The organism is Sphingomonas prati, from assembly GCF_014643515.1.
In the GTDB taxonomy this organism is placed as follows: domain Bacteria; phylum Pseudomonadota; class Alphaproteobacteria; order Sphingomonadales; family Sphingomonadaceae; genus Sphingomonas_R; species Sphingomonas_R prati.
On sequence record NZ_BMJP01000003.1, the window covers coordinates 1 to 114692 of the forward strand.

Genomic DNA, 114692 nt, shown 5'->3' on the forward strand with positions numbered 1-114692 from the left:
CGCTGGATCCCGATAGCAGCCGCCTCATGATCGAAGACAATGGCATTGGCATGAACGCTGCCGATCTCGCCGATGCGCTTGGCACGATCGCAAGGTCGGGCACCAAGAGCTTCATGGAACGGATCGCTAGTGTCGGAGGCAGCGAGGGAACGCAGCTGATCGGCCAGTTCGGTGTCGGTTTCTATTCCGCGTTCATGGTTGCCGGGAAGGTCGACGTGATCTCGCGCAAGGCGGGTGAGGCAGAAGCGGCGATCTGGTCGTCCGATGGTCTCGGCAGCTACACGATCGCCCCCATCGATGTGGAGGAAGCACCGGCCCGTGGCACACGCGTCGTCCTGCATCTGATGGAGGACGCGAAGGAGTATGCCGAGCGATACCGGATCGAACAGACGATCAAGTCGCAGTCCGGCCATGTCCCGGTGCCGATTTCGTTGCTCGAGAAGCCCGATGCCGAGCCCGTCGAGATCGCCGATGGCGCGGCGCTGTGGACCAAACCGCGCTCCGCGGTGACGGAAGCCGACTATGCCGACTTCTACCGCAGCGTGTCGGGTCAGTTCGATGATCCGGCGCTGACGCTGCATTACCGTGCCGAGGGCCGGCACGAATATTCGGTGCTCGCCTTCGTGCCCTCGACCAAACCGTTCGACCTGTTTGACCCCGATCGTTCGGGTCGCATGAAGCTTTACGTCAATCGCGTCTTCATCACCGATGAAGCCGAGTTGCTGCCGCGCTATATGCGCTTCGTACGCGGGCTGGTGGATTCGTCTGACCTGCCGCTCAACATGTCGCGCGAGATGATCCAGGAAAGCCCGATCCTCGCGACGATCAAGAAAGGCGTTACCGGAAAGATTCTCTCCGAACTGGAGAAGCGCGCCACGGCGGACAGCGATGCCTACCTCAAGATCTGGGAGACCTTCGGCGCGGTACTGAAGGAAGGTTTGTACGAGGATTACGAGCGCCGCCCGACACTGCTCAACCTCGCGCGCTTCAAGACGACCGCTTCAGAAGGCGGCTGGCGATCGCTTGCCGACTATGAGTCGTCCATCAAGGAGAACCAGACGGCGATCTTCTATGCCACCGGCAACGATCTCGATCGTCTCGCAACCTCCCCTCAGCTCGAAGGCTTCCGCGCAAGGGGTGTCGAGGTCCTGCTGCTTCCCGACCAGGTCGACAGTTTCTGGGTGACGTCCGGCATCGATTACAAGGGCAAGCCGTTCAAGTCGGTAACCCAGGGCGCAGCAGATCTCGGGCTGATCCCACTTCCCGAAGGCAGCACCGCGCCCGACGCTGCAGCAAGCGAGCAGGTCACGTCGTTTCTCAGCTTCGTCAAGACCACGCTCGACGATGCGGTTTCAGACGTTCGGACTTCGGACCGGTTGACCGATAGCGCTGTCTGCCTGGTCGCGTCGGAAAGCGGGATGGACCGCGAACTCGAACGACTGCTTGCGGCGTCAGGACGCGCGCCGGAGGCGGCCAAGCCTGTACTGGAGATCAACCCTCGCCACGAACTCATCGTGAAGCTAGCCGCCCTTGGTGACGCAGACGCGGACTTCCGGGCAGATGTTGCACGGTTGCTGTTCGACGAAGCGCAGATCGCCGATGGCGAGCAACCGGTAGATCCACGCGGTTTCGCGGCGCGCCTGGCGCGGGTCATCACGCGAGCGCTGCCATAATCTATCGGCGTGGTGCGGAGCGTTAACGCCCAATACCACCAACAGGCGGGGCGGCCGAACGGCCGCTCCGTCGCTTTCCGATGAATGGTCGGTCGATTGCGCCCGCTGTCGGACACCTGGAAATGTGGAGTTTGAAATTCGACCACTGCAGACCGCGCGCCGTTTCGGCGCCTGAAACCGGGTTCGTGTCGGTCTCACGTCTCCACACGCTCATGTGGGGGCCACCAAAGCCCCGGAAATACGGGTAGATTTTTGGGGTTGCCCGAAGGCTAAGTCATTGATTCAGCATGATAAAAATATTGGTGCCCAGAAGAGGACTCGAACCTCCACGACCTTGCGATCGCCAGCACCTGAAGCTGGTGCGTCTACCAATTCCGCCATCTGGGCACGGGGTAGGAGGGGGCCTCTAGGGGGTCGGCATGAACCTTGTCAACGGCCTTCTGCACGGGCAATGGACCGGCAACGGATTTCCGCTCGGGAATTCGGCACGCATATCATCCGGACGGACGGGAATCGATCGATGGCAGGGTTGGTGACGATCTTCGGCGGCGGGGGCTTTCTGGGCCGCTACGTCGTGCAGGAACTGCTGAAGGCGGGCGCACGCGTCCGTGTCGCGGGGCGCGATCCGAAAAACGCCTGGTTCCTCAAACCGCTCGGCGGCGTCGGCCAGACGCAGTTCGTCGCGGTCGACATCACCCGAGCCGACAGCGTCGCGCGCGCGGTGCAGGCTTCCACCGCGGTCATCAACCTCGTCGGCCTGCTCGCCGGCAAGTTCGATGCCGTCCATGTCGGTGGCGCACGCAACGTGGCGGAGGCGGCCCACGCCGCCGGCGCCGCGGCAATAGTCCAGGTCTCGGCGATCGGTGCCGATCCCGCCGCCGCCAGCACCTATGCCCGCAGCAAGGGCGAGGGCGAGGCCGCGGTCCGCACCGCATTCCCGAACGCCACCATCCTGCGCCCCTCGATCATCTTCGGGCCAGAGGACATGTTCGTGAACAAGTTCGCGCAGATGGCCCGCCTCCCCATCCTCCCCGTCCTGCGTGGCCCCGTGCTGTTCCAGCCGGCGTTCGTGGCCGACGTGGCGAAGGCCGTCGCCCGCGCCGCGCTCGATCCGCTCACCTATGGCGGCCGCACCTTCGAACTGGGCGGTCCGGACCGGATCAGCATGGAAGCACTCAACCGCTGGGTCGCCAAGCAGATCGGTCGCACCCCCGCGATCGTCCCGATCCCCGACGCGGTCGGCGCGATGATGGCAAAGGCCGGCCGCTTCATCCCCGGCGCACCGATCACGCAGGACCAGTGGCTGCTGCTCCAGTCCGACAATGTCGTCGCCCCGGATGCGGAAGGGTTCGCGGCATTCGGCATCGATCCGGTACCGCTCGCGGTCGTGGCCCCCGGCTGGCTCGTCCAGTATCGCCGCCAGGGCCGGTTCGCCACGGTCGACGCAACGGGCACCGGCGCAGTCTGATGGATCATTCGCTGCTCGTCATCATGCTCCTCGGCATCGTCGAGGGCCTGACGGAATTCATCCCCGTCTCATCGACGGGCCACCTGCTGCTCGCCGGCGAGCTGCTCGGCTTCAACTCGGCCTCTTCCGCCACGTTCGACATCGTGATCCAGCTCGGCGCGATCCTGGCTGTCGTGGTCCTCTACGCGCGCCGCTTCACCGCGGTCGCCACCGGCCTCGTCCGCCGCGATCCGCAGGCGATCCGCTTCGGCCGCAACGTCGTGCTCGGCTTCCTGCCCGCGCTCGTCATCGGCGCGCTGGCCTACAGCTCGATCAAGGCCATGATGCAGACCCCGATGGTCGTCGCGGTGGCGCTCGTCGTCGGCGGCATCGCGATCCTGGTGATCGAACGCCGCACCCGTGCGGTCGCGGTCACGTCGGTCGAGGACATGCCGTTCCGCACCGCGCTCGGTGTCGGCATCGTGCAGTGCCTTTCGATGATCCCCGGCGTCTCGCGCTCTGGCGCCACCATCATGGGCGCGCTGAGCCTTGGCGTCGATCGCCGCACCGCCGCGGAATACAGCTTCTTCCTTGCCATCCCGGTCATGCTCGCCGCGACGGCAAAGGAATTGTGGGAAACCCGCAACGCACTCGGCGACACCGACTGGACCGGCATCGCGATCGGCTTTGTCGTCTCGTTCGTCGTCGCGATGCTCGTCATCCGCGCCTTCCTCGCGATCGTCTCACGCCACGGTTTCGCGCCGTTCGCTTGGTACCGCATCGTCGTCGGCACGATCGCCATCCTTTGGCTTGCACTACGATAGGACCGAACCGGACCTGACTCATCGGCTGGAAGATGCGGGTGGGCGCAGAGTGCTTCGACACTCAGATTAAATAGGACAGCCTCACTGCACGACCGCTCGTTTAGGTCGTGACATCGGTCTCAGACTGCGACATTCGTGCGCCGCAAGAGGAGCATGCGATGGCAGACAACCCGATGTTGAGCTTCGTGCGGCTCGATCAGCATTACCCGGCCAAGCGCCCCGCCGCCGTGCGGGCCGAGGACTTCGCCGAAATCGCCGATCGCTACGCCCGCGACGATGCGGAGGCTCAGTCCTCACGCTGTTCGCAGTGCGGCGTCCCCTATTGCTCAACGCACTGCCCGCTCCACAACCACATCCCCGACTGGCTTCGCCTCACCGCGGAGGGCCGCCTGCGCGAGGCCTACGAACTCAGCAACGCGACCTCCACCATGCCCGAGATCTGCGGCCGCATCTGCCCTCAGGACCGGCTGTGCGAGGGCAACTGCGTCATCGAATTTTCCGGCCACGGCGCGGTCACGATCGGCTCGGTCGAAAAATACATCACCGACACCGCCTGGGCCGAAGGCTGGGTCGAACCAGTCCGCGTCGGGCCGGATCGCGGCCAGTCGATCGGCGTCATCGGTGCCGGCCCCGCCGGGCTCACCACCGCCGAACTGATGCGCGCGCGCGGGTACGAGGTCCATGTCTACGACCGCCACGACCGCGCCGGCGGGCTGCTCACCTACGGCATCCCCGGCTTCAAGCTGGAAAAGGACGTCGTCATGCGCCGTGTCGAGCGGCTGCGCGATGCCGGCATCGTCTTCCACCACGACTTCGCCGTCGGCCGCGACGCGACGCTCGCCGACCTGCGCGGCCGCCACGACGCCGTCCTGATCGCGACCGGCGTCTACCGCCCGCGCGCCATCAAGGCGCCCGGCGTCGGGGCCGGCGGCATCGTCGAATCGCTCGACTATCTCACTGCGTCCAACCGCAAGGGCTTCGGCGACGCGGTCCCGGCGTATGACGACGGCGCGCTCAACGCCGCGGGCAAGGACGTCGTCGTGATCGGCGGCGGCGACACCGCGATGGATTGCGTCCGCACCGCTATCCGTCAGGGTGCGAAGTCCGTGAAGTGCCTCTATCGCCGCGACCGCGCCAACATGCCGGGCTCTCAGCGCGAGGTGAAGAATGCCGAAGAGGAAGGCGTCGAATTCGTCTGGCTGTCCGGGCCGGAAGCCTTCCACGGCGACGCCCAGGTGACCGGCGTCGCCGCCACCCGCATGCGGCTCGGCGCCGCCGACGCGTCCGGCCGCCGTGCACCCGAACCCGACCCGGCCGGCGGCTTCCGCCTCGACGCCGATCTCGTGATCAAGGCACTCGGCTTCGATGCGGAGGACCTGCCCACGCTGTTCGGTTCGAACGAGCTGTCCGTCACGCGCTGGGGCACCGTCCGGATCGATCACAAGTCGATGCAGACCTCGATCGACGGCGTCTTCGCCGCCGGCGACATCGTCCGCGGCGCCTCGCTCGTCGTCTGGGCGATCCGCGACGGCCGTGACGTCGCCGACAAGATGCATGCCTACCTCCGTGCCAAGGCAAAGGCTGCAGCGGCACAGGAGCTGGTCCCGGCATGAGGCTGCAACCGGCCGACATCGACGCGATCAAGGCCGCCGCCGCCGAAACCTTCGGCGCGGACGCTGTCGTCCGGCTGTTCGGCAGCCGCGTCGACGATACCCTGCGCGGCGGAGACATCGACCTGCACGTCGAAACCGACCCGGTCACCGACGAATGGCACGCCCGCGACGCCTTCCTCGACCGCCTGTTCACGCAGATCGAGCGGCAAAAGGTCGACGTCGTCATCACCCAGCGCGGCGGCACGCCCCGCGGGTTCGAACGGATCGCCTATCGCGACGGGATCGTCTTGTGACACCCGAGGCTGACATCTCCGAACGCACCCTTGCCTTCCTGAACGACAGGAACCTGCCATGACCGACACCGCCTCCCCCGCCGAACGCGCCCGCATCGCCGAGCACGGCATGTACCGCCCCGAACTGGAGTCCGATGCATGCGGCGTCGGCCTCGTTGCCGCCACCGACGGCCGTGCCTCGCGCCGCGTCGTCGCCGCCGCGATCGAGGCGTTGAAGGCGGTCTGGCACCGCGGCGCGGTCGACGCGGACGGCAAGACCGGAGACGGCGCCGGGATCCATGTCGACCTGCCCGTCCGGTTCTTCGACGACGCGATCGAATATTCGGGCCACGAAACGCTCCCCAACCGGCTTGCCGTCGGCATGATCTTCCTGCCGCGCACCGATCTGGCCGCGCAGGAGGCCTGCCGCACGATCGTCGAGTCCGAGATCATCGACTTCGGCTACAGCATCTACGGCTGGCGCCAGGTGCCCGTCGACGTGTCGTGCATCGGCGAAAAGGCGCTGCTCACCCGCCCCGAGATCGAGCAGATCATGATCGCCGGCCCGCTGCCGGATGCCGAGGACGCGGCCGAGTTCGAGAAGAAGCTCTACCTCGTCCGCCGCCGGATCGAACGCAAGGTGATCGAGGCGCAGATCCAGGGCTTCTACATCTGCTCGCTGTCGTGCCGATCGATCGTCTACAAGGGCCTGTTCCTGGCCGAGGAACTGTCGATCTTCTACCCGGACCTGCAGGACGAACGCTTCGTCAGCCGCGTCGCGATCTTCCACCAGCGCTACTCCACCAACACCTTCCCCCAGTGGTGGCTGGCGCAACCGTTCCGCACGCTCGCGCATAACGGTGAGATCAACACGATCCGCGGCAACAAGAACTGGATGAAGAGCCACGAGATCAAGATGGCCAGCCTCGCGTTCGGCGAGCATTCGGAGGAGATCAAGCCGCTGATCCCGGCCGGCGCCTCCGATACCGCGGCGCTTGATGCGGTGTTCGAGGCGATCTGCCGCTCCGGCCGCGACGCGCCGACCGCAAAGCTGATGCTCGTCCCCGAAGCGTGGCAGAACGACCCCTCGCTCGATCCGCAGGTCGCCGCGATGTACCGCTATTTCGGGTCGGTCATGGAACCGTGGGACGGTCCCGCCGCGCTCGCCATGACCGACGGCCGCTGGGCCGTGGCCGGCGTCGACCGCAACGCGCTGCGTCCGCTCCGCACCACGCTCACCGCCGATCACCTGCTCATCGTCGGGTCCGAAACCGGCATGGTACTGGTGCCGGAGGCGACCGTCGCCGCCAAGGGCCGCATGGGCCCAGGCCAGATGATCGCGGTCGATCTCGATACCGGCACGCTGTTCATGGATGCCGACATCAAGGCGCGCATCGCGGCGGAACAGCCGTACAGCGAATGGGTCGCCGGCTTCCGCACGCTCGCCGACCTCACGCCGCCGGCCGACCCGGACGTGCCGCGCTATGCCCGCCCCGACCTCCTCCGCCGCCAGGTTGCGGCCGGGCAGTCGATGGAGGACATGGAGCTGATCCTCAGCCCCCAGGTCGAGGAGGCCAAGGAAGCGATCGGATCGATGGGCGACGACACGCCGCTCGCCGTCATCTCGGACAAGGCGCGGCTGATCAGCCAGTTCTTCCGCCAGAATTTCAGCCAGGTCACCAACCCGCCGATCGACCCGCTGCGCGAACGGCACGTGATGAGCCTCCAGACCCGCTTCGGCAATCTGGCCAACATCCTCGACACCGACGCGCAGCAGTCGAACGTGCTCGTCCTGCCCTCCCCCGTCCTCACCTCGCGCGAATGGTCGACGCTGAAGGCGCATTTCGGCGCGTCCACCGCAACGATCGACTGCACCTTCGGCCAGGACGACGGCCCTGACGCGCTCCGTGCCGCCATCGCGCGCATCCGCCGCGACGCCGAACAGGCGGTCCGTGAAGGCCACACCGAACTGTTCCTGACCGACGAGGGCGTCGGCCCGGACCGGGTTGCGATCGCCATGGTGCTCGCCGCCGCCGCGGTCCACACCCACCTCGTCCGCCGCGGCCTGCGCTCCTACGCGTCGATCAACGTGCGCTCGGCCGAATGCCTCGACACCCATTATTTCGCGGTGCTGATCGGCGTCGGTGCCACCACCGTGAACGCCTATCTGGCCGAGGCCGCGATCGCGGACCGCCAGGCACGCGGCCTGTTCGGCGACCTGACGCTCGACGACTGCCTCTATCGCCACCGCAAGGCGATCGACGAGGGGCTGCTCAAGATCATGTCCAAAATGGGCATCGCGGTCATCAGCAGCTACCGCGGCGGCTACAACTTCGAAGCGGTCGGCCTCAGCCGCGCGCTGGTCAACGACCTGTTCCCCGGCATGCCCGCCAAGATCTCGGGCGAAGGCTATGCCTCGCTGCAACTGAACGCCCTCATGCGCCACGAACTGGCGTGGGACGACACCGTCGTGGCACTCCCCGTCGGCGGCTTCTACCGCCAGCGCGCGGGCGGCGAAGCGCACGCCTATTCCGCGCAGCTGATGCACCTGCTCCAGACCGCGGTCGGCACCGACAGCTATTCGACCTACCTGCAATTCGCGCGCGGCGTGAGGGACCTGCCGCCGATCTACCTCCGCGATCTGATGGAGTTCAACTGGGCCAAGGAGCCCATCGCGATCGACAGCGTCGAGGCGATCACCGAGATCCGCAAGCGCTTCCTCACCCCCGGCATGTCGCTCGGCGCGTTGTCGCCGGAGGCCCACGAAACGCTCGCCATCGCGATGAACCGGATCGGCGCAAAGGCCGTGTCGGGCGAGGGCGGGGAAGACCGCAAGCGCTACACGCCGTATGAAAACGGCGACAACGCCAACAGCGCGATCAAGCAGGTCGCCTCGGGCCGGTTCGGCGTCACCGCCGAATATCTCGGCGCCGCAGAGGAACTGGAGATCAAGGTCGCGCAGGGCGCCAAGCCCGGCGAGGGCGGCCAGCTGCCCGGCTTCAAGGTGACCGAGATGATCGCCCGCCTGCGTCACTCGACGCCCGGCGTCACGCTCATCTCGCCCCCGCCCCACCACGACATCTATTCGATCGAGGATCTGGCGCAGCTCATCTACGACCTGAAGCAGATCAACCCGCGCGCCCGCGTCTGCGTGAAGCTCGTCTCGTCCGCCGGCATCGGCACCGTCGCGGCGGGCGTGGCGAAGGCGCACGCCGACGTCATCCTCGTCTCCGGTCATGTCGGCGGCACCGCGGCCTCGCCCCAGACCTCGATCAAATATGCCGGCACGCCGTGGGAAATGGGCCTGTCCGAAACCAATCAGGTGCTCACGCTGAATGGTCTCCGCCACCGCGTGAAGCTGCGCACCGACGGCGGGCTCAAGACCGGGCGCGACATCGTCATCGCCGCGATCCTGGGCGCGGAGGAATTCGGCATCGGCACGCTGTCGCTCGTTGCGATGGGCTGCATCATGGTCCGCCAGTGTCATTCGAACACCTGCCCGGTCGGCGTCTGCACGCAGGACGATGCGCTCCGCGGCAAGTTCGTCGGCACACCCGAAAAGGTCATCAACCTGATGACCTTCATGGCGGAGGAGGTGCGCGAGATACTCGCCAAGCTCGGCGTCCGCTCGCTCGACGACATCATCGGCCGCACCGAACTGCTCCGCCAGGTCAGCCGCGGGCACGAGCATCTCGACGATCTCGATCTCAACCCCATCCTGGCCAAGGTCGATGCAGACGACAGCAAGCGCCGCTTCGCCATCGCCACCTTCCGCAACGACGTGCCCGACAGCCTCGATGCGCAGATGATCCTCGACGCGCGCGCCGTATTCGAACGACGCGAAAAGATGCAGCTGACCTACACCGTCCGCAACACGCACCGCGCGGTCGGCACCCGGCTGTCGTCGGAGATCACCGCCAAATACGGCATGTCCGCACTCGCCGACGGCCACGTCACGATCCGGCTCCGTGGTTCCGCGGGCCAATCGCTCGGCGCGTTCCTCTGCAAGGGCATCAAGCTCGAAGTCTTCGGCGACGCCAACGACTATGTCGGCAAGGGGCTCTCCGGCGGCGTCATCTCGGTCCGCCCGATGGTCTCCTCCCCGCTCGACACGCGCAGCAACACCATCCTCGGCAACACCGTCCTGTACGGCGCGACCAGCGGCAAGCTGTTCGCCGCCGGTCAGGCGGGCGAGCGGTTCGCGGTGCGCAACTCCGGCGCGACCGTCGTGGTCGAAGGCTGCGGCGCCAACGGCTGCGAATATATGACCGGCGGCACCGCGGTGATCCTGGGCGACACGGGTGCCAACTTCGGCGCGGGCATGACCGGCGGCATGGCCTTCATCCTCGACGAGGACGGCGCCTTCCCCGCCCGCGCCAACCCCGAAAGCATCGTCTGGCAACGCCTGGCATCGGCGCATTGGGAGGCCCGCCTGAAGGCCATGGTCGCCGAACACGCCGTCGCCACCGACAGCCGCTGGGCCAACACCATCCTCGACGACTGGGACCGCTACGCCGGCAGCTTCTGGCAAGTCTGCCCGAAGGAAATGCTGACGCGGCTGGATCACCCCCTCGACGACACACCAGAAGTGCAGGCCGCGGAGTAACCGCACCAGAAAAGCCCTCTCCCCTCCGGGGAGAGGGTTGGGAAAGGGGCTTGGCGGCAGCGAACGTCGTCAAAGTCATCGCATCGCGTTTCGCCAAACGCCAACTCACCATCGCGACCCAGAACACCCCAAGCCACGCCCCCCGAAAGGGGGAGGGAGCCAAGCAAAAAGCCCTCCCCCACCGGGGGGAGGGTTGGGTGGGGGGCGCGGCTTGACGAAACATCACCCCACACGCGCCCAACAGATTCGCGAAACCCAAAACCAACAAAAAAGAACCGACTAGCGCCCCCCGCCCCCCGCGCTATGAACGCCACACCATGTGGCAACTTCATCAATTCCCGCTCTGCCCCTTCTCGCGCAAGGTCCGGCTCCTCCTGGGGGAGAAGGGGGTCGGCTACGAACTCATCCGCGAATCACCCTGGGCGCGGCGCGACGAGTTTCTCGACATGAACCCCGCTGGCCAGACGCCCGTCATGACCGACGCCGTCGCCGGCCTGACGCTGATCGATTCAACCGCGATCTGCGAATATCTCGAAGAGACGATCGACAAGGCGCCGATGCTCAACGGCCCGGCCGCCAACCGCGCCGAGATCCGCCGCCTCGTCGCCTGGTTCGACGAGAAAGTGTATAACGAGGTCGTCGCCCCGTTGATGCTCGAACGCATGCTCAAACGCATCGTCCACCGCGCCGCGCCCGACGCCAAGATGCTGCGCGAGGCGATGAAGGTCGCCAACAGCCATCTCGACTATGTCGACTGGCTGCTCGACCATCGCCGCTGGATCGGTGGCCCCGTCCTGAGCCTCGCCGACCTCGCCGCTGCGGCGCATCTGTCGGTCGCCGATTATCTCGGCGGCATCGACTGGCGCGGCCACGACCGCACGAAGGAATGGTACGCCGCCCTCAAAAGCCGTCCCAGCTTCCGCCCGCTACTCAGCGAACGCATGGAAATCGTCACCCCGCCCCCGCATTATGACAAGGTGGATTTCTAGGAACGGCACCGAACCTCCCTAGCCCCTCCCCTTCAGGGGAGGGGCTAGGAAACAGCCAGCTTCGCCACCCCATGCTCCACAGTCGCCACCGCACGCGTGCTCACCTGACCACCCGGCCGCGACACCTGGTCCACCACGCGGAACCGCGACTCCCACCGATCCGGCGTCACCGAACACAGCAGATACCCGCGCTGGTCGTTGGTGAACTTCAGCTGCGGGTTGTGCGCCCGCATCTGCGGATCGGTCCGCCGCTTGTCCTGCCCGTCGCCACCCGACGTGATCGAGGTCGACACGAACTCGACGGCCACCGCCTCGCCCTTCGCGGTCGCCAGTTCGCCGGCATAATTCTGATGCTCGTCGCCGGTCAGCACCACGACGTTGCCCAGCCCACGGCAGCGTTCCAGCATCCGTTCGCGTGGGCTCAGATACCCGGCCCAGCTGTCCATGTTGCGGGTCGGCTGCGGCTCGTCGCCCGTCCGCCGGTCGAGCCGCATCATCATCACCTGCTGCGCCAGCGTATTCCACCGCGCACGCTTCTCGCGCAACGCCGCGTCCAGCCACTTCTCCTGCACCGTGCCCAGCACCTGCGCCTTCGGATCGGACGTGCCGGCGCAGTCCGCCTCGAACCCGTCGCCGCATGGCTGGTCGGTCCGGAACTGGCGCGTATCGAGGAAGTGTGCGTCGAGCAGCTGGCCGTACCGCGCCCGGCGGTACATCGAAATGCCCGCCCCGGTCGGCATCATGCTCGCCCGCACCGGGCTATGTTCGTACCACGCCTGGAACGCGGCCGCGCGCCGCAACAGGAAGACGCCCGACGGGGTGTCGTTCTCGTCGATGCTGCCGACCCAGTTGTTCTCGACCTCATGGTCGTCGAACGTCGTCCACCATGGTGCCGCCGCATGCGCCGCCTGCAGGTCCGGGTCCTGTTTGTACTGCGCATAACGCCGGCGATAATCGTCGATGCTGTAGATCTCGTCGCCGATATGCGACCGCACGAACGTCCGCGGCAGGCCGTCATAGCCGATCGGCATCGGCGACGAACGCCGCTCGTAGATGTAATCGCCGTAATGGAAGACGAAATCGACGTCTTCCTGGCTCAGGTGACGGTAGGCGGTGAACAGCCCGTCCTCATAATGCTGGCACCCGGCCACGCCGAACGTCAGCTTGGCGATGTCCGCGCCGGCCAGCGGCGTCGTCTTGGCCCGCCCCGCGCTGCTCCGCTCGCGCCCCACGTTGAACCGGTACCAGTAAGGCCGGTCGGGCAGCAGCCCCGCCACTTCGACGTGCACCGAATGGGCCAGCTCCGGCCGCGCGATCGCCTTGCCCTTCTGCACGATCGTCTTGAACGCGGAGTCGCTCGCCACCACCCAGTCGACCTCGATCGGCGCCATCGGCACGCCGCCACCGTCGACCAGCGGATCGGGCGCCAGCCGCGTCCAGATCACGAACCCGTCCGGCGCCGGATCGCCCGACGCCACACCCAGCCGGAACGGATATTGCGTGAACAGCATCTGCGTCTGCGCGCGCAGGATGGCCGGCGCGGCAAGACCGGTGGCAGCGATCCCGCCGATCAAAGTGCGGCGGGTGATTTTTTCGAGAGTCATACTCAGCCTTCTTCCCCCCTCCCTTTTAAGGGAGGGGCCGGGGGTGGGTGCTACGCCGTCACGTCGGCCGCCCGCGAAGGAGTAGCCACACCCAACCCCTCCCTAGGATGGACAGCAGACTAAACCCGCACCGCCGTCAGCAGATAATTCATCCGCACGTCGTCGCTCAGGGTGAACCCCTTGGTCGCGGACAATGACAGACCCGTGACATCCGTCACCCGCATCCCGGCGGCGGCCAGCATCGCGGTCAGCTCGTCCGGTGTCAGGAACCGGTCCCAGTCATGCGTCCCCTTCGGGATCAGCCGGCCGATATCCTCGCCCACCGTGATCAGCGCCAGCTTCGACAGCGCGGTCCGGTTCGGCGTCGACATCACCAGCGCGCCACCGTCCGCTAGCGCCGCCGCCAGCCCGCGCACGAACGCCGGCTGGTCGGTCACATGCTCGATTACCTCCATCGAACAAACCAGGTCGAACCGTTCGTCCGCGGCCATCCCCTCGATCCCGCCGGCGCGGTAATCGATCGCCAGCCCCTGTCCCGCGGCATGCACCCGTGCCGCGGCGATCGTCTCGGCCGCACTGTCGATCCCCATCGCCTCGGCCCCCATCCGCGCCAGCGGCTCGGTCAGCAGTCCGGCGCCGCACCCCACGTCGAGCGCACGCCGGCCCGACAGCGGGCGCAACGCGGTCGGGTCGGTCCCCCAATGCCGGTCGATCGCCGCGCGGACATAGCCCAGCCGCACGGGGTTCAGCCGGTGCAGCATCTTCGACGATCCGTTCGGATCCCACCATTCCGCGGCCATGGCGCCAAAATGCGCGGCCCCCTTCGGATCGATCGTTGCGGGCAGCGTCGTGGTTGCGTTCATATCTTGCGTTCCCTATCAGGTCCCGGCCCCGCGTTCTTGGCGGGTTTAGCGAAGGATTTGCGCCGCAGCCATGGCACGTATCGTGATGAAGTTCGGCGGAACGTCGATGGCCGGGATCGAACGCATCCGCAACGTGGCCCGCCGCATCAAGCATGAGGTCGACGCCGGCCACCAGGTCGCCGTCGTGGTCTCCGCCATGTCGGGCGAAACCGACCGGCTCGTCAATTTCTGTCGGGAGGCCTCGCCGCTCTACGACCCGCGCGAATATGACGTGGTCGTCGCGTCCGGCGAACAGGTGACCTCCGGCCTGCTCGCCATCGCGCTCCAGGCGATCGGCGTCCCCGCCCGCTCCTGGCTCGGCTGGCAGCTCCCGATCCACACGTCGGACGCGCACGCGTCCGCCCGGATCGGCGAGATCGAGACGGCATGGCTCAAGGACGGCGAGGTCGCGGTGATCCCAGGCTTCCAGGGCCTGACCGACGACAACCGCATCTCCACGCTCGGCCGCGGCGGGTCCGACACCTCCGCCGTCGCGGTGGCCGCCGCGATCAAGGCCGACCGATGCGACATCTACACCGACGTCGACGGCGTCTACACCACCGACCCGCGCATCGTGCCGCGCGCGCGCAAGCTGAAGAAGGTGACGTACGAGGAGATGCTCGAACTCGCCTCGGTCGGCGCGAAGGTCCTGCAGACCCGCTCGGTCGGCCTGGCGATGAAGGAAGGGGTCCGCGTCCAGGTCCTGTCCTCCTTCGACGAACCCGGCCCCAACGAAACCCCCGGCACGATGATCGTCGGGGAACAGGAGATTGACGACGTGGAACGCCAGCACATCACCGGCATCGCGCACGACAAGAACGAGGCGAAGGTGACGCTGATCGCCGTCCCCGACCGCCCCGGCGCGGTCGCGACGATCTTCTCGCCGCTCGCCGACGCCAGCATCAACGTCGACATGATCGTCCAGAACGTCGCGCACGACACCGGCTCGACGGACGTCACCTTCACCGTGCCGATGGCCGAACTGACCCGCGCGATCGACGTGCTGGAACGGCAGCGTGAAACGATCGGCTTTACCAAGCTGGTCCACGACACCGCCGTCACCAAGATCTCGGTCGTCGGCGTCGGCATGCGCAGCCACGCCGGCGTCGCCGCGATGATGTTCAAATCGCTCGCCGACCGCGGCATCAACATCCTCGCGATCACCACGTCGGAGATCAAGGTCAGCGTCCTGATCCACGAGGACTACACCGAACTCGCCGTCCGCGTCCTCCACACCGCCTACGGCCTCGACGCCGAAGACGCCGCGTAAACCCTTCTCAAGGGTGCCCCGGCCCTTCTTCCCCCCTCCCTTTCAAGAGTTCACCCATCGATCAGGTCGAAACTGCCCCCGGCAGTTTCTCAATCATGCCGGGGGCATGATTGACCTGATCGATGGGTGAACTGGGCTGGGGGTGGGTCGGCGAGCGCAGACTCGCCGTCCGACACGAGTTTCACACGCTCCCCCCCGAGCCACTCCCTTGAAAGCCCAAGGGAAGAAGCCCAGAACCACCGCATGACATCATCCCACACCCGCCTCGACGCCCTCATGCACCGCGGCACCGATTTCCTCGGCACCCGCTACGCCATCATGGCCGGCGCCATGTCGTGGGTCAGCGAACGCAACCTCGTCTCCGCCATCTCGAACGCCGGCGGCTTCGGCGTCATCGCGTGCGGTGCCATGACCCCCGAACTGCTCGATACCGAGATCGCCGCGACCAAGGCGATGACGGACAAGCCGTTCGGCGTGAACCTCATCACCATGCACCCGGCGCTGAACGACCTGATCGAGGTCTGCGCCCGCCATAATGTCGGCCACGTCGTGCTCGCCGGCGGGCTGCCGCCGGCGGGCGCGATCGACCGGATCAAGGGCTCCGGCGCGAAACTCGTCTGCTTCGCTCCCGCACTCTCGCTTGCGAAGAAGCTCGTCCGCTCCGGCATCGACGCGCTGGTGATCGAGGGGAACGAGGCCGGCGGCCACATCGGCCCGGTCTCCACCAGCATCCTGGCGCAGGAGATCCTGCCCGACATCGCGCCTTTGATCCCCGTGTTCGTCGCGGGCGGCATCGGCCGCGGCGAGGCGATCGCCGGCTATCTCGAAATGGGTGCCGCCGGGGTTCAGCTCGGCACGCGCTTCGTCTGCGCCACCGAATCGATCGCCCACCCGAACTTCAAGAAGGCGTTCATCCGCGCCTCGGCCCGCGACGCGGTCGCCAGCGTCCAGCTCGACGCCCGCCTCCCCGTCATCCCGGTCCGTGCACTTCGCAACGCCTCGACCGAATTGTTCACCGCCAAGCAACGCGAAGTCGCCGGCCATCTCGACGAAAAGCGCCTCGAAATGCTCGAGGCCCAGCTCCAGATCGAACATTACTGGGCCGGGGCGCTGCGCCGCGCGGTCGTCGACGGCGACGTCGAAAACGGCTCCGTCATGGCCGGCCAGTCCGTCGGCATGGTCAAGAGAGAAGAACCCGCCGCCGACATCCTCGGCACGCTGGTCGCCGAAGCCGCCACCGCCCTCGAAAAACGCGCCGCCTGACCGGGCCGGCGAAGGTCCAAAGCCAATCGCCCCCTCTCCCCTCCGGGGAGAGGGTCGGGGAGAGGGGCCGCGGCCTGACGCAACCGACGTCTCACAAACTAAAGAATTAGCACCCCGAACCGGATCTCAAATCTGAAGCAGGGAACTCACCCCCCCAACTTCCCCCGAAGCGCCGCCAACCCGGCAAAAGCCCCCGGCTCCGCCTCGACCTCATCCTCCGCCTGCACACCCGCCGCACGCAGCACCGCCTCCGCATCCACGCTCCGCGGAAACGGATCGAGCGCCAGCGCGAACGTCTCGGCCACCGCCTCGCCCAGGTCGACCGCCGCCCCGTCATAAGCGACCACATCCAGGTCGCCCGCATCCAGCTCCATCTCGTCCCCCTCGACCGACAGCGCGGGGACAAAGGTCAGCGCAAACGCCTGGTCGATCGTCGCCGGGATCGGCACTGCGGTCGCGACGCACGCCTGCACCGCCACGCCGGTCAGCCGCCCCGTCACCGTCACGTCGGTGCCCTTGCGACGGCAATCCACCGTCGCCGCCAGCCGTTCGATCCCGATCAGGTCGAACCGCCCGGCCAGCGCCGCGCACTCCGCCTCCGTCGCCGTGACCGTAACGATCTTCCCCGTCTCGCCGATCGAATCGATCCGCACGGGCCGCGAAAACTCCGGTGCGCTCATGCGATATGTCCTTCCAGCAACGCGGGCACGAGCTGCACCGCCATCCCCGCCTCCACGCGACGCAGCCCGGCCGCGACATAGGCCACCGCCTCCGCGCCCGGATCCTCGCCCCGATACAGATTCCGCCGCAACGCATCTTCGAACGCGTTCCCGCCCTCGGTCCCGTCCGCCGCCAGCGCCTCGCGATACGCGGTCAGCCGCCCGCCCAGCGCCGACACCATCTTGCCGATATGCTTGCCGACCACGACGTCGCCGACGCCGGCTTCGCGCAGCTGCCCGTCCATGTCGTCGACGAACGCCTCGGTCAGCCGCGTCGCCGCCGCGTTACCGACCGCTCCGTCGCGTTCCAGCCGGATCAGCGCGATCGCCGTCACCGCCGCCACCATGTCGAACCGGCCGTCCATCGTGTCGGGCACGCGCCCCTCGCGGTACCAGGCCGGGCGGCGCGCCGCGGCCACGATCGCGGCATATAACGCGTCGGCATCCGCGCCGAAACGGTTGGACTTGAAAAGACTCGTCAGGAAGGACACTGTCGGCACCTTGTGGAACAGGGATCGGTCGCTTGCGGCCGGGGGCTCCCGGACATATTGAGGCACCGCGCGCAGGATGCAATCGCAACCGGCGTACGCGGCGCAGACGCTTGACCCCCCGGAGTATCGACTATGACGGCATCCACCTCCCGGTTCGGTCCGCGGTATAGCGGGTTCGCCGCCGTGGCACTGGCGGCGCTGGTGCTCACCACCGGTTGCGCGCGCATCCGTGATCACAAGGGCTATGTGCCCGACAATGCCCTGATCGCCACGGTCCAGCCCGGCGTCGACAACCGCATGTCCGTCGAACGCACGCTCGGCCGGCCCAGCTTCGTGGGGCAGTTCGATCCGAACGTCTGGTATTACCTGTCGCGCAACACCAGCCAGCTCGCCTTCGGCAAGCCCAAGCCGACCGACCAGATGCTGCTGACCGTCCGGTTCGACGCGGCCGGCAACGTCGTCTCGGCGCGCCGGTCGGGCATGGACCAGATCGCCTCGATCTCGCCCAGCAGCGACAAGACCCCGACGCTCGGCCGCCACACCAGCTTCTTCAGCGAGTTGTTCGGCAACATCGGCAGCGTCGGCGGCGCAACCGGCCAGGCGGGCACCACCGCGGACAACCCCACCGGCAACTGATCCAACTGCTCCCCCTCCCTTTCAAGGGAGGGGGCCGGGGGGTGGGTGCGTCGTGTGATGGTTACACGCGGCACTCTACCTGCGCCCGGGTCGCTCGCCTTCAACCCCTTCCTAGGAAGGAAGGGGATACGAAGCGCCCAAACATAAGCCTTTCGTTCATCCAACGACACAAAACGAAGCTGCCCCTTCGTCACTATTCTGATAGCACGACCGAATGACGCCCACCGCCGCCACCTCCGCCGCCCGTGAGATCCTGACGCGGCTGCATGATGTGATGGCCGCGCGCACCAACGCGCAGGCGAAACTCAACCAGGTCGTGAACATCATCGGCGAGGCGCTGACGAGCGAGGTCTGCTCGATCTACCTGCTGCGCGACGGCGCGCTCGAACTGTTCGCCACCCGCGGGCTGAACCAGGACGCCGTCCACGTCACGAAGCTGGCGCTGGGCGAAGGGCTCGTCGGCACGATCGCCGACCAGGTCGAAACGCTCAACCTGGACGAAGCGACCAGCCACCCGGATTTCGCCTACAAGCCCGAAACCGGCGAGGAACTCTACCACAGCTTCGCCGGCGTCCCGATCGTGCGCCGCGAACGCGCCGTCGGCGTGCTCTGCGTCCAGCATGAGGCGTCGCGGCGCTACGACGATGTCGAGATCGAGGCGCTGCAGACCGTCGCCATGGTGCTCGCCGAACTCATCGCCGGCGCGGGCCTGATCGACGACGGTGCCGCCGCCGGCCGCGGCGCGCGGGAGGTCGGGCCCGTCCGCCTGACCGGGCTGAAACTCGTGTCCGGCATGGGTCGCGGTCACGCCGTCTTTCACCAGCCGCGCGTCGTCATCGAACATAGCATCGCGGAGGATACCGAAGCCGAGCGCCACCGCGTCTATTCCGCGTTCCGCCAGATGCGCGAACAGATCGACCGCATGATGAGCCAGGCCGAATTTGGCGTGGCGGGCGAGCATCAGGACGTCCTCGATACCTACCGCATGTTCGCCTATGACGAGGGCTGGAGCCGCCGGATCAACGAGGCAATCGATAGCGGCTTGACCGCGGAGGCGGCGATCGAGCGCGTCCAGCAACGCACCCGCACGCGGATGCGATCGATCAGCGATCCGTTGCTGGCGGACCGGATGCACGATCTGGAGGATCTCTCCAACCGCCTGCTCCGCATCGTCTCGGGCCAGCTCGGCACCGCGGCGCAGGTGGGGCTCCGGCGCGATTCGATCCTGATCGCGCGCAATCTTGGCCCTGCCGAACTGCTCGAATATGACCGCCGCCGGCTGAAGGGCGTCGTGCTCGACGAAGGCTCGCTCACCGCGCACGTCATCATCGTCGCGCGCGCGATGGGCGTCCCCGTGCTCGGCCGCGTCGCCGACATCCGCACGACGATCTCCGAAGGCGACGAGCTGCTGCTCGATGCGGAGGAGGACGAAGTCATCGTCCGGCCCACCGCGGCGATGGAGGAAGCGTTCGAGGGCCGGTTGCTCATCACCCAGAAGCGCCGCGCCGAATTCGCCGCGATGCGCGACCTGCCCGCCGTCACCACCGACGGCCGCCGCATCGCGCTGATGGTCAATGCCGGCCTCGCCGACGATGTGGCCGCGCTCGACGTCACCGGCGCGGACGGCATCGGCCTGTTCCGCACCGAATTCCAGTTCCTCGTTTCCGCCACCCTGCCGCAGCGCGACCGACAGCAGCGGCTTTACAAGGAAGTGCTCGACCGCGCCGGCGATCGTCCCGTGATCTTCCGCACGGTCGACATCGGCGGCGACAAGGCACTGCCCTATCTCACCCACGCCTCGGAAAACGAGGAAAACCCCGCCATGGGCTGGCGCGCGATCCGGCTCGCGCTGGAACGCGACGCGTTGATGAAGGTGCAGGCCCGCGCTCTGATCGAGGCGGCGGCCGGCCGCACGCTCAACGTCATGTTCCCGATGATCTCCGAACCGTGGGAGTTCACCGCGGCGCACGCGCTGTTCGAACGGCAGCGCGCTTGGGTGCAGGGCCGCGGCCGTCCGCTCCCTTCGCTGATCCGCTACGGCACGATGCTGGAGGTGCCGGCGCTGGCGGAGGTGCTCGATCTCCTCCTGCCGCAGCTCGATTTCCTGTCGGTCGGCACCAACGACCTGACGCAGTTCCTGTTCGCCGCGGACCGCGCCAATCCGAAGCTCGCGGAACGCTACGACTGGCTCAGCCCGGCGATCCTGCGGTTCCTCGCTCGCGTCGCGCGCGAATGCAACGCGGCCGCCGTACCGATCGCGGTCTGCGGCGAAATGGGCGGCCGAACGCTGGAGGCGATGGCGCTGATCGGGCTTGGCATCGAACGGCTGTCGATCACCCCCGCGGCGATCGGACCGGTCAAGGCAATGATCCGCACGCTCGACGCCGGGGGGCTGCGCGCGTGCATGTCGCAGTGGCTTGCACAGCCGCCGCCGGACTTGCGCGGCGCAATCCGTGACTGGGCGCTACGGAACGAAGTTGCCATCGGGTGAATCGAACGATGGCGATTTGACTTAATGCCGCCGCTGCGACGACAAGACGCGGGGGAATTTTAGTACAGAAACGGGCTTTCGGGAGTTGGCATGGAAGAGAGCGTCACCGGCAAGATCGACGCACCATCGGGGCGGATCGGCGAACGACTGGCTGCCGCGCGCGTGGCCAACGGGCTTTCGCTCGACGATATCGCCGCGTCCACTCGCATCCCCCGCCGCCATCTCGAAACGATCGAGGCGGACGGGACGCAAGGCCTGCCTGCGGTTCCCTACACGCTCGGTTTCGTACGCAGCTATGCGCGCATGGTGTCGATCGATCCCGAAATGGCGGCCGCGGCCTACCGCGTCCATCTGAATGCCGCACCATCGACACGTCCGCAGATGCCGGAACCCTATGAGCCGGCCGACCCCGCACGCGTGCCGCCAAAATGGCTCGCGATCATCGCGCTGCTTATCGCCGTCGCGATTGCTGCGGGCTACGGCCTGTGGCGCTCGGGCCAGAGCGACGACGCGGGCATCGCGGCCACCGCATCCGACGCCCCGCTCGGTACGCCCACCGAAACGGCAGCCGCTCCGGCGCAGACCACGGCGCCGACCGGTCCGGTAACGCTCACCGCCACCGCCCCTGTATGGATCAGCGTCTACGAAAAAAGCGGCCCCAAGCTGTTCGAGCGCGAAATGGCCGCAGGCGAGACTTTCCAAGTCCCGCCCACCGCCGCCGACCCGCGCCTCCGCACCAGCCGCCCGCAAGCGCTCGCGGTCCGCGTCGGCGATACGCAGGTCGCAGCCCTCGGCGAACCCGACCGCCTGTTGGTCGATCAACCGCTGACCGCGACTGCGTTGCTGAGCCGTCCCGCCGGCACGGCCCCCGCCGATCTGGTCCCGCAGACCATCACCCCGCTGGTCCCGCAGTCGGGCAACGCGGCCACCCCGGCCGGCTCTGGCGCTTAACCCTGCCGACAGCTATCACCGGTTAAGCATGCCGACATGACCGGTGCCCCACTGCTCGGGAGAGCTTTTTCGATGCGTTTCCTGCTGATCCTGTCACTGCTCACCGGCGTCGCCACCCCTGCTCTGGCGCAAACGAACGCCCCCGTCACCGCGCGGGTCGATCGGCTGGAGAAGGAAATGCGCGCGGTCCAGCGCAAGGTGTTCCCCGGCGGCGCCGCGGGCCAGTCCGGCTATTTCGAACCGGAGATCAGCGCGCCCACCGCGCCGGTCCAGTCCGGCAACGCTTCCGCGCCAATCGCCGATCTGACCGCCCGCGTCTCCTCGATGGAACAGGAACTGGCGCGCATGACCGGTCAGGTCGAACAGAACGGCTTCCGCCTGAAACAGGTCGAGGATCAGCTCGCCCGGCTGAAGACCGAAACCGGCACCCGCCTCGAAACGCTCGAACGCGGCGCCCCCGCGGCGTCCGCGCCGGTTGATACGACGCCCACCCGCGCACCGTCGCGTCCGGCCGCCGACGACGGGATCGAGGACGACGCCCCCGCCGCCGCCGCGCCGAAGGCCAGCGACGCCCGCCCCGCCGCGGCAACCGGCACCGACGCGGAGGAGAAAGCCTATCTCGCCGGCTACCGCCTGTGGGAACAGAAGGACTTTGCCGGCGCCGAACCCGCGCTCAAGGCCTTCGTCGCCAAATACCCCCAGTCGCGCCGCGCCAGCTATGCGCAGAACCTGCTCGGCCGCACCTATCTCGACGACGGAAAACCCGCCGCCGCAGCGGTCGCGTTCCACGCCAACTACACCAAGAACCCCCGCGGTGAACGCGCCCCCGACAGCCTCTATTATCTCGGTCAGGCGCTGACCAAACTCGACAAACCGAACCTGCCCAAGGCCTGCGAAGCCTATGACGCGCTTACCCGCGAATATGGCGCAACCATCAACCAGTCCCTGAAAGACCGCGTCGCCAAAGCCCGCACCGACGCCAAATGCAAAGCGTCCGCAAGCTAAGCGCAACGCCGTCACGCAAACGACCAAACCCCCTCTCCCCTCCGGGGAGAGGGCTGGGGAGAGGGGCGTTTCTAGGTGGAACGACAGAGGGGAAGGCTCCAAGCTCATGCCAAACACCCTCGATCACTTCACCCAAACCTTGAACACCCTAGTCCCCAACCCAGCCGCCCCCCTCACCATCGCAGTCTCCGGCGGCCCCGACAGCCTGGCCCTCCTGCTCCTCGCCCAAACCGCCCGCCCCGGCCACGTCCAGGCCGCCACAGTCGACCACGCCCTCCGCCCAGAATCAGCGCAGGAAGCCGCCAACGTCGCAAACATCTGCGCCGCCCTAAAAATCTCCCACATCACCCTGATAGAACCCTGGCACCCCAACCCCCACCAAGGCCTCCAGGCCGCAGCGAGAGCCCACCGCTACCGCCTCCTCGACGCTCACTGCCGGGCCATCGCCAGCCCCTACCTGTTCACCGCGCACCACCAAGACGACCAGGCCGAAACCCTCCTCCTCCGCCTCGCCCGCGGTGCCGGCCTCACCGGCCTCACCGGCGTCCGCGCCACCCGCCCACTCTTCCCGGGCTCCCCCGTCACGCTCGTCCGCCCGCTGCTCGACACGCCCAAGGCGGACCTCTTCGCCATCGTCGCCGCGGCCGGACTCGATCCCGTCGCAGACCCCTCCAACCACGACCCCCGCCACGACCGCACCCGCGCCCGCGCGCTCCTGTCCGCCACGCCATGGCTAAACCCCGCACGCCTCGCCGCGACCGCTGCCCACCTGACCGCAGCCGAAACCGCGCTCGTTTGGGCCGCCGACCGCGAGGCCGCCACCCGCATCCGCCTCCTCGCGCCCGACGAACGACTGCTCGACCCGACCGATCTGCCGCACGAACTCCGCCGCCGACTCGTCATCCGCTGTCTCGAACCCGCCCCCCCGCCCCGTGGCGACGCGCTCGACCGCCTCATCGCGAGCCTGGACGCCGGCGAAACCGCCATGCTCGGCACCACAATCGCGCGTGCAACGCCCGACGGTTGGACATTTCGCCCCGCCCCCCCCAGACGGCCGGTCCGCAACCCGCATTGATCGCCGCTGTTCCATTGCCATTAACGTGCATCTGCCTATCTTGATAAAACAGGATCGGAGTGGGCATGAACGACGACAAGGAACCGCGGCCGCAGGGCAATCCCTGGGTGAAGAGCATCGGCATCTGGGCGGGCATATTGCTGGCGCTGGTGCTGTTCGTATTGGTGTTCGACGGCGTGTCGCGCGGTCCGGCCGGCGAGAACATCGCCTATTCGGAATTCCTCGGCCGCGTCGACGAAGGCACCGTGCGCTCCGTCGAAATCGCTGGTGAGCAAATTAGCGGCCAGACGACCAACGGCACCGCGTTTCGTACCTACGCCCCGACCGATCCGACTTTGGTCCAGCGTCTCCAGAACAAGAACGTCATCTTCCGCGCCAAGCCGGAGGAGCAGGCCAGCATCTGGATGCTGCTGATCTATCAGTCGCTGCCCTTCCTCCTCATCCTCGGCATCGCGTTCTTCGTGATGCGCCAGATGCAGAAGAATGCTGGCTCCGGCGCGATGGGCTTCGGCAAGTCGAAGGCCAAGCTGCTTTCCGAGAAGCAGGGCAAGGTCACGTTCGCGGACGTCGCCGGCATCGACGAGGCACGCGAGGAACTCGAGGAGATCGTCGATTTCCTTAAGGACCCGACCAAGTTCGCCCGCCTGGGCGGCAAGATTCCGAAGGGCGCGCTGCTCGTCGGTTCGCCCGGCACCGGCAAGACTTTGCTCGCCCGCGCCATCGCGGGTGAGGCCGGCGTGCCGTTCTTCACCATCTCCGGTTCGGACTTCGTCGAAATGTTCGTCGGCGTCGGCGCCAGCCGCGTCCGCGACATGTTTGAACAGGCCAAGAAGAACGCCCCCTGCATCGTCTTCATCGACGAAATCGACGCCGTCGGCCGCCATCGTGGCGCCGGCCTCGGCAACGGCAATGACGAGCGCGAGCAGACGCTCAACCAGCTGCTCGTCGAAATGGACGGGTTCGAGGCCAACGAAGGCATCATCATTATCGCGGCGACCAATCGCCCCGACGTCCTCGATCCCGCACTGCTCCGTCCCGGACGCTTCGATCGCCAGGTTGTCGTGCCACGCCCGGACATCGAGGGCCGCGAGAAGATCCTCGCCGTTCACATGAAGAAGGTCCCGCTCGCCCCCGACGTCGATCCGCGCACCATCGCGCGCGGCACGCCCGGTTTCTCGGGTGCCGATCTCGCTAACCTGGTGAACGAGGCGGCGCTGTTCGCGGCGCGTATCGGTAAGCGCCTCGTCGCGATGAGCGAGTTCGAAGCGGCCAAGGACAAGGTCATGATGGGTGCGGAACGCCGTTCCATGGTCATGACCGAGGACGAGAAGCGCATGACCGCCTATCACGAGGCCGGCCACGCCGTCGTGGCACTTCACGAGGCGGCATCCGATCCGATCCACAAGGCGACGATCATCCCGCGCGGCCGTGCGCTTGGCATGGTCATGCGTCTGCCGGAACGTGACAGCTACAGCTACCACCGCGACAAGATGTACGCGAACCTGTCGGTCGCGATGGGCGGCCGTGTCGCGGAGGAAGTGATCTTCGGCTATGACAAGGTGTCGTCCGGCGCCTCGTCCGACATCGAATATGCGTCGGGCCTCGCCCGCGACATGGTCACCCGCTGGGGCATGTCCGACAAGCTCGGCCCGCTCCAGTACGCCGAGCCGCAGGGCGAGACGTTCCTGGGCTACTCGTCCAGTCAGCCGATCCGCATGTCGAACGAGACCGCCAAGCTGATCGACACGGAAATCCGCGCGATCGTCGAAGGCTCGTACGAACGCGCCAAGCAGTTGCTGTCCGACCATGTCGACCAGCTCCACGGTCTCGCCAACGCTCTGCTCGAATATGAGACGCTCAGCGGTGACGAGATCAAGCGCGTCCTCGCCGGCGAGACGCTCCAGCGCGACGACCCCGCCAAGCGCCGTTCGCTCCCGATCGGCATGGGCGGCTCGTCCATCCCCAAGAGCAAGCGCCCCGGTGGTTTCGGAGGCGCAGCCCCCCAGGGAGCCTGAGCCTTCCTCCTAGAACCAAAGAAGCCCGGCGGATCAAACCGCCGGGCTTTTTCGTACCCGCCGACAATCCGACGAACCACCCAACGCCACACACCCGACGTATCCCCGCGCAGGCGGGGACCCAGTTCCGCGCGTGAAGCCCTGACCGAACATCAACAGGTGAGAAACCGACGAGCCCGGACAACCGGCACGCAACCGCGCTTGAACACATCCAGTCCGCCATCCCCTAACCCGCACGGTCCGTCGACATGGGTTCGCATGCGCCCGCACCCCTGCTAGCGCGTCGATCATGGACACCGCCGAAGCCACCGCCCTGATCGCCGACATGGGCACCCGCGCCCGCACCGCCGCACGCATCATGGCGGCCGCCCCCACCGCGCAGAAGGCCGCCGCCCTCCGCGGTGCCGCCGACCAGCTCCGCGACCGCGCCGTCGCGATCCTCGCCGCGAACGCCACTGACATGGCGCGCGCCACCGCCGCCGGCCTGTCGCCCGCCCTGCTCGACCGCCTCCGGCTCGACGACGCCCGGCTCGACGCCATCGCCGACGCACTTCACGCCGTCGCGCTGCTGCCCGATCCGGTCGGCCAGCTCATCGACACCCGCACTCCCGACAACGGCATCGTCCTGTCGCGCGTCCGCGTGCCGCTCGGCGTGATCGGCATCGTCTACGAAAGCCGCCCCAACGTCACGATCGACGCCGGCGCGCTCTGCATCATGTCGGGCAACGCCGTCATCCTGCGCGGCGGGTCGGAGGCGACCGCCAGCAACGCCGCACTCCACGCCGCGCTCACCGCCGGGCTGCTCGGCGCGGATCTGCCCGCCGACGCCGTCCAGCACGTCGATCAGCCCGATCGCGCCGCGGTCGGCGCGCTGCTCGCCGCGAACGGGCTGATCGACGTGCTGATCCCGCGCGGCGGCAAGGCACTTGTTGCGCGCGTGCAGGCCGACGCCCGCGTCCCCGTGCTCGCCCATCTCGACGGCAACAACCACATCTACGTCCATGCCGCCGCCGACCCCGCCATGGCGCAGGCGATCGTCGTCAACGCCAAGCTCCGCCGCACCGGCGTCTGCGGCGCAATGGAAACGCTGCTGATCGACAGCGCCTACCCCGAACCCGCCGCGCTGGTGACGGCCCTGCTAGACGCCGGCTGCACGCTCCGCGGCGACGACCGCACCCAGGCCCTCGACCCACGCATCGCTCCGGCCACGGCGGACGACTGGACCACCGAATATCTCGACGCGATCGCCGCCGTCGCGATCGTCGACGGCCCCGACGCCGCGACCGCCCACATCGCCGCGCACGGCTCCGGCCACACCGACGCGATCATCACCGCCGACGACGCGGTCGCCGAACGCTTCCTGGCCACGGTCGACTCCGCCATCGTCCTGCACAACGCCTCGACCCAGTTCGCCGACGGCGGCGAATTCGGGCTCGGCGCCGAAATCGGCATCGCCACCGGCCGCCTCCACGCCCGCGGCCCCGTCGCGCTCGAAGGCCTTACCACCTACAAATGGGTCGGCCACGGCACCGGCCAGGTCCGCGCTTGAAGCGGCACGAAACCCGCTGTACTCCTCGCCCATGGGCAAGATGACGCATTTCGGTTTGGACATCGACGAAGTGATGTTGGCCGACCTCGAAAGCCTCGCGCGTTCCACGGACCGGAGCCCCGAGGCACTCGTCCAAGACGCGATCGGCAAGATGCTGGAGCAGGAAGCCGCGATGCGCTCCTTCATCCAGGCCGGAATCGACTCGGCTGAAAACGAACCCTTGGTCAGCCAGTCCGAAGTGGAAGAGTGGTTCGCGGAGCGGGTGCGTAGTCGCGCCGCTGCATGAGCGAGGTCAGATGGTCGCGACGTGCCCAAGCGGATCTGATCACAATCGACGACTATCTCGCTGCCATCGATCCTGATCTGGCCAACACCGTCGGCAAGGCCGCTCTGACCGCGTCCGCATTCCTGGGAGAGCATCCACACGCCGGATCGCGCGTCCATGCCGACGTCCGCAAGTGGCGCGTCGCCTCAAGCCGCTATCTTCTCCTTTACCGTGTCGAGCCCAGCGGCGTCCTTATCCTGCGCGTCCGGCACGACAGCGAAGACTGGGTCCCGTCATAAAACGCATCGGCCTTCTCGGCGGATCGTTCAATCCGGCGCATGGCGGGCACCGGGCGATCAGCCTGTTCGCGATGGCGGCGCTCGGGCTTGACGAGGTCTGGTGGCTCGTCTCGCCCGGCAACCCGCTGAAGACCGCCGCCGGCATGGCACCCCTCGCCGCGCGTGTCCGCTCCGCCCGCGCCCAGGCCCGCCGCGCGCCCGTCCGCCCCACCGCGATCGAGCAGGATCTCGGCACGCGCTACACCGTCGACACCGTCCGCGCATTGGTCCGGCGCTACCCAAAGCACCGCTTCGTCTGGCTGATGGGCGCGGACAATCTGGCGCAGTTCGCGCGCTGGCGCGACTGGCGTGGCATCGCCCGTACCCTCCCCATTGCCGTGATCGCGCGTCCGGGGTATGACGCGGGCGCCCTAGCCGGTCCGGCGATGGGTTGGCTGCGGCGTTTCGTCCGACGCGCACGCCATGCGGATCGTTGGACGGAGTGGAGTTTCCCGGCGCTCGTGCTGCTGCGCTTTCGCCCAGATCCCCGTTCCGCAACCGCCGTCCGCACGGCCGCGCCGCTTTGGCATGATGTCCATGCCGGACGCCAGGTTCGCGATGCCGTGACGCATCGCATGATCGTGTCCCGTCACCACGTCTAGGAGGTTTCTTGCCTGCATCCCCCGCCCCGAAGAGTGTCTCGCCCGTCCGTACGCCGGACGAGTCGATCGACGCGCTTCACCGGATCATCCTCGCCTCGCTGGAGGATGACCAGGCAATCGAGACCGTCTCGATCCCGCTCAGCGGCAAGTCGACGATCGCCGACTATATGGTCGTGACGTCGGGCCGCTCCACGCGCCAGGTCGCATCGATGGCCGCCAAGCTGGCCGAGCGCGTCAAGGCCGAAACCGGCCGTCCGGCGCGGATCGAAGGTCTGCCGACCGCCGACTGGGTGCTGCTCGATGCGGGCGACATCATCGTCCACCTGTTCCGGCCGGAGGTGCGCTCCTTCTACAATCTCGAACGGATGTGGGCGTTCGGCGATGCGCCGGCCGTCGCGGGTCCCGTTCACGAACCGTTCGAGGACTGACGCCTGCTCCTCCACATTGTCGCGCGCGGCCGGATCGGTCGCGGGCCGGAGGCGGATCTGGTCGATCGCTATCTCGGCCGCATCGCGGGGCCCACGCGCGTCACCGAACTGCCCGACACCGGCGGCCGCATGCCGCCCCGCGCGTCCGCGACCAAGCTGGTGATGCTGGATGAGAAAGGCGACCAGACCGGTTCGCTCGCCTTCGCCAACCTGCTCGGCCGCTGGCGCGACGACGGCACGCGCGAATGCCGCTTCCTGATCGGCGCGGCGGACGGGTTCGACGACGCGCAGCGTGCCGAGGCGGATCAGCTGATCGCCTTCGGCCGCGCCACCTGGCCCCATTTGCTCGCCCGCGCGATGCTGGCGGAACAGCTGTTCCGCGCCATGTCGATCCTCGCCAACCACCCCTATCACCGCGAAGGCTGATGCCCGCCGCCCGCACCGCCGACCGTTCCCCGGCGCAGGCCGGGGCCTAGGTGACCCGCCACCCCAAGGGCCCCGCCCTCCTCCTCATAACCGCGCTGCTGGTCGCAACACCCCTCCTCGCCCAGACCGTAGCGCAGGAACGCAAAGCCCTCGCCCAGGCGCGCGCCGACGCCCGCGCCGCCACCGCGCGCGCCCAGCGTTACGAGAAGGAAGCGACCCAGGCCGAAGGAGCCGCCGCCCGCACCCGCCGCGCCGCCGCCGCCATTGCCGCGCGCATCCAGGCGGCGGAGGCCGACATCGCCGCCGCCCGCGCCCGGATCCAGCTCGTCGACACGCTCCGCGCCCGCCAGCGCACCAGACTGGCGACCGTTCAGGCCCCGATCGTCCGGATGGCCGTCGCGCTCCAGACGCTCGCCCGCCGCCCCGCCGCGCTCGCGCTCGTCCAGCCCGGTTCGATCGACGACGTCGTCCACGTCCGCGCGCTGCTCGCTGCCGGCGTCCCCGCGATCCGCGCCCGCGCCGCACTCGTCCGCACCGAACTCGCCCGCACCGAACAGCTTCGCCTCCAGGGCAACCGCGCCGCCGCCGCGCTCGTCGCCAGCCGCGACCGCCTCGCCCGCGAACGCACCGCGCTCGCCCGGGTCGAGGCCGGCCACCTCGCCCGCTCCGCCAGCCTGGTCGATACCGCCATGGCCGAACAGGACCGCGCGTTGGCACTGGGCGAGGAAGCGCGCGACATCATGACGCTGATGGAGGAGATCGACATCCGCGCCGCGCGCCGCGACCGGCTTGCCGCCCTCCCCGGCCCGATCCCGCGCCCGCTCGTCCCCGGCCTCGCCGCCGTGCCGGTGCCCGAACTCACGGCGGCCAACCGTCCGCCGCCCTACCGCCTCCCCGTCGTCGGACGCGTGCTGACCGGCCTGGGCGAGGTCTCCGACGCCGGCATCCGCGCGCGCGGCGTCACGCTGTCCCCCGCCGCCAGCGCGCAGGTCGTCTCGCCCGGGGCAGGCCGGATCGCCTATGCCGGCGGGTTCCGCGGCTATGGCCGGATCGTCATCGTCGATCATGGCGGCGGCTGGACGACGCTGCTCACCGGCCTCGGCCGCACCGCGGTCATCGCCGGCCAGACGGTCGACGCCGGCAGTCCGCTCGGCACCGCGGCCACGACCCGCCCGTCGATCACCGTCGAACTCCGCCACGACGGCCGCCCGGTCGACATCGCCCCGCTGCTCGCCGGCTGAGCGGGACCATTCGCCCCACCCCGTCAACCCATGGTTCAGCTACGAACGGCGACTATCTCTGTTAACGGCAACCATGTATCCTGTCCGACAACGTCCGTTCGAAAGCTCCGTCACTCCATGACCAAGGCCCTGCTGCGTCCTCTTCTCCTCGTCGGTGCCGTGGCATTGGTGCCCGCGGTCACCGCCGGCATGGCCGCGACCGACGTCCAGACCTACCGTGAACTCGATCAGTTCATGAACGTGTTCGAACGGGTCCGCGCCGAATATGTCGACAAGGTCGACGACAAGACGCTGATCAAGGGCGCGATCGACGGCATGCTCGCCAGTCTGGACCCGCACAGCTCCTATCTCGACGCGCGCGATTTCCAGAACATGAAGACGCAGACCGACGGCGAATATGGCGGTCTCGGCCTCACCGTCGGGATGGAGGACGGCGCCGTGAAGGTGCAGTCCCCGACCGAGGACTCCCCCGCCTTCCGCGCCGGGATCAAGTCCGGCGACTACATCACCCACCTCGACGGCAACCTGATCTACGGCGGCACGCTCGACGAATCGGTCGACAAGATGCGCGGCGCCCCGGGCAGCAAGGTCCGGCTGACTATCGTCCGCCCCGGCCGCGACAAGCCTTTCGACGTCACGCTGGTGCGCGAGATCGTGACGGTGAAGCCTGTGAAGTGGGAAGTCCGCAGCCGCGTCGGCATCATCAACATTAACGCGTTCAGTCGGCTGACCGGCGACGCGGTCCGCTCGGCACTGGTGTCGATCGACAAGTCCGTCGGCGGCCGTCCGCTCGGTTATGTCATCGATCTGCGCTCCAACCCCGGCGGTCTGCTCGACCAGTCGATCGAGGTCGCCGACGCCTTCCTCGACCACGGCGAGATCGTGTCGCAGCGCGGCCGTGAGAAGGCCGATATCGAGCGCTATTACGCCAAGCCCGGCGACCTGTCGCACGGCCTGCCGATCGTCGTACTGGTCGACAGCGGCTCCGCCTCCGCCGCCGAGATCGTCGCCGGCGCGCTGCAGGATCAGCATCGCGCGCTCGTTATGGGCGAACGCAGCTTCGGCAAGGGCTCGGTCCAGACCCTGCTCCCGCTGTCGGAGGACACCGCGCTGCGCCTCACCACCGCGCGCTACTTCACCCCGTCCGGCCGCTCGGTTCAGGAGGGCGGGATCGAACCCGACATCCTCGTGCCGCAGCTGACCGACGTCGACTTCAAGGACCGTCCGCGCCTGCGCGAGGCCGACCTGCGCCGCCACCTGATCAACGAGGTGAAGGTCGACGACAAGATCTTGGAAGACGACGGCAAGACCGACCCGCGCTTCGCTCAGACCCCGGACCAGTTGAAGAAGGCGGGCATCACCGACTTCCAGCTCGACTACGCCATCCGCACCGTCTCCCGCCTCACTACTCCTGCCGCGACGGCAGCACTGGCCGCGCGTCCGACGAGGACCGCAGCCAAGTGAAGCAGGGGCGCTCCTCTGCCCAAACCGCGGGTTGTTCCCCGGCGAAGGCCGGGGCCTTGACGCAACCGCTTCACCTAGGCCCCGGCCTCCGCCGGGGAACGCAACGCCAGTCCCCAATCATTCCGTATCCTGGCGGATGCCGAGATCCAGCTAGGTCTCAGGCGGCAACGCTTGAACTTCACACGCAGCGCATGATGCCCAGCTGGATCCCCGCTTCCGCGGGGATACGCGCAGCAGGTGCAAGCGCATGACGCTCACCCGCCCCCTGACCCAGGCCCGCACCCTCGCCCTCCTGGTCCCGGCCATCGCCCTCGCCGGCGCGCTAGGCTCCCAGTACATCGGCCACCTCTACCCCTGCGAAATGTGCCACTGGCAACGCTGGCCCCACTACGCCGCACTGGCCCTCGCCCTCGCCGCCTTCGCCACGGGCCAAAGCAAAGCCACCCGCTCGCTCGTCATCTTAGCCGCGCTGGCCATCTTCATCTCGGGCGCGATCGGCGTCTTCCATGCCGGCGTAGAATATCGCTGGTGGGAGGGCTTCACAACCTGCACCGGCCTGCCGAACGGTGCAGCCGGCGGCGACATCATGGCGCAGATCTTGGCCGCGCCGATCGTGCGCTGCGATCAGGCGCAGTGGACGCTCGGCGATATTTCGCTCGCCGGGTTCAACGCACTCCTTTCCATTCCCGCCGCCATAGCCATCTGGGTGTTATGCCTGAAGCAACGCTGATCCCCGCCGCCCCGCCCGCCACCGCGACGCAGCTTCCTGCGACGCTCGAAAGGCCGCCCGCCGCGCATGACTCGATGGTCCGCGTCGATCAGGCTGGCGAATATGGCGCCACGCGTATCTATGCCGGCCAACTCGCCGTCATGGGCGATCGCGGCCGCGCCTCGCGCCTGATCGCCCGGATGGCCGCGCAGGAGGAACGCCACCGCGCGATCTTCGACCGGATGATCGTCGATCGCGGAGTCCGCCCCACGCTGCTGCACCCGATCTGGAACGTCGCCGGCTTCGCGCTCGGCGCCGCCACCGCGCTGATCGGTCCGAAGGCCGCCATGGCGTGCACCGCCGCGGTCGAAACCGAAATCGACATCCATTACGAGGACCAGCGCCAGGCGATCGGCGATACCGACCCCGAACTCGGTGCCATCGTCGCGGAGTTCCAGGCCGAGGAGGTCGAGCACCGCGAGATCGCACTGGCGGAGGGTGCGGAGGACGCATTCGGCTACCCCGTCATGTCCGCGCTGATCCGCTTCGGCTGCCGCGTCGCGATCGCCACGTCGAAGCGGATCTGACGGCACGCATCCCCGCGGGCGCCCGTGCGTTCGGACCAAGATAGAACAGAGGTACACGACATGCGCGCATCCATCCTCCTCGCCGCCGGGCTGCTTTCGGGCCTGGCCGGCATCGCCGCCCCGGCGACGGCGCAGACGCGCGGCACCGTCATCACGATCTTCGGCAACGACAAATGCCCGGTCAGCAACGGCGAACAGACCAACATCTGCGTCCGCGCACCCGAGTCCGAGCGCTTCCGTATTCCGGAGACGCTACGCGAAACCAATAACGCCGCCCCCGCGGCGCAGCGTCGCGTCGACGCCGCCCGCGCGGTCGACAACAGCACGATCGGCACCTGCTCCGCGTCCGGCCCCGGCGGGATGATCGGTTGCCAGCGCCAGGAATTTGCCAAGGCCCGCGCCGAGCGCAAGGCCGCCAAGGCCGCAGTCCCCGTCATCGAATAACAGCTAGTCGCTTCTCATTCGCAATAGCGATTGACTCGATTGCGAGTCAGTCGCATTAGCTCTCCCGGGAGCCGGAACCATCCGGCTGGGGAGAAGCAGCTTTGTCCGACGTCGCCACCACCGCCGCGCCCGCGCGCCCGGCCATGTTCCTCGCGCTCGGCTGCGTCGGCTTCATCGCCTCCGCCCCCGCCTGGGCCGCCGATGCGGACGCCACCAAGGATGAGGGCGCACCCGACATCCTGGTCGACGGCGTCCGTGAAAAGCCCAAGCTGATCTCGCCCAAGGCGGTCGCCGACCTGATCGACACGCCGCGCTCCATCGTGGTGATCGACAAGGAAACGATCCGCGAAACCGGCTCCGCCTCGCTGGTCGAGGCGCTCCGCACCGTCCCCGGCATCACCTTCGGCGCGGCGGAGGGCGGCAACCCGATCGGCGACCGCCCGTTCATCCGCGGGTTCGACAGCCAGGGCTCGACCTATCTCGACGGCGTCCGCGATATCGGCGCGCAGAACCGCGAGGTGTTCGCGGTCGAACAGATCCAGGTCGTGCGCGGGTCGGACAGTACACTCGGCGGTCGCGGCTCGGCCGGCGGCTCGCTCAACATCGTCTCGAAACTGCCCGAGGCGCGCACCTTCGCGACTGCGGATCTCAGCTTCGGCACCGCCGACTACAAGCGCACCGTCGCCGACCTGAACTACCAGCTGTCCGACACCGTCGCGGTCCGGCTGAACGGCCTGTGGCACGATCAGGACGTCGCCGGCCGCGACGCGATCTACAGCAAGCGCTGGGGCGTCGCGCCGTCGATCACCATCGGCCTCGGCACGCCGACCCGCCTGACCGCCAGCTATTATCACCTCGAAAGCGACGAACTGCCCGACAGCGGCATCCCGTTCCTCTACACCATCGGCAACACGCCCAAGCTCGGCACGCACTATTCCGAGCCCGCGGTCGGCGCGATCACCACCATCGCCGGCACCACCGGCACGGTCGACCGCGACACCTATTACGGGCTGAAGGACCGCGACTTCCGCGACGCGACGACCGATCAGGCCACGCTCCGCGTCGAACACGACTTCGGCGGCGTCACGCTCCGCAACTTCTCACGCTTCAGCCACAGCGCGCAAAGCTACATCTTCACCATGCCCGACGACAGCCAGGGCAATGTTTACGGCACCAGCGCCGCCAGCCCCGCCACCGCCGGCGGCCAGGTCTGGCGCCGCGCCAACACGCGCTTCGGCTCGACCGACTCGATCATTAACCAGACCGACCTGTACGGCACGCTGTCGACAGGCACGATCAAGCACAGCTTTGCGGTCGGCACCGAGGTCTCGTGGGAGAAAGCCGTCCGCGGCGCCTATGTCCTGTCCGACGGCCGCAACGGCAGCCCGCGGTGCAGCGCACTCGGCGTCGCGCGCTACACCTGCACCAGCGCGTTCACGCCCAACCCGAACGACCCGTTCGTCAATTACAGCACCGACACCGCCACCGGCGTGCCGACCGCGATCACCAAGGGCCTGCCGATCACCCGGACGCAGAACGACGCGCGCACCATTGCGGTCTACGGCTTCGACTCGATCACGCTCACCGATGCGCTGATCCTCAACCTCGGCCTGCGCTACGACGACTTCCACATCGAATCGCAGCCCGGCCTCACCGCCACGTCGACCGGCCCGCGCTACCGCCTGACCCGCGACGACCAGCTGCTCAACGGCCAGGTCGGCCTTGTCTTCAAACCGACCGCGCACAGCAGCCTCTACGCCTCGTTCGCCACCGCCGCGACGCCGCCGAACAGCCTGCTGGGTGAGGGTGCCGAACAGAACGGCATCGCCGCCGCGGCGGGCACGGCCGCGGACCAGATCGCCGCCGCCACGCTCCTGCTCGACGCGCTGAAGGTCGAGAAGACCAAATCCTACGAGGTCGGCGCAAAGGTCGATCTGTTCGGCGACCGGCTCTCGCTCACCGCCGCCGCATTCCGCACCGAAACGAAGAATGCCCGCGCCACCAGCGACGCCGGCACCGTCACCTTCATCGGCGAACGGCGGATCGAGGGCGTCGAACTGGGCGCGAACGGCACGATCCTGCCGGGCTGGACCGTCACCGGCGGCTACACCTATCTCGACGCGCAGATCGTCGACGGCGGCTTCTCCACGCTCACCGCCGCCGCGGTCGGGGCACAGGCCGCCAAGACCGTCAGCGTCGTCTCGGTCAACACCGGCCGCCGCTTCCCGCAGACCGCCAAGCACAGCGCCACGCTCTGGACCAACTGGCAGGCGACCCCCGCGTTCAGCCTCGGCGGCGGCGGTTTCTACACCGGCCGCGTGATCGGCGGCTATTCCGACAATCGTAGCGCGGTGCAGGACGCGGCCGGCGTCGTCACCGTCGTGCCCGCGAGCAGGACGCTGATCCGCTCCGTCCCAGGCTACTGGCGGTTCGACGCGCGTGCCGCCTACCGGTTCAACAACGCGGTCGAACTGGCCGTCAACGTCCAGAACCTGACCGACAAGACCTATTTCAACCAGGTCTACACCGCCCATTATGCCGGCATCGCCCCCGGCCGCTCCGCCTTCGCCACGCTCAGCCTGAAATACTGAGCACCCCGATGACCGCCGCCGCCGCGCTCGACACGCCCTCCCCCGCGGACCTGACCGCCGCGCTCGCCGGCCCGGACCGTGCCCAGTTCGTCCGCCGCGCCGCGCTGGCCGGCGTGGCGGAGGCGCAGATGGTGCTCGGCCAGATGCTGCTCGACGGCCGCGACCTGCCGCAGGACCCGGCCGCCGCCTTCGGCTGGTTCACCGTCGCGGCGCGCGCGGATCACCTGCCCGCGATCAACATGGTCGGGCGCTGCTACGATCTCGGCTGGGGCGTCGCGGTGGACAAGCCGCTCGCCGCCCGCTGGTACCGCACGGCGGCACAACGCGGGCTCGACTGGGGCATGTATAATTACGGCACGCTGCTGGCCCTTGGCGACGGCGTGCCGCAGGATCGCGCCGCCGCCCTCGCCTGGTTCGGCCGCGCCGCCGACATGGGCAACGCGAAGGCCGCGAACTTCGTCGGCAGCTTCCACGAAGACGGCTGGGTCGTCCCCGTCGACTTGGCCGAGGCCGCACGCTGCTACGCGATCGCCGCGGTCGGCGGCGACTTCCGCGGACAGTTCAACCACGCCCGCATGCTGATCGCCAACGGCGACCTCGCCACGGCGCGCACCTGGCTCGAACGCAGCGCCGCGGGCGGCAACCCCCGCTTCCGCGCACAGGCCGCCGCCTGGCTCCGCGCCCACCCGCTACCTGCCTGCGCCGCGCTCGCGCCGCTGTTCGATCCCGCCGCATGATGCGCGCCATCCCCGATATCCTGTCGCCGCAGGCAGTCGCCGATCTCCGCGCCCGCCTGCTCGCCGCCGACTGGATCGACGGCAACGCCACCTCCGGCGCGCAGTCCGCGCTCGCCAAGCGCAACCGCCAGCTGCCCGAGGACTCCCCCGTTGCGGCCGATCTTGGCGGCCAGGTCCTCGACGCACTCGGCCGCTCGCCGCTGTTCGTCGCGGCGGCCCTTCCGCTCAAGGTCTACCCGCCGTTGTTCAACGCCTACAGCGGCGGCGAGGCGTTTGGCACGCATGTCGACGCCGCGATCCGCATCCGCCGCGGCAGCGATTTCCGCATCCGCTCCGATCTGTCCGCCACCCTCTTCCTCTCCGACCCGGACGACTATGACGGCGGCGAACTGGTGATCGAGGGCGGCCTCGCGCCGCAGCGGATCAAGCTGCCCGCCGGCCACATGCTGCTCTACCCCGCGAACACGCTCCACCGCGTCGAACCGGTCACGCGCGGCACGCGGCACGCCGCCTTCTTCTGGATCCAGTCGATGGTCCGCGACTTGGCCGCGCGCACCATGTTGTTCGATCTCGACCAGAGCATCCAGGCGCTCGGGGCGGCGCTCGATCCCGGCCACGCCGAGCTCGTCCGGCTGACCGGCCTCTACCACAACCTCCTGCGTCGCTGGGCCGACGCCTGACGGCTCGACTAACCCGTTGGGACACGTCAAGAATGGCGCCATGCCCGCGCTCCGCATCCTGATTGTCGACGATGAGACGCTCGCGCTCGACCGGCTCGAAACGATGCTGTCGCGGATCGACGACGTCGTGGTCGTCGCGCGCGCGTCGGACGGCATCGATGCGGTCGACCGCATCGCAGCACTCCGCCCCGACCTCGTCCTGCTCGATATCCAGATGCCCGGGCTCGACGGTCTCGGCGTCGCCGCGGCCCTCGGCGACGGCCCGCGCCCCGACCTCGTCTTCGTCACCGCACACGATCATCACGCCCCCGCTGCGTTCGACGTCGACGCGGTGGACTATCTCCTGAAACCCGTCGATCCGGACCGCCTCGCCCGCGCCATTGCCCGCGTCCGCCTGCGCCGCAGCGGCCGCCCCCCGGTCACGCCCCCCGCCGCCGGCCCGAATGCGCCAGTCGGCACCACGCAGGATCTCTGGGTCCCCGACCGCACCGGCCTGCGCCGCGTCGCGATCGCCGACATCGGCTGGATCGAGGCGGCGCGCGACTATGTCCTGCTCCACGCCGCGGACCGCAGCCACATGCTGCGCATCACCATGACCGACCTCGAACGCCGCCTCGCCGGCTCCGCGCTCGTCCGCGTCCACCGCTCCGCCTTCGTTCGCCCCGACCGCGTCGCCCGCATCGGCCGCTCCGGCCGCACCGCCGTCCTTATCCTGACCGACGGCACCCAGGTGCAAGTCGGCCCCAGCTACCTCGACAAGCTGGACGCCATCCTCGCCGGCTGAGCCAGGCAAAAGCCCTCCCCCACCGGGGGGAGGGTTGGGTGGGGGGCTTAGACTTGAAGGGCCCGAGAACTCCAAGCCAAACCATACCCCCTCTCCCCTCCGGGGAGAGGGCTGGGGAGAGGGGCAGTGGCTTGATGCAACCAACACCCCCAGCCAAGCCCCCCACCCCAACCCTCCCCCCGGTGGGTGGAGGGGGCAGACACACCCACTCCACCCACAAACCCACAAAGCTTCACCCCCGCCCCCCTTTCCTCTATCATGCCCCGATGGCATCCCTCCGCCCCGGCGCCCGTCCCTTCTTCGATGACAAGAACCGTGCGTTCTGGATCCTGCAGTCGGCCGGCTGGACGGGCTATTTCCTGCTCCGTTCGCTCAACGGCATCGCCAACGCGATGGGCCTGCTGTTCATCGTGCCAACAGCACTCGCCACCGCATCCGGTTTCTCGCTCACCTTGCTGATGGCGGCCATCTTCCGCCGCCTCATCACGATGAAACCGATCGTCACCTGGGGCGTCTCGATCCCGATCCTGCTGATCGCGTCCGCCGTGTTTTCGACGATCGAGGTGTGGGCCCACGCCACTTTCTACCGCCCCGGCGTGATGCCTTCGGGGCTCGAATTCTTCGGCGCGATCATCCTCGATTTCTCGCTGCTCGTGGCCTGGTCGGCGCTCTATTACGGCATCAATTTCTACCTGCTGCTCGAACAGCAGCTCGACCGCGCAGCCAAGCTCGAAAGCCAGGCCGCCACCTCGCAACTCGCGATGCTGCGCTACCAGCTCAACCCGCATTTCCTGTTCAACACATTGAATTCCATCTCGACTCTCGTGCTGCTGAAACAGACCGATCGCGCCAACGCCATGTTGTCGCGGCTCTCCTCCTTCATGCGCTACACACTGGTCAATGATCCCGCGGGCGAGGTGACGGTGGCGCAGGAGATCGAGACGCTGAAGCTCTATCTCGAGATTGAGAAGATGCGGTTCGAGGATCGCCTCCGCACCAGCTTCCGCGTCGATCCGCCGGCCGACCGCGCCTACCTCCCCTCGCTGCTGCTCCAGCCGCTGGTCGAGAACGCCATCAAATATGCGGTGACGCCAAAAGAGGACGGCGCCGACATTTCGGTCGAGGCGCGGCTGGCCAACGGCCGGGTCCAGATCCGGGTGTCGGACACCGGGCCGGGGTTGAACGAGGGCGTTCCGCGGACCACCTCATCGACTGGCGTCGGTCTGGCGAACATACGCGACCGGCTGGCGCAAGCTTATGGCGCGGACCAGCGCTTCGATATTCAAACGAATCCGGAAGGAGGGTTCGCCGTCTTGATCGAAATCCCCTTCCGGCCTGAGTTATCCAAGGAAAACGCATGACGATCCGCACCATCCTCGTCGACGACGAATCGCTGGCGATCCAGGGCCTGCAATTGCGGCTCGAACCGCATGAGGACGTCGAAATCATCGAAACGTGCAGCAACGGGCGCGAAGCGATCCGTGCTATCAAGACGCACAAACCCGACCTTGTGTTCCTCGACATCCAGATGCCCGGCTTCGACGGCTTCTCCGTCATCCAGGGCCTGATGGAGGTCGAACCACCGCTCTTCGTCTTCGTCACCGCCTATATGGACCACGCCCTGCGCGCGTTCGAGGCGGACGCCGTCGACTATCTCATGAAGCCGGTTGAGACCGACCGCCTCGCCGACACGCTCGACCGCGTCCGCCAGCGCCTCGCCGCGCGTCGCGGGCAAGAGGAAGCCGGCCGCTTGAAGGAAGTGCTGGCCGAGGTCGCGCCCGACACGATGGACGCCATCACCGACGGCCACAGCAGCGAGGCTCCGGCCGCCAACCGTTTCGAAAAGCTCATCAACATCAAGGACCGCGGCCAGATCTTCCGCGTCGACGTCGACACGATCGAGCGGATCGACGCCGCTGGCGACTATATGTGCATCTACACCGGCGACAACACGCTGATCCTGCGCGAAACGATGAAGGACCTCGAAAAGCGTCTCGACCCGCGCCGCTTCCAGCGCGTCCACCGCTCCACCATCGTGAACCTGGACCTGGTGAAGGAGGTCAAACCCCACACCAACGGCGAATGCTTCCTCGTCTTGGGGTCCGGCGCCCAGGTTAAAGTCAGCCGCAGCTACCGTGACGTGGTCGCCCGCTTCGTCCACTAAGAGAACCACTGTTCCCCCGCGGACGCGGGGGTCCAGCTAAGCCCCAAAAGCTGCACCAAGTCGCAAAGCTGGATCCCCGCATCCGCGGGGATACTCAAAGCCGCGATTGTTCCCCGGCGTAGGCCGGGGCCTAGGTGAAACGCTCGCCCCTAGGCCCCGGCCTACGCCGGGGAACTGCGGCGGAAGCGCGTAAACCTCACCCCTTCCCCACCAAGAACCGCATAGCCACCCCATTCATACAATATCTTAGCCCAGTCGGCTTAGGCCCATCATCGAACACATGCCCCTGATGCCCACCACACCGCGCGCAATGCACCTCGGTCCGGCTCATCCCCAGCGTCCGGTCGGTCGTCGTCCCCACCGCACCCTTCAGCGGCGCCCAGAAACTCGGCCACCCCGTCCCGCTGTCGAACTTCGTCGTTGATGAAAACAGCGGCAACGCACAGCCCGCACACACGAACGTCCCGCGCCGATGCTCGTTGTTCAGCGGGCTGCTGAACGGCACCTCCGTCCCCTCCTGCCGCAACACGCGATAGGCCGCGGGGCTCAGCTTGGCGCGCCACTGCGCATCGCTCAGCTTGTACGGGAAATTGCCCTTCGGCGCGGCGGATCCGAACCCGCTCCACCCGAACAGCCCGATCGCGCCGCCGACGCCCAGCGCCGCCGCACCCAGAAACCCACGCCGCGTCCCGTCCATGCCGAACATCCTGTATACTGCAAGGACTGTACGTAGGGTTCAAACCGCCGGTTTCATCCCCCGCCGCCGGAACCGGCCGAACCAGCCACCGCCACCCGACTTCAGCACGCTCCGCCGGAACAGCCCCGCCGCGATTCGCACGATCACCGCCACCCAGATCAGCTGCCACCCGATCGCCAGCAGATGCGGCCACAGCGCCGGCCCCTGCGCCGCGCGCGCCAGCATCGCGAACGGGCTGCTCCACGGGAACAGCGCCGCCGCGATCCCCATCGCCGACTGCGGCGCGCCCAGCGACGACGACGCGAACGCCAGCACCCCCATCTGCCCCATCGTCACCGGCAACGACATCATCTGCACCTCGCGCGGCGACGCCGCCTGCCCCCCGATCCCGATGAACAGCGCGCCCAGCAACAGGAACAACGTCGTGAAATAGGCCAGCCCCAACACCAGGAACAGCGGCCAGCCCACCGCGGGCGCAGGCACCGCCGGCAGCTGTCCGGCAACCAGCGCCAGCCCGGTCAGCACCGTCCCGCCCCACACCGCGATTCCCGTGAACGACATCGCCAGCATCGCGAACAGCTTGCCCAGGAAGATCGCATCGACCGGCACCGCGGCGGCCAGCACTTCGATCACCTTGCTCGATTTCTCCTCGATCATGTTCGACAGCAGCATGCCCGCCAGGATCATCGTCAGGAACATCAGCAGGAACTGTCCGGCACGCGCGATCAACGTCCGCCCGGATCGGTCCGTCCCCGCCGCCCGGTCCACCGGCCGCTCCACCACGTCCACCACCGGCGGCACGCGTCCGTCCAGCGCCCGCATCTGCCGCGCACTGTCCAGCACCAGCCCGATATCGCCGCCGACCGATCCGATCCCGCCGCGACTCCCCGTCAGCGTCGGCCGGTCCAGCCCACCGGTCAGTACCGCCACCACGCCCCGCCCGCCGCCATCGGCCAGCAGGCGCTTCACCTGAACCGCCTCTGCCCCGTCCGGCATCACCATCCGCAACCGCGGCAGCGCGCGCGGCCCCAACCGCTCGATCAGCCGCGCGCCCGCATGGCCGATCGCCGCCGCCGTCTCCGGCGCCGCGATCACCGCGACGGTCGGGTGCAGCGCCTCGCGGTCCTGGCTCGCCCCCATCGCGCCGAACCCGACGCCCGCAATGACGGGCAGCAGTGGGAACAGCAGGAACAGGACGAACGCCTTGGAGAACACCGTCGCGGCATAATCGCGCCGCGCGATGACCAGCGCGGCCCGGATGATCTCCCTCATGCCACCGGCTCCTTCTGCGCATCCAGTTCCGCCGCGACCGCCGCCCCCGCGATCGCCACGAACGCATCGTGCAACCCAGGCCGCTCGATCGACAGCGTCTCGATCCCCGCCCCGCCGTCGATCAGCGCCTTCAGCAACGGTTCGACCCCGCTCTCCGGCAGGGCAAAACTCCACCCGTTGCCCTCCGTCACCGCATCGGCCGGCAACGCCGCGCGCCACGCCCCGTCCGCCGCGCGCGTCCGCACCCGCACCTGCGGCCGCAACCGCCCGCGCGCCTCGTCTACGCTCCCGTCGAACCGCACGCGCCCGCCCGCGATGATCGCGATCCGCTCGCACAGCCGCTCCGCATGCGCGATGACATGCGTCGAAAACAGCACCGTCACCCCCTCGCGCGCCTGCCCGCGGATCAGCCCCTCCAGCCGCCCCTGGTTCAGCGCATCCAGCCCCGAAAAAGGCTCGTCCAGCACGATCAGCCGCGGCCGGTGCACGATCGTTCCGAGCAGCTGCACCGTCTGCGCCATGCCCTTCGACAGCGTGCGGATCGGCTTCAACCGACTGTCGCCCAGCCCCGCCTCCTCCAGCAACGCATCCGCCCGCACGCGTCCCTCGCGCAGGGGCAACCCGCGCAGCGCGCCCATGAACGCCACCGCCTCGCGCGCCGTCATCGCCGGGTACAGCCCGCGCTCCTCCGGCAGATACCCGACATGATGCGCCGCCCGGATCGGCCGCGCCTCACCCAGCAGTGTGCGGTGCCCCGCATCCGGATCGATGATCCCCAGCAGCATCCGCAACGTCGTCGTCTTGCCCGCCCCGTTCGGCCCCAGCACGCCGAAGATCGCCCCCTCCGGCACCCGCAGCGAGATCCCGTCCACCGCCCGCTTGCCGTCGAAACTCTTGACTAGCCCCTCGGCCACGATCGCATCCATACCGCCCCCCTGACCCGTTGCTTGAGCGATACCGCGGCCCGCGACGTTTCCCTACGGAGATTTGAGCCCCGCGCGCGAGAACCCCGCTTATCCCGAGCGAAGTCGAGGGACCCTTCGAGCGCAGTCGAGAAGCCAGCCTCACCGGCTCCGCAACGTCGTAGGAAGCAAGACCGGAACGCCGGTACCATCCGCCGCACAACCCCCTGTCGCGAACATCCGTCCACCGCGCTACAGTCACACTGTGCAAGCCACCTTAGAAACCCGCCTGAAACAGGAAGCACTCGCGCTCGGCTTCGTCACCTGCGGCATCGCACGCGCCGACGCAGCACCGCAGACCGCCGCCCGCCTCGCCGCCTGGCTGGCCGACGGGGCGCACGGCGACATGCTCTGGATGGCCGACCGCGCCGAACAGCGCGGCAGTCCCGCCGCACTCTGGCCGCAGGTCCGCACCGTCGTCATGCTCGGCATGAGCTACGCGCCACCCGGCGACCCGCTCGCGCTGGAAAATGAACCACAGATCGGCCGGATCAGCGCCTACGCCCGCGGCCAGGACTATCACGACATCGTCAAGAAGGCGCTCAAGGCCCTCGCCCGCTGGCTCGTCGCGGCCGGCGGTGGCGACCTGAAGGTCTTCGTCGACACCGCCCCCGTCATGGAAAAACCGATGGCGGAGGCCGCCGGTCTCGGCTGGCAGGGCAAGCACACCAATGTCGTCAGCCGGACGGACGGCAGCTGGCTGCTGCTCGGCGCGATCATGACCACGCTCGATCTCGCCCCCGATCCGCCCGCGGTCGACCGCTGCGGCCGCTGCGACGCCTGCCAGCGCGCCTGCCCGACCGACGCCTTCCCCGCCCCCTACCGGCTCGATGCGCGGCGCTGCATCTCCTACCTCACGATCGAACATAAAGGCCCGATCCCGCACGAATTTCGCACCGCGATCGGCAACCGGCTCTACGGGTGCGACGACTGCCTCGCCGTCTGCCCCTGGAACAAGTTCGCCGCGTCCGCCGCCGCCAACCGCGCCTTCCACACCCGCGCCGAACTCGCCGCCCCGGCGATCGCCGACATCCTCCAGCTCGACCACGCCGCCTTCCGCGAAGTCTTCTCCGGCTCCCCCATCAAACGCATCGGCCGCAACCGCATGATCCGCAACGCCCTCATCGTGGCGGGCAACGGTGACGGCGGTGCGCTTGTTCAGGTGCTGGCGCTGCTGGACGACCCGGACGAAGTGGTCCGCGGTGCTGCGGTCTGGGCGCTTGGTAGGCTTGACCCACAGCGTTTCGCCGAAGAACGGGATGTCCGGCTGACCGTCGAACGCGACGAAACAGTCCGATCCGAATGGACAGCATTGATCGACGGAAACGTGGTCAGCACTCTACCGCTCGCCCAACTCCACCCCCAAACCGCTTATCCTGAGTAGGGGCTGAGCGAAGTCGAAGACCCGTATCGAAGGACAGCCCGCCCCCGTCTCAAAACCGAAAACAAATCCCGTCCATCCCGAGCGAAGTCGAGGGACCCCTTCGAGCGTAGCCGAGAAGCGCGAAGGCAGGAGACCTCGGCTTCGCTCGGTCAGTCCCTCGACTGCGCTCGGGATGGACGGGTTAACGCAAGTCCACTCCCCCCAAACCCGTTTGGTTCGAGCCTGTCGATAACTCCGCGCAGGTCCCGACGCACGCGACCCAAACACCGAGCCCTCACCCCCGCGCGATCAAGGCATCCAAAATCTCGGTCAAACTCTCCAACGTCGCCACCGTCAGCGCCCGCGTCGCCTCCGTGGCCGGCAGCAGATCCGGCACCATCACCGTCGCCATCCCCGCCGCCGCAGCAGCCCGTATCCCGTTCGGCGAATCCTCCACCGCCAGGCAATGCGCCGGCCGGACCCCCAGCCGCTCCGCCGCCAGCAGATACGGGTCCGGCGCCGGCTTCGGGTTCACCACGTCGCTGCGCGTCACCACCACGTCGAAATGGTGGATCAGCCCCGCCCGCGTCAGCGCCGCCTCCGCATCCGGACTCGCCGTCGACGTCGCGATCGCGCACGGCACGCCGCGTTCGCGCAGATGGTCGAGCAACGCGACAACCCCGGGCCGCAGCGGCACCCCGTCGCGCGATGCCACCAGGAACCGCGCATCCGCATCGGCATAAAAATCGTCGAGCGGAAACCCGTCGCCCATATGCTCGGCCAGCACCACACGGTTCACGTCGCGGTGTACCCCCACCAGCCGCGTGAACAGCGCGTCGTCGATCTCGGTGCCCAGCACTCGTGCCGCGTCCGCCATCGCGACATGATGCATCCGCTCGGTATCAAGCAGCGTCCCGTCCATGTCGAAAATCACCGCGTCCAGCGGTTCGGGGAGGAACGAGAGCTTCATGCCACCACCACCTTCGCCGTCGCCTCGCACAGCCAGCGTTGCAGGTCACCGCGCGAAAACGGCTTGGTGATCACCGTCACGTCCGCCGCATCCGCGCCCACTTCCGCAAATCCAGTTACAAGTAACACCGCGATATCCGGCCACGACGCCCGCACCTGCCGCGCCAGCTCCATCCCCGACATCCCGGGCATCGCATAATCCGTCACGAGCGCATCAAACCGCGCGTCCTCCGCCAGCACCGCCAGCGCCCGCGCGCCGCTCTCGACCGACACGACCGCATGACCCAGGTCCGCCAGATACGCCGCGACCACGGACCGCACCTCGGCATCGTCCTCCGACAACAGCACGCGCAACCGCTCGCCCTCCGCATCGCCGACGTCCGGCGCGGCGGCCTGCGATCCATCCGCCCCCGCACGCGGCAACCACAAGGTCACCGTCGTCCCCTCGCCCAGCACGCTGTCGATCGCGCTCGTACCCCCGGCCGCCTCCGCCATCGCATGCACCATCGGCAGGCCCAGCCCGGTGCCCTCGCCCGGCGCCTTGGTTGTGAAGAACGGCTCGTACACCCGCTGCCGCACCGCCTCGGACATGCCGACGCCCTGGTCCGTCACCGCGATCCGTAAATAATCGCCCGGCGCCAGCCCGTCCGGCACCTGCCCCGCGCCCGCATTGGCGGCGGTCAGCACCACGTCGCCGCCCTCCGGCATCGCGTCGCGCGCGTTGATGCACAGGTTCACCAGCGCCAGTTCGAACTGCCCGCGGTCCGCATGGATCGGCCACAGATCGTCCGCGATCGCATAGCGCACCGCCACCCGCCCGGCCATCGACCGCACGACCAGATCCTCGATCGCGCGCAACGCATCGCCCGGCGCGAACGTCTCCGCGGCCAGATCGCGCTGCCGGCTGAAACTCAGCAACCGCTGGGTCAGCGCGGTGCCGCGCCGCGCCGCCTCCGTTGCATTGTGCAGGAACCGCGCGAGTCGCTCGGGGTCCGCCGCCCCGCCGACCCCGGCGCGCGTCGCCAGCTCCAGATTGCCCAGCACCGCGGCGAGCAGATTGTTGAAATCATGCGCGATCCCGCCCGCCAGCGTCCCCAGCGCGCGCAGCTTCTCCGACTGGTGCAGCGCCTGCTCGGTCCGCTTGCGCTCGGTCTCGTCGCTCTCGATCCGCAACAGATGCGCGCCCGATCCGTCCGCCGTGAACGGAATGCGTCGCGTCCTGATCCAGCGTTCCACCCCGTCGCGCCCCAGGCGCAACGCCTCGCTCTCCTGATACTCGCCCTGCGCCAGCAGCGCGCCGTCCTCCGCCTCGACCGGGCTTTCGAACGGTCGACCGTTCGACCGCACGATCCGCCCGGTCGCATCGATCACCGAAATCGCCGCTGTGCTGCGCTCCGACAGCCCGGCGAACACCGCCTGCTCGAACGATAAAGCTGTGCGCAACCGAAACCGGTCCGCCGCCGCGCCGACCATCGCGCGCAACGCATCCGGCTCCCACGGCTTGTGGACATAGCCGCCGATCGCCCCGTCGTTCACCGCGGAGATCACCGCCGACAGGTCGGCATAGCCGGTCAACAGCATCGTCTCCGCCCGGCACCCCGCGCGGGCCTGCGCCAGGAACTGGTTCCCCGGCATCTCCGGCATCCGCTGGTCCGACAGGATTACCGCGAAGTCGTAACCCTCCGCGATCAGCGCCAGCCCCGCCTTGCCCGAAGACGCCGTGAAGACACGATAATCGTCCTCGAACAGGTCCTCCAGCGCGACGAGAATCTCCGCCTCGTCGTCGACGATCAGCAGCAGCGGCCGCGGATCGGCCGCTACGGCATCATCGGGTCCGTCCGCGATCGTCATGGTGTCGGGTGCGTCATCGGTCATGGCGCGGCCACCGGTATCGCAAGCGTAAAGCACGCGCCACCCTCCGGTCCGTCATCGACCACGATCGTCCCGTCATGTGACTTCACGATCCCATAGGCGATCGCCAGCCCCAGCCCGGTCCCGGCCCCGACATCCTTGGTCGTGTAGAATGGTTCGAACAGCCGCGTGCGCAGCGGCACCGGCACGCCCGGCCCGTTGTCGGCGATTGTGATGCGATATTCGCCCGCCACTTGGGCCGTCCCGATGGTGATCCGCCCGCCCTCGGCCGGCACCGCATCCGCCGCATTGGCGACGATGTTCATTACCACCTGATTCACCAGTGCCGGCGTGCAAACCAGCGTCGCCGGCGCGGCATAGTCGCGCGTCACGGTCACCCCATCGCTGAGCTTCGGGCCGAGCAAGGTCAGCACCGCCTCGATCGCGTCCGGGATATCGGTCTCCACCGGCCCGCCATCGTCCAGCCGCGAAAAGCGCCGCAGCTTCACGACCAGGTCCTGGATCCGGGTCAGTCCCGTCCGCATCGATCCAAGCCGGTCCGCCGCCTTGGCCAGCTTCGCCGCATCGCCACCGCCCGCCGCATCGCGCACCAGCCGCTCGACCGTCGACTGATGCGCCAGGATGAACGCCAGCGGATTGTTGATCTCATGCGCGATCCCGGCGACCAGCTCACCCAGCGACGCCATCTTGGCGGATTGTACCAGTTGCGCTTGCGTCTCGCGCAGCCGGGCGTTCGCATCTTCCAGCCCGCGGTTCGCGACCGCCAGCGCATCGGCCGACTCCGCCTCCGCCCGCGCACGTTCCAGCGTGCGTTCCTGCTCCAGCGCGCTGGCCGCCGCGCGCATCTCCTCGTCGCGCGCCAGCTTGCGCCGCAACGTCGCGCGGATCCGCACCAGCACCATGTCGCGGTCCTGCGTGCGGGGCACCACGTCGTCCGCCCCGGCATTCAGCGCGGCAAGCACCGCCGGCCCGTCCTGCACCCCGCCCAGCCCGACGATCTCATACGCATCGCCAGTCCGCCGCCGCCGCGCGTTCAGCCGCCCGCACAGCTCGGTCGCGTCGTAACGCAAGCTTTCCAGCCCGATCAGCACGCAATCCGCGGGCTCGCTCGCCAGCAACGCGATCACGTCCGCCCCGTCGCTCGCCTCCACCACCTTGTGCCCATCGGCGGTCAGCACCGTGCGCAGTAGCAGCCGGTAAGTGGCACTATCGTCGATCAGAATGAGCCGCGCCTGCCGAAACCCGCTATCGACCGGCGCCGCGGTCCCGGTTGCGCGCCGCTGCCGCACCAGCGCGCGCATCCGCGACACCAGCAGCGCCGTCTCGCTCGATTTCGGCAGATACGCATTCGCCCCGCTGTCCAAGCCTTGCCGCTCGACATCATGCGCCGCCGCCCCGGTCAGCATCAGCACGGGCAGCGTCCGGGTCCGCGTCGCATGCCGCATCCGCCGCACCAACTCGTCGCCGTTCATGCCGGGCAAATTATAGTCGACGACCACCAGATCGGGCAGGTCGCCGTTCAGCCGCTCCAGCGCCTCCTCCGCGGTCCGCGTCCGCTCGACCGCGAACCCCTCGCCTTCCAGCAGCAGCCGGAACTGCAACGCCTGCGTCTCCGAATCCTCGACCAGCAACAGCCGCGGCGTCTCGCCGTCCGTCACGTCGCCAACCCCGCGATCGTCCGTTCCAGATGCGCCCCGATCCGGTCGATCGGTAGCGCCAGCGCCCCCATCCGAACCGCCGCCGCCGGCATCCCGTACACCACGGCACTGCTCTCATGCTCCGCGATCGCCGCGCCCCCGGCGGAGATCAGCGCGCGCACGCCATCGGCGCCGTCCTCGCCCATGCCCGTCAGCACCACCGCGATCGCCGCCCCCGACAACGCGTCCGCCGCGGACTGGAACAAGGCGGTCGCCGCCGGCCGCTGCCCGCCGACCGGCGCATCGCTGCCGATCCGCATCCGCCCGTCACGCCCGATCCGCAAATGCCGTCCGCCCGGCGCGACATGGATCGTCCCCGCCATCGGCACGCCCCCCTCTTCGGCGATCGCCACGCGCTGCGGCACCACGCTCTGCAGCCACGTCGCATAGCCCTCCATGAACGCCTCCCCCATATGCTGCACCAGCAGCGTGGGCAGCATCAGGTCCGCCGGCAACCCGCCGAACAACCGCGCCACCGCCTGCGGCCCGCCCGTCGATGCCGCGCACAGCAGCATCCGCGGGCTCACCGGCACGCCGGCACCCGGCGGCTCCATCTCGCGCAGCCTGATCCGCCGCCGCACCACCGCCACATCGCTCATGATCGCCAGCTGCGTGCAGATCTCGCGCGCCACCGCATCGAACGCGCGGTTTCCGAACCCGACCGGCTTCTCGACGACGGACAGTGCGCCCGCCCGCAGCGCATCCATCGAGCTCGCCAGCGACGCGCCGTCGATGCTCGCCGAAATCACCACGATCGGCGTCGGCCGGTCCGCCATGATGCGCCGCGTCGCCTCCAGCCCGTCCATCCCCGGCAACTGGATATCCATCGATATCACGTCGGGCTGCACGCGTGGCAGTGCCGCGATCGCCTCCTCCGCGCTCGCCACGGCGGCTACGACGGTCAGCCGCGGATCATGCGATATGATATGCACAAGCAACGTCCGGACCGCCGTCGAATCCTCGACGATCATCACGCGCTTCGGGGCCCCCGCCTTCATCGGAATCAGATCAGCTGGCCGATGATCGACAGCAGCTTGCCCTGTTCGAAATCCTGCTTCGTGACATAGGCGTTCGCGCCCAGGTCTAGGCCGCGTTCGATATCGTCGGGGCTGTTGCGCGATGTCATCATCACCACCGGAATGCCGCGCAGGGCCGGATCGTTCCGCACCGCGGTCAGAAGCCCGAACCCGTCCATCCGCGGCATCTCGACATCGGCCACGACCAGGTCAATCTCGCCCGCCTCGGCACGCAATCGTTCCAGCCCGGCCAGCCCGTCCACCGCCAGCCGCACGGCATAGCCCGCCGCTTCCAGGATCCCACGCTCCAGCGTCCGGGTCGTGATCGAATCGTCGACCACCAGCACCGTCAACCGCCGCGCCGCCGCCGGCTGCTCGGCCACCACCGCCACCCCACGCGCACTGCCCAGCGCCCGCGCCGCGATCACGTCGGCCCCCAGCACCAGCGCCACCGCCCCGTCGTCCAGCAACACCGTCCCCGCCACCCACGGCAGGTCCACCGCGATCGCCCCCGGGTCGCCCACCACCAGCGACCGCACCGCGAGCAGCGCATCGACCGTCAACGCGATCCCGCTCCGCATCCACAACACAGACAGCGCGCCTTGGCCAGCAGCACCGCCAGTTCCAAGCACCGCGGACAACGCGACCAGCGGCACCGCCGCCCCGTCGATCACCGCGACCTGCCCGTCCTCGCCGCGCGTGACCGCACCGGGGTCCAGCGCCATCACCCGCCGCACCGCCGCGACCGGGACGGCGTAAGTCGCGCCCGCGCACTCCACCAACAGCATCGTCTGGCGCGACATCGACAGCGGCACCGCCAAAGTCACCACCGTCCCGCCACCGTCCGCCGGCGCGATCGTCACGCTGCCCTGCAAGCGCCGCGCGGCATCGGCGACCACCGACAGGCCCACGCCGCGCCCCGACACCTCGTCCACCGCCGCCGCGGTCGAAAACCCCTGCTCGAACACCATCGCACGCAGCACCGGCAACGGCGGCGTCGCGGAACCCGCCGCGATCAGCCCCGCCGCCCGCGCCCGCCGCTCGATCGCCGCATCGTCGAGCCCCGCCCCGTTGTCCGTCAACGACAGGATCAACTGCCCGCGCGCCGCCTGCACGGTCGCGGTCACCGACCCCCGCTCCGGCTTCCCCGCCGCCCGCCGCCGCTCCGCGGTCTCGATCCCATGCCCCACCGCATTGCGCAGCATATGCAGCATGGGGTCGCGCAGCATCTGCAGCACGCGGCGGTCGGCGGCCGTCTCGCTCCCCTCGATATGCAGCGACGCGCTCTTGCCCTGGCTCTGCGCCACCTCGCGCAGCATCCGGTCATAACCGTCGAACAGCATTTGCGCCGGCACCATCAGCACGCGCTCGGAATCCGCCTCCAGCGCCGCCACCGCGCGGTCCATCGCCCAGTCCGCCCGCCCCTGCGCCCGCCGCATCCGGCCCGCCGCCGCCTGCGTCCGGGTCACCTGCCGCGCCGCACCGTCCGCATCGCCCCGGACCAGCATCGCCGCCACGGCTTCCAGCTCCGCCGCGATCCCGACCAGCCCTTCGGTCACCGCCGCGCGCCCCTGCACCTCCGCCAAAACGCCGTGCAACGACCGGGTCAGTGCCTCCACCGCGCGCGCCGACACGCGCAGCATATCGTCGCCACCGCTCTCCCGCACCACCGCCTCGGGCAGCGCATCGATGTCATCATAACCACCCGACACCGCCGCCCCGGCCGCATCCTCGATCGCGTCGATCTGCACCCGCAACTGCGGCACCGTCTCCGCATCCAGCGCCCGATCGCCACGCGCGATCGCCTCCAGCAACGTCTCCAGCGCATGCGCCAGCCGCTCGGTCTCGGGCTGCTCCACCGCCCGCGCGGCCCCCTTCAGGCTATGCGCCCGGCGGAAGAACTCGCGCAGGTCGACCGGCTGCCCCGCCTCCTGCGCCGCCAGCGCTGCCCGCATACCGGCGAGGTGTTCCGACAGTTCGTCCGCGAACGCCGCCTGCAACAGGGCCTGGATATCCTCCACCGGCGGTTACAGCCGATAGCGTTCGGTCAGCCCCACCAGCGTGCGCGACAGCATCGTCAGGTCGCCCGCCGCCTGGTCCAGCTGGCGCGTACTCGATGCGGTCTGCTGGCTCGCCTGGCGGATGTTCTGCAGCGCGATCGTCACCTGCTCCATGCCGATCTGCTGCTGGTTGGTGCTCGCCACGATCTGCTGGAACGTCTGCACGCTGTCCTGAATACGCGCGCCCAGTTCCTCGATCGCCGCCTGCCCCGCGTCGGTCCGCGCCTTGCCCGATGCCGCGCGCTTCACCGCCTCCTCGGTCAGCATCACCGATGCGTTGATGCCGCGCTGGATCTCGCCCAGGATGCTCCGCACGTTGCGCGTCGCGTCCTTCGCCTGGTCCGCCAGGGTCTTCATCTCGGACGCCACGACCGCAAAGCTCCGCCCGGCCTCGCCCGCCGCCGCCGCCTCGATCGACGCGTTCAACGCCAGCAGGTGCGACCGTTCCGACACGTCGTTGACCGTCGCGATGATGTCGCCGATCGCCGCAGTCTTCTCGGACAGCAACACGATGTTGCTCGCCACCGCCTCGGCCTGCTCGCGGATCTCGTCCATCGCGCGGACCGTATCTTCGACCGCCGCCGTGCCGGTGTCGCTCGTCTGCACGGTCGCCTGCGCCACCGCGATCACCTCCTGCGCGCGGCGGCTGATCTGCGTGCCCGAATGGACGATCTCGTCCACCGTCGCCGCCGTCTCCTGCACCGCGGCCAGCTGCTCCTCCACCGACGCCGCCTGCTGCTGCGTCGATGCGCGGATCTCGGTCGCCGCCGCGTTGAGGTTCTCGGTCGCCTCGCGGCTCTGCCGGGCGATCGCCTGCAAGCCGGTCACCATGGTGTTCAACGTCGCACCCAACCGGCCAAACTCGTGCGGCCCGGTCGCCGCGGTCTGCCCGGACAGGTCGCCTTCGCCCACCCGCGCGACAAAGCCCATGAATTCGTCCAGCGGCTGCACGATCGACCGGCGGATCCCCCACGCGATCACGATGCTCGCCAGGATCGCGACCAGCAGCCCGCCCAGGATCGACAGCCGGCTCCGCTCATAGGTATCGCGCGCCACGCCGCGCCCCACCACGATCGTATCGGCCAGCACGCCGCGCATCGCGCTCAACGATCGGATCATCGCGGTCTGTTCGCGCGCGATCGTCGGCTGCAACGCGACCACCGCCGCCCGATCGCCGCGCCGCACCGCCGCCAGTTGCGCCGCGCCCGCATCGCGCACCGCCGCGAACCGCACCTCCACCTCGTCCGACAGCCGTGCCATCTGCGCCCACTGCGCCTGACGCGACACGTTCTTCGCGGTCTGCTGATACGTGCCGACCAGCTCGCGCAGCCGGTTGATTGACGCCTGCATCGCCACCGTCTGCGCCGCGAACCCGCCGTCGCCGTCCGTCGCGGCCGTGCCCATCGCAAAGCGCAGCACCGCCTGCCCGCGCAGTTCGGACGTCGCCGCCTCCGCTGCGCTGACCGAATCGAGCTGCGTCAGCGCCGCCAGGTCGCGTTCGACGATCCGGTCGACGGTCGATCGCACCTCCGCCACCTGCCCCAGCGCATAGAGGCCGAGCACGACGAGCAACGTCGTGATCGCGGCAAAGCCGAAGATGATCCGGTTGGAAACGGACAAATGCGTCATCCTTCTTGTGGCGGCGGGACAGCCGGCACCGCGCCGCCCCGCCCGGTCAGGTGCCCGATCAGGCGGGCCATGTCGACGATCGTGATCGGCGGCGCATCGGGCAGCACGATCAGCTGCGCGATCCCGTCGCGCCGCCCGGCCTCCGCCACGGGGGCACTCGGCACCTGAACCACGTCCTGCACCGCATCCACCCGGATCGCGACATAGGGCCTGTCCTGCCGCACCAGCAGCACCGCGCCGGCCCCGCCACCCGCCGGCTCCAGCCCCAGCGCCGCCGCCGGATCGAACAGCGTATGGATCACGCCGCGCCGCACGAACACGCCGACCACTGCCGCGGGCGCACCCGGCAACGCGGTCACGCTCACCCCGTCCAGCACGTGCCGCACCACCGCCAGCGGCGTCGCGAACCGCGTACCACGCGTCTCCCAGCACAGCATCGCCACGGTCTCGACCGCCGCGACATCCTGCGCCGCCAGCCGCACCCGCCGCCGCTCCAGCTCCACCGCGACCGCCGCATCCGACAGCGCCGCCGCCGTCACGGGCACGTCACCGCCGTTCACGCCGCCACCTGCAACGCGTGACGCACCGCGGCGATCAGGTCCGTCGCAGTCATCCCGTCACCCTCGCGCAGCACCGCATCGTCACCGACCAGCGCCGCCGCGTTCGCCGCATTGGCCAGCGACCGCCGCCCCTCCGCCACGCGCCCCTCACCCATCAACTGCCGCCCGAGCAGGTAATGCGCCATCGCGAAGTCGCCATCCAGGTACAGCGCCCGGCGATACCCGCGCTCCGCCACCGACGCCTGCCCCAGCGCCGCCGCCGCCAGCGCCCCCAGATAATGCGCCACCGGATCACGCGGCATCGCCGCCACCGCCGCCTCGGCCTGTGCCAGCGCGGCCGCCGCATCGTCCGTCGACAGAGACCGCCGCACCGCCTCCAGCCGGTCGTCCCCCGCCACAACCGCCGGCGCAATGAACTGCGCCACCTTGGGCAGCACCTTGGCCACCACCCGCTTCACCGGCTGTACGACGCGTCGCACCACCGGCACGGGCAGAGGCGCCGCCACCACCGGCACCACCTCCGCCACGCTGCCCAGCCGCCGATACGCCAGCACCCCGCCGGCATCGACCGGCGTCGCCACCGCGTTCAGCGCCGGGTTGGGCTCGGCATGGCCCAGCATGAGATACCCGTCCGGCCGGGTCCGCAGCGCGAGCGCGCCGACCATCGCCGCCACCACGTCCGGCCGGAAATAGATCAGTACGTTGCGGCACAGGATCAGGTCGAACGCGTCGCGCTCCGCCGCCGGCCCATCCTCCAGCAAGGTCATCATATTATGCCGCGCGAACCGCACCATCACGCGATATTCGGGCTTCAACCGGAACCGCGTCCCCTCGCCCACAAACAGCGCGCTTCGCTCACCCGCCGCCATCGTCCGCAACGCCCAGTCGCCGAACAGCCCCGCCCGCGCCACATCCAGCGCATCCCCGTCGATATCGGTCCCCAATATCTCGATCTGCCAGTCCGCCAGCCGCGGCCCCAGCAGCCGGTGCAACAGAATCGCGATCGAATATGGCTCCGCCCCCGTCGAACAGCCGACCGACCAGATCCTCACCCGCCGATCGCCCCCGCGCCGCGCGATCAGCGCCGGCAGAATAGTCTGACGCATCGCCTCGAACTGCTCGCTGAACCGGAAGAAGAACGTCTCGTTGATCGTGACCGCGCTCTCAATCCGCGCCCACTCGTCCGCCGCCGCATCGTCCAGCCGCCGCGCATAGTCCCCGACCGTCGCGATCCCCAGCACCGCCATCCGGTCCGCCACCCGCTCCCACAGCTGGTCGTCCTTGTCGGCATAATAATGATGCCCGGTCCGCGCGATCACGCGCGTCTTCAGCGTAGCAAACGCCGCCGCATCTGCCGGGCTGAGCGTCTTCATGCCCATTCCCGCGCCCGCCGCGCTGCATCCGCGGTCAGCGCGTCGATCCGCGCTGCCGCCCCGTCCGCCAGCAGCCGCGGCACAGACAGGACATGCGCTTGGCCCTCGCCCGCATCGACCATCCCGGTCACGCACCCGCGATACGACGCATTGTCCGCCACCGGCCGCACCACCGCATCGAGCACGATCTCCGCCGCCCGGTCCACCAGCAGGCAGGTCGCCGCCTCACCCCGCACGCGCACCAGATGCGCATACAGGTCGACCGCCACCCCCTCCGCCGCGTCGCCATCGAACAGCAACGCAGGCGAAAGTACCGCCACCGTCTCGCCGCGCACCATCACGAACCCGACCAGCGGCCGCGGCATCGTCGGCGGCCGCCACAACGGTACGATCGGCAGGATCTCGGCCACGTCCGACAGCGCCAGCGCGAACCGTACCGGCCCCACCTCGCAGATCAGCATCGATGGTCTCGCCCCGTCCATGCCTCCCGGCTATCGAAGCGGCCCCGACCCGTCAAACGGATGTCCTCACGTCCAGTACAGGATCCGCGCCTGCGGCAGGACGCGCGCGATCGTCGTCTCGAAAAACCCGCGCAGTGCGCGCATCGTGCCGGCGTCGTACACGAACTTCACCGATCCGAACTTCGTCCGTTTCTCCGCCCGCCCGTCCGGACCCATGTCCAGCGCCGACCCCGGATACCACGTCTCCAGCACCGCCTTCGATCCGGGCGTATAACGATGCGTGATCAGCTCCAACGTCAGGTCCGGGTCCGGCAACCCCGCCAGCGCATCCGCCACATCGGCGATCAGCTCGCCATAAGCCCGCTCCCACCCGTCCGCCGCGATGATCGGCGCGATCGTCAGCCCGATCCTGTACCCTGCCTCCGCCATCCGGCGCAGCGCCACCAACCGCGCCGCCACCGCGCTCGTCCCCCCCTCGAACCGCGCATAGCCCGCCGGATTGACCGAAGCCCGCATCCGCGTCCGCCCGCGATGCTCCAGGTCCAGCAACGGCCCGACCGCATCGTACTTCGTCGTGAAGCGCAGTTGGGCATCCGCCTCCCACGCCCCGAACGCGGAGATCAGAGCGGACAGCGACCCCGTCGCCGGCTCGATCCCCAGCGGATCGGTGTAGCACGACGCCTCGAACGTCGTCCCCTCGTCCATCCGCCGCACCGACCGCGACGTCACCTGCCCACGCCCCAGATACTCCGGCAGCCCGCCCATGATTTCGTCCAGATTGGCATAGGCCCGCACGATCGGCGGCCCTTTCAGCGACCCCGCCAGGTAACAATATCCGCAATGCGCCGGGCACCCCTCGGCCAGGTCCACGCGCCAGTCCGCACTCGGCGCGATCGGCTGCAGCTTCCGCTTCGACGGCGGCGCCACCACCACCGCCAGCGTCGCCTTCGCCTCGGCATAGGCGCGCCGCGGATCGTCGGGCAGGTCCAGCGCCAGCCGATCGCCAGGCAACTCGACCACCACCGATCCCAGCGCCAGCGCCCGCGCCGCGATCGCCCGGCCATGCCCGAACTCGCGCGCACTCCGCGTGATCAGCACGCGCTTCGGCCGCCAGACCTTCCCCGCCGGCTCCGCATCCCCATCCGTCTCGATCCGCGTCGCCATCCCCCCTGAACGCCCGCCGCCCCCAACGGTGCCGCGCCATCTCCGCCCGCGGGATGGCAATCGCGCGTCCATCCCGCTACCCGTGCGCAAACCGCCGCAACACCCGGACCCCGCTGACCATGCCCGAACCGCTCAAGCTCTTCTTCGACGGCGGCTGCCGCCCCAACCCCGGCCGCATGTCCGTCGCCGTGTTCGCGCGCGGCATTCCCTATGTCGATCTCGACAAGGGCACCGGCGACAACAGCGACGCCGAATGGCTCGCCCTCATCCACGCGATGGAGGTCGCCCGCACGCTCGGCGCGACCGACCTCGTCCTGCTCGGCGATTCGATGCTTGTCGTGACGCAGGCGACCGGCAAGGCCAAGTGCCGCAGCCCCGAACTGCGCGCCCACCTCGCCCGCTTCGACGAACTGAAGACCCACTTTACCCGCCTGCGCATCCGCCACACCGGCCGCACCAGCAACCTGGCCGGCATCGCGCTGGAACGCGCACTCGATGCGGAGGCGGCACTCGCCCACCGGGCAGAGATCACCGGATGATCCGCCGCACGCTCCTCACCGGCGCGGTTGCGGCACTGCTCACCGCGACGCTCGCCCCCGCCAAGGCGCCCCCCGGGCCAGCCAAGGTCCGCGTGCGGATCGACACCACCGTCGGCTCGATGATTGTCGCGCTCGACCGCGCCCACGCGCCGATCACGACCGAGAATTTCCTGAAGTACGTCGACGAAAAACGCTTCGTTGGCACAGCTTTCTACCGCGCCAGCCGCGCCGGCAAGGATCGCGGCCTGATCCAAGGCGGAACGCGCAACGCGGCCAACCGCACCCTACCGCCGATCGCGCACGAACCGACCAGCCGCACCGGCCTGCGCCACGTCACCGGCACCATCTCGATGTCCCGCGAAAAACCCGGTAGCGCCACCGGCGACTTCTTTATCACCGTCGGCACGATGCCCGGCTACGACGCCAAGGGCAAAAACCTCGGCTTCGCCGCCTTCGGCCAGGTCATTTACGGCATGAACACCGTCCGCCGCATCCTGAACGCCCCCACCACGAAATTCAGCGGCTACGAAGGCATGCGCAACCAGATGATCACCGCCCCGATCATTATTACGGGCACGACGCGGGTGAATTGACGGGTATGACCCTATCCTCCCTCAACCAAGAAATCTGCTCGTTCATCCGAGCTGCTATTCGAGGTTTGACACTTTGAAGAAGCAGGCAGGAGTTAGCTAATAACTCCTGCCCGCGTCACCTTACTTTTTGTTACCAGGCTTCTGGTCTTGACCAAGAGCCGAAGCGGCGACTTGCCGCATTTGCGCGGGCGTTGGATCGATGCGACCGGTCAGGATACCGGACGCGAGCGAAGAGACAGCTTGGGAAGTCTGCCGCGGACTCGGAGTCTTGGAGGGCGAGTTTGCCATGATTGAAAGCTCCTAATTAACTTTTAATGGTGACGAGTTGTTTACCGTTTGATAGCTAGGAGCCGTGAAGCGGAGCTTGTGCCCCGCTCCACGGCTGCTGCTCTTAAGGCGGTTTGCCACATAGGGTTCTCCTTACTCCTGCTCCCTGCCATGGTGGGATGGTTGACCCAATTGGCTTTCAAGGCGGTGGTACGCCTTGAAAGCCACGTCTGAGCCGCCTTCGGGCGGCTCATTCTGTTTTGGGGCCGGAGCCCCAAATCTTTGTAACGCCCTGCGCGCCTGAACCGTAGATAAGCAAGCGCATCTTGCGCTCAGCTTCTTCCAGCGTCTTCATCGAATGGAGCGCCGAAACGTCGGTGGTTGCAGCAACCACTGAAGGCTTACCATACTGTGCAACAGTCTGCGCAGAAGCAACAGATTCAGCAGCCAGCCGCGCTTTAGTTACGACGCTCGCCGTTATAAAGTCCTGCTTCAGCTTCCTGGCTTCAGCAGCCGCAATCTGGGAATCTCCATACTTCAAAGACAGACAAGCTGCCTCCAGCGATATGTCAGTAGCAGCGTCAGCAATGCTACCGCCACGATGGGTGTCTGAGCGAGATCCAGAAACAAGGGACTGTGAAAGTCGGGGTTCGCTCGGAAACCAGCGCCCTTCCTGCAGAACCACATCACCAGATTCACGCAAGCGGCTCAACTGAGGCGACAAACTCGTGCGCTCAATCTTAGTGCCGAACAAACGCTCTATGGCATCGAGCACCTCACCAACCACCATTCCAGCAGACGCTTCGGGACGAGCAAAAACCGACCGAACCATGTCTTTGATCGTAACGCGGTTCGCGTCACGAACATCGTTCTCACTACCGCCATCTGAGTGCCCATCGGGTTGATCGACAGCGACACGGGCTCGTTTCAACTCCGCAAGCTCCGCCCGTAGCAGTTTGATCTGCTCTCGAATCTCAATCTCACGGGAGGCAATGAAGTCGCGTAGGGTGAACATAGTGTAGGGAATGACTGAAGTCTCAGTCGGTTGCAAGGCACAATTGCAGTCTTTTCAAAAAACTCGGCTGGAAAGACTTTGTGGTATAAATACAATGGTAACCGCGCTTCAGGCCCCTGGCATTCAAAATGTGCTGACCGGCGGTGATGTGGAGCGTGGTATAATTACGCCATCTCAAAACCCGTCCGGCATTTCCACCGGGCCCACCACCTCACGATAGCGCGCAATCGCATAACGATCCGTCATCCCCGCGATGAAGTCCGCCACGTGCCGCCCCCGGCCCGGTTCGTCCGCCGGCAAGCGCTCCTGCCACCCGTCGGGCAGCAGCGCGGGGTCGGCGCGATAGGTCGCGGCCAGCCCGGCTACCACCGCGCGCGCCTGTTCCGCCACCGCCAGCTGGTGCGGATGATGGTACAGCTCGGCATACATGTACCGCTTGAACGCGCGTTCCTCGGCCGCCATCGCGTCGGAGAACCCGATCAGCGCGCGTCCCGCCTGCCGGACGGCGTCGGCATCGCGCGGGTCGGCCTCCGCGATCCGCGCGCGGCTTGTGGCGATCAGGTCGTTCACCATCCGCCCGATCTGTTCGCGCACCAGTTCCGCGATCCGCCGCTCCGGTGGCAGGTCCGCTAGCCGCTCGCAGACCGCCGCCCAGCCCGGCATCACCAGCGGCTGCGCCACCAGCGCGTCGAAGTCGATCAGCCCGGCGCGCAACCCGTCGTCGATGTCGTGATTGTCGTATGCGATGTCGTCCGCGATCGCCGCCACCTGCGCCTCCAGGCTCGGCCAGCTTTCCAGCTCCAGCGGCATCTCCGCATCAGCCGCCGCCAGCGCCCAGTTCGGGTGCCGCACCGGCCCGTTATGCTTGGCCAGCCCCTCCAGCGTCTCCCAGCTCAGGTTCAACCCGGCCCAGCGCGGATAGGGGCTCTCGATCGCGGTCAGGATGCGCAGCGTGTGGGCGTTGTGCTCGAATCCGCCAACGTCCATCGTCGCAGCCTTCAACGCATCCTCGCCGGCATGGCCGAACGGTGGATGGCCGATATCGTGCGCCAGGCACAGCGCCTCGGTCAGGTCCTCGTTCAGCCCCAGCACGCGCGCGATCGTGCGGCCGATCTGCGCAACCTCAAGGCTGTGCGTCAGCCGGACGCGGAAATGATCGCCGTCCGGCGCCACGAATACCTGCGTCTTGTGCCGCAACCGGCGGAACGCGATCGAATGGACGATGCGATCGCGGTCGCGCTGGAACGGATCACGCTCGCCCCGCGTGCCGCGCTCCTGTTCAACATGGGCACGCCCGCGGCTGGCGTGCGGATCGGCGGCGTAGCGGGCTGTCATGCCGCGGCTTTGCCGTGTCCCCCCGCCCCCGTCGACCCCTAAACCCGCCGGCTCAAAGGTTTGACGACATTCCCCAAACCGCCCATCGCCAGCGAAGTGGAGGGACCCGTCGAGCGCAGCCGAGACGTCGACAGCACCCCTACCGCCACGCTCGGGGAACGACGCCCCGTAAGCCCGCAGTCTAGGGCACCGGCAGCTTCTCCACCGCCTGCCCCGCCGGACTGGTATAGGTAAACGCGTTGATCCCGGCACCGCTCGCCTTGTTCACGAACGCCTGCGCCTCGCTGTTCGACCCAAACGGCCCGACCAGCAGCCGATTGGTCGCGCGCAGCGGCGCCGTCCACGCACTCCGCCCGGTCAGCAGCGCGCCATGCTTCGCCTTCAGGGTTCCGTACAGGCTCGGCAACGTCCCCTTGTTCGCGCCCCCCGCAACCTGCACCCAATAGCGTTCCGGTGCGCCCTTTGCAGATTTCGACGAGCCCTTGTCAGCATCGCCCTTGTCCGCCGCAGCCAGCTTCGCCTTCTGCGCCTTCGTCAGGCTCGCCACCGTCACGGTGCCCTTGGTCCGGATGCCCAGCGTGGCCTTCTCCGCCGCCGTCAGCACCGGCGCGTTGTCATCGTCCTTGTCCGCCGCCGCTAGCTTGGCCTTCTGCGCCTTCGTCAGGCTCGCGACCGTCACGCCACCCTTCGTGCGGATGCCGAGTGTCGTCTTCTGCGCCGCCGTCAACACCGCCGCATCGTCGTCGGATTTGTCCACGGCGGCCAGCTTCGCCTTCTGCGCCCTGGTCAGACTGGCGACCGTCACCACGCTCTTCGACCGAAGACCAAGCGTCGCCTTCTCCGCAGCCGTCAGCACCGCGGCGTCGTCAGGCTTGTCCGCCGCCGCCAGCTTCGCCTTTTGTGCGCGGGTCAGGCTCGCGACCGTAACATCGCCCTTCGTCCGGAGGCCGAGCGTCGTCTTCTCGGCCGCGGTTAGCACCGGCGCATCGGACGCCGCGGTGTCCGCCGCCGCGAGTTTGGCCTTCTGCGCCCGCGTCAGGCTTGAAACCTTCACCGCCGCCTTCGTCCGGATGCCCAGCGTCGTCTTTTCCGCGGCGGTCAACACGGGCGCCTCGGCCTCCACCTTCTCCGCCGCGGTCAATTTCGCCTTCTGGACCCGCGTCAGGCTGGCGACCGTGACGGCCCCCTTCGTCCTGATCCCCAGCGTCGCCTTCTCCGCCGCCGTCAGCACAGGGCCCGTCACCCGCGCAGGCACCGCATCAGCCACGACCGGCCGCGTCACTGGAACCGCCGGCGTCGGTGCAACCCGTGCCGACGCAGCCGCAGGAGGCGTCACGACCGCCTGACCAGTCGCGGTCGGCGCAGCCCGCGTTGCCCCCGGGCCAGCCGTCACCATCGGCACGACCTCCGCCGAAGCCCCGGCCTGCGCCGAAACCGACGCATCCGGCCCCGCCGCCTGCGACGGCACCGCAGCCACCATCGCAGTCTGGACCACACCCGCGTCACGCACCGGCCCCACCAAAGTCCCCGCCGCCGTCGCCGACGCGCGGTTCAAGGCCGCCGCACTGGTCGGAGCCTCCGATCTCGCAACACCATTACTTGCGCTAACTGCGGGGCCGGGAACCGCTGCCGTCCCCACAACCTGCGCTGTCGCAATCGTCGCAGCACCCGCAACCCCGGCGACGGGCGAAGTCGTCGAAGCCGCGCCGCCCGCAGCCGCGAGACTTCCCCCGCCCGCTCCCGCTTGCGGTGCAGCTTGCCCACCGCTCGTTGTGGCGGCCGTCGAAGCAACCGGTACCCCTGACGCCGTCACGGCTGCCGCACCCAACGGACGTTCAACGCCGGCACTCGAAGCCACCCCAACCGCCGTCACCGGCGTCGCGCGCTGCGCGCTGGCGGTCGATGCAGACCCAGGCGCAGCGACGCTCGATGCGCCAGCCGGCGCCACAGCGCTCCCCGCAACGCCGCCGGAAACGGCCGCAGCTGCGCCGTTCTGCGCGACTGCGGCCGTCGCCGCCGAACCGACCGCCCCCGGCGCAGCCACACCCGGCTGTATCCGCGCTCTGACGTTGCCGACAACCGCAGTCCCAGCCGTCACGTTTTGCGAAGCCGTCGGCGTCGGGGTCGCCATCCGAGCGGTACTCGTCGTCGCCGACGCAACCTGCCCCAAACCCGCCGCGGGCGCAGCGCCCATGGAAGCGGCGGATGCGCGGTTCAAAGCCGCGCTGCTCGTCGACGCACCGCGCACCACACCCGGCGTCACCGAACCATACGCCGGCCGCGCCACCGCAGCACCCTGACCGAACGCCTGCCCGGTCGGGGTCAGCGCCTGTCCGACTGCCCGCGCGGCCGGCGTCGCAGTCGCCATCTGCGTGCCCGCCGGCCGGCGGACCGCCGGGAACCGCCCGAAATGCACCGCCGCCGCCTTCTCGCTCGCGTCGAGCGCGCCCAGCCGTTGCAGATACGGCGTCATCGCCGCCGCTTGGGTCGGGATCATCAACTGGTTCGCGCGTTTAACCGCCCCCGCCGCGTCGCCCGTCATCGCCAGCACGAACGTCGCCGCGCGCCACGCCGCCTTGTCCTGCTTGCGCAGCAACGGATCGAGGATCTTCATCGCCCCCGCCCGGTCCCCGCCGATCGCGGTCGACAGCGCCAGCCGCCGCGTGATCTCGTCATCCTTGCGCACCGCCAGCGCCGCGCGGTAATCCGCCTGCGCCATCCGGTTCTGCCCGCGCAGATCGTACGCCAGCCCGCGATCGCCACCGATCTCGCCCACCGGCACGCCCGCCGCGATCGCCTGGTCGAACAGCCGCAGCGCTTGACGCGGCTGTTCCTGCTGCACCGCCGACGCCGCAAGTCCCGCCTTCACCCGGCCGTTGGTCGGCGCCACGCCCTCCGCCCGCCCGAAGAAGCCGATCGCCGCATTGGCATCGCCCATCGCTAGCGCCGCCTTCCCCGCGCCCAGCAACGCCTCCAGGTTGCGCGGATCAACCGACAGCATCCGCAGATAACGGTTGAGCAACGTCGACGGATCGTTCGGATCGCGCTCCAGCGTCAGCGTCCCCGGCGGAAAGCTCGGCTCACCCTGCGCCAGCACCGCCACCGGGGTCGTTGCCAGCAACAGTGCCAGTGACAGGGCAAACCGCCGCGCGGCCATCGTCGATCGTGAAGTCATGCCACCCGAATGCCGCAAATCCCCTGAACGCGACAGTAATAGCGCACCCCCGAGCGACCAGCCGTTCCCCCCCATCGACGAACCTTCGGTCCAGGCCACCGTCCCATCGGGCTTCCAGCGGCAGCCGAACCTTCGAACAAACTCACCGAGGACGCCGCCGTACCTGCTCCGAGCTGCGAAACCCTCACCCGCCCATCCCGAGCGAAGTCGAGGGACCCTTCGAGCGAAGCCGAGAAGCCAACAGCACCCCAAGCATGACGCCCTTAGGCTTACCCCACCCCCCACCCCCGTTCGGTTCGAGCCTGTCGAGAACTTCGCCCAGCGTTCTCGACAGGCTCGAACCAAACGGGGTGGTAAGCCGGTCAATCAAATGTGATCGTGCAGTCGTTCAAACTCGCCATAATCTAGACGGGGCTCATCCCGAACGGGGCGGGGTGCCAACCGTCCAGAGCAATTCCGAAAGACTGACCTCAAAGACTTTTCAAGCAAACCAACCGTCCCAGCCATTCACCCGACCAACCACCGGCCCCAAACACACAAAGGGCGCGCGATCCAAAGACCGCACGCCCCTCGCGTCACAACAAACCCAGGCTAAGCCTACTGATTATTCTGCCGGTTCAGAAACCGCGGAATATCCAACGGATCGCGGCCACGTGCCGGATCCGGCTCTTCCTCACCCGGTGCCTTCGCCGCACCGCGCGCGATGTTGGACATCCGTTCGAACAACGTGCCCCCATCACGCCCCGCACGCGGCGCCGGCGTCGCAGGCGCCGCCTGACCAGCCTCGTTCAACCAGCGCCGGCTGGCGGCGATGTCGGCATCGGTCGGCTCGGACGACTGCGGCGGCAACGGATTGCCCGCGACCGGCGGCGTCAGGATCGTCTCGCTACCCAGCAGCAGCTCTTCCTCGCTCCGCCCGCTCTGGTCGACGGTCTCGCCCGCCGAAGCAGGCGCATCCGCCGACGCGGCTGCAACCGGCGCAGGCTCGGCCTGCGGTGTCGCCGCGGCCGGTGCCGGAGTCGCGGTCACGGACGCCGGGGCCTGCCCCTCGCCACGGGCCGGCGCACCGCGCGCGGTGTTGAACGAGAAGGACTTGGCCGGTTCCGCCATCGTCGCGGGTTCCGCCTCGATCCCCGTCGCGACCACCGAAACGCGGATCTTGCCCTCGAGGTCGTTGTTGAACGCGGACCCCCAGATGATGTTCGCGTCCGGATCGACCAGCTCGCGGATATGGTTCGCGGCCTCGTCGACCTCCATCAGGCGCATGTCCTCGCCGCCGGTGATCGACACGATCACGCCCTTGGCGCCCTTCATGCTCACTCCGTCGAGCAACGGGTTGGCGATCGCCTTCTCCGCCGCTTCGATCGCGCGGTTGTCGCCGCTCGCCTCTCCCGTGCCCATCATCGCCTTGCCCATTTCGGACATGACCGAACGCACGTCGGCGAAATCGAGGTTGATTAGGCCCGGCATCACCATCAGGTCGGTGATCCCGCGGACGCCCTGCTGCAGGACCTCGTCCGCCATCTGGAACGCTTCCTTGAACGTCGTGTTCGGGTTGGCGATCAGGAACAGGTTCTGGTTCGGAATGACGATCAGCGTATCGACGTGCTTCTGCAGCTCCTCGATGCCCGCATCCGCCGCCTTCATCCGGCGATTGCCCTCGAAGCTGAACGGCTTGGTCACGACACCGACGGTCAGGATGCCACGGTCACGCGCCGCCTTGGCGATCACCGGCGCGGCACCCGTGCCCGTGCCGCCGCCCATGCCGGCCGCGATGAAGCACATATGCGCACCCTCGAGGCTTTTCTCGAGCTGCTCGATCGTCTCTTCCGCGGCCGCGCGTCCGATTTCGGGGCGCGATCCGGCGCCCAGGCCCTGCGTGATCTTCAGGCCCAGCTGGATGCGGCGTTCCGCGGTCGAATGATTCAGCGCCTGCGCATCGGTGTTGGCGACGATGAAGTCCACGCCCTGCACGTCCGAACGGATCATGTTCGCGATCGCGTTGCCGCCGGCCCCGCCCACGCCGATCACGCTGATCCGCGGCTTCAGTTCGTCGACCTCGGGCCGCATGAATTCGATCGTCATCCGCTTCGACTCCTTTGCCCGCGCCCGCTGCGGGTACCTGACCTGTCACCAGCCCTAACCGATTTCCGGGCCGGCACGCAAAATTAACGAGAGGTTTTTCAGTAGCCCGAGCGGAATGCCGCGATGAGCCGCTGGACCATGTTGTTCGTCGCCGTTCGGTGGACCATCTGGTGCGCGCCGGTCACCTGCCGCAGGTCCATCGGATCGGACGCCGCGAACTGGATCAACCCCGCCAGCGTGGCGAAGGCCGGTCCAGAATGCGCATCCGGCAACCCCGCCAGCCCGCGCGGCCGCCCCACCCGCACCGATCGACCGAGCACCCCCTGCGCATAGTCCGCGATCCCCTTCAGCTCGGCACCGCCACCGGTCAGCACCACCTGCCGTCCAACCGGCCCATGGAAACCCAGTTCCTTTAACGCGCCGGCAATTGCCCCCATCCAATGCTCCATCCGCTGGCGAATGACGGTGATCAGCTGCGCCCGCGTGATACGCTGCACCTCGCCGGCGCCTTCCTCCTCGGACATCGGTGCCACATCGATCATCTCGTGGTTGTCGCGCGGGCTGGTGGTGGCCGACCCGTGGAAGCACTTCATCCGCTCCGCCTGCGTCCGGCGCGTGCCAAATGCGCTGGCGATATCGTCGGTGATGTCCGCCGCCCCGATCGGGATCGACGACAGCCCGACGAGCAGCCCCCCGGCGAACAGCGACACGTTGGTCACCCCCGCGCCCATCTCGACCAGCGCGACGCCAAGCTCGCGCTCCTCCTCCGACAGGCACGCCATGCCCGTCGCGATCGGCGCCGCCACGATCGACTTCACCGCCAGATGCGCGGACCGCACGCACAGATCGAGGTTCCGCACCGGCGACGGCTCGGCCGCCACCACATGAATATCCACGCCCAGCCGGTCGGCATGCAGCCCGAGCGGCGTCTTCACCCCTTGCAAACCGTCGAGCGTATAGAGCGTCGGCTGTGCATGCAGCACCATCCGCCCGTCCGGATCGATCGATCCGCGCCCGGCCGCCAGCAGGTCGTCGATGTCGCTCTGCTCGATCCGCTGCCCGCCCAGGTCCACCTCGACCGACGCGATATCGCTCACCAGCCCGCCCGCGGAGAAGCTCACCCACACCGTGTCGATGTTGCTGCCCGCGATCCGCTCGGCCTGCTCCACCGCCTCGCGGATCGCCGCTTCGGTCCGCTCCGCATCGGCGATATAACCGCGTCGCACGCCTCGGCTTTCGCGCTGCCCGGTGCCGAGCACCTGCACCTCGCCATCCTCGCGCACCTGCGCGATCAGCGCGCACACTTTCGACGACCCGATATCGAGCGCCGTGATCAACTGGTCCCCGCGAAGCTGTGCCATCGACTATCCCCGCCCGACGTTCGAGCGCGCACCATGCGCCTGATTTGCGACTCGGCGCAACCGACCGTTTTGGCCACTTTCGTCGCAGTCGGGCCGACGCCCACGGCCGTTCGGTTCGAGCCTGTCGAGAACGTCGCACAACATCGGTCCGATCGTCTTCAAATGCTCTTGTCCACCAGCGCGGTCTCGGTCACCTTGTGGCCGGGCTCGCGGCTGACGCGCACGACGAACTTGTCCGGCATCCGCATGTCGAACCGCACGAACCCCTGGCCCAGCAGACGCGCGCGCCCGTCCATCGCGGTGAACTTGCGCAACGCCGCCATCGCCGCCTCCTGCCCCTCCGGCAACGCCAGCGTCTCGCCCGACTGGAACCGCAGGTCCCAGCGCCGGTCGCCGATCCAGCTCGCGCCCGCCAGCATCGGCTTCAGCGCGGGCGCGGTTTCCATCAGCACGTTCAGGCTCGCCGCCTGGCGGTTGGCGCCCGGCCCGATCACGATCGGCAGATTCTCCGGCATCGCCGTCAGGTCCACCGGCGCGATCACCACGCCCGTCCGGTCGATCAGCGCCAGCTTCTGCTTGTGCTGCCAGATCGCCGCAGCGCGCCGCTCGACGATGTCGATCACCAGCGTATCGGGCAGCCGGCGCGACACGCGCGCATCCGCGATCCACCCGAACCGCATCAACCGCGCCCGGATCGCCTCCAGGTCGACCAGCGGCATCGCGCGCGACGTCTGGTCCACCGCGACGTCGTACACCGCCGCGCGGTCCGCCTGGTCGATCCCGACGATCTCGATATTGCGGACGCGGAACCCGGCGGCGCCGATCCCCTCGCCGATCTCGGTCCCGATCGTCTGCGGCAACCGCATCGCCAGCACACCGGCCACGACACCCACCGCCAGCGCGCCGCCCGCCACCCAGTTGCCGATCCGGCGCAGCATCCCCGCCGGCAGCGGGATCGTCGCGAACGCCTGCGCGATCGTCGACGGCCGCTTCGCCGCGGGCCGCCGTCCGGTCGACCGCGTCACCGTCGGCCGCTTGCGCTGCGGCGACGTGCCGCGGCGGATCTTGGCGGGTCCGGTCATGTCGGCATGTCCTCCGCAAACGCCTCGTCCACGATCCGCTGGACCAACTGGGCATAGCTCAGCCCGACATGGCGGCCCTGTTCCGGCACCAGGCTCAGCTTGGTCATGCCCGGCTGGGTGTTGACCTCCAGCAGGTACAGGCCGGCCTCGCCCTGCTCGTCGTCCCACCGGAAATCGGACCGCGACGTGCCGCGGCAACCCAGCACATGATGCGCCTTCAACGCCATCGCCATCGCGCTCTCGGCGATCTCCGCCGGGATCTGCGCGGGGCAGATATGGACGGTCAGCCCGTCGGTATATTTCGCGTCGTAATCATAGAATTCGGACGTCGGCACCAGTTCCGTCACCGCCAGCGCGCGATCGCCCAGCACCGCCACGGTCAGCTCGCGCCCGCGGATGAACGGTTCGGCCAGCAGCATCGGGAACTCCTGCCAAGGCCCCGCCACGTCGCGCCCGATCGGCGACCCGTAATTCCCCTGCGCGGTCACGATCGCGACGCCGACTGACGACCCCTCGTTCACCGGCTTCAGCACATAAGGCCGCGGCATCGGATCGGCGGCATACAGGCTTTCCGATCCCACCATCATCCCGCCCGGCATGCGGATCCCGTGCGGCAGCAGCGCATTCTTGGTCAACTGCTTGTCGATCGCGATCACCGACGCAGCAAGGCCGCTATGCGTATAGCGCAGCCCCATCAGGTCGAGCAGCCCCTGCACCGTCCCATCCTCGCCCGGCACGCCGTGCAGCGCATTGAACACCACGTCCGGCGCCGCCGCCGCCAGGTCCGCCGCCAGCTCCGTCCGCCGCGCCTTGGTCATATCGACCCGCGTCACCCGGTGCCCAAGCGACTCCAGCGCCTCGGCCACCCCGCTCCCCGACGACAGCGAAACCTCACGCTCGGACGACCACCCGCCCATCAGCACGGCCACATGCAATTGCCGAGACGGCTGGCTAGCAACTTCGATCACGACAAACCCCCAACACAATCACGAGAAGCCTTAGCCCTCTCCCCAACGGGGAGAGGGTTGGGAGAGGGGGAGCGGCTGGGCGAAACCACGGTCACAACGAACCCTCTCGACCATCCACAACACTCGACCAGCCAGAAGCCAGAGCAACCCCAACCCGCTGTATCTCCCACTCCAGCATCACCCCAGAATGCGCCAGCACCCGAGCCCGAACATCCTCACCCAGCGCCTCGATCTCCGCCGAAGACGCCCCCCCAAGGTTCAGCAGGAAGTTACAGTGCTTCTCCGAAACCTGCGCATCCCCGCGCCGCAACCCCCGACACCCGGCCGCATCGACCAAAGCCCAGGCCTTGTGCCCCTCCGGATTCTTGAACGTCGACCCGCCCGTCCGCGACCGCAACGGCTGCGACGCCTCGCGCTCCGCCGCGATCCGGTCCATCTCCGCCCCGATCACCGCCGGATCGCCCAGCGTGCCCGCGAACACCGCCTCCACCACGATCGCCCCGACCGGCAGCTCCGAATGGCGATAGCGATAGCCCAGCCGCGCCGCGTCCCAGGTCTCCACCCGCCCATCGCGCAGCACCACCGTCACCGACACCAGGATATCGCTCGCATCGCGCCCATAAGCGCCAGCGTTCATCCGCACAGCCCCGCCGACGGTCCCCGGAATCCCGCGCAGAAACTCCAGCCCCGCAACGCCCGCATCGCGGGCCGCACTGGCGACGGTGATCCCCATCGCCGCCCCGCCCGCGCGCACCCGGCCGTCCTCGACCGACACCTTCGCGAAACTCTTCGGCAACCGCACCACCACGCCCGCCACGCCGCCGTCGCGCACGATCAGGTTCGATCCCACCCCGATCGGCATCACCGGCACCGCCGGATCGAGCGCCTTCAGATACTCGGCCAGATCATCGACATCCGCCGGCCGCACCAGCAGTTCCGCCGGCCCACCGGTCCGAAACCAGATAAAATCCGCCAGCGAAGCGCCCGCTTCCGCCCGCCCCCGCAAATCGCCCGGGGCCGCAAGCTCCGCCGAACCCGTCACGTCTTCGGCGTCCAAGCTTCGATCCACGCCGTCCACGCCTTTGCACCCGCCATCCCGGCCTCATGTGCCTTCGCCTGGAACGCGACCATATCTTCACCCGCCGCCAGCGCCCGTGCGACCACGTCCAGGTTGCGGCGCTGGAAACTCAGCACCTCCTGCTGGAACGAGACGAACGCCATGAACGGGTCCTGGCTCATGCCGGTACGCGCTGCGCCACGATGCCGTCCGCCAGCCCCGCCGCCCACTTCGTGATGTCGCCCGCCCCCAGGCACACGACCATGTCGCCCGCCTGCACCGTCTCGGACAGCACGCGCGCCAGCGTGTCCGCATCCTCGACCACCTGCGCCGACCGATGCCCGCGCAGCTTCAGCCCAGCAACCAGCGCGCCGCTGTCGACGCCCTCGACCGGCGCCTCGCCCGCGGCATAGACCGGCGTCGCATAGACGATGTCCGCGTCGTTGAACGCCGACTGGAAATCTTCCATCAGGTTGCCGAGCCGCGAATAACGATGCGGTTGCACCACCGCGATCACGCGCCCCTCGACACCCTCGCGCGCCGCGGCCAGCACCGCACGGATCTCGACCGGGTGATGCCCGTAATCGTCGATGATCGTCACGCTGCCGCCGTCGACCGGCACTTCGCCGACCTTGGTGAAACGCCGCTTAACGCCACCGAACTTGGAAAAACCGGTCTGGATCACATCATCCGGCACGCCCAGTTCCAGCGCGACACCCACCGCCGCCAGCGCGTTCTGCACATTGTGCCGCCCCGGCATCGGCAGCTCGATCCCCTCAATCGACCGGCTCGAACCGTCGCGATGCCGCACGATCACCTCGAACCGGTTACCGCCCGGGATCGGCGTCACGTTCACACCGCGCACGTCAGACTGCGCGGAGAACCCATAGGTCACCACGCGCCGGTCGCGGATCCGCGGCAGGATCGCCTGCACCTCCGGATGATCGAGACACATCAGCGCCGCGCCATAAAACGGCACATTCTCGACGAAGTCGACGAACGCGCGCTTCACCGCATCGAAATCGCCATAATGGTCGAGATGCTCCGGATCGATGTTGGTGACGACCGCGATCGTCCCGTCGAGCCGCAGGAAGCTGCCGTCGCTCTCGTCGGCCTCCACCACCATCCAGTCGCTCGCCCCCAACCGGGCGTTCGAGCCATAGCTGTTGATGATCCCGCCATTGATCACGGTCGGATCGACCCCGCCCGCATCGAGCAGCGCGGCGACCATCGACGTCGTCGTCGTCTTGCCGTGCGTGCCCGCCACCGCGACCGTCGACTTCAGCCGCATCAGCTCGGCCAGCATCTCGGCACGACGCACCACCGGCACGCGCGTCTCGTACGCCAGCTCAACTTCCGGATTGCCGCGCTTGATTGCGGTCGACGTCACCACCACCGCGGCATCGCCCAGATTTTCGGCGCGGTGCCCGATATGTACCACGATCCCGCGATCGCGCAGTCCCTGGATGACATAGCCCTCGGCCACGTCTGACCCCTGCACCTTGTACCCGAGATTGTGCATCACCTCGGCGATGCCGGACATGCCGATGCCGCCGATCCCGATGAAATGGATCGTGCCGATGTCGGTGGCGACACCCTTCATGCGTCTGCTCCGCTGGTCTGCATCATATCCGTCGTCTCGTCCTTGTTCGTCCGTAGCGTCCCGCCGGCCAGCTGCTCGACCAGATCGGCCAGGTCGCGCACCGCGTCCGGCCGGCCGCATCCGCGCGCCCGCCGCGCCGCATTCTCCAGCGCACCGGGTTCCAGCGCCAGCTTCTGCATCTGCTTGGCCAGCTCAACCGGCGTGAACCGCGCCTGCGCGATCGACCGCGCCGCGCCCGCCGCCACCATCTCGCGCACGTTCACGCTCTGATGATCGTCGGTCGCCCCCGGCAACGGCACCAGGATCGCCGGCCGCCCCGCCTCGGTCAGCTCCGCGATCGTCGACGCGCCCGCCCGCGCGATCACCAGATGCGACCACGCCAGCCGCTCCGGCAGGTCGGGCAGATATGTCGCCAGGTCCGCCGGAATGCCCAGTTCGGCATATTTCGCACGCACCACGTCGATATCCTCCGGCCGGCACTGCTGCGTCACCTGCAACCGCCGCCGCAACGCCACGGGCAACATCCCCAACCCATCGGGCACGACCTCGCTCAGCACGCTCGCGCCTTGGCTGCCGCCAGTCACCAGCACGCGGAACACGCCGTCCGCATCCAGCACCGGGAACGGCTCGTCGCGCAGCGCCGCCACCTCCGCACGCACCGGATTGCCGACCAGCGTCACCTTGTCCGCATAGCGCGCCGGCAAGCGCTGGACATCGGGATAGCTCGTCGCGATCGCCGCGACCTTGCGCGCCAGCAGGCGGTTGACCCGCCCCAGCACCGCATTCTGCTCATGCACCGCCGCCGGAATGCCCGCCTTGAACGCCGCCAGCACCGCGGGCAGCGCGGGATATCCGCCGAACCCGATCACCGCGTCCGGCCGCGCCTTGCCATAGATCGTCCGGGCCATCGCCCGCCCGGCGCGGATGTTGCGCCACGCCTTCAACCAGCCGATCGGCCCGCCGCTCAACCGCCCGGCGGGCAGCAGATGCGTCTCGACACCCTGGAACAGCCCCGGGATCCGAGCGCCGCGCGCATCGGTGATCAGCGCCACGCCGTGTCCGCGCGCCATCAGTTCGGCCGCCAGCGCATGAGCCGGGACCATGTGGCCGCCGGTCCCGCCGGCCGCCAGCACGAAATGCCGTCTCGCGGTCATGCTGTTTCGCCCGTCATCGCCCGCCGCTCCATTTCACCACATAGGGGGAGCGGTGCAGATACGGGTTCCGCCGGGTGAACGCCAGCAGCAGCCCGAACCCCATCGACAGTGCCAGCATCGACGACCCGCCATAGCTGATGAACGGCAGCGTCATGCCCTTGGACGGCACGATCTGCACATTGACCGCCATGTTGATCAGCGCCTGCATCCCGAACTGCACCGCCAGCCCGGCCGACGCGAGCAGCAGGAACTCGTCCTCCTCGTCCAGCAGCTTGATGAACACCCGCACCACGATCGTCAGATACACCATCGCGATCGCCAGGCACGCGATCAGCCCGAACTCTTCACCGATGACGGAGAAGATATAATCGGTATGCGGCTCGGGCAGCCGGAACTTCATGGTGCCCCCGCCCGGCCCGGTGCCGATCAGCCCGCCGTTCACCAGCGTGTTATGCGCGCTCACCGTCTGGTAATTGTCGCCGTTGCCGGTGATGAACTTGTTGATGCGGTCATGCGCCACCGAATAGAACAGGTAGGCCGACACGACCCCCCCCAGCCCCAGCGCGCCCAGCGCATAGAGATACCGCATCGCGATCCCGCTCAGCATCAGCAGCGCGACCCAGATCGACAGGAAGATCACCGTCTGCCCGAAATCGGGCTGCTTCATCAGCAGCAGCGCGATCCCGCCGGTCAGCACCGCCGACAGCGGCCCGACGGGCAACGTCCGATCCTTCGCCTTCAGCGACAGTAACCAGGCGAGCGCGACGACGTACAGCGGCTTCAGGAATTCCGACGGCTGGAGCTGCATGAACCCCACGCCGATCCAGCGCACGGCACCATTCACCTCCACCCCGGCGACCGGAACAAGCGCCAGCAGCAGCAGGAAAAACGCCGCGCCGCCGATCGACAGCCGCCGCGCGACGTCCTTTGGCAACATCGACACAACCAGCATCACCGGCAGGCCCACCGCCAGCCAGACCAGTTGCCGGTACAGATAATATAACGGCGGAAACGTCGTCGTCCCGCCCGAATAACGTACCGCCGCCGCGGGCGACGCCGCCGCCACCGCGACGATCCCGACGCCGACCAGCACCGCGACCAACATCAGCAGGACCCGGTCGATCTCCCAGAACCAGGTACCCAGCGGGCTGCGATCGCCGCGCCCGAACCGCTGCACCTTGGTGATGCGCTTGCGCTTCTGCGCCTCTGCCGCGAACACGTTCATGACTGCATGGCCCCCACCAGATCGCGGAACGCGTCGCCCCGTGCCTCGTAATCGCGATACTGGTCGAAAGACGCACACGCCGGCGACAGCAGCACGACCTCGCCCGCCCGCGCGGCCTCGCGCGCCGCACCCAGCGCCCGCTCCAGCGTGCCGGCGTTGACGACCGGAATACCGCGCTCGGTCAGCAACCCCGCATACAGCGCCGCACTGTCGCCGATCGTGTACGCCGCCACGACATGCCCCAGCTCGTCCGCCACCGCATCCAGATCGCGTGTCTTGGCCATCCCGCCGAGGATCCAATGCACCTTCGAATACGCCGCCAACGCCGGCGCGGTCGACGTCGGATTGGTCGCCTTGCTGTCGTTCACATACAGCACGCCGTCCACGGTCGCGATCCGCTCCATCCGATGCGGTAACCCGGGATAGCTTTCGAGCCCCCGGGCAATCGCATCCTTGTCAACGCCCAACGCCCGCACAACGGCAACCGCCACCGCAACATTCTGCGCATTATGGGGCCCCTGCAAAGCCGGCCAAGCCGACTGATCACCGACATCCGACGACCGCACTTCGACCAGCTCCGCCGCGTCGGCAGTCGCCAACCCGGCCGCCACAACCCGCGTCTCGTCATCCTCGACGGCGATCACCGCGACCCCGCCCGTCTGCATCGCGAACAACCGCGCCTTCGACGCCGCATAAGCCGCAAACCCGTCATACCGGTCGAGATGATCCGGCGTGATGTTCAGCAACACCGCCACATCGCAATCCAGCGTCCGCGTCAGGTCGATCTGATAACTCGACAACTCCAGCACATAGACGCCGCCGGCGGGCAGCGCGTCGCGCCCCATGATCGGCAACCCGATATTCCCGCCCATCAACGCCGGCACCCCGGCAGTCTCCAGCAGGTGAAACACCAAAGCCGTCGTCGTCGACTTCCCGTTCGTGCCCGTAATCCCCACCACCCGGTGCGCCGGCAGGCTTGCCCGCGCCTGCGCAAACAGTTCGATATCGCCGATCACCGGCACGCCAGCAGCAGCAGCCCGCCCCGCAATCGGATGCCGGTTCAGCGGCACCCCCGGCGAAACGACAACCGCATCGAACCCATCAAGCTCGATCTCCAACGGATCCCCAAGCGAAACCGAGAAGCCCTCCCCCCCACGGGGGGAGGGTTGGGTGGGGGGCTTAGGCTGGACGGAACCCCCAGCCCCAGCCAACGTCAAAACCTCGTCCCGCCGCTCAACCTCTGAATCCCAGGCCACAACCTCGGCCCCGCTCGCCACCAGCGCAGCCACGGTCGCCATCCCCGACCGCGCTAACCCCAGCACCGCATATTGCTTGCCAGCAAAGGCCCCCGAGACGATCACCGCAGCTTCAACGTCGCAAGACCGGCCAGCGCCAGCACGAACGAGATGATCCAGAACCGGATCACCACCGTCGGCTCGCTCCATCCGAGCTGTTCGAAATGATGGTGGATCGGCGCCATCCGGAACACCCGCCGCCCGGTCCGCTTGTAGAAGAAGACCTGCACCACCACCGACACGGCCTCCAGAACGAACAGCCCGCCGACGATTGCCAGCACGATCTCGTGATGCGTCGACACCGCGATCGCGCCGAGCGCGCCACCGAGCGCCAGGCTGCCCGTATCGCCCATGAACACCGCGGCCGGCGGCGCATTGAACCACAAGAACGCCAGCCCCCCGCCGATAATCCCCGCACACAGGATCGTCAGGTCCCCCGCCCCCAACACATGCGGAATGCCCAGATACGCCGCGAACACGGCGTTGCCGACGACATAGCTGATCGCGAAGAACGCGAGCGATGCGATAACCACCGGCATCGTCGCCAGCCCGTCCAGCCCGTCGGTCAGGTTCACCGCATTGCCGAACGCCACCATCACGAACGCCGCGAACGGGATGTAGAACCACCCCAGGTCCAGCACCGGCCCGTTGTAGAACGGCACGTACAGCAGCGTTCCGTTGCCGTCGTTGATGATCCACGCGACCACGCCGGCGATGAGGAATTCGAAGAACAGCCGTGTCTTGCCCGATATCCCGGCATGGCTGCGCTTCCGCACCTTGTCGAAATCGTCGAGGAACCCGATCGTCCCGAACCCGATCGTCACCATCAGGCACGCCCAGACATAGCGGTTGGACAGGTCCATCCACAGCAGCATCGTGATCGTGACCGCGGTCAGGATCATCAGCCCGCCCATCGTCGGCGTGCCGACTTTGGCCAGATGTGTCTGCGGCCCGTCCGCGCGGATCGGCTGGCCCTTGCCCTGCCGCACGCGTAGCCAGCCGATGAACCGCGGCCCGATCAGCAACCCGATGAACAGCGCGGTCGCCAGCGCCCCGCCGGACCGCACCGTGGTATAGCGGATGAGGTTCAGAATCCCGGGAAACCCGAGATGCTCGGCGATCATATACAGCATTATAGATTCCCGCTCGCGACGGCATCGACGATGCGCCCGAGCCCGATAGCGTTGGATCCCTTGACGAGCACCGCGTCGCCGGCCCGCAGCCGGTCGCGCAGCACGTCACGTGCCGCCGCGGCGTTGGCCACATGCGCGAAATCGATCCGGCTCTCAAGCATGCGAGCAAGCGCGGTCATCTCGTCTCCGACCAACAGCGCGAATTTCACGTTCGCCGCAACCAGCGGCCCGGCCAGCGCCGCATGATAATCGTCCGATCCCGCGCCCAGCTCGCGCATCGCGCCCAGTACCACGATCCGCCGCGCCGCCGCTTCCTGCCCCAGCAGCGCGATCGTCGCCGCCATCGATGCCGGGTTGGCGTTATAACTCTCGTCGATAAGCAGCACGTCGCCGCCGCCGAACACCGTCCGCGTCCGCGCGCCGCGGCCCTTCAATCCGTCCAGTTCCGCCAGCGCCAGCCCGGCCGCGTTCAGGTCGCCACCGACCGCGTCCACCGCGGCGATCACCGCCAGCGCGTTCGACACCCAGTGCGCACCGGGCGGTGCCAGCGTGAACGTCAGCTCGGCGGTCGGCATTGTGACGCTCACCAGCGTCCCCTTCGCCCCCGCCATCGCATCGCGCGCCCGCACGTCGGCCCCCGCGCCCGACCCGAACGTCACCGTCCGCGCCGCATATCTCTCCGACGCGGCATACAACCGATCGCGGTGCGGGCTGTCGTGCGGTACGATGCCCACCCCGCCCGGCTCCAGCCCACGGAACACCTCGCCCTTTGCATCGGCGATCGCCGCCTCATCGGGAAAGAACTCAGCATGCGCCGGCGCGATCGTCGTCACCAGCGCGACATGCGGCCGCACCATCCGGGTCAGCACGTCCAGCTCGCCCGGCGCCGACATCCCCATCTCGAACACGCCGTACAACGCATCCGCCGGCATCCGCGCCAGACTCAGCGGCACGCCCGTATGATTGTTGTAGGACTTCACCGACCGATGGACCCGCCCCGGCGCGGCGCGTTCCAGCGCCGCCGCCAGCGCCTCCTTCGTCCCCGTCTTGCCCGCCGACCCGGTCACCCCGATGATCCGCGCCGAACTCCGCGCCCGCCCCGCGACACCCAGCGCATTCAGCGCCGCAGTCGTATCGGCCACCAGCACATGCGGTCCCTCGACCGCCTCCGAAACGACGGCCCCCGCCGCCCCTTGCGCAAAAGCCTGCGCGACAAACCGATGCCCATCTGCCTGCTCGCCCTTCAGCGCCAGGAACAGATCCCCCGGGCCAACCTCGCGGGAATCAAACGCCACCCCCGAAACCGCAAAGGTCCCGCACGCCACGCCACCAGTCGCCCTGGCGATCTCATCGGAGGTCCAGAGGCTCATCACGACCAAAGCCCCCTCCCCTTCAGGGGAGGGGGTTGGGGGTGGGGGCAACAGCTCCCCAAATCCAACGGGCTAGTGAAGAGCAGCAAACTCACGCCGCGCCCTCCCGAGCAACCTGCACATCGTCGAACGGCAACACGCGCACCGTATCACCCGCGCCGACGATCTGCCCCTGCTCATGGCCCTTGCCCGCCAGCAACACGACGTCATCCGCCCCCGCCGCTGCGATCGCCGCAAAGATCGCTTCCCGCCGATCGCCGACCTCGACCGCCCCCGGCGCACCCGCCATGATCGCCGCCCGGATCGCCGCCGGATCCTCGGACCGCGGATTGTCGTCGGTTACGATTACATGATCGCCACCCGCCACGGCCACGCGCCCCATCTCCGGCCGCTTGCCCGTGTCACGATCACCGCCCGCCCCGAACAGCACGATCAGCCGGCCCTTCGTATGCGGACGCAGCGCCGCGATCGCCGCCTCCAGCCCGTCCGGGGTATGCGCATAATCGACATAGACCGGTGCCCCCGTCCGCGAAATCACCGCGCGTTCCAGCCGCCCGCGCACCGGCGCCAGCCGCGCCAGCCCGGCCAGCACCGACCGCAGCTCCGACCCCGTCGCCACCGCCAGCCCCGCCGCGGTCAGCGCGTTCGACGCCTGGTACGCACCGATCAGCGGCAGTTTGACGACATGCGTCGCCCCCTCCGCCATGATCGTCAGCGTCTGGCCGAGTGCCGTCGGCACCCGCTCCACCAGCTTCAGCGTCTCGCCATGCGCACCGACCGTAACCACGCGCAGCCCGCGTTCGGACGCGATCTCCGCCACGCGCGCCGACGCCGCGTCATCCGCCCAAACGACCGCCGCGCCGTCCGCCGCCACCACTTCGGTGAACAGCCGCAGCTTGGCCTCCAGATAGGCCTCCATCGTCCCGTGATAATCGAGATGGTCGCGCGTCAGGTTGGTGAACGCGGCCGCCCGTACCGGCAGCCCCTCGATCCGGTATTGCGACAGGCCGTGGCTCGACGCCTCGAACGCCGCATGGCTCACGCCCTCGCGCGCCAGGCCCGCCATGTTCGACAGGAACGTCACGATGTCCGGCGTCGTCAGCCCGGTCGTCACGCGCTCGTCGCCGGTCGTCACGCCCAGCGTTCCGATCGAGGCGGCGTGCCGCCCTTCCATGTTCCACAACTGGCGCAGCAGTTCGACGGTCGACGTCTTGCCGTTCGTCCCTGTCACCGCCACCGTCACGTCGGGAAACGGCGCGAAGAACCGTGCCGCAATCCGCGCAAACGCCCGACGCGGCTCGGCGTCGGCGATATGCACCGCGCCCGTCACACTGGCTTCGGGCCGCGTCACGACCGCGATCGCCCCGGCCGCGATCGCCGCGTCGATATACGCCTCACCGTCGAACCGCGCGCCGCGGAACGCGCCGAACACGGTCCCCGGCGCCACCTTCCGGTGGTCGATCGCGAACCCCGTCACCACGACGTCGGCGGCGTCTCCCGCGCCTTCGATCAGATCATTCAACCGCATTCGGATTGGCACCCTTCGGTTCCCACAGCAACGGCAGCAGTTCGCTCTCGTCCACGTCGGCGCGGTCGTCCGGGCGGATGCCCAGCATCGGGCCGATCCGCTGGACGACGCGGCTGATCACGGGCCCAACGGTCCAGGCCGCGGTGGTGTAGCCGAACGTATCGGCGGTGCCCTTCGGACTGTCCAGCATCGCGATCACGACGTAGCGCGGCCGGTCCATCGGGAACACCGCGGCAAAGGTCGACACGTTGGTATTGCGATCATAGCCGCCGGCGTTCGGCTTCTCGGCTGTGCCCGTCTTGCCGCCGATCCGCAGGCCCGGCGCATCGGCTTTCCGCCCCGTCCCCTTCATCACCACCAGCCGCATCAGCTGGCGGATCCGGTCGCTCGTCGCCGGGCTGATCACCCGCCGCCCGGCCGGCACCGCCGCACCTTCACGCTTCAGCAGCGTCGCCGGCCGCCACACGCCGCCGTTCACCAGCGCGGCATAGGCCGATGCCAGGTGCAGCGGCGTCACCGCGATGCCGTGGCCGTACGCCACCGTCATCGTCGTCGTCCGCGCCCAGTATTTCGGCCACAATGGCTTCGCGCGCCCGCCCACCTCGATATCGACCGGATCGCCGAACCCGACCTTGCGGAAGAACGCCTGCGTCCGCGCCGGGCCCAGCTCGTCCGCAATCCGCGCCGTTGCGATGTTGGACGAATGGACCAACAGTTCCGGCACGTTTAGCCAGCGGTTCTGCGGGTGATCGTCGCGGATATGGAACCCGCCGACCGCCAGCGCATGCGTCGCATCGTACCGCTTGGACATCGACGTCACGACGCCGCTCTCGATCGCGTTCGCCATCGTCAGCATCTTGAACGTCGAACCCAGCTCGTACACGTTCGACACAGACTTGTTCAGGAGCAGCTCGTACGGCACGTTGCCCGTGCGGTTCGGGTTGAAGCTCGGCAACGACGACATCGCAACGATCTCGCCCGTGTTCACGTCCAGCACCAGCCCGGTCGCGCCGATCGCGCTGTGCTTGGCCATCGCCGCGCCCAGCTCGGTCTCCATCGCCGCCTGCACCCGGCTGTCGATCGACAGCGCGACGGGCCGCCCGCGCAACGTCGGATCGCTCAACCGCGCATCCAGCACCTTTTCCATGCCCGATGCGGCATTGCCGTTCTGATCGATCCAGCCGAGCACATGCGCCGCCAGCGATGCCTGCGGATACAGCCGCTCGGGCTCGCGCCGGAACTCGATCGCCGGCTCGCCCAGCGCGTTCACCGCTTTTACCAGTTCGGGCACCGCACGACGCGACAGATAGGCGAACTTCTTCGGCGACGTCAGGATCGCGAGATACTGCGCCTCGCTCTTCTGCGGCATCAGTTCGGCCAGCCGGTACGCTAGCAATGCCGGATCGCCGATCACCTTGTTCGGATGGACCGCGATCGACCAGGCGTCGATCGTCGTCGCCAGCGGCATGCCGTTGCGGTCGACGATATCGCCGCGGTCGGGCACCAGCCCGCGCGGCGCCTTCAGTGCCTGCTGACCGTCGCTCGCGACCGCCAGCCACAACAGCCGCGCGCCGACGATGCCCGTGACGAAGATGAACAGCAGCATCATCACCATCAGACGGAAATGCGCCGTGGCGGTCGTCTGCTGCCGCTGACCAGCGACGCGGACCCGGTCCGTCCTGGCCAGCGCGGCGGTCATCGGGCGCGTTTCGTGGACGCTTCGTTCTTCGCCAGCGCGGCCAGGTCGGCGGCGAAATCGGTACTGTTCAGCGCCACCTTCTGCGGCAACGCGGTCATCCCGCCCTTGGGCCGGACATAATTGGCGTGGCGCAACACGGGCACCCCCTCGGCGGCCTGCGGCTCGGTCCGCGGCGGCGTCGCCGCCGGGTACGATACCTGACGCGCCACGGACTCAGGAATGCCCAGTTCCGGGGCCATCGCCGGGGCCGGCGGATGGTTGAAACTGGCCAGCTGGACCTCGCCGTCGATATACTGGCCGGACCGCGGCGCGGACAGCGCCAGCACGTCGGTGTTCCACCGTTCCAGCTGGCTCAACCGGCCGCGCGTCTCGATCTCGGTACCCAGCCGGCGGATCTCGCGCTGCGACAGCAGGATGCGGTGCTCCACCTTCTCCAGCGCCTGGCGCTCGCCCGCCACGCGCTGCGTCACCAGGTAACAACCGAGGGCCGCCGTCGCGACCGCAGCCACCCAGCCCACCGACCGGAATCGCAAGACGTTCATGCGTGAGTACCTTCGACTGGTGACCAGGGCGGCGATGCGGTGCGATGCGCCACGCGCAACGTGGCGGACCGTGATCGCGGATTGCGCGCGACCTCGGCCTCGTCGGCGCGCACCGGCTTGGCGACGCGTTCGAAACTTGGCGGCGTTGCGGCGGCGGCCTGCGGCATGTGCCGCGACCCCGCCGGCGTCGCCCCGCTCCGTTCGATCAGGAACCGCTTCACGATCCGGTCCTCGGTCGAATGGAACGACACCACCGCCAGCCGCCCGCCGGGCTTCAGCGCGCGCTCGGCCGCGACCAGCCCGTCGCGCAACTCGTCCAGCTCGCGGTTCAGGTGGATCCGGATCGCCTGAAACGCGCGCGTCGCGGGGTCCTTCTTTTCGTGCGGCCGATGGCCCAGCGCGCGCCGCACCACGGCCGCCAGCTCGGCCGTCGTGGTTAGCGGCCGTGCCGCCACGATCGCCCGTGCCACGCGCCGCGACTTTGGCTCGTCGCCATAATGATACAGCACGTCGGCGATCTCCGCCTCGTCGCTGTCGTTCAGGAATTCCGCGGCGGTCTGCCCCTCCCGGCTCATCCGCATGTCGAGCGGCCCGTCCGCCTGGAACGAGAAGCCGCGCTCCGCCCGGTCGATCTGCATCGACGACACGCCGATGTCGAACGTCACGCCGTCCACGCCGTCCACGTCGCGCGCCGCCAGCGCCACGGTCATCGCGCCGAACCGGTCATGTACCAGCACCAGCCGCCCTTCGGCCTCCGCCACCAGCGCCGCACCCTCCGCGATCGCATCCGGATCGCGATCGAACGCGATCACCGACGCGCCGGCGTCGAGCAACGCGCGGGTGTAACCGCCCGCACCGAACGTCCCGTCGACATGCCGTTCGCCCGCAACCGGGTTCAGCCCCGCGATCACCGCATCGAGCAGCACCGGCACATGCGGCGCGGTCACGACGTCGCTCATTTCCCGGTCCGTTCGGCGATCAGCGAATCGAGCATCCGGATCAGCCGCGGCTTGTCGGCGCGCGCCGTCCGGAACGTGTCCGGGTTCCAGATCTGGAACGTCTCGCCACCGCCGACGAACAGCGCGGTGTCGGTGATGCCCGCCGCACGCCGCATCGGCGCGGACAGCACCATGCGGCCGGCGCCGTCATAGGCGATCTGGGTCTTGGATCCGAACGCTTCGGCCATTTCGTCGTCCATGGCCTCCATCACGTCCACGTCCCCCATCGCCGCGACCTTGCGGCGGATATTCTCGTGCAGTTGTCGTGAGTAAGTCGGATCGAACCCTTCCAGGCAGGGCAGCTTGGCGTGCTCACCCAGCAGGATCAGCCGGTCGTCGGAACTGGCATCGCTGGAATCGCGCCGGACCCGGCGATCGATCACGCCGCGAAAGCTGGACGGCAAAGACACCCGCCCCTTCGCGTCGACCGCGTTCAGTATCCCGCCGTGGAAGAAATCGATGATTTCCACGCACTGACCCCGTTGGAAGCCATTCCGCGCCGCCGATCCCGAACGGATCGATTGGGCCTCGGTCACGTGAAGGCTTCCGTCCCTCACACACACAGGGCGTATCAGGGGCATCCATGGGTTTCAATACCACTTCATGGTTTTGGGGTGTTGATGAATACCCCACAAACCCTGTGCACAACCCGTGGCAAGGCACGCTATTCCGCCACGGTTCTATCTATGTTCCGGTATAAAGCCTGTGGATAACTTCAGGCACAACTATTTTGGCGAAATCTAACATATGGTTTTTCATGGTTCCGGGTGGCGTGTCGGAGCTACCGCATGGCTCCTGCCGCTACGGCCTCGCGCCATTGAACCGGTCGTGCCGGTGGCATGATTCTGCCGCGCCCGGCGATCAGCGCCGCGACGAACGCGGCATTGTCCGACCGCCGCCACGCCGGCCGCCACCCACCCGCGCCATCCGTCCACAGCGCCGCGTCGAGCATGTCCGCATCTGCCACCAGCACCGCCCGCCCGCGCCCCAGCCGACAGTCCACAACCAGCCCCCCCGCCGAAACCCGGCAAGGCCCTGTCCCGGCCGCAACGAACCGCCCCGCCCCATCCAGCACCAGCCGCCACCGCCGGCCGCTCCGTGTAACCTCGCGCACCGCGATCCCGCGATCCCCCAGCTCCAGCCGCAGCCCCCAGTGCAGCAGCAACGGCCCCAGTGTCCCTGCCCGCGGCGGTGCGGCCGGATCGCCTAGCGCATGGCGGCTCGTCCAGTGCAGATCCGGGTCCGTCAGGATCACCGCCCGCGCCCCAGCCCGGATCCGCGCATCGATCGCGACCAGACCTTCAGGTGCCGGCGCCCGAGGCTGCACCAGCAGCAGGTCGCCGCCCGTTAGTTGTGCCGCATCGTCCACTGCGTCTAATTGGAACACTCCACCGAGCATCCGCCAGGCGTCGCCCGGCCCGGACGACAGGTCGACACCCCCCTCCCCCCATTGCAACGGCACCCCCGCCAGCACGGCAACCCGCCGCCTCGTCCGCGTCTCGCCATCGCCCGCTGCCAACTGCGCATACCATCCGCCGGCCCCCGGGATCACCAGCAGGATCGCAAGCCCGACCGCCGCAACCGGACGTCCCTGGATCGTCATGCCGGCCTGCGCGACCAGATCGACCACCGCCGTAACGACCGCGGACACTCCCGCGGCGCGCAAGACTGCAACTCCGCCTCCGCTCAACAGAACCAATTGCCCGAGAGCAGATCCAGCCAGCACAGCAGCATAACCCGCCAAGCGCGTCCGCCACGGAGACTGCACCAACACCAGACCAAGCAACGCCAGCAGCGCCGGTCCCCAGGTCAGCAAAAGCCCGATCTCGACCCGGTCCGCCCCATGCATCGCACGCAGAGCGAGGAGACTGTCGACCGATGCCGCCGCAAGCCCGGCGGCGATCGCGGATCGAACGCGAATCAGGGTACCGTTCGGCTCGCCGGGGGGCTCAGCACGGGTGCGGGCGGGCCCGGAATGATCACCGGCCGCATCTCAGGCGCGGCGATGTTGTTGACCTCGGTCGCGCCGCCCGGCGCGACTCCCAACTCCGCCAGCGGCTCCTTCGGATTTGCCTCGGCATCCGCCGCCGCCGCGGCAACATTCCCGGCTTCGACGCCGGCCGCACCCGGCCGCGTCACTTCGTCACCGCCGCTCGCCATCCCGAAAAACGCCGCAGCTAGCAACACCAGCAGGAACACCACTGCCAACCCCATCAATCCGATGCGCACCCTTTGCATCCGATCGTGCTCTCCCTATGCCCGCATCATGAGCGTCCGAAGTCGTTGATTTAGGTTACGAGCGCCCGCTTGTCTAACCCGCAAGGTCAAGCCGGCTCGATCAGGCGCGGTCCGCCAGATAGTCCGGGACCGGCAGCCCCTTCGCCGCCAGCCAGACCGGATTGTACGTCGTGCTGAGGTACCGCATTCCCGAATCGCAGAGAATGGTCACGACCCGATGCCCCGGCCCCATCATCCGCGCCAGCCGCACCGCCCCGGCGACGTTGATCCCCGACGACAGTCCGACGCACAGCCCCTCACGCAGCAGGCCGAACACCTGCTCCAGCCCCTCCGCATCCGAAACGCGGAACTGCGTGTCGATCGGCGCCCCGTCCAGGTTCGCGGTGATGCGGCTCTGACCGATTCCCTCCGCCACCGAACTGCCCTCGGCACGCAGCTCCCCGCACGCGTAATATTCGTACAGCGATGCGCCATAAGGGTCGGTCAACGCGATCGTCACGTCCTGCGACCGCTCCTTCAACCCCAGTCCGACGCCTGCCAAGGTGCCGCCTGTCCCCACGGCACAGGTGAAACCGTCGACCCGCCCCTCGGTTTGATCCCAGATCTCGGCCGCGGTCCCGCGGATATGCGCCATGCGGTTGGCCAGGTTGTCGAACTGATTCGCCCACATCGCATTGGGCGCCTCTTCCGCGATCCGCCGGCTGGTGTGCACATAATGCGCGGGGTTCGAATAGGCGGTCGGCGGCACGAGCACGAGTTCCGCACCCAGCGCACGCAACGTGTCCATTTTCTCGCGGCTCTGCGTTTCGGTCATCACGATGATCGTGCGATATCCCTTGGCCTGCGCCACCAGGGCCAGGCCGATCCCGGTATTGCCGGCGGTCCCCTCCACGATCGTCCCGCCCGGCTGCAACGCACCGGAGGCCTCCGCATCCTCCACGATCGCACGGGCGGCACGGTCCTTGACCGACCCGCCGGGGTTCATGAACTCGCACTTGCCCAGGATCTCGCACCCCGTCGCGTCGCTCGGTCCGTTCAGGCGGACGAGCGGGGTATTGCCGATGAGCGAAAGTGTGTCGGGTCTGATAGCCATGGACGGCAGATAGGCCCTGCCCCGCGCCCGGCCAAGCCACCATGGCTTCCCCGCGCGATAGCCTCGCTCCGTGCTGCACCTGCGTCCGTTTCGTCGCAAAGCCGGGACGAAAGCCATGTTTGTGAAGACGAAGACGCCTTGACGCGTCCTGCCGCAACCGCGAAGACCTGCGTTATGGCACGCTTCATTCCCTTCGCCGCCGTTCTGGCATCCGCCCTCCTCGTCGGTTGCAATTCGCAGCCGGAGACCGTCACGTCGGGTCCGACCGATCCGGACGCGGTCGCAGTCGCGAACGCGCCGAAGGTCTCGCTCCCGCCGTCGGTGAAGTCGAGCAAGGTCTATCGCTGCGCCGACAGCAGCCTGCTCTACGTCGACTTCTTCTCCGACGATCTCGGCGCGAACATCCGCACCGAAAGCGCCGGCACCAACACCAAGCTGACCGCACCGGCGGCCGGCGAACCCTTCGCGGGCGGCGGCTACACCGTGGCCGGCAACGGCGACACGGTGAAGATCACCACGCCGAAGAAGCCCGCGCAGACCTGCAACGCCTGATCGCGTCCGCCCCCTTCGTACGCGAAGGGGGCGTTATCGCCTGCGGTGGCAACTCCGCGGCTGACATTCCCTCCCGCCTCCGCTATCGGCGCGGGCATGACCCAGACCAGCTCCGCCATCACCGACGCGACCGTGGCCGAACATGGCTTTTCGCCAGAAGAATATGAGCGCGTCCTTCACGCGCTCGGCCGTGAACCGAACCTGACCGAACTCGGCATCTTCTCGGTCATGTGGTCGGAGCATTGCAGCTACAAATCCAGCCGCCTCCACCTCCGCAAGCTGCCGACCACCGGTCCGCAGGTCATTTGCGGCCCCGGCGAGAATGCCGGCGTGGTCGATATCGGCGATGGCCAAGCTGCCATCTTCAAGATGGAAAGCCACAACCACCCGAGCTACATCGAACCCTATCAGGGTGCGGCGACCGGCGTCGGCGGCATCCTGCGCGACGTGTTCACCATGGGCGCGCGCCCGATCGCGAACCTCAACGCCCTCCGTTTCGGCCGCCCCGATCATCCGAAGATGCGGCACCTGATCGCCGGCGTCGTCGCGGGAATCGGCGGCTACGGCAACTGCGTCGGCGTGCCGACCGTGGGCGGCGAGGTTAATTTCCACCGCGCCTATGACGGCAACATCCTGGTCAACGCGATGACCGTCGGCATCGCCGAAACCGCAAAGATCTTCTACTCCGCCGCCTCCGGGCTCGGCAATTCGATCGTCTATGTCGGGTCGAAGACCGGCCGCGACGGCATCCACGGCGCCACCATGGCATCGGCCGACTTCTCCGAGGACTCGGAGGAGAAGCGCCCCACCGTCCAGGTCGGCGACCCCTTCACCGAAAAGCTGCTGATCGAGGCCTGCCTCGAGCTGATGGAATCGGACGCGATCGTCGCGATCCAGGACATGGGCGCCGCGGGCCTCACCTCCTCCTCGGTCGAAATGGCGTCGAAGGGCGGGGTCGGGATCGAACTCGACATGAACGCTGTCCCCTGCCGCGAAACCGGCATGACGCCCTACGAGATGATGCTGTCCGAATCGCAGGAACGCATGCTCATGGTGCTGAAGCCAGGCCGCGAGGCCGAAGCCGAGGCGATCTTCACCAAGTGGGAACTTGATTTCGCCGTCATCGGCCGCGTCACGGACACCGGGCGCATGGTCCTGACCCACAACGGCGACACCGTCTGCGACATCCCGCTCGGCCCGCTCGCCGACGAGGCTCCGCTCTACGATCGCCCGCACGTCCCCACACCGGCCCGCGCGCCACTGACGGACATGCCGGAGACGACCGACCTCGCGGCCGACCTGCTCCGCATCATGGGCTCGCCAGACATCGCCAGCCGCCGCTGGATCTGGGAACAATATGATCACATGGTCGGCGCCGACACCGTCCAGCGCCCCGGTGGCGACGCCGCCGTCGTCCGCGTCCACGGCACGCAGAAGGGGCTGGCGATCAGCACCGACTGCACGCCGCGCTACTGCTTCGCCGATCCGGTCGAGGGCGGAAAGCAGGCGATCGCCGAATGCTGGCGCAACCTGACCGCGGTCGGCGCGCTTCCGCTCGCCACCACCGACTGCATGAACTTCGGCAACCCGCAGCGACCCGAGATCATGGGCCAGTTCGTCGGCTGTATCGAGGGGATGGCCGCCGCCTGCACCGCGCTCGACTTCCCGATCGTGTCCGGCAACGTCTCGCTCTACAACGAAACCAAGCTGGACGACGGCAGCGGTTCCGCAATTCTGCCGACCCCCGCGATCGGCGGCATCGGCCTGCTCGCCGACTGGACAAAGTCCGCGACCATCGCGCTCAAGACCGCCGGCGACGAAATCTGGCTCATCGGCGAAGACGGCGGCCATCTCGGCCAGTCGATCTGGCTGCGCGAAATCCATGGTCGCGAGGAGGGCCCCCCGCCGCCGGTCAATCTCACCGCCGAACGCGCGCATGGCGATGCCGTCCGCTGGCTGATCCTCGACGGCGTGGCCACCGCGGTCCACGATCTGTCGGACGGCGGCCTGCTGGTCGCGCTGACCGAAATGGCGCTCGCCGGCCGCGTCGGTGCGACGCTCGACGCCGCGCTTTCCCCCGCCGCGGCGTTCGGCGAAGACCAGGCCCGCTACCTCGTCACGGTCGCCCCCGGCACGATGCCCAACCTGTCCGTCCCGGCCGCCCGCATCGGCACCGTTGGCGGCGACACCATCGCGCTGCCCGACGCCGCCGTCCCGCTTGCCACGCTCCGCCACGCGCATGAGGGGTTCTTCCCGCACCTGATGGGCGCGACCGTCCTCGCCTGACCCGGTGACGGCCGCGCAATCAATGCGGCCCGACGCCGACCGAATCATCACGCTCGATGTCCTGCGCGGGCTGGCGGTCATGGGCATCCTGCTCATGAACATCGGCGGGTTCGCCCTGCCCGAAGGAGCCTATTTCAACCCGCACGCGGTCGCGCTGCACGGCCCGGCTGACCGCTCGATCTGGATCGCTCAGTTCGTGCTGGTCGACGGGAAGCTGCGCAACATCTTCTCGCTGCTGTTCGGCGCCGGCATCCTGCTGGTCATCGACCGCGCCATCGCCGCCGGACGGGACGAGGGCGTTGTGCACATCCGCCGCATGGCCGTCCTTGCGTTGTTCGGGCTCGCTCACTTCTATCTGCTGTGGTGGGGCGACATCCTGTTCCAATATGCCGTGCTCGGCACGCTGGCCATGTTCGTCGCAGACCGCCGCCCGGCTGCCTTGGTCCGCCTCGCGCTGCTCTGCCTGCTGCTTCACGCTATCCTGTCGGCCACATCGCTGTTCGGCCTTGCCTCACTTCGCGCCAACCCCGCCGATTGGTCGACCATCGCGCCACAGATCGGCGCGGTCGACCGCCCCGCCATCGCCGCCGAAATCCACCGCATGCACGGCACTTACCCCGCGCTGCTTCACCACCGCGTCACCGTCGATCTCGGACTGCCGTTCGCGATGCTGATCGGCAACGGGCTCGAAACGCTCGGCATGATGCTGTTCGGCATGGCAGGCCTGCGCTCCGGCTTCCTGACCGGCGTCTGGCCGCGACAGCGATACCGCCAGGTCGCGCTCGTTGGCTACGCCATGGCAATTCCCGTAATGCTGCTGCTGGCTTACTGGGCCATCCGGTCCGGCTTCGATCCGGTCGTGAACCTGGGCGTCACGACGGTCTGGTCGCTCCCGTTCCGGCCGCTGCTCGCCCTGGCGCATGTCGCGCTGGCGGTTCTGATCGCTGGTGACGGGGCCGTGCGAACCCGGATCGCTGCGGTCGGCCGTGCCGCTTTCACCAACTATCTCGGCACCAGCCTTATGATGACGACGCTCTTCTACGGATACGGTCTGGGCCTGTTCGGTCGGCTGGACCGGTTGCAACTGCTCGCCGTCGTCGTCGCCACCTGGGCGATCATGCTGCTCTGGTCGAAAGCCTGGCTAGATCGTTACCGACACGGGCCACTCGAATGGGTATGGCGCACACTTGCCGGCACCTACCACCGGCCGGGCTCAGACTGATACGCCCGGCAACCCCCGCCCGAACACCACTTTCCGCCCGAACCCCTGTGGCCGGCGCATCACGACCGAACTGGTCGCCTGGTTCAGCAATGCCATGGTCGACACGAACATCGGGCGCAGTCGCACGACCTCGCCGAGTAGCTGGTCGCACCCCTCGCGCCGCTCGAGGCAATCGCGCGCAGTCTCCTCCACAAGTTCCGCCAGCGTCGCCAACCCGCTTGCACCAAGCTGGGCGGCATCTGCTTTCAGCGTATGCGCTGGCATCACGAGCGACGCGACGGACCGTTGCCGCATTGCATCCTCGATCGCAGAGACCGATCGCGCACCGTCTTCGCGGAAATAACCAAGGATCCGGGCAAAGTCCGCGCCAAGTTCCACCTGCGCGCGGTGGTACGCGGTCCAATCCACGAGTGCGCCGTCTAGTTGTGACACGGCTTGCCCCCTGCTCGCGATCCGACCCGGATAGTCAATATCTACTCAAGAACAGGTAAACAAATGGTTGATGGCTCCTCAGGTCCGAATGTCTATTCGGTCCAATTCCTGGCTCATCGACCAACCATTCGCGGCAGCCAGCGCAGCGATCTCGCTCCCGGCATTCGGGTCATCCGCCATCAGGATATAATGCGCGCCGTCCGCCCCCCCGCGGACGGCGCGCGCCAGCCGCACCGCCGGCCACGGACACCGCATCCCGCGCGTATCGACAAGCACGGCGTCGGCGTCGGCGCTCACCGGTCGAACGGATTCCGCGGCGCACGCACGGTCAGCCGGATCGGCACCGCACCGAAGCCAAGATCTTTGCGGATGCCGTTCATCAGATAGCGCTTGTAGCTTTCGGGGAGCTGATCGACCCGCGTCCCGAACAGGATGAACCCCGGCGGCCGCGTCTTGGCCTGCGTCAGGTAACGCAGCTTGATGCGGCGTCCACCCGGGGCCGGCGGCGGATTGATCTCGACCGCCTTCTCGAACCAGCGGTTCAGCACGCCCGTCGACACGCGCTTCGACCACGCCTCGCGCACGTCGAACGCCGCCTGGATCAGCTGATCCATACCGCGCCCGGTCTCCGCCGAGATCGTTAGCAACGGCACGCCGCGCACCTGCGCCAGCCCCTCCTCCAGCGCGAACCGCACGCCCTGGAACAGGCTCGGCGGGTTCTCCGCCACGTCCCACTTGTTCAGCGCGATGATTAGCGCGCGCCCTTCCTGCAACACCTGGTCCGCGATGCGCAGGTCCTGCGCTTCCAGACCCAGCGTCGCATCGAGCAGCAGCACGACCACTTCCGCGAAATCGACCGCATGCATGGCATCCTGCGCGGACAGCTTCTCCAGCTTGTCCTGAACCTTCGCCTTCTTGCGAAGACCGGCGGTATCGATCAGCCGCACCGGCCGGACCTGCCCGTCAGGCGCGGTCCATTCCCAGTCGATCGCGATCGAGTCGCGCGTGATACCCGCCTCCGGCCCGGTGATCATCCGCTCCTCACCCAGGATACGGTTCACCAGCGTCGACTTGCCCGCATTGGGGCGCCCGACGATCGCCAGCTTCAGCGGGCCGCTCTCCTCATCCTCTTCGGGCTCGTCAACGACATCGTCGAACCCTTCGAACTCGATATGCGGCCGCAACGCCTCGAACAGGTCGACCAGCCCGTCGCCATGCTCGGCGGAGAACGGCATCGGCGTGTCGAACCCCAGCGAATACGCTTCCAGCACGCCGCTCTCCGCGGCCTTGCCCTCCGCCTTGTTCGCCATCAGGATCACGGGCGTATCCTCGGACCGCAGCCAGCGCGCGATTTCCTCGTCCTGCGGCACGATGCCCGCGCGCGCATCGATCAGGAACAGCGCGACATCCGCCTCGCGCACTGCGTTCTGCGTCTGCATCCGCATCCGGCCGGGCAGCGTATCGGGGTCCTCGTCCTCGACACCCGCGGTATCGACGATCTTGAATTCCATGCCAAGCAGGACGGCGGTGCCTTCGCGCCGGTCGCGCGTCACGCCGGGCCGATCGTCCACCAACGCCACGCGCTTGCCGACCAGGCGGTTGAAAAGCGTGGATTTGCCGACGTTCGGTCGGCCGACGATCGCGACGATGGGAAGTTTAGCCATCGCCGCGATGTAGCGGAATCTGCGCGCAGGTCACGGCAAAGTTACGCGACCCGTTTGGCGGCCTACCGCCAGGCGCTCAGCTTCCCGTCATTGTCGAGCAGGAACAGCGTGTTTCCAGCCACCACCGGCGGCAGGTAGAACGCCTTGCCAGCCTCGATCGGCGCGGAGATTTTGCCGTCGGCCGGTGTCACCGATGCCATCTCGCCTTGGGTGTTCACCACCAGCAAACGATCACCAGCCAGTACCGGTCCGGTCCAGCCGATCAGGCCCTTCTTCTTCTCCTCGTTCCGCCAACGCGGCAGTTGGCTGATCCAGCGGATCCGCCCGGTCGCGCGCTGGATACAGAGCATCCGCGCATCGTCCGTCACGACAAAGATCCAGTCGCCGACGACCGATGGTGTCGCGATTCCTGAGACGTTCAGCTCCCATAGGCGCTGGCCGGTGGTCAGTTCCAGGGCGACCATGCGTCCACCCTCGCCGACCGCGTAGACGCGTCCGCCGTCGATCACCGGATCGGCGTCGATATCGCTCAGCGTCGACACCGCGGTCGAAATGCTCGTCCGCGAAAGGGCATCCTGCCACACCGCGCGCCCGTTTTCGTAACGGTATGCGGTCAACTCGCCGGAGGAGAAGCCCGCAACAACAGTCCCCTGCGCCGCCGCCGGAGCCGCCACGCCGAACACGCCGGCCGCTTCCAGCGTTCCGGACTCGTTCCAGATCGTCTCCCCGGTCGCCTGATTCAGCGCGAAGAGCTGGTTGTCCGGGCTCACGACATAGACGTTGCCGTTCGATACCGTCGGCGCGCCGCGCAACGGGCCGCCCGGCCGCTTCTTCCAAACGACCTTGCCGGTCGCCGCTTCCAGCGACACCACATCGCCGACGCCGTTGGTGGCATAGAGCCGGTCGCCATCCACACTGACGCCCCCCCCGAACAGCGACCGCTCGTTGCCGGCAGGATCGGTCAGGCGCGACGACCAGACGACGCCGCCCGTCGCGGCGTCGATCGCACGCACGACGGCTTCCGTATCCATCACATAGACGCGGTTGCCGGCCACAACCGGTGCAGCGGCAAGCCGGACCTGCTTGCTGCTGCCGGCAATCGAAACGGTCCAAGCGCGGGCAAGCGTCGGCTTCAGCGCGACATTGCCCATAGATTTCTGGGCATTACCGCCTGACTGCGTCCAGCTGTCATTCGCTTCGGACGGTGGCACGGTGACCGGCACCGCCGCGATCGACGGGTCCAGCTCGGCGCTGTTTTCCGATGTCAGCACCGCGATACGGTCACCCAGCAACGTCGTTTTCGGCTTTCCACCCTTGAACACGCCGCAACCGGCCAACGCCGTCGCGATCAGCAGCACCGCTGCGAACCTGCCCGTCTTCATTGCATGCTTTCCTCAGTCGACTGCGGCACGTCGAACCCGAGCGCGCCCGCCACCCGCACCGCGCGTCCGCGCAGGCTGGCCGGCATCGTTTCGTCCCGCGCGATCGCGGCAAAGATCCGCCCCGCATCCTGCGGCTTGTTAGTGCGCAAATACGCGATCGCCACCATTTCGCCCGCGCTGCCGAACCACGGGTTGCCCGCGATCGCCAGCGGCTTTAGCCGCGTGATCACCGTCGCCGGCGGCAGCTTGTCATATTCGATCGCGGTCTGGCGGACGAGCGCCGCGTCGCGCAGCGGCTGCGGCACCGACGTGTCGGTCGCCACTTTCGCGAACCCCGCCACCGCCGCCGCTTGGTCGTTGCGGACAAGCGCCGCAGATGCCTCGGTCATCAGCGCAGCTCCGCGATACCCGTCGTTGCTCGTTGCGGCGAGCCCTTCCAGCCGCGCCTTCACGCCGGCGTCCTTGCCCTCGCCCAGATCGGTCAACGCCTGCGTCAGCACTTCGCTATGCATCTCGGCCGCCTGCGTCTGGCGATGCTGCCAGTAGATGTACGCGCCAACCGCGGCGAGCAGCAGCACGACAGCGAGCAGGATCCACTTGCCGTTCCGCGACACGAACGTTTCCACGCGGTCGCGACGCAGATCCTCGTCAACCTCGCGGAAAAACGTCTCTTCATTCTGTGGTGCGAGCGCCAATCGGGATCTCCGGACAAAGAACAGGCGGTAGCCTTAGCGACGCAAAGGCCTGAACGGAAGCTGAGTCATATCTTCGGCTGGTACGTCTCGGCCGCCGTCGGAAACGCCCGCGCCCGGACGTCGGCGGCATAGCGCGTGGCAGCATCGGTCACGCCCGCCGCCATCGTGCCATACGCCTTCACGAACTTCGGTGTCCGGTCGAACAGGCCCAGCATGTCCTCGCCCACCAGTACCTGGCCATCACACCGGGCGGATGCGCCGATGCCGATCGTCGGGCACGCTACCGCCTCGGTAATCGCGACCGCGATCGGTTCCAGCACGCCCTCGATCACGATCGCGAATGCGCCGGCATCGGCCACCGCCTGCGCATCGCCGATGATCTTGGCCGCCTCAGCTTCGCTCCGACCGCGTGCGCCATAGCCGCCGAGCGCGTTCACCGCCTGCGGGGTCAGCCCGACATGCGCCATCACCGGGATGCCGCGCGCGGACAGGAACGCGATCGTCTCGGCCATCGCCACGCCGCCCTCCAGCTTCACCGCCGAGGCGCCGGTTTCCTTCAGGATGCGCGCCGCGCTGTCGAACGCGACTTCCTTGGAGGCTTCGTAACTGCCGAACGGCATATCGATCACGACCAGCGCATGCGCCGCCCCGCGCACCACCGCCGCGCCGTGCGCGCACATCATCTCGAGCGTAACGGGTACGGTGGACGGCAGCCCGTAGATCACCTGCGCCAGGCTATCGCCGACCAGCAGCATGTCGCAATGCGGGTCGAGCAACGCCGCGACACGCGCGGTATAGGCGGTCAGCATCACCAACGGCGTCCCCCCCTTGCCGGCGCGGATCGCGGGAACAGTGATGCGGCGAAGCGGCGTGGCGGAGGCCCCCGCCTCAGGCTGGAAAGTCGACATGCGCCCGCCTACCAACGCCGGCCCGCCAGCGCAAATAACCGCTTAGCGGCGGATCGCCACTATCCCGCTCTTCGCCAGCTGCGCCTGCACGCTGTCCGGCCCGACCAGATGACCAACGCCGACCGCGACGAAGATCGTGCCCTTGCCGGCCAGCATCGTCTTGATCCGCCGCGCCCACTCGATGTTCCGCGCAACGAGCAGCTTCTCGTACAGTAGCGGCGACTCCTGCTTCATGTCGGTCGTCACGATCCGCGCCAGTGTCGGCACGTCGCCATTCTCCCACGCAGTCGCCATCGTGGTCAGTTCCGCCGGCCCCTTCTCGGCCTCCTGCATGGCGCTATCTAGGAACGCGAGCTGCTCCGCCTCGCTGAAATCGGCGAGGAAGCGGATCTGCTGCTCGGGCGTCTCGAACCCCTGGATCTGGTCCTTCTCCGCCACCGCGATGATACGCAGCGTCCGATCGGCCCCCGCGACCGGATCGAGACCGGCCTTCACGAACGGCAGCGTGCCCAGCGTCACCGCAGCCAGCCACGGCCGCATTGGTTCCAGCTGCGCCATCGGCATGTTGTATGGCTTCAGGACCGCGGCCAGCCGCACGCGCTGCGCTTCGGTCAGCTTCTGCGAAAGCGGCTTGGTCTGGTCCAGCCCGTATTTCTTCAGAATCACGGCCATCGTCGCCTGCGACGTCGCCAGGTCGTCGCTGATCTCCAGCCACAGCTTCCGCGACGCCTTCATCGCCGCGTCGATCTTCTTCGTCTTCCAGCCCGTATCGCGGCGCACGGCATGCGCCGTCCCGAACAGGTAGATCGTCGAGTCGGCGTCGCGCACCGTCCACATCGCCGGTTCCGCCGCAGCAGGGGCCGCGACCGTACCGGCCATCACCAGCGCAGCGCAGGCCGCCGCAATGCCGCGTCCGGTCATTCCCATTCGATCGTCCCCGGCGGCTTGGATGTATAGTCGTACGTCACGCGATTGATGCCCTGCACCTCGTTCACGATCCGCGTCGCGACGCGTGAAAGGAACGCGGCGTCGAACGGATAGACATCCGCCGTCATCCCGTCCGTCGACGTCACCGCCCGCAGCGCGCAGACATAGTCGTAGGTCCGGCTGTCGCCCATCACGCCCACGGTCCGCACGGGCAGCAGCACCGCGAACGCCTGCCAGATCGCATCGTACAGCCCCGCCGCACGGATTTCCGCCAGATACACCGCATCCGCCTTGCGCAGGATGTCGCAGCGCGCCTTCGTCACCTCACCCGGAATGCGGATCGCAAGACCCGGCCCCGGGAACGGATGCCGCCCGACGAACAGTTCGGGCAGACCCAGCTCACGGCCCAGCGCACGGACCTCGTCCTTGAACAGCTCACGCAGCGGCTCGACCAGCGCCATGTCCATCCGCTCGGGCAGACCGCCGACATTGTGATGGCTCTTGATCGTCACCGACGGCCCGCCGGTGAAGCTCACGCTCTCGATCACGTCGGGGTACAGCGTCCCCTGCGCCAGGAACTTGGCCCCGCCGATCTTATTGGCCTGGTCCTCGAACACGTCGATGAACGTCTTGCCGATGAACTTCCGCTTCGCTTCCGGATCGGTCAGCCCCGCGAGCCCGTTCAGGAATAGCGTCTCGACGTTCACATGGACCAGCGGGATGCCGTAATGCTCGCGGAACAGCCCGACGACCTGATCCGCCTCGCCCAGCCGCAGCAGCCCGTGATCCACGAACACGCACGTCAGTTGGTCGCCAATCGCCTCGTGGATCAGCACCGCCGCCACCGCCGAATCGACCCCGCCGGACAATCCGCAGATCACCCGCCCGTCGCCGACCTGCGCACGGATCTCAGCGATCTTGGCCTGCCGGAACTCCGCCATCGTCCAGTCGCCCGCGAGTCCGCAAACGTGCCGCGCGAAGTTCGCGATCAGCTTGGCCCCGTCCGGCGTGTGGACGACCTCCGGGTGGAACTGCACGCCGTAGAACCGCCGATCCTCGTCCGCGGTTACCGCGAACGGTGCGCCTTCGGATGCGGCGACCGGGTGGAAGCCGGGTGGCAGCGCGTCGACACGGTCGCCGTGGCTCATCCAGACCTGATGGCGCTCGCCCTCGGCCCACATGCCGTCGAACAGCACGGACCGCTTCGTCACTTCGATAAAGGCCCGGCCGAACTCCCCACTTTCGTGCGGCGTCACCGATCCGCCAAGCTGCTGGCACATCAGCTGCTGGCCGTAGCAGATCCCCAGGATCGGCAGCCCGGCCTCGAAAAACTCCTGCGGCACCCGCGGGCTGTCGAGCCGCGCAACCGAGTCCGGACCACCGGACAGGATGATCCCACGTGGCTGCAACCGCTCGAAGGCTTCCGCGGCGCGGTTGAACGGCGCGACTTCCGAATAGACGCCCGCCTCCCGCACGCGGCGTGCAATCAGCTGCGTGACCTGACTGCCGAAATCGACGATCAGGATGCAATCGGTGGGGTGTGCGGTCGGGGGGGTCGGGGTGCCGTCTGTCATGGCGCTACGCGATACGGTCCACCCCCCGCCCTGTCCAGCGACGCTTCGTGCCATCCGACCGTCAGGGTCGCCTGTTCACTGTCCCCCGGCGATCGCGCCCTCCGCCGCGGTGGTCAGTCCGGTCCACTTGCCCGCGAACGCCCACAGGTCGGTATATTCCTCGATGATCTTGTCGGTCGGCTTGCCCGATCCGTGCCCGGCGCGCGTCTCGATCCGGATCAGGTGCGGCTTGTCGCCCACCTTCGCCGCCTGCAACGTCGCGGTATATTTGAAGCTGTGGCCCGGCACGACGCGGTCGTCCGTATCGGCCGTCGTCACCAGCACCGCCGGGTAAGGCTTGCCGTCCGCGATGTTGTGATAGGGCGAATACGCGCGCAGCACGCGGAAATCGGCCTCCTTCGACGGGTAGCCATAATCGTCAGTCCAGTAACGCCCGGCCGTGAACCGGTCGAACCGCAGCATGTCCATCACCCCGACCGCGGGCAGCGCTGCGGCGAACAGGTCCGGCCGCTGGTTGACGACCGCCCCGACCAGCAGGCCGCCGTTGGAGCCGCCGCGGATCGCCAGCTTGCCCTTCGTCGTGATCCCCTGCGCGATCAGATATTCGCCCGCCGCGATGAAGTCGTCGAACACATTCTGCTTGTTCTGCAGCCGCCCGGCGTCGTGCCACGCATTGCCATATTCGCCGCCGCCACGCAGCGATGCCTGCGCATAGACTCCGCCCATGTCCATCCACGCTAGGTTCGCGGGCGAGAAAGACGGCGTCATCGAAATGTTGAACCCGCCATAGGCGTACAGCATCGTCGGCGCGCCCTTGTCGAGGTTCAGCCCCTTCTTGTGCACCACGAACAGCGGGATCTTCGTGCCGTCCTTCGACGGGTAGAAACGCTGCTCCACCACGTAGTTCGCCGGGTCGAACGCCACCTTGGGCATCGCCCACGGCGTCGCCTTGCCGCTGGCGATATCATAGCGATAAATCGCGCTCGGCGTGTTGAAGCTGGTGAACGCAAAGAACGTCTCGCTGTCGTCCTGCTTGCCGCCGAACCCGGCGACGCTGCCGATCCCCGGCAACGCGACCGTCCGCACCGGCTTGCCGTCGAGGCCGCTGACCCGCACCTCGCTCTTAGCGTCGACCAGATATTCCGCGACCAGCTTGCCGCCGACAATACCCGCGCCCTGCAGCGTCGCCTTGTCCTCGGCGATCACCGGCGTCACGACCGGCGCGGCGCCTGCCACGGCGACCTTCACAACGCGCAATCGCGGCGCTTCCAGGTCGGTGACGAACCAGAAATCGCTGCCCTCGTTGCCGGCGACCATCCAGTTGTTCTTAAGACCCGTGAATAGCGGCTGCGGTGTCGCGCCGGGCTTGGTCAGGTCGAGCAGCGTGATGTCGTTGCGCGAGTCGGTCCCCTCGGACGTGTAGATCACCAGCCAGCGGCCATCGTCGGTCACGCTGCCATAATGGCCCCACTTCGGATGCGCCGGGGTCTCGTAGACCAGCCGGTCTGCGGACTGCGGCGTGCCGAGGCGGTGGAAGTAGAGCTTGCTGTTCAGGTTGACCGCCTGGAACGTGTCGCCTGCCGCCGGTTCGGGGAAGCGCGAGTAATAGAAGCCCGAGCCGTCCTTCGCCCAGCTGCCGTTGCTGGTCTTCACGAACTTGATCTCGTCGGTCATCACCTTGCCGGTGTCGACGTCGAGCACCTTCAGCGTCCGCCAGTCGGTGCCGCCGTCCTGGATCGAATAGACGATCCGCTTGCCGTCCTCGGACGGGTTCCAGTCGGACAATGCGGTCGCGCCGTCCTTCGCCCACAGGTTGGGATCAATGAGCAGCCGCGGCGTGCCGTTCAGCGTATCGCGGACGTACAGCACGGCCTGGTTCTGCAACCCGGTGTTGCGCGTGTAGAAATAACGCCCGCCCGACTTCCGCGGCAGGCCGAACCGCTCGTAGTTCCAGAGCGCCTTCAGCCGCTGGGCGATCGCCTCGCGACCGGGCAGCGTCTTGAGATAGGCGTCCGTCACGGCGTTCTCGGCCGTCACCCACTCGCGGACCTTCGGGTCCTGCCGCACGTCGTTTTCGAGCCAGCGATAGGGGTCCTTCACCGCCTCGCCGAACTGCACGTCGGCGACGGTGCCGCGCTCGGTCTTGGGATAGGTCAGGGCCTGGGCGGAAAGCGGCATGGCGGACACCGAAAGCAGGAGGGCAAGAACAGGACGCAACATGGGGGGCGCACTCCGGACAAACGAGAAGGGCCGGAGACTATCGTCCCCGGCCCTTCCCGCAAGTCAAAAGCCGTGAGCTAATCAGGCTTCGTCTTCATACTCGTCCTGCGCCTGGACCGGACCGGAGTCCTGACCCTTGGCAGACATGTCGCGATCGACGAATTCGATGATGGCCATCGATGCCGCGTCCGAGGCGCGGATACCGGCCTTGATCACGCGGGTGTAACCACCGGCGCGCGTGGCATAGCGGTCGGCAATCACGTCGAACAGCTTCACCAGCTGCGTGTCGTCGAGCATGCGGGCATGCGCCAGACGACGGTTAGCCAAGCCACCCTTCTTCGCCAGCGTCACCAGCTTTTCGACGTAAGGCCGCAGTTCCTTCGCCTTGGCGAGGGTCGTCGTGATCTGCTCATGCTTGATGAGCGCCGCCGACATGTTGCGGAACATGGCCGTACGATGGCTGCCCGTCCGCTGAAGTTTCCGTCCGCCTACACGATGGCGCATAATCCACACTCCGTTCGTTCAGGGGCCGTGTCAGGTACCCCGGACCAGGCGGTGAAGGGCACCGCCAAACCCATTCCCCCAACGCGATCGCGCCGGGTCAAATCCTTCGAAGTTGTCAAAGTTGCGGTGTAAAACGGCTCCGCAACTTCGACCGGCCTCAAAACTCCTGTTCGAGCTTCTTGGCCATTTCCTCGATATTCTCGGGCGGCCAGCCGGGGATTTCCATCCCAAGCCGCAGCCCCATCGACGCCAACACTTCCTTGATCTCGTTCAGCGACTTGCGGCCGAAATTCGGGGTGCGGAGCATCTCGGCTTCGGTCTTGCCGACCAGATCGCCGATGTAGATGATGTTGTCGTTCTTGAGGCAGTTCGCCGAACGGACCGACAATTCCAGCTCGTCCACCTTCTTGAGAAGGTAGCGGTTGAGCTGGTTGCTGTCGCCTTCCGGATCCACGCCACCCGAGGACGGCGGCACGGCGATCCCGATCGGGGCCGAGGCCGACACCATCGAATCGTCGAAGTGGACGAACAGCTGCAACTGGTCCTGCAGGATGCGCGCGGCATAGGCCACGGCGTCGTCAGGGGTCACGGTGCCGTCGGTTTCGATGTTCAGCGTGAGCTTGTCATAGTCCAGCTCCTGCCCGACGCGGGTGTTCTCGACCTTGTATGCCACCTGGCGGACGGGCGAGTACAGCGCATCGACCGGGATCAGACCGATCGGCGCATCGGCCGGACGGTTGTTCGCGGACGGGACATAGCCCTTCCCGACGTCGGCGGTCAGTTCCATGTTCAGAACGGCGCCCTCGTCGAGATGGCACAGCACGAGCTTGGGGTTCATGACCTCGATGTCGCCCGACGTGGCGATGTCGCCCGCGGTGACCTCGGCCGGTCCGGTGACCGACAGCTGAAGGCGCTTCGGCCCTTCGCCCTGCATGCGCAGCGCGATCTGCTTGACGTTCAGGACGATGTCGGTGACATCTTCGCGCACGCCGGCCAGCGACGAGAATTCGTGCAGCACGTTCTCGATCTTGATCGAGGTGACGGCCGCCCCCTGAAGCGACGACAGCAGCACGCGGCGCAGCGCGTTGCCCAGCGTCAGGCCGAAGCCGCGCTCGAGCGGTTCGGCAACGAACGTCGCCTTCCGCTTCCCGTCGCCGCCGGCCTTCTTCTCGAGGCCATGCGGCTTCTTCATTTCCTGCCAGTTCTTGGCGTTGACAGCCATGAGTGTCCCTCGACGTTGGGCAACGAGGCGCGTCCGCCCCGGCCAGGAAGTTCGCGGACGGAGCCGAACGGCCCCGCCCCGGTAATCAGACGCGACGGCGCTTGGACGGGCGTACGCCGTTGTGCGGGATCGGCGTCACGTCACGGATCGACGTGATGTGAAAACCGACTGCCTGCAATGCACGCAACGCCGACTCGCGACCGGAACCGGGGCCCTTGACCTCGACTTCGATCGTGCGGACGCCGTGCTCGGACGCCTTCTTGCCGGCGTCTTCCGCGGCGACCTGCGCTGCGTACGGCGTCGACTTGCGGCTGCCCTTGAACCCCATCATGCCGGCCGAGGACCAGGCAATGGTGTTGCCCTGTGCGTCGGTGATCGTGATCATGGTGTTGTTGAAGCTGGCGTTGACGTGGGCGACGCCCGACGTGATGTTCTTACGCTCGCGCCGCTTGATGCGCTGTGGTTCGCGTGCCATTTTTCGATGGTCCTACTATATTCTGTTGCTGCTTCCGCCACCGCGCTCTCGCGCGCTGCCGGAGAAGTAAGCGGTCGCTCGCTTGTGGCGAGCGCCTCTGCTTACTTCTTCTTGCCGGCGATCGGCTTGGCCTTGCCCTTGCGGGTGCGCGCATTGGTATGCGTACGCTGGCCGCGGACCGGCAGGCCCTTGCGATGACGCAGGCCGCGGTAGCAGGCCAGATCCATCAGGCGCTTGATGTTCATCGCCACCGTGCGGCGAAGATCACCCTCGACCGTGTGGCCGGCGTCGATCGCTTCGCGGATCTGCAGGACTTCCTGGTCGGTCAGGTCCTGCACGCGGCGGGTCCGGTCGATGCCGAGCTGCTCGGTGAGCTGCAACGCCTTGGTGCGGCCGATGCCGTGAATATAGGTCAGCGCGATTTCGACGCGCTTGTTGCTCGGGATGTTTACACCCGCGATACGTGCCATGTGATACTTTCTCCTGCTCCACGGGCGGCTGGCTGACCGACCCATCTCGACGCGTGGGCCCGCGAAACGAATCATTCGCTACGGACCACCCGAAAACCGGAAAACCGACGCGCGCATAGGAACGCCGCCGGGTCTGCCTCTCGGGATGGGCGGGGGTTAGGGCTTCCCCCCTCCACTGTCAAGCCAACCCGAAGGAAGGGCGACCCGTCGCGTCACGACCGGTCGCCCCGAAACCCATCGGCCCGTAATGCGTGCGGTCAGGCGACCACGCGCACCGGTACCGACTTGGCCGCCAGCGTCTGCGACTCGATGTCGTGATGCTTCAGCGGGATCAGCGGATTGCACTCGGGATAATAGGCCCCGATGCAGCCGATCGGCACTTCGTACGGCACGATCCGCAGGCCGAGCACCGACCGGTCATGGCCGTCGTCGTAGATCGTTTCCAGCCCGACGATCTGGTCCGCCGCCAGCCCGAGCCGTTCGATATCCTCCGGGTTCATCAACACCACCTGGCGCGAACCGGAGATGCCGCGGAACCGATCGTCATAGCCGTAGATCGTCGTGTTGAACTGATCGTTCGACCGCAGCGTCATCAGCCGCAGCGTCTCGGGCGTATCGGCGAACCCGGTCGAGTCCAGCCCGGTCGGCAGCTGGATCTGCGCCTTGCCGCTCTCGGTCAGCCACTTGCGTCCGCGTACCGCATTACCCTTGTCCAGTCCGCCCGGCACATGCATCCGCGCCTCGTAGTCGCGGAACTTCTCCGGGAACGTCGCCTCGATGGCGGTCCGGATCAGGCGGTAGTCGCCGACCCAGGCATCCCAGTCGAGCTTCGGATTGGGGTCGAGGATTTCCTTGGCCAGCCGACCGACGATCGCCGGCTCCGACATTAGATCGCCGTCCGGCGCCTTGCGCGTGCCGATCGAGGCGTGGATGCAGCTCGTGCTGTCCTCGATCGATACGGTTTGCGGCCCGGTCGCCTGATCGTCGCGCTCGGTCCGGCCGATGCACGGCAGGACATAGGCGATCTTGCCGGGTAGCAGGTGGCTGCGGTTGAGCTTCGTCGCGACATGGACGGTCAGCGACAGCGACTGCCAGACGGCCTCCATCCGGTACGTGTCCGGGATCGCGCGGACGAAATTGCCGCCGAGCTGAATGAACGCATCCACCTCGCCCGCCAGGATCCCCTCGCACGCGGTGGTGGTGTCGAGGCCCTCTTCGCGCGGCGGCTTGAAGCCATATTGCGCGGCCAGGATGTCGAGCGGCGCATGTTCCGGCTTGTGGCCGATGCCAACGGTCCGCTGACCCTGCACGTTGCTGTGCCCGCGGACCGGACAGATGCCCGCCCCCGGTTTCCCGAAGTTCCCGCGCAGCAGCAGCAGGTTGACGAGCATGTCGACATTCTCGGTGCCGCGGACATGCTGGGTCAGGCCCATGCCGTAGACCGCCATCACCGCCTTGGCCTCGGCATAGACGCGCGCGGCCGCGATGATGTCGACGCGCGGCAGGCCGGACGCCGCCTCGATCGCCTCCCAGCTCGTGCCGCGGGCGCGCTCGGCCAGCGCCTCGTAGCCCGTCGTGTGTTCGGCCAGGAAATCATGGTCGAGGAACGTGCTGCCCCCCGCCTTCCCGCCGGCGGCGTCGTCCGCCTCGATCAGCCATTTGCACATGCCCATCAGCACCGCGATGTCGCCGCCGGTCTTCACCTGATGATATTGCGTGCTGATCGGCGTCGACGTGCCGAGCGCCATGTCGAGCGGGTTCTGCGGATCGGCGAACCGCTCCAGCCCGCGCTCCTTCAGCGGGTTGAACGTCACGACCTTGCAGCCGCGCTTCACCGCGGTGCGCAGCGGATGGAGCATGCGCGGCGAGTTCGACCCGACATTCTGCCCGAAGAACAGGATTGCGTCGGCATGCTCGAAATCGTCGAGCCGCGTCGTGCCGACCGCCTCGCCGATCGTCTTCTTGAGCGCGACGCCGGTCGTCTCGTGGCACATGTTCGAGCTGTCGGGCAGATTGTTGCAGCCGTACATCCGCGCCATCAGCTGATACATGTAGCTGGTTTCGAGCGAGGCGCGGCCGGACGAGTAGAACACCGCGCGCTTCGGATCGCGCGCCTTGATCCTGCGCAGTTCCGCGCCGATTTCTGCGAATGCCGCGTCCCACGTCGTAGTGCGATAGGTGTCGGTCGCCGGGTCGTAGCGCACCGGATGGGTCAGCCGGCCATGCTGTTCCAGCTCGTAGTCAGACAGGTCGCGCAGCGCGGTCACAGGATGCGTCTCGAGCCACTCGGGCGAGGTGCGATAACCGGTCGCCTCCCACGCGGTCGCCTTGGCGCCATTCTCGCAGAATTCGACCGGGTGGGGATGCGCGGGCTTCGACCAGGCGCAGCTGACGCACTGGAAACCATCGGTCTTGTTCTGGCGGCGCAGCAGGTTCGCCATGTCGAGCGGGTCGAGCTTCTCCTTGGGCAGGATCGCCGCCATGCCCTTCATCGACCCCCAGCCGCCGGCGGGTCCTTCATAATCGGTGATCTGGGCCTGCGCGGGGCCGTGGTCGTCGCTTTTGTGCTTGGTCATCTGGAACACCCGTTCTGATCGTCACCGTACCAACGCCGTGACAACCGGAACCGGTCCGCGCCGGCGAAGGTTTCTTGGGCTAACCTATGACACTGCCGGAGTTGCCCGATGCCCAAAACCCCAATCGCCTTCGACTACACGCTCGAAACCGTGGCGCCGGACGAGGCGGAAACGCACGCCGAGCTGTCGCGCACGCTGATGGGCATCCAGCACACCGTCAACGACGATCATGGCCACGCCTATCGCAGCGTCCACGCCAAGAGCCATGCGCTGCTGGAGGCGACGTTCGAGGTGGTCGAGGGTCTGCCGAGCGAGCTAGCGCAGGGACTGTTCGGCACCGCCAAGAGCTATCCCGCAGTCGTGCGGATCTCGACCAATGCGGGCGATCCGCTGCCCGACACAATCTCGCTGCCGCGCGGGATGGCGGTGAAGGTGATCGGCGTCGAGGGCGCGCGGCTGCCCGGGTCGGAGGACGACCAGGTTCAGGATTTCGTGATGGCCAACGGCAAGGCGTTCGCGGCCAAAGATGCCAAGGCGTTCATGAAGAACCTGAAGCTGCTCGCCGGCACGACCGACAAGGCGGAATGGGGCAAGAAGGCCATTTCCGCGGTGTTCCGCACGGCGGAACGCGCGCTCGAGGCGGTCGGCACGGAGAGCACGTTTCTCAAGACGATGGGCGGCTATCCGAACTCGCACCCGCTCGGCGAAAGCTATTTCAGTCAGGTGCCGATCCGGTTCGGCGACTATGTCGGCAAGATCGGCGTGTTCCCCGCGTCGCAGAGTTTCACCGCGCTCGAAGGCAAGGAGATCGCCGTCGACGGCCGCGCCGATGCGATCCGCGAGCAGATGAACCGTGTGCTCACCACCGACGGCGGCGTGTGGGAGATGAAGGTGCAGCTGATGCGCGACGTCGAGGCCAACCCGATCGAGGACGCCTCGGCGGTCTGGCCGGAGGAGGACAATCCGTACCTGACGGTCGCGCGTATCCGCATCGCGCCGCAGACTGCGTGGAGCGAGACCCGCGCGACGGTCGGCGACGACAAACTGGCGTTCGCGCCGTGGCAGGGACTTGCGGCGCACCAGCCGCTGGGCGGGATCATGCGGGCGCGCAAGCTGCCCTACAAGAATTCCGCCGGGTTACGCGGACAGCTGAACGGCTGCCCGATGCATCAACCGCGTGAGGCAGTGAAGCTGCCGGCCTGAACCTCGAATAGCGGGCTCGTCGGCCAGACGGTCGCCGAGCCCCTGCCCCGTCAGCCATCATCCCGGACTTGATCCCGGATGATGCTTTTTCAAAGGCGACGCTGGAAGTGATGTCCCGGATCAAGCCCGGGACGACATTGCAAGCTAGAGCGGAGCTCGCTCCAGGCCCTCAGCGATCCAGGATCGCCGCAACGGCAGTGGTCACATCGCTGATGTCCGCCATGCCGTCGACACGCTGCACCAGCCCGCGGCTCTCATAATAAGGCAGGATCGGCGCGGTCTTGGCGCGATACTCTGCCATCCGGGTCCGCACGGTGGCAGCGTTATCATCCGGGCGGCGCTTGAACGTCGTCGATCCGCAGACGTCGCAGACGCCCGCGACCTTCGGCTGCTGGAACGTGTCGTGATAACCCGCGCCGCAATTCGCGCAGGTGAAGCGGCCCTCGACGCGTGCGACCAGCGCGTCCTCGTCGACGACCAGTTCGATCACATGATCGAGCGTCCGGCCGCGTGCCGCGAGCAACGCATCGAGCGATTCCGCCTGCGCCTGCGTCCGGGGATAGCCGTCGAAGATCACGCCGCGCGCGGTGTCCGGCTGGTCCAGCCGTTCGCCCAGCACCTGGCTCATCAGCTCGTCGGGGAACAGCTTCCCCGCCTTCATGATGCCGTCGGCCAGTTGGCCGATCTCGCTGCCGGACGCGACCGCTGCGCGCAGCATGTCGCCGGTCGAAACCTGGACCATGCCGCGATCGCGTTCGAGACGGGCGGCCTGCGTGCCCTTGCCCGCCCCGGGCGGCCCAAGCAGAATGATGTTCATGTGGCCGCGGCTCCCCTCGCGTTGATCCCTGGTGACCGGCTCAGCGCCGCACGCCACCCTTCAGCTTCGCCTTCTTGATCAGGTCACCATATTGGTGCGCCAGCAAGTGGCTCTGGATCTGCGTCACCGTGTCGATCGTGACGTTGACGACGATCAGCAGGCTCGTCCCACCCAGGTAGAACGGAATGCCCGCCCGCGCGACGATATACTCGGGCACCAGACAGATGAAGGTCAGGTACGCCGCGCCCAGCACGGTGATACGCGTCAGGACATAGTCCAGATAGTCCGCGGTCGACTTGCCCGGACGGATGCCGGGCACGAACCCGCCATAGCGCTTCAGGTTGTCGGCGGTCTCTTCCGGATTGAACACGACGGCGGTGTAGAAGAAGCAGAAGAAGATGATCCCGGCCGCGTAGAGCGACATGTACAGCGGCGTGCCGTGCGCGAGATACTGGTTCAGCCCGATCAGGAAATCGCCCCAAGCGCTGTCGCCCTCAACGCGCTTGCCCGCGAACTGCGAGATCGTCAGCGGCATCAGCAGCAGCGACGACGCGAAAATCGGCGGGATGACGTTGGCGGTGTTGATCTTGAGCGGCAGATGGCTGCGGTCCGCCTGCATCATGCCACGCGCGGTCTGGCGCTTGGGATACTGGATCAGGACGCGGCGCTGCGCGCGCTCCATGAAGCAGATGAACAGGATCAGGCCGATGACCAGCGCCAGCACGCCGATGATCAGGATCGGCGACAGCGAACCGGTCCGGCCGCCTTCGAGCACGTTGACGATCGTCTTGGGGATCGCCGCGACGATGCCGGCCATGATGATCAGCGACACGCCGTTGCCGATCCCGCGGCTGGTGATCTGCTCGCCCAGCCACATCAGGAACATCGTGCCGCCGATCAACGACAGCACGGTCGTGAAGCGGAACAGGTACGGATCGACCACCACGGCGGCGATGCCCTGCGTGCTGCCCCAGCTCTCGAGCCCGACGGCGATGAAATACGCCTGGATCGCGGTCAGCCCGACGGTGCCGTAGCGCGTATACTGGTTGAGCTTCTTGCGACCGCTCTCCCCTTCCTTCTTGATCGCGGCGAGCTGCGGCGACAGCGAGGTCGCGAGCTGCACCACGATCGAGGCGGTGATGTAGGGCATGACGCCGAGCGCGATGAGGCTCATCCGCTCAAGGCTGCCGCCCGAGAATGTGTTGAAGAAGTCGAGCACACCGCCGCGGGTCTGCGAAAACAGCACCTCCAGCGCGCGCGGATCGATGCCCGGCAACGGCACGTGGCTGAGCAACCGGAACACGATGAGCGCGCCCAGTGTGAACCAGAGGCGCTTCTTGAGGTCGGTCGCCTTGGAGAATTGCGACAGGCTAACGTTCGCTGCCAGCTGTTCCGCTGCGGATGCCATAGGGTATCAGATCCCGGTAAAAAATGGCGGCGGGAGACCCGCTCACCGCCGCCACATATAGTCGTACCGACCGGTTTGTCTAAGCCGAAGGGGACGGGCTGCCGTGCGGCCTGCCCCATGCCCCCTCGCCGTTCGGTTCGGGCCGGTCGCGAACGACCTAGCCGAGGCCCGCCCAGCGGGTCCGAACATGCCGTTTCCGACGCGTTCGGACCGCCCGGCGGGCGGAACAGGATCAGCCCTTGGCGGCTGCCTTCTTCTCGGCCTTGTCGGCGGCGCGCACGGTCTGGACTGTGCGATGCTTGGCCTTGGCCTTCTCGGCTGCCGGCTGGACGTAGATCACCTCGACGCTGCCGCCGGCGGCTTCGATGGCTTCCTTGGCGCCCTTGGACACGCCGGCCACGCGGAAGCTGAGCTTCGACGAGAACTCGCCCTTGCCGAGCAGGCGCACGCCGTCCTTGCCGCCGCGCGCGATGCCCGCTGCCTGCAGTGCCTCGTGATCGATCACGCCGTCCGACGCCAGCGTGCCGGCCTCAACCAGCTTCTGGATCGTGCCCAGGTTGGCTTCGGCATAATCCTTGGCGAAGATGTTGTTGAAGCCGCGCTTCGGGATCCGCATGTGCAGCGCCATCTGGCCGCCTTCGAAGCCCTTGATCGAGACGCCCGAACGGCTCTTCTGGCCCTTCTGACCGCGGCCGGCCGTCTTGCCCAGGCCCGAACCGATACCACGGCCGACCCGGACGCGGCTCTTGCGCGCGCCGTCATTGTCACGGATTTCATTGAGTTTCATGGGGTAGCACTCGCTTTCGCTATGTTCGCGCGGGATGGGAAGCGGTGGCGCATAGCGACACCGGACCCGTTTGTCACCCCCATGCAACATTGCAGCAGTTCAGCCGCACTGTTGTCAGGCCGACTGTTCGACCTCCGCGACGGCGTACCCGGCCCGCTCCGGCACGATCCGGTCGAGCAGGCGCGCGGCCGGCCCGACGAACGGCAGCACGGCGAGCGCCCCCAGGACATTGAACAGGACATGCGCGTTTGCAATCCGCTGTCCCGTGTCGGAGGCCGTCACCGATCCGAACCGCGCCAACGCGTCTATCAGCATCACTCCGACCGCCACCGACAGGATGTTGAACAGCAGGTGGAAGATCCCCGCCTTCACCGCCGACCGCGAACGGCCGACCGTCGCGAGCAACGTATCTGCGCAGGTCCCGATCTCCGCACCGAGCATGATCGCCAGCCCAGCGGGAAGCGTTATCAGCCCGCCACCCGCCAGCGTGATGACGATCCCCATCATCGCCGACGAGGACTGGATCGCGACCGTGGCGAGCGCGCCTGCCAGAACACCGAGCCACGGGTTCTCCAGTTGCTTGAGTGCGTCGAGGATCGCAGGGCTCTCGCGGAGCGGTTCGGCTGCGGTACCGATGATGTTCAACCCGAAGAGGACGAGCCCCAGTCCGAGCAGGATATTGCTGTGTCGGGTCGCGGCGTCCGACTTGCCCATCATCCTCCAAAGCAACGCTGCCGCGATCAGCACGGGCGCGAACTTGTCGACATCCCAAGCGAATAACTGACTCGAAAAGGTCGTGCCGATATTGCTGCCCAGAATCACCGGCAAAGCCGACCCGAACGCGATCAGCCCGGCGTCGACGATCGTAATGACGAGGATGATAACCACCGACGACGAATCGAGCGCCACGGTGGCGACCGTACCGACACCCAGCGCTGAAAAGCGGTTCGACACCGATCGTTGGAGCAGCCACTGGAACCGCCCGCCGCTCGCATTCTTCAGCGCTGTCGCGAGGATGTCGACACCGTAGAGGAACAGCGCGAGGCCACCGAGACAGCCCATGGCGAATGTCAGCCAGTCGATTTCTGCCTTACCGCCCGCCGCAGGTGCAGCAATACCGGCCGTCGCGCAGAGGACAGCGACCGCGGCCGCGAACAGCACGGTTGAGGCGGTCCGCCACGTCGAAGTTCCGATGCGGTCCATGTGGTTACACTGACGCCGCCGCATGACGAGACGAAGACTCAGGTGACCAGAGGGTCGGCTCCCCTCGGACCATAGAAAAAGGCCGCCCCACCCTTTCGGATGGAGCGGCCTTTTTGGTTCTCGCAAGCGATCGTAGGGTTCAACCCTCGACCTTCACCATGTGAGCGACCTTGCGGATCATGCCGCGGACCGAAGGGGTGTCCTCCAGTTCGCTGGTCTTGTGCATCTTGTTCAGGCCGAGCCCGACCAGCGTGGCACGCTGGCTGGGTTCGCGGCGGATCGGGGATCCGGTCTGGGTGACCTTGATGGTTGCCATGTCGCTTACTCCGCGATCGCAGCCGCGTCGGCTTCGGCAACCTCGGCGGAAGCACCGCCACGACCCAGCAGGTCGGCGATCTTCTTGCCGCGGCGCTGTGCCACCGACTTCGGACTGGTCTGTTCCGTCAACGCTTCGAACGTTGCGCGGATCATGTTGTAGGGATTGCTCGTGCCGGTCGACTTGGTGACCACGTCGGCGACGCCCAGGCTTTCGAAGATGGCGCGCATCGGGCCACCCGCGATGATGCCGGTGCCGGGAGGTGCCGAGCGGAGGTACACGAGGCCCGCACCGAAATGACCGCGGCCATCATGGTGAAGCGTGCGACCGTCGCGAAGCGGAACGCGGACCATTGCCTTCTTGGCAGCGGCGGTGGCCTTCGTAATCGCTTCCGGCACTTCGCGAGCCTTGCCGTGACCGAAGCCGACCCGACCCTTGCCGTCGCCGACCACGACCAGCGCCGCGAAGCCGAAGCGCTTACCGCCCTTGACCGTCTTCGACACGCGGTTGATGTGGACGAGCTTTTCGATCAGCTCTTCGCCGCCATCGTCGCTTCCGCCACGCTGGCCGTCACGCCGACCGCGATTGTTGCCGTCACGACCGCCACGCTGGCCGCCGGGACCGCTGCGGTTGCCGCCGGGGCCACCGCGACCCGCACCACCACCGGGACCGCCACGACCACCGCCGGGACCGCCACGACCGGGGCCGCCCGGACCACGATTGTCGCCGCGGGGCTGCTCGGTCGGTGCCGGCGTGCCCTCTGGGGCCGCCTGGTTCTGGATTTCGTCAGCCATTTAGAACTCCAATCCGCCTTCGCGGGCCGCATCGGCGAGCGCCTTGACGCGCCCGTGGAACAGGAAGCCACCGCGATCAAACACGACGCGGGTGACACCCGCTGCCGAAGCCCGCTCGGCCACGCGCTTGCCGACATTCGCGGCTGCTTCCGCAGTCGCGCCGGTCGTGCCGCGCACGTCCTTGTCGAGCGAGGAGGCGGACGCCACGGTCCGGCCCTGCGCATCGTCGATCACCTGGGCGTAGATGTGACGCCCCGAACGGTGGATCGACAGACGGGGACGGGCCCCGCCCTTGGCACGCAGTGCCGTGCGAACACGCTGGCGCCGCTTTGCAAAGAGAGACAGCTTGGCCATTACTTCTTCTTCCCTTCCTTGCGGAAGATGAACTCGCCGGCGTACTTGATGCCCTTGCCCTTGTAGGGCTCGGGCTTGCGCCAGCGGCGGATCTCGGCCGCGACCTGTCCGACCTTCTGCTTGTCGTTACCGGTGATGTTGATCGTCGTCTGGTCCGGCGTCGCGATCGTGATCCCCTCGGGGATGTCGTAGTTCACGTCGTGGCTGTAGCCGAGCTGCAGCTTCAGGGTCTTGCCCTGAAGATTGGCGCGGTAGCCGACACCGGTGATCAGCAGCTTCTTGGTGAAGCCGTCGGTCACGCCCGTGACGAGGTTCTGGACCATCGTGCGCTGCATGCCCCAGAAGGACCGCGCCCGCTTCGTCTCGTTCGCCGGCATGACCTGCACGCCGCCGTCCTCGACCGAATAGGTCACTTCATCCTGCAACGGCATGGTGAGCGTGCCCTTGGGACCCTTCACCGAAAGCAGCTTGCCCTCGATCTTGGCTTCGACGCCCGCAGGCATCGGAACCGGCTTTTTACCGATGCGGCTCATCAGAAGACCTCCGCGAGGACTTCGCCGCCGACATTCTGGTCGCGCGCTTCCGCGTCGGACAGAACACCCTTTGGCGTCGAAACGATGGTGATGCCGAGGCCGTTGCGGATCCGGGGAAGCTCCTGGCTCCCCGAATAGACGCGGCGGCCGGGCTTGGAGACGCGGGCGACATGCTGGATCGCCGGCTGGCCCTCGAAATACTTCAGCTCGATACGCAGGCCGTCATGGCCGGCGACCGGTTCGCTGGAATAGCCGCGGATATAGCCTTCGCGCTGAAGGACATCGAGCACACGGGCACGCAGCTTGGATGCGGGGGAAACCACGCTATCCTTGCGCGCGCGCTGGCCGTTGCGGATGCGGGTGAGCAGGTCGCCCACGGGATCGGTCAAAGACATAGGGGGTCCTTACCAGCTCGACTTCGTAACACCCGGAATCATGCCCTTGTTGGCAAGATCACGCAGAGTGATGCGAGAGAGACGGAACTTGCGATAATAGGCACGCGGGCGGCCGGTCATCTCGCAGCGATTGCGCACCCGCGTGGGGTTCGCATTGCGCGGGATTTCGGCCATCCGCAGCCGTGCGATGAGCCGCTCGGACTCATCATTGCCTTCGTCGTTTGCGATCGCCTTCAGTGCGGCATACTTGCCGGCATACTGCTTCACGAGCTTCTTGCGACGCTCGTTCTTGTTGATCGAACTCAGTTTCGCCATGACTTAAGTTCTCTTTCCTACGGTCGGCACGCTCTTAAGCGGCCTTCTTCTCTTCAGCCGGCGCGACCGGCTGCGGGAACGGGAAACCGAACAGACGGAGCAACTCGCGCGCCTCGTCATCGGTGTTGGCGGTGGTCGCAATAATCACGTCCA

At 67.8% G+C, this 114692-nt stretch carries 104 protein-coding genes and 1 tRNA gene (1 of these 105 running past the window's edge); 39 read left to right on the forward strand and 66 right to left on the reverse strand.

What is annotated here, in order from left to right; translation table 11 throughout:
* Window positions 1-1673: molecular chaperone HtpG (htpG, locus tag IEX50_RS10540; RefSeq protein WP_188699463.1), on the forward strand; the 1673-nt coding region annotated here is incomplete at its 5' end.
* 300 nt (window positions 1674-1973) lie between these two features.
* Here the strand turns inward: htpG and IEX50_RS10545 are convergent.
* A tRNA-Leu gene (locus tag IEX50_RS10545) sits at window positions 1974-2060 on the reverse strand.
* Window positions 2061-2193: 133 nt separating this feature from the next.
* Here IEX50_RS10545 and IEX50_RS10550 point away from each other — a divergent pair.
* The 6 genes from IEX50_RS10550 to IEX50_RS10575 all read left to right on the forward strand — a co-directional run bounded on the left by IEX50_RS10550 (window position 2194) and on the right by IEX50_RS10575 (window position 11424).
* A complete protein-coding gene (locus tag IEX50_RS10550) occupies window positions 2194-3141 on the forward strand; it encodes a complex I NDUFA9 subunit family protein (protein ID WP_157175893.1) in 948 nt (315 codons plus the stop codon).
* A complete protein-coding gene (locus tag IEX50_RS10555) occupies window positions 3141-3944 on the forward strand; it encodes an undecaprenyl-diphosphate phosphatase (RefSeq protein WP_157175894.1) in 804 nt (267 codons plus the stop codon). Before IEX50_RS10550 ends, IEX50_RS10555 begins: the two co-directional genes overlap by 1 nt.
* Window positions 3945-4102: 158 nt before the next feature.
* On the forward strand, window positions 4103-5557 hold the full coding sequence (locus IEX50_RS10560; RefSeq protein ID WP_157175895.1) for an NAD(P)-dependent oxidoreductase: 1455 nt from the start codon (window positions 4103-4105) through the stop codon (window positions 5555-5557).
* Window positions 5554-5850 (forward strand): nucleotidyltransferase domain-containing protein, encoded by a 297-nt coding sequence (locus IEX50_RS10565; RefSeq protein WP_157175896.1) that lies wholly within the window; start codon window positions 5554-5556, stop codon window positions 5848-5850. The genes IEX50_RS10560 and IEX50_RS10565 overlap by 4 nt, the downstream gene beginning before the upstream one ends.
* A gap of 58 nt (window positions 5851-5908) precedes the next feature.
* A complete protein-coding gene (gene gltB, locus IEX50_RS10570) occupies window positions 5909-10435 on the forward strand; it encodes a glutamate synthase large subunit (RefSeq protein WP_157175897.1) in 4527 nt (1508 codons plus the stop codon).
* 317 nt (window positions 10436-10752) lie between these two features.
* Complete coding sequence (locus tag IEX50_RS10575; RefSeq protein WP_157175898.1) at window positions 10753-11424, forward strand: glutathione S-transferase family protein; 672 nt, start codon at window positions 10753-10755, stop codon at window positions 11422-11424.
* 44 nt (window positions 11425-11468) lie between these two features.
* Here IEX50_RS10575 and IEX50_RS10580 read toward each other — a convergent pair whose 3' ends face one another.
* A complete protein-coding gene (locus IEX50_RS10580) occupies window positions 11469-13028 on the reverse strand; it encodes an alkaline phosphatase D family protein (RefSeq protein WP_184075242.1) in 1560 nt (519 codons plus the stop codon).
* Between the two features lie 119 nt (window positions 13029-13147).
* On the reverse strand, window positions 13148-13891 hold the full coding sequence (ubiG, locus tag IEX50_RS10585; RefSeq protein WP_157175899.1) for a bifunctional 2-polyprenyl-6-hydroxyphenol methylase/3-demethylubiquinol 3-O-methyltransferase UbiG: 744 nt from the start codon (window positions 13889-13891) through the stop codon (window positions 13148-13150).
* A 70-nt stretch (window positions 13892-13961) separates the two neighbouring features.
* On the opposite strand from ubiG, the gene IEX50_RS10590 reads away from it, so the two are divergent.
* Both IEX50_RS10590 and IEX50_RS10595 read left to right on the forward strand, forming a co-directional pair.
* Entirely contained in the window at window positions 13962-15200 is a 1239-nt protein-coding gene (locus IEX50_RS10590) for an aspartate kinase (RefSeq protein WP_157175900.1), read from the forward strand.
* A 243-nt stretch (window positions 15201-15443) separates the two neighbouring features.
* Window positions 15444-16463, forward strand: coding sequence for an NAD(P)H-dependent flavin oxidoreductase (locus tag IEX50_RS10595; RefSeq protein WP_184075240.1), 1020 nt, complete (start codon window positions 15444-15446; stop codon window positions 16461-16463).
* 146 nt (window positions 16464-16609) lie between these two features.
* Here the strand turns inward: IEX50_RS10595 and IEX50_RS10600 are convergent, their stop codons facing one another.
* Window positions 16610-17143, reverse strand: a complete 534-nt coding sequence (locus tag IEX50_RS10600; RefSeq protein ID WP_157175901.1) for a YceD family protein — start codon at window positions 17141-17143, stop codon at window positions 16610-16612.
* Complete coding sequence (locus tag IEX50_RS10605; RefSeq protein ID WP_229673910.1) at window positions 17140-17673, reverse strand: ubiquinol-cytochrome C chaperone family protein; 534 nt, start codon at window positions 17671-17673, stop codon at window positions 17140-17142. Before IEX50_RS10605 ends, IEX50_RS10600 begins: the two co-directional genes overlap by 4 nt.
* Window positions 17674-17805: 132 nt before the next feature.
* Between IEX50_RS10605 and IEX50_RS10610 the strand changes: the two genes are divergently transcribed.
* From IEX50_RS10610 to IEX50_RS10720, 23 genes are all read left to right on the forward strand, one after another.
* The gene (locus tag IEX50_RS10610; protein ID WP_157175902.1) at window positions 17806-18309 is read left to right on the forward strand and encodes an outer membrane protein assembly factor BamE; all 504 of its coding nucleotides are present in this window, start codon (window positions 17806-17808) and stop codon (window positions 18307-18309) included.
* A gap of 214 nt (window positions 18310-18523) precedes the next feature.
* Window positions 18524-20800: a phosphoenolpyruvate--protein phosphotransferase gene (gene ptsP / locus IEX50_RS10615; RefSeq protein ID WP_157175903.1), complete on the forward strand. Its 2277-nt coding sequence runs from the start codon at window positions 18524-18526 to the stop codon at window positions 20798-20800.
* A gap of 90 nt (window positions 20801-20890) precedes the next feature.
* The gene (locus IEX50_RS10620) at window positions 20891-21751 is read left to right on the forward strand and encodes a helix-turn-helix domain-containing protein (RefSeq protein WP_157175904.1); all 861 of its coding nucleotides are present in this window, start codon (window positions 20891-20893) and stop codon (window positions 21749-21751) included.
* A gap of 72 nt (window positions 21752-21823) precedes the next feature.
* A complete protein-coding gene (locus IEX50_RS10625) occupies window positions 21824-22756 on the forward strand; it encodes a tol-pal system YbgF family protein (RefSeq protein ID WP_157175905.1) in 933 nt (310 codons plus the stop codon).
* 106 nt (window positions 22757-22862) lie between these two features.
* A complete protein-coding gene (tilS, locus tag IEX50_RS10630) occupies window positions 22863-23831 on the forward strand; it encodes a tRNA lysidine(34) synthetase TilS (RefSeq protein ID WP_157175906.1) in 969 nt (322 codons plus the stop codon).
* Window positions 23832-23896: 65 nt separating this feature from the next.
* Complete coding sequence (ftsH, locus tag IEX50_RS10635; protein ID WP_157175907.1) at window positions 23897-25846, forward strand: ATP-dependent zinc metalloprotease FtsH; 1950 nt, start codon at window positions 23897-23899, stop codon at window positions 25844-25846.
* A 289-nt stretch (window positions 25847-26135) separates the two neighbouring features.
* A complete protein-coding gene (locus tag IEX50_RS10640; protein ID WP_157175908.1) occupies window positions 26136-27395 on the forward strand; it encodes a glutamate-5-semialdehyde dehydrogenase in 1260 nt (419 codons plus the stop codon).
* 31 nt (window positions 27396-27426) lie between these two features.
* Window positions 27427-27681: a CopG family ribbon-helix-helix protein gene (locus IEX50_RS10645; protein ID WP_157175909.1), complete on the forward strand. Its 255-nt coding sequence runs from the start codon at window positions 27427-27429 to the stop codon at window positions 27679-27681.
* Window positions 27678-27959 carry a type II toxin-antitoxin system RelE/ParE family toxin gene (locus tag IEX50_RS10650; RefSeq protein WP_157175910.1) on the forward strand — a complete coding sequence of 94 codons (282 nt, stop codon included), beginning with the start codon at window positions 27678-27680 and terminating at the stop codon, window positions 27957-27959. The genes IEX50_RS10645 and IEX50_RS10650 overlap by 4 nt, the downstream gene beginning before the upstream one ends.
* Window positions 27956-28600, forward strand: a complete 645-nt coding sequence (locus IEX50_RS10655) for a nicotinate-nucleotide adenylyltransferase (RefSeq protein WP_157176171.1) — start codon at window positions 27956-27958, stop codon at window positions 28598-28600. Before IEX50_RS10650 ends, IEX50_RS10655 begins: the two co-directional genes overlap by 4 nt.
* An 8-nt stretch (window positions 28601-28608) precedes the next feature.
* On the forward strand, window positions 28609-29028 hold the full coding sequence (rsfS, locus tag IEX50_RS10660) for a ribosome silencing factor (protein ID WP_157175911.1): 420 nt from the start codon (window positions 28609-28611) through the stop codon (window positions 29026-29028).
* A 3-nt stretch (window positions 29029-29031) separates the two neighbouring features.
* Complete coding sequence (locus IEX50_RS10665) at window positions 29032-29454, forward strand: 23S rRNA (pseudouridine(1915)-N(3))-methyltransferase RlmH (protein WP_157176172.1); 423 nt, start codon at window positions 29032-29034, stop codon at window positions 29452-29454.
* A 50-nt stretch (window positions 29455-29504) separates the two neighbouring features.
* Window positions 29505-30695, forward strand: a complete 1191-nt coding sequence (locus IEX50_RS10670) for a murein hydrolase activator EnvC family protein (protein WP_157175912.1) — start codon at window positions 29505-29507, stop codon at window positions 30693-30695.
* Window positions 30696-30812: 117 nt separating this feature from the next.
* The gene (locus tag IEX50_RS10675) at window positions 30813-32159 is read left to right on the forward strand and encodes a S41 family peptidase (RefSeq protein WP_157175913.1); all 1347 of its coding nucleotides are present in this window, start codon (window positions 30813-30815) and stop codon (window positions 32157-32159) included.
* Between the two features lie 247 nt (window positions 32160-32406).
* On the forward strand, window positions 32407-32889 hold the full coding sequence (locus IEX50_RS10680) for a disulfide bond formation protein B (protein ID WP_157175914.1): 483 nt from the start codon (window positions 32407-32409) through the stop codon (window positions 32887-32889).
* Window positions 32890-32963: 74 nt separating this feature from the next.
* Window positions 32964-33455, forward strand: coding sequence for a demethoxyubiquinone hydroxylase family protein (locus IEX50_RS10685; protein WP_229673959.1), 492 nt, complete (start codon window positions 32964-32966; stop codon window positions 33453-33455).
* Window positions 33456-33515: 60 nt separating this feature from the next.
* A complete protein-coding gene (locus IEX50_RS10690) occupies window positions 33516-33899 on the forward strand; it encodes a hypothetical protein (RefSeq protein ID WP_157175916.1) in 384 nt (127 codons plus the stop codon).
* Between the two features lie 101 nt (window positions 33900-34000).
* Window positions 34001-36490: a TonB-dependent receptor gene (locus IEX50_RS10695; RefSeq protein WP_408640940.1), complete on the forward strand. Its 2490-nt coding sequence runs from the start codon at window positions 34001-34003 to the stop codon at window positions 36488-36490.
* An 8-nt stretch (window positions 36491-36498) separates the two neighbouring features.
* Window positions 36499-37227, forward strand: coding sequence for a tetratricopeptide repeat protein (locus tag IEX50_RS10700; protein ID WP_157175917.1), 729 nt, complete (start codon window positions 36499-36501; stop codon window positions 37225-37227).
* A complete protein-coding gene (locus tag IEX50_RS10705; protein WP_157175918.1) occupies window positions 37224-37907 on the forward strand; it encodes a Fe2+-dependent dioxygenase in 684 nt (227 codons plus the stop codon). The genes IEX50_RS10700 and IEX50_RS10705 overlap by 4 nt, the downstream gene beginning before the upstream one ends.
* Window positions 37908-37947: 40 nt before the next feature.
* Window positions 37948-38691: a LytR/AlgR family response regulator transcription factor gene (locus tag IEX50_RS10710; protein WP_157175919.1), complete on the forward strand. Its 744-nt coding sequence runs from the start codon at window positions 37948-37950 to the stop codon at window positions 38689-38691.
* Window positions 38692-38957: 266 nt separating this feature from the next.
* Complete coding sequence (locus IEX50_RS10715) at window positions 38958-40052, forward strand: sensor histidine kinase (protein ID WP_157175920.1); 1095 nt, start codon at window positions 38958-38960, stop codon at window positions 40050-40052.
* Complete coding sequence (locus IEX50_RS10720; RefSeq protein ID WP_157175921.1) at window positions 40049-40855, forward strand: LytR/AlgR family response regulator transcription factor; 807 nt, start codon at window positions 40049-40051, stop codon at window positions 40853-40855. Before IEX50_RS10715 ends, IEX50_RS10720 begins: the two co-directional genes overlap by 4 nt.
* A 196-nt stretch (window positions 40856-41051) precedes the next feature.
* Here the strand turns inward: IEX50_RS10720 and msrB are convergent, their stop codons facing one another.
* Genes msrB through IEX50_RS10735 form a run of 3 tightly spaced genes read right to left on the reverse strand, consistent with a single transcriptional unit; the run spans window position 41052 to window position 43750 of the window.
* Window positions 41052-41552, reverse strand: coding sequence for a peptide-methionine (R)-S-oxide reductase MsrB (msrB, locus tag IEX50_RS10725; protein ID WP_157175922.1), 501 nt, complete (start codon window positions 41550-41552; stop codon window positions 41052-41054).
* A 39-nt stretch (window positions 41553-41591) separates the two neighbouring features.
* Window positions 41592-42824, reverse strand: a complete 1233-nt coding sequence (locus IEX50_RS10730) for an ABC transporter permease (protein WP_157175923.1) — start codon at window positions 42822-42824, stop codon at window positions 41592-41594.
* Window positions 42821-43750, reverse strand: coding sequence for an ABC transporter ATP-binding protein (locus IEX50_RS10735; RefSeq protein WP_157175924.1), 930 nt, complete (start codon window positions 43748-43750; stop codon window positions 42821-42823). The genes IEX50_RS10730 and IEX50_RS10735 overlap by 4 nt, the downstream gene beginning before the upstream one ends.
* A 241-nt stretch (window positions 43751-43991) precedes the next feature.
* Between IEX50_RS10735 and queG the strand changes: the two genes are divergently transcribed.
* Window positions 43992-45170, forward strand: a complete 1179-nt coding sequence (gene queG / locus IEX50_RS10740) for a tRNA epoxyqueuosine(34) reductase QueG (protein WP_157175925.1) — start codon at window positions 43992-43994, stop codon at window positions 45168-45170.
* A 274-nt stretch (window positions 45171-45444) separates the two neighbouring features.
* Here queG and IEX50_RS10745 read toward each other — a convergent pair whose 3' ends face one another.
* The 10 genes from IEX50_RS10745 to IEX50_RS10790 form a co-directional block, all read right to left on the reverse strand.
* Entirely contained in the window at window positions 45445-46119 is a 675-nt protein-coding gene (locus IEX50_RS10745; RefSeq protein WP_157175926.1) for an HAD family hydrolase, read from the reverse strand.
* Window positions 46116-47993 carry a response regulator gene (locus tag IEX50_RS10750; RefSeq protein ID WP_198350630.1) on the reverse strand — a complete coding sequence of 626 codons (1878 nt, stop codon included), beginning with the start codon at window positions 47991-47993 and terminating at the stop codon, window positions 46116-46118. Before IEX50_RS10750 ends, IEX50_RS10745 begins: the two co-directional genes overlap by 4 nt.
* Window positions 47990-49648 (reverse strand): response regulator, encoded by a 1659-nt coding sequence (locus tag IEX50_RS10755; RefSeq protein WP_157175927.1) that lies wholly within the window; start codon window positions 49646-49648, stop codon window positions 47990-47992. Before IEX50_RS10755 ends, IEX50_RS10750 begins: the two co-directional genes overlap by 4 nt.
* A complete protein-coding gene (locus IEX50_RS10760) occupies window positions 49645-50685 on the reverse strand; it encodes a chemotaxis protein CheB (RefSeq protein WP_157175928.1) in 1041 nt (346 codons plus the stop codon). Before IEX50_RS10760 ends, IEX50_RS10755 begins: the two co-directional genes overlap by 4 nt.
* Before the next feature lie 5 nt (window positions 50686-50690).
* Window positions 50691-52724 (reverse strand): hybrid sensor histidine kinase/response regulator, encoded by a 2034-nt coding sequence (locus tag IEX50_RS10765; RefSeq protein ID WP_157175929.1) that lies wholly within the window; start codon window positions 52722-52724, stop codon window positions 50691-50693.
* 6 nt (window positions 52725-52730) lie between these two features.
* Window positions 52731-54383: a methyl-accepting chemotaxis protein gene (locus IEX50_RS10770; protein ID WP_198350631.1), complete on the reverse strand. Its 1653-nt coding sequence runs from the start codon at window positions 54381-54383 to the stop codon at window positions 52731-52733.
* A 5-nt stretch (window positions 54384-54388) separates the two neighbouring features.
* A complete protein-coding gene (locus IEX50_RS10775; RefSeq protein ID WP_157175931.1) occupies window positions 54389-54952 on the reverse strand; it encodes a chemotaxis protein CheW in 564 nt (187 codons plus the stop codon).
* Window positions 54949-56325, reverse strand: a complete 1377-nt coding sequence (locus IEX50_RS10780; protein ID WP_184075238.1) for a CheR family methyltransferase — start codon at window positions 56323-56325, stop codon at window positions 54949-54951. The genes IEX50_RS10775 and IEX50_RS10780 overlap by 4 nt, the downstream gene beginning before the upstream one ends.
* Window positions 56322-56786 (reverse strand): chemotaxis protein CheW, encoded by a 465-nt coding sequence (locus IEX50_RS10785; RefSeq protein ID WP_157175933.1) that lies wholly within the window; start codon window positions 56784-56786, stop codon window positions 56322-56324. Before IEX50_RS10785 ends, IEX50_RS10780 begins: the two co-directional genes overlap by 4 nt.
* 66 nt (window positions 56787-56852) lie before the next feature.
* Window positions 56853-57950 (reverse strand): SPL family radical SAM protein, encoded by a 1098-nt coding sequence (locus tag IEX50_RS10790; RefSeq protein ID WP_157175934.1) that lies wholly within the window; start codon window positions 57948-57950, stop codon window positions 56853-56855.
* Window positions 57951-58069: 119 nt separating this feature from the next.
* Between IEX50_RS10790 and IEX50_RS10795 the strand changes: the two genes are divergently transcribed.
* Window positions 58070-58489, forward strand: a complete 420-nt coding sequence (locus IEX50_RS10795) for a reverse transcriptase-like protein (RefSeq protein ID WP_157175935.1) — start codon at window positions 58070-58072, stop codon at window positions 58487-58489.
* Window positions 58486-59082: a peptidylprolyl isomerase gene (locus IEX50_RS10800; RefSeq protein WP_157175936.1), complete on the forward strand. Its 597-nt coding sequence runs from the start codon at window positions 58486-58488 to the stop codon at window positions 59080-59082. The genes IEX50_RS10795 and IEX50_RS10800 overlap by 4 nt, the downstream gene beginning before the upstream one ends.
* 517 nt (window positions 59083-59599) lie before the next feature.
* Here IEX50_RS10800 and IEX50_RS10805 read toward each other — a convergent pair.
* The 23 genes from IEX50_RS10805 to IEX50_RS10915 form a co-directional block, all read right to left on the reverse strand.
* Window positions 59600-60364 (reverse strand): hypothetical protein, encoded by a 765-nt coding sequence (locus tag IEX50_RS10805; protein ID WP_157175937.1) that lies wholly within the window; start codon window positions 60362-60364, stop codon window positions 59600-59602.
* Window positions 60365-60538: 174 nt separating this feature from the next.
* Window positions 60539-61699 (reverse strand): deoxyguanosinetriphosphate triphosphohydrolase, encoded by a 1161-nt coding sequence (locus IEX50_RS10810; RefSeq protein ID WP_157175938.1) that lies wholly within the window; start codon window positions 61697-61699, stop codon window positions 60539-60541.
* 181 nt (window positions 61700-61880) lie between these two features.
* Entirely contained in the window at window positions 61881-64874 is a 2994-nt protein-coding gene (locus IEX50_RS10815; RefSeq protein WP_157175939.1) for an SPOR domain-containing protein, read from the reverse strand.
* Window positions 64875-65471: 597 nt separating this feature from the next.
* The gene (ftsZ, locus tag IEX50_RS10820) at window positions 65472-66959 is read right to left on the reverse strand and encodes a cell division protein FtsZ (RefSeq protein ID WP_157175940.1); all 1488 of its coding nucleotides are present in this window, start codon (window positions 66957-66959) and stop codon (window positions 65472-65474) included.
* 98 nt (window positions 66960-67057) lie between these two features.
* Window positions 67058-68320 carry a cell division protein FtsA gene (ftsA, locus tag IEX50_RS10825; RefSeq protein WP_157175941.1) on the reverse strand — a complete coding sequence of 421 codons (1263 nt, stop codon included), beginning with the start codon at window positions 68318-68320 and terminating at the stop codon, window positions 67058-67060.
* Between the two features lie 158 nt (window positions 68321-68478).
* The gene (locus IEX50_RS10830) at window positions 68479-69402 is read right to left on the reverse strand and encodes a cell division protein FtsQ/DivIB (RefSeq protein ID WP_221237605.1); all 924 of its coding nucleotides are present in this window, start codon (window positions 69400-69402) and stop codon (window positions 68479-68481) included.
* Window positions 69399-70367: a D-alanine--D-alanine ligase gene (locus IEX50_RS10835; RefSeq protein ID WP_268237791.1), complete on the reverse strand. Its 969-nt coding sequence runs from the start codon at window positions 70365-70367 to the stop codon at window positions 69399-69401. The genes IEX50_RS10830 and IEX50_RS10835 overlap by 4 nt, the downstream gene beginning before the upstream one ends.
* Before the next feature lie 94 nt (window positions 70368-70461).
* Window positions 70462-71427, reverse strand: a complete 966-nt coding sequence (gene murB, locus IEX50_RS10840; RefSeq protein WP_373285305.1) for a UDP-N-acetylmuramate dehydrogenase — start codon at window positions 71425-71427, stop codon at window positions 70462-70464.
* Window positions 71409-71609, reverse strand: a complete 201-nt coding sequence (locus IEX50_RS10845; protein ID WP_157175942.1) for a hypothetical protein — start codon at window positions 71607-71609, stop codon at window positions 71409-71411. The genes murB and IEX50_RS10845 overlap by 19 nt, the downstream gene beginning before the upstream one ends.
* Window positions 71606-73030, reverse strand: a complete 1425-nt coding sequence (gene murC, locus IEX50_RS10850; protein ID WP_157175943.1) for a UDP-N-acetylmuramate--L-alanine ligase — start codon at window positions 73028-73030, stop codon at window positions 71606-71608. Before murC ends, IEX50_RS10845 begins: the two co-directional genes overlap by 4 nt.
* Entirely contained in the window at window positions 73027-74184 is a 1158-nt protein-coding gene (gene murG, locus IEX50_RS10855) for an undecaprenyldiphospho-muramoylpentapeptide beta-N-acetylglucosaminyltransferase (protein WP_157175944.1), read from the reverse strand. Before murG ends, murC begins: the two co-directional genes overlap by 4 nt.
* A 13-nt stretch (window positions 74185-74197) precedes the next feature.
* A complete protein-coding gene (locus IEX50_RS10860) occupies window positions 74198-75409 on the reverse strand; it encodes a peptidoglycan glycosyltransferase FtsW (protein WP_157175945.1) in 1212 nt (403 codons plus the stop codon).
* Window positions 75406-76770, reverse strand: coding sequence for a UDP-N-acetylmuramoyl-L-alanine--D-glutamate ligase (murD, locus tag IEX50_RS10865; protein ID WP_157175946.1), 1365 nt, complete (start codon window positions 76768-76770; stop codon window positions 75406-75408). The genes IEX50_RS10860 and murD overlap by 4 nt, the downstream gene beginning before the upstream one ends.
* Entirely contained in the window at window positions 76767-77837 is a 1071-nt protein-coding gene (gene mraY, locus IEX50_RS10870; protein WP_157175947.1) for a phospho-N-acetylmuramoyl-pentapeptide-transferase, read from the reverse strand. The genes murD and mraY overlap by 4 nt, the downstream gene beginning before the upstream one ends.
* Complete coding sequence (locus tag IEX50_RS10875) at window positions 77837-79207, reverse strand: UDP-N-acetylmuramoyl-tripeptide--D-alanyl-D-alanine ligase (protein ID WP_157175948.1); 1371 nt, start codon at window positions 79205-79207, stop codon at window positions 77837-77839. The genes mraY and IEX50_RS10875 overlap by 1 nt, the downstream gene beginning before the upstream one ends.
* A gap of 91 nt (window positions 79208-79298) precedes the next feature.
* The gene (locus IEX50_RS10880; protein ID WP_157175949.1) at window positions 79299-80735 is read right to left on the reverse strand and encodes a UDP-N-acetylmuramoyl-L-alanyl-D-glutamate--2,6-diaminopimelate ligase; all 1437 of its coding nucleotides are present in this window, start codon (window positions 80733-80735) and stop codon (window positions 79299-79301) included.
* Window positions 80722-82434 carry a peptidoglycan D,D-transpeptidase FtsI family protein gene (locus IEX50_RS10885; RefSeq protein WP_157175950.1) on the reverse strand — a complete coding sequence of 571 codons (1713 nt, stop codon included), beginning with the start codon at window positions 82432-82434 and terminating at the stop codon, window positions 80722-80724. Before IEX50_RS10885 ends, IEX50_RS10880 begins: the two co-directional genes overlap by 14 nt.
* Window positions 82431-82976: a hypothetical protein gene (locus tag IEX50_RS10890; RefSeq protein WP_157175951.1), complete on the reverse strand. Its 546-nt coding sequence runs from the start codon at window positions 82974-82976 to the stop codon at window positions 82431-82433. Before IEX50_RS10890 ends, IEX50_RS10885 begins: the two co-directional genes overlap by 4 nt.
* Complete coding sequence (rsmH, locus tag IEX50_RS10895) at window positions 82973-83935, reverse strand: 16S rRNA (cytosine(1402)-N(4))-methyltransferase RsmH (RefSeq protein WP_157175952.1); 963 nt, start codon at window positions 83933-83935, stop codon at window positions 82973-82975. Before rsmH ends, IEX50_RS10890 begins: the two co-directional genes overlap by 4 nt.
* Window positions 83932-84444 (reverse strand): division/cell wall cluster transcriptional repressor MraZ, encoded by a 513-nt coding sequence (locus IEX50_RS10900; protein WP_157175953.1) that lies wholly within the window; start codon window positions 84442-84444, stop codon window positions 83932-83934. The genes rsmH and IEX50_RS10900 overlap by 4 nt, the downstream gene beginning before the upstream one ends.
* A gap of 311 nt (window positions 84445-84755) precedes the next feature.
* Window positions 84756-85640 carry a motility-associated ABC transporter substrate-binding family protein gene (locus IEX50_RS10905; protein WP_157175954.1) on the reverse strand — a complete coding sequence of 295 codons (885 nt, stop codon included), beginning with the start codon at window positions 85638-85640 and terminating at the stop codon, window positions 84756-84758.
* Window positions 85641-85894: 254 nt separating this feature from the next.
* Entirely contained in the window at window positions 85895-86212 is a 318-nt protein-coding gene (locus IEX50_RS10910; protein WP_229673911.1) for a hypothetical protein, read from the reverse strand.
* Between the two features lie 100 nt (window positions 86213-86312).
* Window positions 86313-87305, reverse strand: coding sequence for a cysteine synthase A (locus IEX50_RS10915; RefSeq protein ID WP_157175955.1), 993 nt, complete (start codon window positions 87303-87305; stop codon window positions 86313-86315).
* A 174-nt stretch (window positions 87306-87479) separates the two neighbouring features.
* On the opposite strand from IEX50_RS10915, the gene IEX50_RS10920 reads away from it, so the two are divergent.
* The 3 genes from IEX50_RS10920 (at window position 87480) to IEX50_RS10930 (ending at window position 91365) form a co-directional block, all read left to right on the forward strand.
* Window positions 87480-87857: a YajG family lipoprotein gene (locus IEX50_RS10920; protein WP_157175956.1), complete on the forward strand. Its 378-nt coding sequence runs from the start codon at window positions 87480-87482 to the stop codon at window positions 87855-87857.
* Window positions 87858-87953: 96 nt separating this feature from the next.
* Window positions 87954-90143: a phosphoribosylformylglycinamidine synthase subunit PurL gene (purL, locus tag IEX50_RS10925; protein ID WP_157175957.1), complete on the forward strand. Its 2190-nt coding sequence runs from the start codon at window positions 87954-87956 to the stop codon at window positions 90141-90143.
* 22 nt (window positions 90144-90165) lie between these two features.
* Entirely contained in the window at window positions 90166-91365 is a 1200-nt protein-coding gene (locus tag IEX50_RS10930) for a DUF418 domain-containing protein (RefSeq protein ID WP_157175958.1), read from the forward strand.
* Here IEX50_RS10930 and IEX50_RS10935 read toward each other — a convergent pair.
* From IEX50_RS10935 to IEX50_RS11000, 14 genes are all read right to left on the reverse strand, one after another.
* Window positions 91357-91797: an Hpt domain-containing protein gene (locus tag IEX50_RS10935; RefSeq protein WP_157175959.1), complete on the reverse strand. Its 441-nt coding sequence runs from the start codon at window positions 91795-91797 to the stop codon at window positions 91357-91359. The two genes, IEX50_RS10930 and IEX50_RS10935, sit on opposite strands and share 9 nt — an antisense overlap.
* A gap of 78 nt (window positions 91798-91875) precedes the next feature.
* Window positions 91876-92094 (reverse strand): sulfurtransferase TusA family protein, encoded by a 219-nt coding sequence (locus IEX50_RS10940; protein ID WP_229673912.1) that lies wholly within the window; start codon window positions 92092-92094, stop codon window positions 91876-91878.
* Window positions 92091-93461: a ribosome biogenesis GTPase Der gene (gene der / locus IEX50_RS10945; protein ID WP_157175960.1), complete on the reverse strand. Its 1371-nt coding sequence runs from the start codon at window positions 93459-93461 to the stop codon at window positions 92091-92093. The genes IEX50_RS10940 and der overlap by 4 nt, the downstream gene beginning before the upstream one ends.
* 62 nt (window positions 93462-93523) lie before the next feature.
* Window positions 93524-94843 carry an outer membrane protein assembly factor BamB family protein gene (locus tag IEX50_RS10950; protein ID WP_157175961.1) on the reverse strand — a complete coding sequence of 440 codons (1320 nt, stop codon included), beginning with the start codon at window positions 94841-94843 and terminating at the stop codon, window positions 93524-93526.
* Complete coding sequence (locus IEX50_RS10955; RefSeq protein WP_157175962.1) at window positions 94840-95538, reverse strand: tetratricopeptide repeat protein; 699 nt, start codon at window positions 95536-95538, stop codon at window positions 94840-94842. Before IEX50_RS10955 ends, IEX50_RS10950 begins: the two co-directional genes overlap by 4 nt.
* Before the next feature lie 65 nt (window positions 95539-95603).
* On the reverse strand, window positions 95604-96446 hold the full coding sequence (panB, locus tag IEX50_RS10960) for a 3-methyl-2-oxobutanoate hydroxymethyltransferase (protein WP_157175963.1): 843 nt from the start codon (window positions 96444-96446) through the stop codon (window positions 95604-95606).
* A gap of 42 nt (window positions 96447-96488) precedes the next feature.
* The gene (locus IEX50_RS10965; RefSeq protein ID WP_157175964.1) at window positions 96489-97367 is read right to left on the reverse strand and encodes a TraB/GumN family protein; all 879 of its coding nucleotides are present in this window, start codon (window positions 97365-97367) and stop codon (window positions 96489-96491) included.
* Window positions 97364-98947 (reverse strand): glutamine-hydrolyzing GMP synthase, encoded by a 1584-nt coding sequence (guaA, locus tag IEX50_RS10970; RefSeq protein ID WP_157175965.1) that lies wholly within the window; start codon window positions 98945-98947, stop codon window positions 97364-97366. Before guaA ends, IEX50_RS10965 begins: the two co-directional genes overlap by 4 nt.
* 75 nt (window positions 98948-99022) lie before the next feature.
* On the reverse strand, window positions 99023-101125 hold the full coding sequence (locus IEX50_RS10975) for a prolyl oligopeptidase family serine peptidase (protein ID WP_229673914.1): 2103 nt from the start codon (window positions 101123-101125) through the stop codon (window positions 99023-99025).
* A 123-nt stretch (window positions 101126-101248) separates the two neighbouring features.
* Window positions 101249-101671, reverse strand: coding sequence for a 50S ribosomal protein L17 (rplQ, locus tag IEX50_RS10980; RefSeq protein ID WP_157175967.1), 423 nt, complete (start codon window positions 101669-101671; stop codon window positions 101249-101251).
* A 157-nt stretch (window positions 101672-101828) separates the two neighbouring features.
* Window positions 101829-102893, reverse strand: coding sequence for a DNA-directed RNA polymerase subunit alpha (locus tag IEX50_RS10985; protein ID WP_184075236.1), 1065 nt, complete (start codon window positions 102891-102893; stop codon window positions 101829-101831).
* Between the two features lie 85 nt (window positions 102894-102978).
* Complete coding sequence (gene rpsK, locus IEX50_RS10990; RefSeq protein WP_076072635.1) at window positions 102979-103368, reverse strand: 30S ribosomal protein S11; 390 nt, start codon at window positions 103366-103368, stop codon at window positions 102979-102981.
* Between the two features lie 101 nt (window positions 103369-103469).
* The gene (rpsM, locus tag IEX50_RS10995) at window positions 103470-103838 is read right to left on the reverse strand and encodes a 30S ribosomal protein S13 (RefSeq protein ID WP_157175969.1); all 369 of its coding nucleotides are present in this window, start codon (window positions 103836-103838) and stop codon (window positions 103470-103472) included.
* Window positions 103839-104095: 257 nt separating this feature from the next.
* Window positions 104096-106414, reverse strand: coding sequence for an FdhF/YdeP family oxidoreductase (locus tag IEX50_RS11000; RefSeq protein ID WP_157175970.1), 2319 nt, complete (start codon window positions 106412-106414; stop codon window positions 104096-104098).
* Window positions 106415-106522: 108 nt separating this feature from the next.
* Here IEX50_RS11000 and IEX50_RS11005 point away from each other — a divergent pair, with 108 nt between their 5' ends.
* Window positions 106523-107617, forward strand: a complete 1095-nt coding sequence (locus tag IEX50_RS11005; RefSeq protein ID WP_157175971.1) for a catalase family protein — start codon at window positions 106523-106525, stop codon at window positions 107615-107617.
* 169 nt (window positions 107618-107786) lie between these two features.
* Here IEX50_RS11005 and IEX50_RS11010 read toward each other — a convergent pair whose 3' ends face one another.
* The 11 genes from IEX50_RS11010 to rplE form a co-directional block, all read right to left on the reverse strand.
* Window positions 107787-108434, reverse strand: a complete 648-nt coding sequence (locus tag IEX50_RS11010) for an adenylate kinase (RefSeq protein ID WP_157175972.1) — start codon at window positions 108432-108434, stop codon at window positions 107787-107789.
* A gap of 40 nt (window positions 108435-108474) precedes the next feature.
* Window positions 108475-109842 carry a preprotein translocase subunit SecY gene (gene secY, locus IEX50_RS11015; protein WP_157175973.1) on the reverse strand — a complete coding sequence of 456 codons (1368 nt, stop codon included), beginning with the start codon at window positions 109840-109842 and terminating at the stop codon, window positions 108475-108477.
* Window positions 109843-110074: 232 nt separating this feature from the next.
* Entirely contained in the window at window positions 110075-110629 is a 555-nt protein-coding gene (rplO, locus tag IEX50_RS11020) for a 50S ribosomal protein L15 (protein ID WP_157175974.1), read from the reverse strand.
* A 114-nt stretch (window positions 110630-110743) separates the two neighbouring features.
* Window positions 110744-111832: a Na/Pi cotransporter family protein gene (locus tag IEX50_RS11025; protein ID WP_184075233.1), complete on the reverse strand. Its 1089-nt coding sequence runs from the start codon at window positions 111830-111832 to the stop codon at window positions 110744-110746.
* Between the two features lie 139 nt (window positions 111833-111971).
* Entirely contained in the window at window positions 111972-112148 is a 177-nt protein-coding gene (gene rpmD, locus IEX50_RS11030; protein ID WP_157175976.1) for a 50S ribosomal protein L30, read from the reverse strand.
* A 5-nt stretch (window positions 112149-112153) separates the two neighbouring features.
* Entirely contained in the window at window positions 112154-112942 is a 789-nt protein-coding gene (rpsE, locus tag IEX50_RS11035; protein WP_157175977.1) for a 30S ribosomal protein S5, read from the reverse strand.
* Window positions 112943-113296 carry a 50S ribosomal protein L18 gene (rplR, locus tag IEX50_RS11040; protein ID WP_157175978.1) on the reverse strand — a complete coding sequence of 118 codons (354 nt, stop codon included), beginning with the start codon at window positions 113294-113296 and terminating at the stop codon, window positions 112943-112945. It lies immediately after the preceding gene.
* Window positions 113296-113829 carry a 50S ribosomal protein L6 gene (gene rplF / locus IEX50_RS11045; RefSeq protein WP_157175979.1) on the reverse strand — a complete coding sequence of 178 codons (534 nt, stop codon included), beginning with the start codon at window positions 113827-113829 and terminating at the stop codon, window positions 113296-113298. The genes rplR and rplF overlap by 1 nt, the downstream gene beginning before the upstream one ends.
* Window positions 113829-114224 carry a 30S ribosomal protein S8 gene (gene rpsH, locus IEX50_RS11050; RefSeq protein WP_076072649.1) on the reverse strand — a complete coding sequence of 132 codons (396 nt, stop codon included), beginning with the start codon at window positions 114222-114224 and terminating at the stop codon, window positions 113829-113831. The genes rplF and rpsH overlap by 1 nt, the downstream gene beginning before the upstream one ends.
* A gap of 9 nt (window positions 114225-114233) precedes the next feature.
* On the reverse strand, window positions 114234-114539 hold the full coding sequence (rpsN, locus tag IEX50_RS11055) for a 30S ribosomal protein S14 (protein WP_076072650.1): 306 nt from the start codon (window positions 114537-114539) through the stop codon (window positions 114234-114236).
* A gap of 34 nt (window positions 114540-114573) precedes the next feature.
* Window positions 114574-114692: the 3' end of a 50S ribosomal protein L5 gene (rplE, locus tag IEX50_RS11060; protein WP_076072651.1), read on the reverse strand. It continues 481 nt past the right edge of the window; 119 of the gene's 600 nt are visible here — the last part of the coding sequence; the start codon falls outside the window, past its right edge; it ends in the stop codon at window positions 114574-114576.

What these genes read in the sequence shown, in the direction of transcription:
- IEX50_RS10685 (WP_229673959.1), top strand. Translation starts at nt 32,964, where the DNA reads ATGGTCCGCGTCGATCAGGCTGGCGAATATGGCGCCACGCGTATCTAT.
- IEX50_RS10590 (WP_157175900.1), top strand. Translation starts at nt 13,962, where the DNA reads ATGGCACGTATCGTGATGAAGTTCGGCGGAACGTCGATGGCCGGGATC.
- IEX50_RS10730 (WP_157175923.1), bottom strand. Translation starts at nt 42,824, where the DNA reads ATGAGGGAGATCATCCGGGCCGCGCTGGTCATCGCGCGGCGCGATTAT.
- IEX50_RS11005 (WP_157175971.1), top strand. Translation starts at nt 106,523, where the DNA reads ATGCCCAAAACCCCAATCGCCTTCGACTACACGCTCGAAACCGTGGCG.
- IEX50_RS10560 (WP_157175895.1), top strand. Translation starts at nt 4,103, where the DNA reads ATGGCAGACAACCCGATGTTGAGCTTCGTGCGGCTCGATCAGCATTAC.
- IEX50_RS10780 (WP_184075238.1), bottom strand. Translation starts at nt 56,325, where the DNA reads ATGAAGACGCTCAGCCCGGCAGATGCGGCGGCGTTTGCTACGCTGAAG.
- IEX50_RS10875 (WP_157175948.1), bottom strand. Translation starts at nt 79,207, where the DNA reads ATGAGCCTCTGGACCTCCGATGAGATCGCCAGGGCGACTGGTGGCGTG.
- IEX50_RS10795 (WP_157175935.1), top strand. Translation starts at nt 58,070, where the DNA reads ATGCCCGAACCGCTCAAGCTCTTCTTCGACGGCGGCTGCCGCCCCAAC.
- IEX50_RS10950 (WP_157175961.1), bottom strand. Translation starts at nt 94,843, where the DNA reads ATGAAGACGGGCAGGTTCGCAGCGGTGCTGCTGATCGCGACGGCGTTG.
- IEX50_RS10880 (WP_157175949.1), bottom strand. Translation starts at nt 80,735, where the DNA reads ATGCGGTTGAATGATCTGATCGAAGGCGCGGGAGACGCCGCCGACGTC.
- IEX50_RS10680 (WP_157175914.1), top strand. Translation starts at nt 32,407, where the DNA reads ATGACGCTCACCCGCCCCCTGACCCAGGCCCGCACCCTCGCCCTCCTG.
- IEX50_RS10890 (WP_157175951.1), bottom strand. Translation starts at nt 82,976, where the DNA reads ATGAACGTCTTGCGATTCCGGTCGGTGGGCTGGGTGGCTGCGGTCGCG.
- panB (WP_157175963.1), bottom strand. Translation starts at nt 96,446, where the DNA reads ATGTCGACTTTCCAGCCTGAGGCGGGGGCCTCCGCCACGCCGCTTCGC.
- IEX50_RS10700 (WP_157175917.1), top strand. Translation starts at nt 36,499, where the DNA reads ATGACCGCCGCCGCCGCGCTCGACACGCCCTCCCCCGCGGACCTGACC.
- IEX50_RS10860 (WP_157175945.1), bottom strand. Translation starts at nt 75,409, where the DNA reads ATGAACGTGTTCGCGGCAGAGGCGCAGAAGCGCAAGCGCATCACCAAG.
- IEX50_RS10930 (WP_157175958.1), top strand. Translation starts at nt 90,166, where the DNA reads ATGCGGCCCGACGCCGACCGAATCATCACGCTCGATGTCCTGCGCGGG.
- IEX50_RS11025 (WP_184075233.1), bottom strand. Translation starts at nt 111,832, where the DNA reads ATGGACCGCATCGGAACTTCGACGTGGCGGACCGCCTCAACCGTGCTG.
- IEX50_RS10805 (WP_157175937.1), bottom strand. Translation starts at nt 60,364, where the DNA reads ATGTTCACCCTACGCGACTTCATTGCCTCCCGTGAGATTGAGATTCGA.
- purL (WP_157175957.1), top strand. Translation starts at nt 87,954, where the DNA reads ATGACCCAGACCAGCTCCGCCATCACCGACGCGACCGTGGCCGAACAT.
- IEX50_RS10790 (WP_157175934.1), bottom strand. Translation starts at nt 57,950, where the DNA reads ATGGCGACGCGGATCGAGACGGATGGGGATGCGGAGCCGGCGGGGAAG.
- ftsA (WP_157175941.1), bottom strand. Translation starts at nt 68,320, where the DNA reads ATGGCACAGCTTCGCGGGGACCAGTTGATCACGGCGCTCGATATCGGG.
- IEX50_RS10690 (WP_157175916.1), top strand. Translation starts at nt 33,516, where the DNA reads ATGCGCGCATCCATCCTCCTCGCCGCCGGGCTGCTTTCGGGCCTGGCC.
- guaA (WP_157175965.1), bottom strand. Translation starts at nt 98,947, where the DNA reads ATGACAGACGGCACCCCGACCCCCCCGACCGCACACCCCACCGATTGC.
- IEX50_RS10580 (WP_184075242.1), bottom strand. Translation starts at nt 13,028, where the DNA reads ATGACTCTCGAAAAAATCACCCGCCGCACTTTGATCGGCGGGATCGCT.
- rplF (WP_157175979.1), bottom strand. Translation starts at nt 113,829, where the DNA reads ATGAGCCGCATCGGTAAAAAGCCGGTTCCGATGCCTGCGGGCGTCGAA.
- murC (WP_157175943.1), bottom strand. Translation starts at nt 73,030, where the DNA reads ATGAAGGGTGTCGCCACCGACATCGGCACGATCCATTTCATCGGGATC.
- IEX50_RS10985 (WP_184075236.1), bottom strand. Translation starts at nt 102,893, where the DNA reads ATGGCTGTCAACGCCAAGAACTGGCAGGAAATGAAGAAGCCGCATGGC.
- ptsP (WP_157175903.1), top strand. Translation starts at nt 18,524, where the DNA reads ATGACGCCCACCGCCGCCACCTCCGCCGCCCGTGAGATCCTGACGCGG.
- IEX50_RS10600 (WP_157175901.1), bottom strand. Translation starts at nt 17,143, where the DNA reads ATGAGCGCACCGGAGTTTTCGCGGCCCGTGCGGATCGATTCGATCGGC.
- ftsH (WP_157175907.1), top strand. Translation starts at nt 23,897, where the DNA reads ATGAACGACGACAAGGAACCGCGGCCGCAGGGCAATCCCTGGGTGAAG.
- tilS (WP_157175906.1), top strand. Translation starts at nt 22,863, where the DNA reads ATGCCAAACACCCTCGATCACTTCACCCAAACCTTGAACACCCTAGTC.
- IEX50_RS11010 (WP_157175972.1), bottom strand. Translation starts at nt 108,434, where the DNA reads ATGAACATCATTCTGCTTGGGCCGCCCGGGGCGGGCAAGGGCACGCAG.
- ftsZ (WP_157175940.1), bottom strand. Translation starts at nt 66,959, where the DNA reads ATGACGATCGAATTCATGCGGCCCGAGGTCGACGAACTGAAGCCGCGG.
- rpsK (WP_076072635.1), bottom strand. Translation starts at nt 103,368, where the DNA reads ATGGCACGCGAACCACAGCGCATCAAGCGGCGCGAGCGTAAGAACATC.
- IEX50_RS10715 (WP_157175920.1), top strand. Translation starts at nt 38,958, where the DNA reads ATGGCATCCCTCCGCCCCGGCGCCCGTCCCTTCTTCGATGACAAGAAC.
- msrB (WP_157175922.1), bottom strand. Translation starts at nt 41,552, where the DNA reads ATGGACGGGACGCGGCGTGGGTTTCTGGGTGCGGCGGCGCTGGGCGTC.
- IEX50_RS10555 (WP_157175894.1), top strand. Translation starts at nt 3,141, where the DNA reads ATGGATCATTCGCTGCTCGTCATCATGCTCCTCGGCATCGTCGAGGGC.
- murG (WP_157175944.1), bottom strand. Translation starts at nt 74,184, where the DNA reads ATGACCGCGAGACGGCATTTCGTGCTGGCGGCCGGCGGGACCGGCGGC.
- IEX50_RS10800 (WP_157175936.1), top strand. Translation starts at nt 58,486, where the DNA reads ATGATCCGCCGCACGCTCCTCACCGGCGCGGTTGCGGCACTGCTCACC.
- IEX50_RS10750 (WP_198350630.1), bottom strand. Translation starts at nt 47,993, where the DNA reads ATGACCGATGACGCACCCGACACCATGACGATCGCGGACGGACCCGAT.
- mraY (WP_157175947.1), bottom strand. Translation starts at nt 77,837, where the DNA reads ATGCTGTATATGATCGCCGAGCATCTCGGGTTTCCCGGGATTCTGAAC.
- rplO (WP_157175974.1), bottom strand. Translation starts at nt 110,629, where the DNA reads ATGAAACTCAATGAAATCCGTGACAATGACGGCGCGCGCAAGAGCCGC.
- rpmD (WP_157175976.1), bottom strand. Translation starts at nt 112,148, where the DNA reads ATGGCAACCATCAAGGTCACCCAGACCGGATCCCCGATCCGCCGCGAA.
- rpsE (WP_157175977.1), bottom strand. Translation starts at nt 112,942, where the DNA reads ATGGCTGACGAAATCCAGAACCAGGCGGCCCCAGAGGGCACGCCGGCA.
- rsmH (WP_157175952.1), bottom strand. Translation starts at nt 83,935, where the DNA reads ATGAGCGACGTCGTGACCGCGCCGCATGTGCCGGTGCTGCTCGATGCG.
- secY (WP_157175973.1), bottom strand. Translation starts at nt 109,842, where the DNA reads ATGGCATCCGCAGCGGAACAGCTGGCAGCGAACGTTAGCCTGTCGCAA.
- IEX50_RS10675 (WP_157175913.1), top strand. Translation starts at nt 30,813, where the DNA reads ATGACCAAGGCCCTGCTGCGTCCTCTTCTCCTCGTCGGTGCCGTGGCA.
- IEX50_RS10705 (WP_157175918.1), top strand. Translation starts at nt 37,224, where the DNA reads ATGATGCGCGCCATCCCCGATATCCTGTCGCCGCAGGCAGTCGCCGAT.
- rplR (WP_157175978.1), bottom strand. Translation starts at nt 113,296, where the DNA reads ATGGCCAAGCTGTCTCTCTTTGCAAAGCGGCGCCAGCGTGTTCGCACG.
- IEX50_RS10745 (WP_157175926.1), bottom strand. Translation starts at nt 46,119, where the DNA reads ATGAAGCTCTCGTTCCTCCCCGAACCGCTGGACGCGGTGATTTTCGAC.
- gltB (WP_157175897.1), top strand. Translation starts at nt 5,909, where the DNA reads ATGACCGACACCGCCTCCCCCGCCGAACGCGCCCGCATCGCCGAGCAC.
- IEX50_RS10645 (WP_157175909.1), top strand. Translation starts at nt 27,427, where the DNA reads ATGGGCAAGATGACGCATTTCGGTTTGGACATCGACGAAGTGATGTTG.
- IEX50_RS10810 (WP_157175938.1), bottom strand. Translation starts at nt 61,699, where the DNA reads ATGACAGCCCGCTACGCCGCCGATCCGCACGCCAGCCGCGGGCGTGCC.
- IEX50_RS10650 (WP_157175910.1), top strand. Translation starts at nt 27,678, where the DNA reads ATGAGCGAGGTCAGATGGTCGCGACGTGCCCAAGCGGATCTGATCACA.
- IEX50_RS10885 (WP_157175950.1), bottom strand. Translation starts at nt 82,434, where the DNA reads ATGACCGCCGCGCTGGCCAGGACGGACCGGGTCCGCGTCGCTGGTCAG.
- IEX50_RS10845 (WP_157175942.1), bottom strand. Translation starts at nt 71,609, where the DNA reads ATGAGCCAGGACCCGTTCATGGCGTTCGTCTCGTTCCAGCAGGAGGTG.
- rpsN (WP_076072650.1), bottom strand. Translation starts at nt 114,539, where the DNA reads ATGGCGAAACTGAGTTCGATCAACAAGAACGAGCGTCGCAAGAAGCTC.
- IEX50_RS10620 (WP_157175904.1), top strand. Translation starts at nt 20,891, where the DNA reads ATGGAAGAGAGCGTCACCGGCAAGATCGACGCACCATCGGGGCGGATC.
- rplQ (WP_157175967.1), bottom strand. Translation starts at nt 101,671, where the DNA reads ATGCGCCATCGTGTAGGCGGACGGAAACTTCAGCGGACGGGCAGCCAT.
- rpsM (WP_157175969.1), bottom strand. Translation starts at nt 103,838, where the DNA reads ATGGCACGTATCGCGGGTGTAAACATCCCGAGCAACAAGCGCGTCGAA.
- IEX50_RS11000 (WP_157175970.1), bottom strand. Translation starts at nt 106,414, where the DNA reads ATGACCAAGCACAAAAGCGACGACCACGGCCCCGCGCAGGCCCAGATC.
- der (WP_157175960.1), bottom strand. Translation starts at nt 93,461, where the DNA reads ATGGCTAAACTTCCCATCGTCGCGATCGTCGGCCGACCGAACGTCGGC.
- IEX50_RS10785 (WP_157175933.1), bottom strand. Translation starts at nt 56,786, where the DNA reads ATGCTGATCTGCGAGGTGGGGCCGGTACGGTTCGCGCTGGCGCTGTCG.
- IEX50_RS10920 (WP_157175956.1), top strand. Translation starts at nt 87,480, where the DNA reads ATGGCACGCTTCATTCCCTTCGCCGCCGTTCTGGCATCCGCCCTCCTC.
- IEX50_RS10710 (WP_157175919.1), top strand. Translation starts at nt 37,948, where the DNA reads ATGCCCGCGCTCCGCATCCTGATTGTCGACGATGAGACGCTCGCGCTC.
- IEX50_RS10595 (WP_184075240.1), top strand. Translation starts at nt 15,444, where the DNA reads ATGACATCATCCCACACCCGCCTCGACGCCCTCATGCACCGCGGCACC.
- IEX50_RS10550 (WP_157175893.1), top strand. Translation starts at nt 2,194, where the DNA reads ATGGCAGGGTTGGTGACGATCTTCGGCGGCGGGGGCTTTCTGGGCCGC.
- IEX50_RS10610 (WP_157175902.1), top strand. Translation starts at nt 17,806, where the DNA reads ATGACGGCATCCACCTCCCGGTTCGGTCCGCGGTATAGCGGGTTCGCC.
- IEX50_RS10915 (WP_157175955.1), bottom strand. Translation starts at nt 87,305, where the DNA reads ATGGCTATCAGACCCGACACACTTTCGCTCATCGGCAATACCCCGCTC.
- IEX50_RS10830 (WP_221237605.1), bottom strand. Translation starts at nt 69,402, where the DNA reads ATGACCGGACCCGCCAAGATCCGCCGCGGCACGTCGCCGCAGCGCAAG.
- IEX50_RS10565 (WP_157175896.1), top strand. Translation starts at nt 5,554, where the DNA reads ATGAGGCTGCAACCGGCCGACATCGACGCGATCAAGGCCGCCGCCGCC.
- IEX50_RS10910 (WP_229673911.1), bottom strand. Translation starts at nt 86,212, where the DNA reads ATGCAAAGGGTGCGCATCGGATTGATGGGGTTGGCAGTGGTGTTCCTG.
- rpsH (WP_076072649.1), bottom strand. Translation starts at nt 114,224, where the DNA reads ATGTCTTTGACCGATCCCGTGGGCGACCTGCTCACCCGCATCCGCAAC.
- IEX50_RS10975 (WP_229673914.1), bottom strand. Translation starts at nt 101,125, where the DNA reads ATGCCGCTTTCCGCCCAGGCCCTGACCTATCCCAAGACCGAGCGCGGC.
- ubiG (WP_157175899.1), bottom strand. Translation starts at nt 13,891, where the DNA reads ATGAACGCAACCACGACGCTGCCCGCAACGATCGATCCGAAGGGGGCC.
- IEX50_RS10575 (WP_157175898.1), top strand. Translation starts at nt 10,753, where the DNA reads ATGTGGCAACTTCATCAATTCCCGCTCTGCCCCTTCTCGCGCAAGGTC.
- IEX50_RS10965 (WP_157175964.1), bottom strand. Translation starts at nt 97,367, where the DNA reads ATGACCGGACGCGGCATTGCGGCGGCCTGCGCTGCGCTGGTGATGGCC.
- IEX50_RS10735 (WP_157175924.1), bottom strand. Translation starts at nt 43,750, where the DNA reads ATGGATGCGATCGTGGCCGAGGGGCTAGTCAAGAGTTTCGACGGCAAG.
- IEX50_RS10640 (WP_157175908.1), top strand. Translation starts at nt 26,136, where the DNA reads ATGGACACCGCCGAAGCCACCGCCCTGATCGCCGACATGGGCACCCGC.
- IEX50_RS10760 (WP_157175928.1), bottom strand. Translation starts at nt 50,685, where the DNA reads ATGAAGGCGGGGGCCCCGAAGCGCGTGATGATCGTCGAGGATTCGACG.
- IEX50_RS10625 (WP_157175905.1), top strand. Translation starts at nt 21,824, where the DNA reads ATGCGTTTCCTGCTGATCCTGTCACTGCTCACCGGCGTCGCCACCCCT.
- IEX50_RS10815 (WP_157175939.1), bottom strand. Translation starts at nt 64,874, where the DNA reads ATGACTTCACGATCGACGATGGCCGCGCGGCGGTTTGCCCTGTCACTG.
- IEX50_RS10720 (WP_157175921.1), top strand. Translation starts at nt 40,049, where the DNA reads ATGACGATCCGCACCATCCTCGTCGACGACGAATCGCTGGCGATCCAG.